This is a genomic window from Aliiruegeria sabulilitoris, from assembly GCF_001558155.1.
In the GTDB taxonomy this organism is placed as follows: Bacteria; Pseudomonadota; Alphaproteobacteria; order Rhodobacterales; family Rhodobacteraceae; genus Tropicimonas; species Tropicimonas sabulilitoris.
Map to the genome: position 1 here is coordinate 1 of NZ_LOAS01000022.1, position 112,064 is coordinate 112,064.

At 63.3% G+C, this 112,064-nt stretch carries 109 protein-coding genes and 1 tRNA gene (1 of these 110 running past the window's edge); 54 read left to right on the top strand and 56 right to left on the bottom strand.

Features of this window, described 5'->3' with window-relative positions:
- Positions 1-171: 171 nt before the first annotated feature.
- Positions 172-248: transfer RNA gene (locus AX756_RS17195), tRNA-Arg, on the bottom strand.
- A 168-nt stretch (positions 249-416) separates the two neighbouring features.
- Here AX756_RS17195 and AX756_RS17200 point away from each other — a divergent pair.
- Positions 417-1,508, top strand: coding sequence for a ligand-gated ion channel (locus tag AX756_RS17200; protein ID WP_068314413.1), 1,092 nt, complete (start codon positions 417-419; stop codon positions 1,506-1,508).
- Positions 1,509-1,729: 221 nt separating this feature from the next.
- Positions 1,730-2,266, top strand: a complete 537-nt coding sequence (locus tag AX756_RS17205; protein WP_156461543.1) for a hypothetical protein — start codon at positions 1,730-1,732, stop codon at positions 2,264-2,266.
- Positions 2,267-2,303: 37 nt separating this feature from the next.
- On the opposite strand, the gene AX756_RS17210 is transcribed toward AX756_RS17205, so the two are convergent.
- From AX756_RS17210 to iscR, 12 genes are all read right to left on the bottom strand, one after another.
- Positions 2,304-3,524 (bottom strand): cysteine desulfurase, encoded by a 1,221-nt coding sequence (locus AX756_RS17210; protein ID WP_068314415.1) that lies wholly within the window; start codon positions 3,522-3,524, stop codon positions 2,304-2,306.
- Complete coding sequence (locus AX756_RS17215) at positions 3,524-4,132, bottom strand: YIP1 family protein (protein WP_068314416.1); 609 nt, start codon at positions 4,130-4,132, stop codon at positions 3,524-3,526. Before AX756_RS17215 ends, AX756_RS17210 begins: the two co-directional genes overlap by 1 nt.
- Positions 4,133-4,142: 10 nt before the next feature.
- A complete protein-coding gene (locus AX756_RS17220; protein WP_156461544.1) occupies positions 4,143-4,649 on the bottom strand; it encodes a YIP1 family protein in 507 nt (168 codons plus the stop codon).
- A 3-nt stretch (positions 4,650-4,652) separates the two neighbouring features.
- Positions 4,653-5,948 carry a SufB/SufD family protein gene (locus AX756_RS17225; RefSeq protein WP_068314421.1) on the bottom strand — a complete coding sequence of 432 codons (1,296 nt, stop codon included), beginning with the start codon at positions 5,946-5,948 and terminating at the stop codon, positions 4,653-4,655.
- Position 5,949: 1 nt separating this feature from the next.
- Complete coding sequence (gene sufC / locus AX756_RS17230; RefSeq protein WP_068314424.1) at positions 5,950-6,705, bottom strand: Fe-S cluster assembly ATPase SufC; 756 nt, start codon at positions 6,703-6,705, stop codon at positions 5,950-5,952.
- A gap of 185 nt (positions 6,706-6,890) precedes the next feature.
- Complete coding sequence (locus tag AX756_RS17235) at positions 6,891-7,160, bottom strand: hypothetical protein (RefSeq protein WP_068314427.1); 270 nt, start codon at positions 7,158-7,160, stop codon at positions 6,891-6,893.
- A 76-nt stretch (positions 7,161-7,236) separates the two neighbouring features.
- Complete coding sequence (locus AX756_RS17240; RefSeq protein WP_068314430.1) at positions 7,237-7,548, bottom strand: heavy metal-binding domain-containing protein; 312 nt, start codon at positions 7,546-7,548, stop codon at positions 7,237-7,239.
- Positions 7,548-8,051: a cupin domain-containing protein gene (locus AX756_RS17245; protein ID WP_068314433.1), complete on the bottom strand. Its 504-nt coding sequence runs from the start codon at positions 8,049-8,051 to the stop codon at positions 7,548-7,550. The genes AX756_RS17240 and AX756_RS17245 overlap by 1 nt, the downstream gene beginning before the upstream one ends.
- On the bottom strand, positions 8,048-8,233 hold the full coding sequence (locus AX756_RS17250) for a hypothetical protein (RefSeq protein WP_068314436.1): 186 nt from the start codon (positions 8,231-8,233) through the stop codon (positions 8,048-8,050). The genes AX756_RS17245 and AX756_RS17250 overlap by 4 nt, the downstream gene beginning before the upstream one ends.
- Before the next feature lie 31 nt (positions 8,234-8,264).
- Positions 8,265-9,788 (bottom strand): Fe-S cluster assembly protein SufB, encoded by a 1,524-nt coding sequence (gene sufB, locus AX756_RS17255; RefSeq protein WP_068314438.1) that lies wholly within the window; start codon positions 9,786-9,788, stop codon positions 8,265-8,267.
- A gap of 45 nt (positions 9,789-9,833) precedes the next feature.
- Entirely contained in the window at positions 9,834-10,877 is a 1,044-nt protein-coding gene (locus AX756_RS17260; RefSeq protein ID WP_068314441.1) for a cysteine desulfurase family protein, read from the bottom strand.
- 118 nt (positions 10,878-10,995) lie between these two features.
- A complete protein-coding gene (iscR, locus tag AX756_RS17265) occupies positions 10,996-11,460 on the bottom strand; it encodes a Fe-S cluster assembly transcriptional regulator IscR (protein WP_068314443.1) in 465 nt (154 codons plus the stop codon).
- 156 nt (positions 11,461-11,616) lie between these two features.
- Between iscR and AX756_RS17270 the strand changes: the two genes are divergently transcribed.
- The 5 genes from AX756_RS17270 to AX756_RS17290 all read left to right on the top strand — a co-directional run bounded on the left by AX756_RS17270 (position 11,617) and on the right by AX756_RS17290 (position 14,328).
- Positions 11,617-12,270 carry an alpha/beta hydrolase gene (locus tag AX756_RS17270; RefSeq protein WP_068314446.1) on the top strand — a complete coding sequence of 218 codons (654 nt, stop codon included), beginning with the start codon at positions 11,617-11,619 and terminating at the stop codon, positions 12,268-12,270.
- 9 nt (positions 12,271-12,279) lie between these two features.
- On the top strand, positions 12,280-12,501 hold the full coding sequence (locus AX756_RS17275) for a hypothetical protein (RefSeq protein WP_068314449.1): 222 nt from the start codon (positions 12,280-12,282) through the stop codon (positions 12,499-12,501).
- 119 nt (positions 12,502-12,620) lie between these two features.
- Positions 12,621-13,301, top strand: a complete 681-nt coding sequence (locus tag AX756_RS17280; RefSeq protein ID WP_068314452.1) for a class I SAM-dependent methyltransferase — start codon at positions 12,621-12,623, stop codon at positions 13,299-13,301.
- A 155-nt stretch (positions 13,302-13,456) separates the two neighbouring features.
- The gene (locus AX756_RS17285; protein WP_068314455.1) at positions 13,457-13,651 is read left to right on the top strand and encodes a hypothetical protein; all 195 of its coding nucleotides are present in this window, start codon (positions 13,457-13,459) and stop codon (positions 13,649-13,651) included.
- A 95-nt stretch (positions 13,652-13,746) separates the two neighbouring features.
- On the top strand, positions 13,747-14,328 hold the full coding sequence (locus tag AX756_RS17290) for an HD domain-containing protein (protein ID WP_068314460.1): 582 nt from the start codon (positions 13,747-13,749) through the stop codon (positions 14,326-14,328).
- Here AX756_RS17290 and AX756_RS17295 read toward each other — a convergent pair.
- Together AX756_RS17295 and AX756_RS17300 are read right to left on the bottom strand one after the other, a co-directional pair.
- Complete coding sequence (locus AX756_RS17295; RefSeq protein WP_082739164.1) at positions 14,255-15,370, bottom strand: DUF2955 domain-containing protein; 1,116 nt, start codon at positions 15,368-15,370, stop codon at positions 14,255-14,257. The genes AX756_RS17290 and AX756_RS17295 overlap by 74 nt on opposite strands.
- The gene (locus AX756_RS17300) at positions 15,360-16,421 is read right to left on the bottom strand and encodes an HlyD family secretion protein (RefSeq protein WP_068314466.1); all 1,062 of its coding nucleotides are present in this window, start codon (positions 16,419-16,421) and stop codon (positions 15,360-15,362) included. The genes AX756_RS17295 and AX756_RS17300 overlap by 11 nt, the downstream gene beginning before the upstream one ends.
- Positions 16,422-16,702: 281 nt before the next feature.
- Here AX756_RS17300 and AX756_RS17305 point away from each other — a divergent pair, with 281 nt between their 5' ends.
- The gene (locus AX756_RS17305) at positions 16,703-17,917 is read left to right on the top strand and encodes an NADP-dependent isocitrate dehydrogenase (RefSeq protein WP_068314468.1); all 1,215 of its coding nucleotides are present in this window, start codon (positions 16,703-16,705) and stop codon (positions 17,915-17,917) included.
- Between the two features lie 196 nt (positions 17,918-18,113).
- On the opposite strand, the gene glyA is transcribed toward AX756_RS17305, so the two are convergent.
- The gene (glyA, locus tag AX756_RS17310) at positions 18,114-19,430 is read right to left on the bottom strand and encodes a serine hydroxymethyltransferase (RefSeq protein WP_068314471.1); all 1,317 of its coding nucleotides are present in this window, start codon (positions 19,428-19,430) and stop codon (positions 18,114-18,116) included.
- Positions 19,431-19,529: 99 nt separating this feature from the next.
- Between glyA and AX756_RS17315 the strand changes: the two genes are divergently transcribed.
- Positions 19,530-20,396 (top strand): LysR family transcriptional regulator, encoded by an 867-nt coding sequence (locus AX756_RS17315; protein WP_068314474.1) that lies wholly within the window; start codon positions 19,530-19,532, stop codon positions 20,394-20,396.
- Positions 20,397-20,399: 3 nt separating this feature from the next.
- Here the strand turns inward: AX756_RS17315 and AX756_RS17320 are convergent, their stop codons facing one another.
- Entirely contained in the window at positions 20,400-22,055 is a 1,656-nt protein-coding gene (locus AX756_RS17320) for an ABC transporter substrate-binding protein (RefSeq protein WP_068314477.1), read from the bottom strand.
- A 159-nt stretch (positions 22,056-22,214) separates the two neighbouring features.
- On the bottom strand, positions 22,215-22,997 hold the full coding sequence (locus AX756_RS17325; RefSeq protein ID WP_068314480.1) for a class II glutamine amidotransferase: 783 nt from the start codon (positions 22,995-22,997) through the stop codon (positions 22,215-22,217).
- A 226-nt stretch (positions 22,998-23,223) separates the two neighbouring features.
- On the opposite strand from AX756_RS17325, the gene AX756_RS17330 reads away from it, so the two are divergent.
- Together AX756_RS17330 and AX756_RS17335 are read left to right on the top strand one after the other, a co-directional pair.
- Positions 23,224-23,850 (top strand): YitT family protein, encoded by a 627-nt coding sequence (locus tag AX756_RS17330; RefSeq protein WP_068314483.1) that lies wholly within the window; start codon positions 23,224-23,226, stop codon positions 23,848-23,850.
- Between the two features lie 13 nt (positions 23,851-23,863).
- On the top strand, positions 23,864-24,199 hold the full coding sequence (locus AX756_RS17335; protein ID WP_068314486.1) for a DMT family transporter: 336 nt from the start codon (positions 23,864-23,866) through the stop codon (positions 24,197-24,199).
- Here the strand turns inward: AX756_RS17335 and AX756_RS17340 are convergent.
- The 5 genes from AX756_RS17340 to AX756_RS17355 all read right to left on the bottom strand — a co-directional run bounded on the left by AX756_RS17340 (position 24,196) and on the right by AX756_RS17355 (position 28,287).
- Entirely contained in the window at positions 24,196-24,780 is a 585-nt protein-coding gene (locus tag AX756_RS17340; protein WP_068314493.1) for an HNH endonuclease, read from the bottom strand. The genes AX756_RS17335 and AX756_RS17340 overlap by 4 nt on opposite strands.
- Positions 24,781-25,052: 272 nt before the next feature.
- Positions 25,053-25,238, bottom strand: coding sequence for a hypothetical protein (locus AX756_RS17345; protein ID WP_068314495.1), 186 nt, complete (start codon positions 25,236-25,238; stop codon positions 25,053-25,055).
- A 98-nt stretch (positions 25,239-25,336) separates the two neighbouring features.
- On the bottom strand, positions 25,337-26,008 hold the full coding sequence (locus AX756_RS17350; RefSeq protein ID WP_068314498.1) for an alpha/beta hydrolase: 672 nt from the start codon (positions 26,006-26,008) through the stop codon (positions 25,337-25,339).
- Positions 26,009-26,210: 202 nt separating this feature from the next.
- A complete protein-coding gene (locus AX756_RS25705) occupies positions 26,211-26,348 on the bottom strand; it encodes a hypothetical protein (protein WP_156461545.1) in 138 nt (45 codons plus the stop codon).
- Positions 26,349-26,469: 121 nt separating this feature from the next.
- Positions 26,470-28,287, bottom strand: a complete 1,818-nt coding sequence (locus tag AX756_RS17355; RefSeq protein ID WP_068314502.1) for an ABCB family ABC transporter ATP-binding protein/permease — start codon at positions 28,285-28,287, stop codon at positions 26,470-26,472.
- Between the two features lie 261 nt (positions 28,288-28,548).
- On the opposite strand from AX756_RS17355, the gene AX756_RS17360 reads away from it, so the two are divergent.
- Positions 28,549-29,625, top strand: a complete 1,077-nt coding sequence (locus AX756_RS17360; RefSeq protein WP_068314764.1) for an ABC transporter ATP-binding protein — start codon at positions 28,549-28,551, stop codon at positions 29,623-29,625.
- Positions 29,626-29,708: 83 nt separating this feature from the next.
- The gene (locus AX756_RS17365; RefSeq protein WP_068314505.1) at positions 29,709-29,951 is read left to right on the top strand and encodes a hypothetical protein; all 243 of its coding nucleotides are present in this window, start codon (positions 29,709-29,711) and stop codon (positions 29,949-29,951) included.
- 42 nt (positions 29,952-29,993) lie between these two features.
- Here the strand turns inward: AX756_RS17365 and AX756_RS17370 are convergent, their stop codons facing one another.
- Together AX756_RS17370 and AX756_RS17375 are read right to left on the bottom strand one after the other, a co-directional pair.
- Positions 29,994-31,196, bottom strand: coding sequence for a DegT/DnrJ/EryC1/StrS family aminotransferase (locus AX756_RS17370; RefSeq protein ID WP_068314507.1), 1,203 nt, complete (start codon positions 31,194-31,196; stop codon positions 29,994-29,996).
- Positions 31,197-31,258: 62 nt separating this feature from the next.
- On the bottom strand, positions 31,259-31,930 hold the full coding sequence (locus AX756_RS17375) for an HAD-IA family hydrolase (protein WP_068314510.1): 672 nt from the start codon (positions 31,928-31,930) through the stop codon (positions 31,259-31,261).
- Positions 31,931-32,059: 129 nt separating this feature from the next.
- Here AX756_RS17375 and glmU point away from each other — a divergent pair, with 129 nt between their 5' ends.
- The 7 genes from glmU (at position 32,060) to AX756_RS17410 (ending at position 40,284) form a co-directional block, all read left to right on the top strand.
- Positions 32,060-33,427 (top strand): bifunctional UDP-N-acetylglucosamine diphosphorylase/glucosamine-1-phosphate N-acetyltransferase GlmU, encoded by a 1,368-nt coding sequence (gene glmU, locus AX756_RS17380; RefSeq protein ID WP_068314516.1) that lies wholly within the window; start codon positions 32,060-32,062, stop codon positions 33,425-33,427.
- A 5-nt stretch (positions 33,428-33,432) separates the two neighbouring features.
- Positions 33,433-35,250 carry a glutamine--fructose-6-phosphate transaminase (isomerizing) gene (glmS, locus tag AX756_RS17385; protein WP_068314519.1) on the top strand — a complete coding sequence of 606 codons (1,818 nt, stop codon included), beginning with the start codon at positions 33,433-33,435 and terminating at the stop codon, positions 35,248-35,250.
- A gap of 4 nt (positions 35,251-35,254) precedes the next feature.
- The gene (locus AX756_RS17390) at positions 35,255-35,938 is read left to right on the top strand and encodes a DNA alkylation repair protein (RefSeq protein WP_068314522.1); all 684 of its coding nucleotides are present in this window, start codon (positions 35,255-35,257) and stop codon (positions 35,936-35,938) included.
- 349 nt (positions 35,939-36,287) lie between these two features.
- Positions 36,288-37,514, top strand: a complete 1,227-nt coding sequence (locus AX756_RS17395; protein ID WP_068314525.1) for an MFS transporter — start codon at positions 36,288-36,290, stop codon at positions 37,512-37,514.
- 77 nt (positions 37,515-37,591) lie between these two features.
- On the top strand, positions 37,592-38,473 hold the full coding sequence (locus AX756_RS17400; protein ID WP_068314528.1) for an NAD(P)-dependent oxidoreductase: 882 nt from the start codon (positions 37,592-37,594) through the stop codon (positions 38,471-38,473).
- A 169-nt stretch (positions 38,474-38,642) separates the two neighbouring features.
- The gene (locus AX756_RS17405; protein ID WP_068314535.1) at positions 38,643-39,158 is read left to right on the top strand and encodes a hypothetical protein; all 516 of its coding nucleotides are present in this window, start codon (positions 38,643-38,645) and stop codon (positions 39,156-39,158) included.
- A gap of 511 nt (positions 39,159-39,669) precedes the next feature.
- The gene (locus AX756_RS17410) at positions 39,670-40,284 is read left to right on the top strand and encodes a hypothetical protein (RefSeq protein ID WP_156461546.1); all 615 of its coding nucleotides are present in this window, start codon (positions 39,670-39,672) and stop codon (positions 40,282-40,284) included.
- A gap of 93 nt (positions 40,285-40,377) precedes the next feature.
- On the opposite strand, the gene AX756_RS17415 is transcribed toward AX756_RS17410, so the two are convergent.
- The 7 genes from AX756_RS17415 to aptA all read right to left on the bottom strand — a co-directional run bounded on the left by AX756_RS17415 (position 40,378) and on the right by aptA (position 48,320).
- Entirely contained in the window at positions 40,378-41,361 is a 984-nt protein-coding gene (locus AX756_RS17415) for an ABC transporter substrate-binding protein (protein ID WP_068314548.1), read from the bottom strand.
- Positions 41,362-41,396: 35 nt separating this feature from the next.
- Positions 41,397-42,254 (bottom strand): ABC transporter permease, encoded by an 858-nt coding sequence (locus tag AX756_RS17420; protein WP_068314565.1) that lies wholly within the window; start codon positions 42,252-42,254, stop codon positions 41,397-41,399.
- 93 nt (positions 42,255-42,347) lie between these two features.
- Positions 42,348-43,337 carry an ABC transporter permease gene (locus tag AX756_RS17425; RefSeq protein ID WP_082739166.1) on the bottom strand — a complete coding sequence of 330 codons (990 nt, stop codon included), beginning with the start codon at positions 43,335-43,337 and terminating at the stop codon, positions 42,348-42,350.
- 8 nt (positions 43,338-43,345) lie between these two features.
- Positions 43,346-44,131, bottom strand: coding sequence for an ABC transporter ATP-binding protein (locus AX756_RS17430; protein WP_231701090.1), 786 nt, complete (start codon positions 44,129-44,131; stop codon positions 43,346-43,348).
- A gap of 32 nt (positions 44,132-44,163) precedes the next feature.
- The gene (hydA, locus tag AX756_RS17435) at positions 44,164-45,615 is read right to left on the bottom strand and encodes a dihydropyrimidinase (protein WP_068314570.1); all 1,452 of its coding nucleotides are present in this window, start codon (positions 45,613-45,615) and stop codon (positions 44,164-44,166) included.
- A 110-nt stretch (positions 45,616-45,725) separates the two neighbouring features.
- Positions 45,726-46,976, bottom strand: coding sequence for a Zn-dependent hydrolase (locus AX756_RS17440; RefSeq protein ID WP_068314572.1), 1,251 nt, complete (start codon positions 46,974-46,976; stop codon positions 45,726-45,728).
- 18 nt (positions 46,977-46,994) lie between these two features.
- The gene (aptA, locus tag AX756_RS17445) at positions 46,995-48,320 is read right to left on the bottom strand and encodes an omega-aminotransferase AptA (protein ID WP_068314576.1); all 1,326 of its coding nucleotides are present in this window, start codon (positions 48,318-48,320) and stop codon (positions 46,995-46,997) included.
- A 179-nt stretch (positions 48,321-48,499) separates the two neighbouring features.
- On the opposite strand from aptA, the gene AX756_RS17450 reads away from it, so the two are divergent.
- Positions 48,500-49,138 (top strand): TetR family transcriptional regulator C-terminal domain-containing protein, encoded by a 639-nt coding sequence (locus AX756_RS17450; RefSeq protein WP_068314578.1) that lies wholly within the window; start codon positions 48,500-48,502, stop codon positions 49,136-49,138.
- A gap of 134 nt (positions 49,139-49,272) precedes the next feature.
- Here AX756_RS17450 and preA read toward each other — a convergent pair whose 3' ends face one another.
- Entirely contained in the window at positions 49,273-50,577 is a 1,305-nt protein-coding gene (gene preA, locus AX756_RS17455; protein WP_068314580.1) for an NAD-dependent dihydropyrimidine dehydrogenase subunit PreA, read from the bottom strand.
- A gap of 13 nt (positions 50,578-50,590) precedes the next feature.
- Positions 50,591-51,940 (bottom strand): NAD(P)-dependent oxidoreductase, encoded by a 1,350-nt coding sequence (locus AX756_RS17460; protein WP_068314589.1) that lies wholly within the window; start codon positions 51,938-51,940, stop codon positions 50,591-50,593.
- A gap of 431 nt (positions 51,941-52,371) precedes the next feature.
- Here AX756_RS17460 and accB point away from each other — a divergent pair, with 431 nt between their 5' ends.
- From accB to aat, 3 genes are all read left to right on the top strand, one after another.
- Positions 52,372-52,857 (top strand): acetyl-CoA carboxylase biotin carboxyl carrier protein, encoded by a 486-nt coding sequence (gene accB / locus AX756_RS17465; RefSeq protein ID WP_068314592.1) that lies wholly within the window; start codon positions 52,372-52,374, stop codon positions 52,855-52,857.
- Positions 52,857-54,203, top strand: a complete 1,347-nt coding sequence (gene accC / locus AX756_RS17470) for an acetyl-CoA carboxylase biotin carboxylase subunit (protein WP_068314596.1) — start codon at positions 52,857-52,859, stop codon at positions 54,201-54,203. The genes accB and accC overlap by 1 nt, the downstream gene beginning before the upstream one ends.
- A gap of 66 nt (positions 54,204-54,269) precedes the next feature.
- Positions 54,270-54,908 (top strand): leucyl/phenylalanyl-tRNA--protein transferase, encoded by a 639-nt coding sequence (aat, locus tag AX756_RS17475; RefSeq protein ID WP_082739167.1) that lies wholly within the window; start codon positions 54,270-54,272, stop codon positions 54,906-54,908.
- Here aat and AX756_RS17480 read toward each other — a convergent pair.
- From AX756_RS17480 to AX756_RS17495, 4 genes are all read right to left on the bottom strand, one after another.
- Positions 54,872-55,225 carry a DUF2155 domain-containing protein gene (locus tag AX756_RS17480; RefSeq protein ID WP_068314599.1) on the bottom strand — a complete coding sequence of 118 codons (354 nt, stop codon included), beginning with the start codon at positions 55,223-55,225 and terminating at the stop codon, positions 54,872-54,874. The genes aat and AX756_RS17480 overlap by 37 nt on opposite strands.
- The gene (gene mlaD / locus AX756_RS17485) at positions 55,225-55,677 is read right to left on the bottom strand and encodes an outer membrane lipid asymmetry maintenance protein MlaD (RefSeq protein ID WP_068314601.1); all 453 of its coding nucleotides are present in this window, start codon (positions 55,675-55,677) and stop codon (positions 55,225-55,227) included. Before mlaD ends, AX756_RS17480 begins: the two co-directional genes overlap by 1 nt.
- Before the next feature lie 60 nt (positions 55,678-55,737).
- Positions 55,738-56,124, bottom strand: a complete 387-nt coding sequence (locus tag AX756_RS17490; protein ID WP_068314602.1) for an NADH:ubiquinone oxidoreductase subunit NDUFA12 — start codon at positions 56,122-56,124, stop codon at positions 55,738-55,740.
- Positions 56,125-56,202: 78 nt separating this feature from the next.
- Entirely contained in the window at positions 56,203-56,598 is a 396-nt protein-coding gene (locus tag AX756_RS17495; protein ID WP_068314605.1) for a RidA family protein, read from the bottom strand.
- A gap of 156 nt (positions 56,599-56,754) precedes the next feature.
- Between AX756_RS17495 and AX756_RS17500 the strand changes: the two genes are divergently transcribed.
- A complete protein-coding gene (locus tag AX756_RS17500; RefSeq protein ID WP_068314607.1) occupies positions 56,755-57,942 on the top strand; it encodes an OmpP1/FadL family transporter in 1,188 nt (395 codons plus the stop codon).
- Positions 57,943-58,164: 222 nt separating this feature from the next.
- Here the strand turns inward: AX756_RS17500 and clpX are convergent, their stop codons facing one another.
- Positions 58,165-59,424, bottom strand: coding sequence for an ATP-dependent Clp protease ATP-binding subunit ClpX (gene clpX, locus AX756_RS17505; RefSeq protein WP_068314609.1), 1,260 nt, complete (start codon positions 59,422-59,424; stop codon positions 58,165-58,167).
- A gap of 169 nt (positions 59,425-59,593) precedes the next feature.
- Positions 59,594-60,226, bottom strand: coding sequence for an ATP-dependent Clp protease proteolytic subunit (locus tag AX756_RS17510; protein WP_068314612.1), 633 nt, complete (start codon positions 60,224-60,226; stop codon positions 59,594-59,596).
- Between the two features lie 360 nt (positions 60,227-60,586).
- Here AX756_RS17510 and AX756_RS17515 point away from each other — a divergent pair, with 360 nt between their 5' ends.
- On the top strand, positions 60,587-61,114 hold the full coding sequence (locus tag AX756_RS17515; protein ID WP_163886850.1) for a papain-like cysteine protease family protein: 528 nt from the start codon (positions 60,587-60,589) through the stop codon (positions 61,112-61,114).
- A 17-nt stretch (positions 61,115-61,131) separates the two neighbouring features.
- Here AX756_RS17515 and AX756_RS25710 read toward each other — a convergent pair whose 3' ends face one another.
- Positions 61,132-61,602, bottom strand: coding sequence for a hypothetical protein (locus AX756_RS25710; RefSeq protein WP_156461548.1), 471 nt, complete (start codon positions 61,600-61,602; stop codon positions 61,132-61,134).
- Here AX756_RS25710 and AX756_RS17525 point away from each other — a divergent pair.
- Genes AX756_RS17525 through AX756_RS17535 form a run of 3 tightly spaced genes read left to right on the top strand, consistent with a single transcriptional unit; the run spans position 61,601 to position 65,936 of the window.
- On the top strand, positions 61,601-62,329 hold the full coding sequence (locus tag AX756_RS17525) for an ABC transporter ATP-binding protein (protein ID WP_068314625.1): 729 nt from the start codon (positions 61,601-61,603) through the stop codon (positions 62,327-62,329). The two genes, AX756_RS25710 and AX756_RS17525, sit on opposite strands and share 2 nt — an antisense overlap.
- Positions 62,323-64,698: an ABC transporter permease gene (locus AX756_RS17530; RefSeq protein WP_068314628.1), complete on the top strand. Its 2,376-nt coding sequence runs from the start codon at positions 62,323-62,325 to the stop codon at positions 64,696-64,698. Before AX756_RS17525 ends, AX756_RS17530 begins: the two co-directional genes overlap by 7 nt.
- A gap of 5 nt (positions 64,699-64,703) precedes the next feature.
- A complete protein-coding gene (locus AX756_RS17535) occupies positions 64,704-65,936 on the top strand; it encodes an efflux RND transporter periplasmic adaptor subunit (protein ID WP_068314631.1) in 1,233 nt (410 codons plus the stop codon).
- A 129-nt stretch (positions 65,937-66,065) separates the two neighbouring features.
- Here the strand turns inward: AX756_RS17535 and AX756_RS17540 are convergent, their stop codons facing one another.
- From AX756_RS17540 to AX756_RS17550, 3 genes are all read right to left on the bottom strand, one after another.
- Positions 66,066-66,494, bottom strand: coding sequence for a universal stress protein (locus AX756_RS17540; RefSeq protein WP_068314634.1), 429 nt, complete (start codon positions 66,492-66,494; stop codon positions 66,066-66,068).
- An 11-nt stretch (positions 66,495-66,505) separates the two neighbouring features.
- The gene (locus tag AX756_RS17545; RefSeq protein WP_068314776.1) at positions 66,506-69,142 is read right to left on the bottom strand and encodes a TRAP transporter permease; all 2,637 of its coding nucleotides are present in this window, start codon (positions 69,140-69,142) and stop codon (positions 66,506-66,508) included.
- Positions 69,143-69,373: 231 nt separating this feature from the next.
- Positions 69,374-70,336, bottom strand: a complete 963-nt coding sequence (locus AX756_RS17550; RefSeq protein ID WP_068314636.1) for a TAXI family TRAP transporter solute-binding subunit — start codon at positions 70,334-70,336, stop codon at positions 69,374-69,376.
- Between the two features lie 632 nt (positions 70,337-70,968).
- Here AX756_RS17550 and AX756_RS17555 point away from each other — a divergent pair.
- The 7 genes from AX756_RS17555 (at position 70,969) to AX756_RS17585 (ending at position 78,111) form a co-directional block, all read left to right on the top strand.
- Positions 70,969-73,869 (top strand): monovalent cation/H+ antiporter subunit A, encoded by a 2,901-nt coding sequence (locus AX756_RS17555; protein WP_068314638.1) that lies wholly within the window; start codon positions 70,969-70,971, stop codon positions 73,867-73,869.
- 1 nt (position 73,870) lies between these two features.
- Entirely contained in the window at positions 73,871-74,287 is a 417-nt protein-coding gene (locus tag AX756_RS17560; protein WP_082739169.1) for a Na+/H+ antiporter subunit C, read from the top strand.
- Entirely contained in the window at positions 74,284-75,819 is a 1,536-nt protein-coding gene (locus AX756_RS17565; protein ID WP_068314641.1) for a monovalent cation/H+ antiporter subunit D, read from the top strand. The genes AX756_RS17560 and AX756_RS17565 overlap by 4 nt, the downstream gene beginning before the upstream one ends.
- 3 nt (positions 75,820-75,822) lie before the next feature.
- Complete coding sequence (locus tag AX756_RS17570) at positions 75,823-76,326, top strand: Na+/H+ antiporter subunit E (protein WP_068314643.1); 504 nt, start codon at positions 75,823-75,825, stop codon at positions 76,324-76,326.
- The gene (locus tag AX756_RS17575; RefSeq protein WP_068314646.1) at positions 76,323-76,592 is read left to right on the top strand and encodes a K+/H+ antiporter subunit F; all 270 of its coding nucleotides are present in this window, start codon (positions 76,323-76,325) and stop codon (positions 76,590-76,592) included. The genes AX756_RS17570 and AX756_RS17575 overlap by 4 nt, the downstream gene beginning before the upstream one ends.
- Before the next feature lie 9 nt (positions 76,593-76,601).
- Positions 76,602-76,985 (top strand): Na+/H+ antiporter subunit G, encoded by a 384-nt coding sequence (locus AX756_RS17580; protein WP_068314647.1) that lies wholly within the window; start codon positions 76,602-76,604, stop codon positions 76,983-76,985.
- A gap of 181 nt (positions 76,986-77,166) precedes the next feature.
- Positions 77,167-78,111, top strand: a complete 945-nt coding sequence (locus AX756_RS17585; RefSeq protein ID WP_068314650.1) for an aldo/keto reductase — start codon at positions 77,167-77,169, stop codon at positions 78,109-78,111.
- Positions 78,112-78,184: 73 nt separating this feature from the next.
- On the opposite strand, the gene AX756_RS17590 is transcribed toward AX756_RS17585, so the two are convergent.
- Positions 78,185-79,399, bottom strand: a complete 1,215-nt coding sequence (locus AX756_RS17590) for an acyl-CoA dehydrogenase (RefSeq protein WP_068314653.1) — start codon at positions 79,397-79,399, stop codon at positions 78,185-78,187.
- A 185-nt stretch (positions 79,400-79,584) separates the two neighbouring features.
- Here AX756_RS17590 and AX756_RS17595 point away from each other — a divergent pair, with 185 nt between their 5' ends.
- Positions 79,585-79,824: an Lrp/AsnC ligand binding domain-containing protein gene (locus AX756_RS17595; protein WP_068314656.1), complete on the top strand. Its 240-nt coding sequence runs from the start codon at positions 79,585-79,587 to the stop codon at positions 79,822-79,824.
- On the opposite strand, the gene AX756_RS17600 is transcribed toward AX756_RS17595, so the two are convergent.
- The 6 genes from AX756_RS17600 to AX756_RS17625 form a co-directional block, all read right to left on the bottom strand.
- Entirely contained in the window at positions 79,821-80,552 is a 732-nt protein-coding gene (locus AX756_RS17600) for a lysophospholipid acyltransferase family protein (RefSeq protein ID WP_068314659.1), read from the bottom strand. The genes AX756_RS17595 and AX756_RS17600 overlap by 4 nt on opposite strands.
- Positions 80,553-80,909: 357 nt before the next feature.
- The gene (locus tag AX756_RS17605; RefSeq protein ID WP_068314673.1) at positions 80,910-81,857 is read right to left on the bottom strand and encodes an ABC transporter substrate-binding protein; all 948 of its coding nucleotides are present in this window, start codon (positions 81,855-81,857) and stop codon (positions 80,910-80,912) included.
- 42 nt (positions 81,858-81,899) lie between these two features.
- Positions 81,900-82,901: an ABC transporter permease gene (locus AX756_RS17610; RefSeq protein WP_068314785.1), complete on the bottom strand. Its 1,002-nt coding sequence runs from the start codon at positions 82,899-82,901 to the stop codon at positions 81,900-81,902.
- A complete protein-coding gene (locus tag AX756_RS17615) occupies positions 82,894-84,402 on the bottom strand; it encodes a sugar ABC transporter ATP-binding protein (RefSeq protein ID WP_068314782.1) in 1,509 nt (502 codons plus the stop codon). Before AX756_RS17615 ends, AX756_RS17610 begins: the two co-directional genes overlap by 8 nt.
- Before the next feature lie 52 nt (positions 84,403-84,454).
- Positions 84,455-85,600 carry a Gfo/Idh/MocA family protein gene (locus AX756_RS17620; RefSeq protein WP_068314676.1) on the bottom strand — a complete coding sequence of 382 codons (1,146 nt, stop codon included), beginning with the start codon at positions 85,598-85,600 and terminating at the stop codon, positions 84,455-84,457.
- A 3-nt stretch (positions 85,601-85,603) separates the two neighbouring features.
- Positions 85,604-86,656 (bottom strand): sugar phosphate isomerase/epimerase family protein, encoded by a 1,053-nt coding sequence (locus AX756_RS17625; protein ID WP_068314679.1) that lies wholly within the window; start codon positions 86,654-86,656, stop codon positions 85,604-85,606.
- A gap of 186 nt (positions 86,657-86,842) precedes the next feature.
- Here AX756_RS17625 and AX756_RS17630 point away from each other — a divergent pair, with 186 nt between their 5' ends.
- Both AX756_RS17630 and AX756_RS17635 read left to right on the top strand, forming a co-directional pair.
- Positions 86,843-87,889 (top strand): LacI family DNA-binding transcriptional regulator, encoded by a 1,047-nt coding sequence (locus tag AX756_RS17630; protein WP_068314681.1) that lies wholly within the window; start codon positions 86,843-86,845, stop codon positions 87,887-87,889.
- A gap of 60 nt (positions 87,890-87,949) precedes the next feature.
- The gene (locus tag AX756_RS17635; RefSeq protein WP_068314684.1) at positions 87,950-89,272 is read left to right on the top strand and encodes a cytochrome-c peroxidase; all 1,323 of its coding nucleotides are present in this window, start codon (positions 87,950-87,952) and stop codon (positions 89,270-89,272) included.
- Between the two features lie 71 nt (positions 89,273-89,343).
- On the opposite strand, the gene AX756_RS17640 is transcribed toward AX756_RS17635, so the two are convergent.
- Together AX756_RS17640 and AX756_RS17645 are read right to left on the bottom strand one after the other, a co-directional pair.
- Positions 89,344-90,897, bottom strand: coding sequence for a CRTAC1 family protein (locus AX756_RS17640; protein WP_068314686.1), 1,554 nt, complete (start codon positions 90,895-90,897; stop codon positions 89,344-89,346).
- On the bottom strand, positions 90,894-92,153 hold the full coding sequence (locus tag AX756_RS17645) for an ROK family transcriptional regulator (RefSeq protein WP_068314688.1): 1,260 nt from the start codon (positions 92,151-92,153) through the stop codon (positions 90,894-90,896). The genes AX756_RS17640 and AX756_RS17645 overlap by 4 nt, the downstream gene beginning before the upstream one ends.
- A gap of 221 nt (positions 92,154-92,374) precedes the next feature.
- On the opposite strand from AX756_RS17645, the gene xylF reads away from it, so the two are divergent.
- The 5 genes from xylF (at position 92,375) to xylA (ending at position 98,298) form a co-directional block, all read left to right on the top strand.
- Positions 92,375-93,400 carry a D-xylose ABC transporter substrate-binding protein gene (gene xylF / locus AX756_RS17650; protein ID WP_068314690.1) on the top strand — a complete coding sequence of 342 codons (1,026 nt, stop codon included), beginning with the start codon at positions 92,375-92,377 and terminating at the stop codon, positions 93,398-93,400.
- Between the two features lie 85 nt (positions 93,401-93,485).
- The gene (locus AX756_RS17655) at positions 93,486-94,781 is read left to right on the top strand and encodes a sugar ABC transporter permease (protein ID WP_068314692.1); all 1,296 of its coding nucleotides are present in this window, start codon (positions 93,486-93,488) and stop codon (positions 94,779-94,781) included.
- Positions 94,782-94,784: 3 nt separating this feature from the next.
- Positions 94,785-95,558, top strand: a complete 774-nt coding sequence (locus AX756_RS17660) for an ATP-binding cassette domain-containing protein (RefSeq protein WP_068314694.1) — start codon at positions 94,785-94,787, stop codon at positions 95,556-95,558.
- The gene (xylB, locus tag AX756_RS17665) at positions 95,558-96,997 is read left to right on the top strand and encodes a xylulokinase (protein ID WP_068314699.1); all 1,440 of its coding nucleotides are present in this window, start codon (positions 95,558-95,560) and stop codon (positions 96,995-96,997) included. The genes AX756_RS17660 and xylB overlap by 1 nt, the downstream gene beginning before the upstream one ends.
- Complete coding sequence (gene xylA / locus AX756_RS17670; RefSeq protein WP_068314701.1) at positions 96,994-98,298, top strand: xylose isomerase; 1,305 nt, start codon at positions 96,994-96,996, stop codon at positions 98,296-98,298. Before xylB ends, xylA begins: the two co-directional genes overlap by 4 nt.
- A 110-nt stretch (positions 98,299-98,408) precedes the next feature.
- Here xylA and AX756_RS17675 read toward each other — a convergent pair whose 3' ends face one another.
- Positions 98,409-99,815: a metal-dependent hydrolase family protein gene (locus AX756_RS17675; protein WP_197431089.1), complete on the bottom strand. Its 1,407-nt coding sequence runs from the start codon at positions 99,813-99,815 to the stop codon at positions 98,409-98,411.
- A gap of 45 nt (positions 99,816-99,860) precedes the next feature.
- Entirely contained in the window at positions 99,861-100,718 is an 858-nt protein-coding gene (locus AX756_RS17680) for a helix-turn-helix domain-containing protein (protein WP_068314705.1), read from the bottom strand.
- A gap of 152 nt (positions 100,719-100,870) precedes the next feature.
- Between AX756_RS17680 and AX756_RS17685 the strand changes: the two genes are divergently transcribed.
- The 8 genes from AX756_RS17685 (at position 100,871) to AX756_RS17720 (ending at position 110,505) form a co-directional block, all read left to right on the top strand.
- The gene (locus AX756_RS17685; RefSeq protein WP_068314708.1) at positions 100,871-102,265 is read left to right on the top strand and encodes a family 4 glycosyl hydrolase; all 1,395 of its coding nucleotides are present in this window, start codon (positions 100,871-100,873) and stop codon (positions 102,263-102,265) included.
- Positions 102,265-103,149, top strand: a complete 885-nt coding sequence (locus tag AX756_RS17690; RefSeq protein ID WP_068314710.1) for a carbohydrate ABC transporter permease — start codon at positions 102,265-102,267, stop codon at positions 103,147-103,149. Before AX756_RS17685 ends, AX756_RS17690 begins: the two co-directional genes overlap by 1 nt.
- 5 nt (positions 103,150-103,154) lie before the next feature.
- On the top strand, positions 103,155-104,063 hold the full coding sequence (locus AX756_RS17695) for a carbohydrate ABC transporter permease (RefSeq protein ID WP_068314712.1): 909 nt from the start codon (positions 103,155-103,157) through the stop codon (positions 104,061-104,063).
- Positions 104,063-105,193, top strand: coding sequence for an ABC transporter ATP-binding protein (locus AX756_RS17700; protein ID WP_068314715.1), 1,131 nt, complete (start codon positions 104,063-104,065; stop codon positions 105,191-105,193). Before AX756_RS17695 ends, AX756_RS17700 begins: the two co-directional genes overlap by 1 nt.
- Positions 105,194-105,211: 18 nt before the next feature.
- Positions 105,212-106,474, top strand: coding sequence for an ABC transporter substrate-binding protein (locus AX756_RS17705; RefSeq protein ID WP_068314718.1), 1,263 nt, complete (start codon positions 105,212-105,214; stop codon positions 106,472-106,474).
- Positions 106,475-106,550: 76 nt separating this feature from the next.
- Positions 106,551-108,062 carry a polygalacturonase PglA gene (pglA, locus tag AX756_RS17710; RefSeq protein WP_068314721.1) on the top strand — a complete coding sequence of 504 codons (1,512 nt, stop codon included), beginning with the start codon at positions 106,551-106,553 and terminating at the stop codon, positions 108,060-108,062.
- Positions 108,056-109,153, top strand: a complete 1,098-nt coding sequence (locus AX756_RS17715) for a glycoside hydrolase family 88/105 protein (protein ID WP_068314722.1) — start codon at positions 108,056-108,058, stop codon at positions 109,151-109,153. The genes pglA and AX756_RS17715 overlap by 7 nt, the downstream gene beginning before the upstream one ends.
- Positions 109,150-110,505 carry a pectinesterase family protein gene (locus tag AX756_RS17720; protein ID WP_068314724.1) on the top strand — a complete coding sequence of 452 codons (1,356 nt, stop codon included), beginning with the start codon at positions 109,150-109,152 and terminating at the stop codon, positions 110,503-110,505. Before AX756_RS17715 ends, AX756_RS17720 begins: the two co-directional genes overlap by 4 nt.
- Before the next feature lie 42 nt (positions 110,506-110,547).
- On the opposite strand, the gene AX756_RS25715 is transcribed toward AX756_RS17720, so the two are convergent.
- Positions 110,548-110,709: a hypothetical protein gene (locus AX756_RS25715; RefSeq protein WP_156461550.1), complete on the bottom strand. Its 162-nt coding sequence runs from the start codon at positions 110,707-110,709 to the stop codon at positions 110,548-110,550.
- A 473-nt stretch (positions 110,710-111,182) separates the two neighbouring features.
- Between AX756_RS25715 and AX756_RS17725 the strand changes: the two genes are divergently transcribed.
- The gene (locus AX756_RS17725) at positions 111,183-111,875 is read left to right on the top strand and encodes a phosphatidylserine decarboxylase (protein ID WP_068314725.1); all 693 of its coding nucleotides are present in this window, start codon (positions 111,183-111,185) and stop codon (positions 111,873-111,875) included.
- Positions 111,876-111,878: 3 nt separating this feature from the next.
- Positions 111,879-112,064, top strand: partial view of a CDP-diacylglycerol--serine O-phosphatidyltransferase gene (gene pssA, locus AX756_RS17730; protein ID WP_068314727.1) — the 5' end (the start) only. It continues 564 nt past the right edge of the window; 186 of the gene's 750 nt are visible here — the first part of the coding sequence; its start codon is at positions 111,879-111,881; its stop codon lies beyond the right edge, outside the window.

Consider the following 112,064-nt stretch of genomic DNA (forward strand, 5'->3'; position numbering starts at 1 on the left):
ATTTCCTTTCAATATCGGAACATCATGCGTTGCTGCCATCTTCGGCACCATGATCGCCATGTAGCGAAACCCCGCCCCTGAGGCGGGGTTTTGATTCTTGGCCCGATTTTCCACAATGTAGCCAGATTGTAACCAGCCACTTCGATCTCTTCCACTAAGTCTTTGATTTTATGGCGGTCGCTATAGGATTCGAACCTATGACCTTCGCCTTCGGAGGGCGACACTCTATCCAGCTGAGCTAAGCGACCGTGTGCGCGGACCTAGCAACTCGCGCGCAGCTTTGCAAGCGGTTCGAAGCCTCCCGCGGGCAATAGGCAACGCGCGCGACAATTCGATTTGTCCATGCAGAGCAGGCTTGCATTCCTTCGGTGGATCAACTGTGCTGTTGTCACGCAAGGAAAACGACGGATCTCGCTGTGCTTTCCATTTTTCGCGCTGCCTACGCCCTGTTTTTGCTCGTCATTATTGGCGTGAGCTTCCCAGCACCCGCCCAGCAGACGGTCGTCGGTGGCTTGGCCGCGCTCGTTGACGAAGCCGCACCAGATGAACCGCTGCGCGTCGGTGTCGGGGTCAAGATTACCCAGATCACCGGTGTCGACCAGAAAGCCGAGAATTACGGCGTTGTCGCGCGGGTTCGGATGAAGTGGCATGACGATGCGCTTGCCTTCGATGCCGAGGAACTCGGGCGCGCAATCAAATCCCTCTCGGCGGACGCCTTTTCGGTCAAGGCGCGCGAATACGGCGTGCATATCCCCATCGCGACGATCGAGAACCAGCAGAGCCGCAGCTTCGTCAAATCGGCCGTCGTTTCCTGGTTCCCCGACGGCACGGCGGTCTACAACCAGGAAATCATCCTGACCCTCCAGGCCCCGGATTTCGATTTCAAGCGCTTCCCATTCGACAACCAGAATTTCTATTTCCGGATCGTCGCCAATGCCCCCACGAATTTCATTCAATTAGAGCCGCTGGTGGAAGCCAGCGGGATGGGCGGCACGCTTGGCGAAGAGGAATGGGTGGTCACAAACTACTGGACCGAGGTGGACGAAGTCGAAGGTATCTCGGGCTTCACCTCCTCCCGATTCTCGCTCGGTTTCTCGGCCCATCGGCACCTGCTCTACTATTGGGCGCGGATCTTCGTGCCGGTGATCCTGATAATCACCATCGGCTGGGCAAACCTGTTCCTGGAAGAATACCGCCGCCGGATCGATATTGCCTCCGGCAACCTGCTCGCGTTCATTGCCTATAACTTCACCATCTCGGGGGAGTTGCCGCGGTTGGGCTATCTGACGTTTATCGACTCGCTGATGATGGCGGTTTTTGTCATCTCGGTCGCATCGGTCATCTACAACGTGGCGCTGCGGCGGATATCCATGGCCGGACTGGAAGAAAGGGCACGTGCCATCGACTGGCATACGACGCATTGGGGCTATCCAGCGCTCTTCATCGGCACGGTTCTGATCCTGCGGCAGATCTTTTTCCTGGAGAACGCGCTGGTCCAGCTTCTCTAACCTCGGGCTGTCTGGCCCCTTTTCACATTCCCGGAATTCACCCTCCGCGCGCACAGCCCGCCCGCCTCTGGAACTGACCGGGTAAAGGCGGAAAGGCCGTGAACTTCAGGCCCCTCGCCTGCGCGCGACAAGACGGCCTCCCACGGCATGGAAATTGAGATCAAAGCTGATTTCCTGTATAGTCGAGATACGTTTTATTTTCTGTATCGGGGAGTTTTTCGATGATTGGGTACAGGGTAACTGCAAAGGCGGCGAATAATTACGTGCGGGACTATTCCGGCTGGTTCGAGGGCAGCCCGACAGTGGAAAGCAAGGCCAAGGAGATGGCCGCAAAGGCCGTGATGAGCCAGATGGCGAATCTCGCCGCTGGCGGCCCGGTCGGCACCGTGGCCAGTATCCTGTCCATGCCCTTGCAGGCTCTCGGCGCGGGTGTTGGCGCGGTGATCGCGCAGAACCTGCTCAAGATCAACAAGGCCCGGGCCGATATGGGCATGGCGGTCTTCGATATCGAGGTGACCCTGAGCGGTGACGTGCAGCCGGCCAAATACAAGCTGGTGGACTCAAACGACCTGACCGAATTGCCGAAGCTGCTGGCGCTGATCCCGCAGAAGGGCACGACGAACAAGTTCCTCGGCTCGGGCGTGCTGGAGGCCGCCTACATGGCGCATGTGAACTATGCCCGGCATCTCTACAACAAGGGCAACTGGGATGCCTCCAAGCAAACGCAGACAAGCCTGAGCGTCCATATCGACCTCTGAGCGGCGACTGCCGCCCGAAGGCCGCCCTTGAAAGGGGTCAGGCAAAGAGCTCGTGGCAAAGCTCCAGCGCCTCGACGAGACGGTCGACCTCGTCGGTCGTGTTGTACAGCCCGAAAGAGGCCCGGCAGGTCGCGCTAACGCCAAGGTGGTCCATCAGCGGGCCGGCGCAGTGATGCCCCGCGCGCACGGCCACGCCCTTCTTATCGAGCACGGTCGAGATGTCGTGCGGGTGCGCGCCCCCCTGCAGCGTGAAGGAGAAGATCGCGCCCTTGGTCGCGGAAGTACCCTGAACGTTCAGCCAGTTCAGCCCGTCGAACTTCGAACGGGCATAGGCGCACAAGGCGCGCTCATGGGCGGCGACATTCTCCATGCCCAGCCCCATCATGTATTCCAGCGCCACGCCGAGGCCGATCTGCTGAACGATGGCCGGGGTACCGGCTTCGAACTTCATCGGCGGATCGTTGTATTCGATCTCGTCCTTGTGGACATGGCGGATCATGTCGCCACCACCGAGGAAGGGTCGCATCTCGGCCATCCGCTCCTTGCGGATATGGATCGCGCCGGAGCCGGACGGGCCATAGAGCTTGTGGCCGGTGATGGCATAGAAATCGGCACCAATATCCTCGACATCGACCGGGGAATGCACGCAGGCCTGCGAGCCGTCGACCACCACCGGAACGCCCTTTTCGTGCGCGCCTTCCACAATGGTCTTCACATCCACGACCGTGCCCAGCACGTTGGACATATGCGTGATCGCCACCAGCTTGGTCTTCGGTCCGATCGCGTCGATCACCACCTGCGGGTCCAGGTCGCCATTCGCATCGATATCGACCCATTTCAGCACCACGCCCTGCCGCTCGCGCAGGAAGTGCCAGGGAACGATATTGGCATGGTGTTCCATAACCGAGAGCACGATCTCGTCGCCCGCCTCCAGCCGAGGCATGGCCCAGCTATAGGCAATGAGGTTCAGCCCCTCCGTGGAGCCGGAGGTCATGACGATCTCGTCGGGGTCCTTCGCGCCGAGAAACCGCGCCACGATCCCGCGCACGCCCTCGTATCGCTCGGTGGCCAGATTGGAGAGGTAATGCAGGCCCCGGTGCACGTTGGCATATTCCTCGGCATAGCCACGGGTGACCGCGTCGATCACCACCTGCGGCTTCTGCGCGGAGGCGCCATTGTCGAGATAGACAAGCGGCTTGCCGTTCACTTCGCGCGACAGGATCGGGAAATCGCGGCGGACCGTCTGGACGTCATACATCAGGGCGTTACTCCAAAGAACAGCGCGGAAATGAACCCGGTCAGCACCGCGACCAGCACCAACAACGTCAAAAAGGCGATGATGATACCGAAAAAGACGACCATGGCGTTCTCGAACCCGTGCAAGGCGCAGACGAACTGCGTGAGCACGAAGAAATAGAGCACGATCATGGCGATGAGCAGAATGGACAGCACCGCCGGCAGCACGAGCCCGAGGGCCATCCCCGCAACCGCAAGGAAAAGCAGGAAGAACTGGTGCCAGGCAACAAGGGCCAGCGCGCCGTCAAGCGTGCCCTTGCCCCCGAGCCACTGGCCCAGAAAGGTGATCGCATAAACGGTCACGACCGAGCTGATCAGTTGCCCGATCACCACCGGGATCGGGCGGGCATACATTTCCTGCATTGCGACAGAGGCAGGGTCCGTCGGATCGGCTGGCACCGCCAGCACCAGCCCGACCACCAGAACCACCGTCAGCAGCACAGCCGCAACCAGCGCCTCCCACAGATTTCGACGCGGGATATCCAGCGCAAGGATATATTCGGCCGTTCGGCGCGGAGCGCGGATCGTCTCGTAGACAAGTCTGGGAATGCCGGGAAGGGTATTGCTCATGTCGGTGCTTTCAACTTTCCGGGGCCGTTTCGGCCTCGAAGAGCGATATGGACCATAGGGCACAGAACGCAAGCCCTACAAGGAAATCAACGGCCAAGAGCTCGGTTCCCGGCCCGAAACCGGTCTCGACCATGCCCCGCAGCAGCATCAGAGGCGACACGGCCAGCACGGTCCAGAACAGCGCGGCGCGCGCGGCGAGGTTGCTGCCCTTGCCGCCGAAGGGCCGAGCAACCAGGTGAGAAACCGCCGCCAGCAGGTAGAAGAGCAACGGCCAGACGAAGAGCCAGGCGAAAAAGGTGATCCCCAGAAGCGCCTCGCGCGGCGGCGCGTCGGGTGCCGTGATCGGCATGTTCAATAGCCCCGGCACCTGGCCGACGAAGATGATGAGACATCCCGCAAGCAAATAGATCATCACCCGCGCCTCCGGCCGTTCATCGCAGTCCAACGCCTCCAAAAGGCGCCGCATCACTCGACGCGGCGCCCGGTAGGTACGCAGGATCTCTTGCGTGGCCGACAAGGCTTATCCCCGGCGACGCTGCAGCCAGCTTTCGAGCCGGCTCAGCACATCGGCGGCAATCGCCTCGTCCTCGATCTCCTCCAGCGCCTCGGCGACGAACGCGATGACCATCAGGTCGGTCGCGATGTCCTTTGGCACCCCGCGCGAACGCAGGTAGAAGAGCCCTTCCTCGTCGATCGCGCCCGAGGTGGATCCGTGCGAACAGACCACGTCATCTGCATAGATTTCCAGCTCCGGCTTGGCGAGGAACTGGCTGTCATCGTCGAGCAGGAGCGACTGGCTGATCTGGTAGCCATCGGTCTTCTGCGCACCGTCCTTCACCAGGATCTTGCCCTGGAACACGCCCACGGCGCCGTTGCGCAACACCTTCTTGTAGACCTGCCGGCTCTCGCAGTTCTCCGCGTCATGGGTGATGAAGACGGTGTCGTCATGGTGGAAGTCGCCCGTGGCGCCATCGCCGAGCGCGGCGCCGGCCACATGGGCCACGGCGTCATCGCCGGTCAACTCGATCACCGCCTCGTTGCGCGTCAGCGCACCGTTGACCGTCAGCGTGAAGCTCTTGAACACGCTCTCCTTGCCAAGGCGGGCAAAGATATGCGTCGCCGCGCGCCGCTCATGCGCCCGGCCCTGCGTGCGTACATGGTGGAAGGCGCCGCCATCGGCGATCTCCACTTCCATCACCTTGTTGAGCCGCGCCGCCGCCGGACCGTTTTCCAGCAGCGTCAGATCCGCCCCCGCCTCGATCTTCACAACGTGATGGAAGATCGCGTCCGAAGAGGTCGTTTCCTGAAGATAGACTAGGCTGACCGGCTTTTCGGCCTTGCCCGTCACCCGGATCACGACGCCATCGGAGGCATAGGCCGTGTTCAGCGCCGCAAGCGGACGCTCGACCGGCGACTGCCCACGCGTTTCCAGAACGCCATAGAGATCGCGTGCCCAGTGGATATCCTTCGCCCCCGCCTCGGCCAGCGGTTCGATCTCGACACCGGCGAGCGAGAGGTCATCCGAGGCCTCCGCGTCATAGACACCGTCGACGAAAACGATCTTCAACCGGTCGATCTCGCCGAAAACCGTCGGCTCATAGGTCTCGAATGTCGAGGCCTCGATCGCCTGCGGATCCACCAGCGTCTCGGGACGGGTGTATTTCCAATACTCGTCGCGCCGATGCGGCAGGCCCATGGCCTCCACCCGGGCCCGGGCGGCAGCCCGCGCCTCGGAAATCCAGACCCCGCCCTCGGGCGCGCTCATCGCGGCAAGCCGCGCGCCCGTCGCATCCAGTTTCTGTTGCGGCAGCGCCATCTTACGCCTCCTCGTTCAGCAGATGCGCATAGCCCTGCGTCTCGACCTCGAGCGCCAGCTCCGGCCCGCCGGTCTTGATGATCCGGCCATCTGCCATGATATGCACCACGTCCGGTTTGATGTGATCGAGCAGCCGCTGGTAATGCGTGATCACCAGGAAGGAACGGCCTTCATTGCGCAGCGCGTTGACGCCTTCGGAGACCAGCTTCATCGCGTCCACGTCGAGGCCGGAATCGGTCTCGTCGAGAATGCACATCTTCGGCTCCAGCATCGCCATCTGCAGGATCTCGTTGCGCTTCTTCTCACCGCCCGAGAAACCCACATTGACCGGGCGCTTGAGCATGTCGGCATCGATTTTCAGCGTCTTGGCCTTGGCCCGGATCAGCTTGAGGAAATCGCCAGAGGACAGCTCCTCCTCGCCACGCAGCTTGCGCTGTGCATTCACCGCCGTGCGCAGGAAGGTCATGTTGCCAACGCCGGGAATCTCGACCGGGTACTGGAACGCCAGGAAGAGGCCCGCCGCCGCGCGCTCCTCGGGTTCCATCTCCAGAAGGTCCTCGCCGCCCAGCGTGGCCTCGCCTTCGGTCACCGCGTAGCCATCGCGCCCCGAAAGCACATAGCTCAGCGTCGACTTGCCCGAGCCGTTCGGCCCCATGATCGCATGCACCTTGCCCGCTTCCACGGTCAGGTCGACCCCCTTGAGGATCTTCTTGCCCTCTTCTTCAAGTTCAACGTGCAGGTTCTTGATTTCCAGCATTTTCTTACCTCATGCAAAGAAGGCCGCACGCCCAGTGGCGCCGACCCTCGTCATTCCAACCAAACCGATCACGGCCCGCCCCAAGGACGCACCCGCCAGCTCCGGGGCACCGCCCCATATCTTCATCTGTCCAGAAATACCTCCGCCGGAGGCACGATCCAAAGGATCGTCAAGGGGCGACGGACCTATACGTCCGTCGCACTCTCCAACAGTCCCGTCACAGCCGAGAAATCGCCGGAACCGATCTGTGCAACAAGCTCCGGCTGCATCTGCGCGAATACCCAGAACAGCCCCAGCATCAGTCCCACCGACATCAGGAACATCACCCGTTTCTGCCGTGTATCCACCGGACGCGATTTCTTCGAATGAACGCGCATCACCACGCCATCCGGCGTCCAGGTCTTCCCGCTTTCGATCCGCTGCAAACGGTCCAGAAATGCTCGATCTGCCGACATGCCTCTCGCTCCGGGGTTGTTCGCCTCGGTGTCGGAATGCCGGTAAATCGCGGCGATATTTAGACGAAATAAGCACTTAAGCGAGCCTGACCGCCGTGCCGGAAGCCGACACCATCAGCATGTTGTTGATCACCTCGTAGTCGAGATCGACCCCAACAACCGCATCGGCCCCAAGTGCTGCCGCACGTTCCTCCAACTCCCCAAGCGCCGTGGCCCGCGCCTCGCCGAGGCTCTTCTCATAAGCGCCCGACCGGCCGCCCATGATGTCGGTGATCCCGGCAAAGACATCCCGGAACACATTGGCGCCAAGGATGGCTTCGCCCACGACGATGCCGCAATATTCGGTGATCTGGCGCCCCTGGATCGCAGGCGTGGTTGTCACGATCATCACGTTTCCCCTTCCCAGTAATTCAGACCGTCTTCGCGGCGTCCGACAAAGCGCAGATGCGCGTCCTGAAAGTCCGGCCCCGGAGCCACGGCAAAGGCCGAGAATTTCCCGCTATCAGGATACTCGCAGATATCGGGGTCCTGCATGGTAGAAACCGCCACGTAACGCAGCGGGCCCGCGCCGGTATTGATCAGCTGATGCGCCGTTTCCGGCCCGCCCCTTGGCGCGCCACAGACCGAGCCCACCCGCACCGGGAATTCCTGCTCGCCGAAGCGATAGATCCCCTCCCCCTCCAGGATGACGAAAAGCTCGTCATTGCCCAGATGGTTATGGAACGGGAAAGCCCGCTTGCCCGGCGCCACCTCGGTCAGCATCGCGCCAAGACCGCTCAAACCGAGCGCCCTGGCCAGCGGCGAGACCGTGGCGCCGAAGCGTTCCGAGGGCTCCTGCGGACCAACCGGGAAATCTTCCGTCTCGTCGATATGGATGACGGGCCCGCTCATTTCCGATTCTCATGCTCGCGCAGAACCGAGCGGGCAAAGAGAGACCCGCAAAATCCGGAAATCGCCGCGATGATCGCCACGTTCAGCCCCATCAGCGGCGGCAAGACATAGTCCACCCCCACCGCGAATACGGCGCAGAAAACACCCGTCAGGATGGCCGGCAAAAGAAAGGTGCGGATCATCGGCAAATTCTCCCGTGTCGAGGCGACCGCCTCAGCCCACAGAGCCCTCAAGCGAGATCGCCACCAGTTGCTGCGCCTCCAGCGCGAATTCCATCGGAAGCGCCTGGAGCACGTCGCGACAGAAGCCGTTCACCACCAGCGCCACCGCCTCTTCCTCGTCCATGCCGCGGCTGCGGCAGTAGAAAAGCTGGTCGTCATCGACCTTGGACGTGGTCGCCTCGTGTTCGGCACGGCTGGAGTTGTTCTTCACCTCGATATAGGGAACCGTGTGCGCGCCACACTCACTTCCGATCAGAAGGCTGTCACATTGCGTGTAATTGCGTGACTCCTTGGCCTTCGGATGCATCGAGACCAGCCCGCGATAGACGTTCTGCGACTTGCCCGCCGAGATGCCCTTGGAGACGATCCGGCTCTTGGTGTTCTTGCCAAGGTGGATCATCTTGGTGCCGGTATCGGCCTGCTGGTGATTGTTGGTAATGGCGATGGAGTAGAACTCGCCCTGGGCTTCCTCGCCACGCAGGATGCAGGAGGGGTATTTCCAGGTGATCGCCGAGCCGGTTTCCACCTGCGTCCACATCACCTTGGAACGGTCGCCCCGGCAATCGGCGCGCTTGGTGACGAAGTTGTAGATCCCACCCTTGCCGTTCTCGTCGCCGGGGAACCAGTTCTGGACGGTGGAGTATTTCACCTCCGCATCGTCCATGATGACGATCTCGACCACGGCGGCATGAAGCTGGGCCACATCACGCTGCGGCGCGGTGCAGCCTTCGAGATAGCTCACATAGGAACCTTTCTCGGCGATGATCAGCGTGCGCTCGAACTGGCCGGTATTCTCCGCGTTGATGCGGAAATAGGTGCTGAGTTCCATCGGGCAGCGGACGCCCTCGGGCACGTAGACGAAAGAGCCGTCCGAGAAGACCGCCGAGTTCAGCGTAGCAAAGTAGTTGTCGGTCGTCGGCACCACGGAGGCGAGGTATTTCTTCACCAGTTCGGGATGCTCGCGGATCGCCTCGGAGATCGAGCAGAAGATGACGCCGGCCTGGGCCAGCTCCTTCTTGAAAGTCGTGCCGACGGAGACGGAGTCGAACACAGCGTCCACGGCGACCTTGCGGCCCTCCTGCGGGGTCTCGCCCACACCTTCGACACCGGCCAGGATCGCCTGTTCCTTTAGCGGGATGCCGAGCTTGGCATAGGTCTCCAGAAGCTTCGGATCCACGTCGTCGAGCGATTTCGGCTTTTCGATCATCGAAGCCGGTCGGGCGTAGTAATACTGATCCTGGTAGTCGATCGCGGGGATCTTCAGCATCGCCCATTCGGGCATTTCCATCTTCTGCCAGCGGCGGAAGGCATCGAGGCGCCATTCGAGCATCCACTCGGGCTCCTCGTTGCGCTCCGAGATCAGGCGCACGATATCCTCGTTCAGCCCTTTCGGGGCGCGCTCTTCCTCGATCTCGGTTTCCCAGCCGTGCTTGTAGGCGCCCATGTTCCGGACGGTTTCAACCGTCTCCCGGTCCACACCTTCGCGAACTTCCAGTTGCTCTTCGACTACGGTCATCGCAGATCCATTCCTGTCATGGGCAGCAGGTGCTGCCCCGGCGGCTCATCCCGCCCTAGCCTTCATTTTCCGGTACTGACCGCTCCAGCTTTCCGCGAAACGCAGCACCTCGTCTTCCGTCGTACCCGGCCCGATCGACACGCGGATCGCGCAACTCGCAGCCGTCTCGTCATATCCCATCGCGCGCAGCACCCGGCTCGCCCTGACCTTGCCCGAAGAACAGGCCGAACCCGCCGAAATGGCAAAGCCCGCAAGGTCCATCTGCATCACCTGGGTCTCGCCTCGCCAGCCGGGAACCACGATGCAGGAGGTGTTGGGGAGTCTCCGCGCCGATTTCCCGACAAAAATAATCTCTTTTATCGAAGATGCCAGAGCTTTTTCTAGAATGTTTCTAAGTTTCTCGGTTTTTTCCCAGGCGCCAGCCTCCAGATCGCGCTGCGCCGCAGCCGCCGCGGCTGCGAACCCCGCGATTCCAATGAGGTTTTCCGTCCCCGAGCGTCGTCCCATCTCTTGGCCACCCCCAAGGATACGCGACGGAACGTCAAGGCCGCGACGCAAGACCAATGCGCCAATTCCCTTCGGCCCGCCCAGTTTATGGGCAGAGATCAAGGCCATGTCGCAGCCAGACCAGTCAAAGGCGACAGGAATCTTGCCAAAGGCCTGCGTCATGTCGCTGACCGCAAGCCCCTGCGGCAGATCCTGAATCACGCCGGTCTCCGAATTCGCAAGCTGCAACGTCGACCGCTCCGGCGCCGTGACTTGAACGCGGCCGTCTGGCGTCACAGCCAAGCTGTCCTCGACCCAGGCCCCGACCGCGTCATGCTCTACACCGCTGCCGGCAAGACCGCGCCCGGCCAGCGCAAGCGCCGCCGCCTCGGTCGCCCCGGAGGTAAAGACGATATCGGCCGCCTGCGCCCCGAAGGCTTCTGCAATCTGGCCACGTGCGTGCTCGATCAGCCCCTTCGCGGCCCGGCCCTCCGAATGAACGGAAGACGGATTTCCCACGAGCTCCATCGCCTCGACCATCGCCGCTTTCGCATCTGGACGCAGTGGCGCCGTGGCGTTCCAGTCGAGATAGCTCCGTTTCATCCTTGGATCCGATCCAATCTTCTTCTTGGCAAAACACGCTCGCCGAAGGCCGGCAGGGGCGTCCGCGCAGCGGGCGCCCCTGCCCCCACCGCGACGCCGTCAGGCGGCGCAAAACCTCTTAGCTAACATCGTCCTCGACCTGGAACAGCGAAGGAACCGCCGGACAGGGCGCCAGATCATTTGCCACGACGTCCGACAGCCGCGCCTGGTGCAGATAGACATAGACATGGGCCGACAGCCCTTCCCAGAGCCGGTTGTTGAGCGATTGCGCCCGGCTCCCGGACACACCGCCCTTGGCGCCTGCGCCCGTGTGCAACGCACTCACGGTCTCGTCCACGGCGGCCAGCACTTCCGACACCCGGATCAGCTCTGCCGCGCGACCAAGGCGATACCCGCCCCCCGGCCCGCGTACCGATTCCACCAGCCCCGCACGGCGCAGCTTGACAAAAAGCTGTTCGAGATAGGGCAGCGAAATATCCTGTCGCTCTGATATCTCCCCCAGCGTGACCAGCTCGTCATCCGCGGCCAGCGCGAGATCGGTCAACGCCACCATCGCGTAGCGCCCTTTGGTACTGAGTTTCATGGCCCAACCTCCCGCAAAACTTGACGTCACCGGCAGGGAGGCTTAACTGCCTCTCGCTGCATGTATCATCATGACGGCATTCATTGACGATCTAGATTGCCTGACCGAAAGGGTCAACAGCCCCGGCCCAGGCCCGCGACAAGGAAAAAGGCAAACATGCCCGAGGTGATCTTTCCCGGACCCGAAGGGCGGCTTGAGGGCCGCTATCACCCGCAAAAGGAAAAGGACGCCCCCATCGCGATCATCCTGCATCCGCATCCTCAATTCGGCGGCACGATGAACAACAAGGTCGTCTACAACCTGCATTACACGTTCCACAAGATGGGCTTCACCGTCTTGCGGTTCAACTTCCGCGGCGTGGGCCGTAGCCAGGGCGAGTACGATCAGGGCATAGGCGAGCTTTCGGATGCCGCCTCCGCGCTCGACTACCTGCAGTCGATGAATCAGAACGCCAAGCATTGCTGGGTCGCCGGATTCTCCTTCGGCGCCTGGATCGGCATGCAGCTTCTGATGCGTCGCCCCGAGATCACCGGTTTCATCTCCGTCTCGCCGCCGGCGAACATGTATGACTTCTCCTTCCTCGCGCCCTGCCCCTCCTCCGGGCTGGTCATCAACGGCACAGCCGACCGAGTTGCACCGCCCAAGGACACGCAGACGCTGGTCGCCAAGCTGCACGAGCAAAAGGGCATCACCATCACCCACGAGGAGATGGAAGGCGCCGGCCATTTCTTCGAAGAGCCGTATATGCAGCCGATGCTGGACCATGTCGAAACCTACGTCCGCCGCCGGCTGACCGAAAACACGCGCTGAGCCGGCAGCATGGGCGTTCTGGAAGATCTCGCTGACACACTGGCCAAGGATGCGATCGAGGCCAGCGAGAAGCTCGGCGACGAGGACATCATCACCCAGGTCGCCAAGCAACTCGGGGCGACCTCGACCACGATGGAGGAGACCTATCTCACCTCCATCCGCATCCGCCTTTCCGAACGCCGGGCACGCCGTTTTCTCGAAGCCCGCCTGGCGCCGAAGGACCAGCACTGACCCGGAACAACCGATAACCCCGCCCGGGCGTCGTTGCGGGTGCCGCGCCGAAACGCTATCAGCGATCACAACAGAGCGCGCGGACGGCTGACACCGTGCGACAGGACGGGAGAGCGGCGATGGAAAAGACTTGTCCGGTTTGCGGAGGCCAGGGAACGCTCACGATGCGCGTGCTGTGGCCGGAACTGATCCAGGAATGGGGCCTTGCCCCGCATGAGGTCGACTATATCGACCGCCAGCAAGGCGAGCTTTGCGTCCACTGCCATGCCAGCCGGCGCCACGTCGCCCTGACCGAAGCCTTTCGCACGGCACTCGGCGACACCCGCACCCTGCGCGAGATCGTCGCCGCCGCGCCGCAGATCTCGGTGCTCGACATCAACGGCGCCGAAGTGATTTCCGACACCTTGTCCGGCCTGCCGCATTACCTGCGGGCCGACTATCCGGAGGTCGACCTGCAGGCCTTGCCCTATGCCGAAAACAGCTTCGACATCGTGCTGCATTCGGACACGCTAGAACATGTGCCCTATGCGCTGCGGGCGCTGGATGAATGCCGCCGCGTTCTCAAACCGGGCGGCACGCTGTGCTACACGATCCCGATCATCGTCGGCCGCATGACCCGAAGCCGCCTCGGGATGCCGCCCAGCTATCACGGAATGCCGTCCGATAACCGCGACGACTATATCGTGCAGACCGAGTATGGCGCCGATGCCTGGACCGAACTTGCCCGCGCCGGGTTCACCCAGATTGGCATTCACACGGTCGATTTCCCGGTCGCGCAGGCCTTCACCGCGCGCAAGTGAGACGATTTTTCGTGCAAGTCGCCTGATCTTTATGCATCAGCGCGCAATCCCACCGCCACATGCTGCGATGCAGCATTGAAGGGCTGGCGTTACAGGCGCCCGCTTTGCAGCCTGACGAAAGGGAGGACAGATCCGGGATATCAAAGGAGCCCGCCATGTGTCTGACCACCGAAGCCCTCCTGCTCTTCATCAACCTGCTGTCGCCCCAGATCATCGAAGCTTCCGATCAGAAGATCGTCATTCATGCGCAAACACGTGACGCGGTCTGGGAAGCGCGCGCCGATCAGTGGTGCACCAAGGCGCCCCAGATCGACGCCGCCTTGCGCCTGATCACCGGCGAGCCTGTCTGAGCCGACGGCGGCCGCACCGCTGCGTGCGACCGCTGGACGGCCTGTCCCGCTCCGGGTGTCTTGCCAGCCCTGAACCAGAAGCGTAGAGGCAGGGCATGACTGATCGCCTCTCCTCCCAATTCGCCTTTCTCGACGAAATCGACCGCCTCAAGGCCATCGAACGCGCCACGCCCATCGGCGACAATTCTCGCCCCGAGAACTCCGCCGAGCATTCCTGGCATATCGCAATGTATGCGCTGGTGCTCGCCGACCATGCCGGGCCGGAGGTCGACATCTCCCGCGTTATCAAGATGTTGCTCCTGCATGACATCGTCGAGATCGACGCGGGCGACATGCCGATCCACATGACGCATGACGCCGAGGCGCATGCCGTCAAGGAAGCCGCGGCAGCCGAACGGCTCTTTGGCCTGTTGCCTGCGGATCAGGCTGCGGAATTCCGCGCGATCTGGACCGAGTTCGAGGCCGCCGAAAGCCCGGATGCCGTGTTTGCCAAGTCGCTCGACCGGGTGCAGCCGCTGCTGCAGAACCTCGCCGTCGGCGGCGGAAGCTGGATCGACTACAACGTGACCATGGATCATATCGACACCCGCGTCGGGGTCAAGGTCAACCGGGGGGCGCCTCGGATCTGGCAATTCGTACGCGCCCGGGTCGCACCCTTCTTTTCGGCCCCCCGCTAGGGTCCCCAGGCCGCTTTTCGCGTTCGGGCAGGAAGTAATCGACGGCGACAAAGGCCGTCAGCACCCAGACAAGCGCCGCGCCGACCTGCACCAGGCGGGAGAGCATCTTGCCTTCGACATCTCCGCCGAAGGGCGCCATGGCGCCGCCGAACAGGATCAGCGCAGTCGTCAGCGCGCTGCCCGCCAGCGCCGCTGACACATGGGCTGAGGTGAACCAGCGGGCGAAGCCGAGGCAAAGCAGCCCGGCTATGACCGCCATGAAGCCGAAATTCGTGGCGCTGACGACCAGTTCGTAACAGAGGATCGCCACGAGCCCGCCAGCGATATTGGCCAGCAGCATCCCCTTGGCAACGGCCGGGCCGGCCCCGGTCGAGGCGGCGAGTTGCTGGGCGAGGATGGCCACGAAAATCAGGGTCAGGATCGCCCCACTGTCGAAAAGGATGAACAAGGCGACGAAAGGCAGGGTCACCAGCATCATGCGCAGCAACCGCCGCTCCGGGTCAAAGGGCGGGGGAGCCTCGACTGCCGCTTCCTGCTCCGCGCTCATGGCAGCCGGCGGAAACAGGGCGAAGACGGCCCAGCAGGATAGCAGGGCGATCCCCATGTTGATCGGAAGCCAGAGCGCCAGCGTCCAGGCGACATCGAGCGAAAGCCGCGCCATGTAAGGCATCATCAGCGCGTCCATCAGCGCCAGCACCACGAGCAGCGGCGATTTTCCGGAAACAGAGAGCGAGAACCCCCAGCCGATCATAAGAGCTTGCGCCAGAAGGAAGCTCGCCGGATAGGGCAGCAGGACGGAAAACACCACGAAGCCCATCAGCAACAGGGCAAAGGCGGTGGCGATCAACATCGCCCCGGCCTTTGGGCTCGGCGGAGACGGCGCCTGTAGAAACAGCGCCGCGAAGACCGCGCCGAGAAAGGCGAAAGGCCAGTTAAAGCCCATACCGAGCACGAAAGGCGTCCAGACGCCTAGGGCCATCCGCAAGCCCTGCCCGTCCGCCAGCCTTTTCGCCGCGCCCTCCGGTCCGGCGTCAGTAGGCATAGGACAGCCAGGAAGAGAGCCGGATATACCAACGGCCGAGCAAGTTCAGCAGATCGTTCTGACCGGTATAGACGATAACCTCGGCCTGCCCGTTGAGCTGGAGGGAGATATCGTCGCCGAGTTCGGCCTTCTCGTAGCCCGGCATGACGATACGCACCGGGAAGCGCTGTGGATCCCGCATCCAGCCGGAGCTGCGCGGGGGGGAGGAAAGGCCGTCGGAGCCTTTCGATCCCACGGAGGCCGCACCGCTGAAACTCTCCACGCGCCCCGCAAAGACCCGCCCGGGATGAATATCGAGCACGATCTCGGCCCGGTCGCCCGGCGACATCCGGCCGAGATTGTTCTCGGTCATGTATGCCTCGATCCAGACATTCTCCGAATCGACGAAGGTCATGAGCGTCTTGCCCGCTGCCGCATAGGCCCCTGCGGCGATATCGAGGTTGGACACCACTCCGGCGGCAGGCGCCTGCAACTCCGTCCATTCCAGCCTGAGCTCGGCATCGGCCAGCGCCGCGAGTGCCCGGCGCACGCCCGGGTTATCCTCGCCCGCTGGTCCGAGTTGCTCGCGGGCGCGGTCCAGATCCGCCTCGGCGCCGGTCAGGGAGCTTTCCGTCTCGGCCAGCCGGGCACGCGCATCATCACCACGCGCCGCCGCGACCAGTCCCTTCCTCTCCATCTCGAAAACGCGCGCGGTCTGCAGCCGGATGTTCTCCAGGTCCGCCGCGGCGCGGCTGACCCTTGCCTGCGCAGCCTCGACCTCGGCCGAGCCAGCGCCGATCTGTTGCAGGGCGGTCTGCAATTCCGCCTGTGCCTTGTCGCGCGCGATCTCGTAGGGGCGCTTGTCGATCCGCGCAAGCACCGTTCCCGGCGCCACGAACTCGCCATTGGCCGCCGAGATCTCGGTCACGATGCCGGAAACCTGCGGTACAATCGGGGTGATCACCGCCTTGACGCGGGCATTGGAGGTGAAGGGGGTCTGCCGGTCGGCCAGCAGATACCAGGCAAAGAGCAATACGGCCAAAAGGCCAACAAGGCGAATGGTGGTCTTCACGTCCTATCCCCTGACACGGTCCGTTTCTTGCGCGGTTTTACGGTGAACCTGTCATATCCTCATGGAGAAATCACCCCGAACAATCGCTTCGAGGACCGGCCCGCCCATCATCGGGACATCCAGCACCGTAGGCGCTAACATCATTCAATCCGCCAGGATTTTCGGCAAGCCTCGAAAATGGGGAAATATTTTCGGTATACCTTCGCATACTGTCTTCCTGTGGGGGCCGGATTAGGCTATCAGACGGCAGAGACTCACATCCCGTCGCGAAAGGCGCAGCCATGACCAAGATCAAGGTGGACAATCCCATCGTCGAGATGGACGGCGATGAAATGACCCGGATCATCTGGGATTTCATCAAGCAGAAACTTATCCTTCCCTATCTCGATCTCGACCTTCTCTATTACGACCTCGGCATCGAGGAGCGGGACCGGACCGAAGACCAGATCACCATTGATGCGGCCGAAAAGACCAAGGAAGTCGGCGTCGCAGTGAAATGCGCCACAATCACCCCGGACGAGGCCCGCGTCGAAGAATTCGGGCTGAAAAAGATGTGGCGCTCGCCCAACGGCACGATCCGCAACATCCTCGGCGGGGTCGTCTTCCGCCAGCCGATCATCTGCCGCAACGTGCCGCGCCTGGTGCCGGGCTGGACCCGCCCCATCGTCATCGGCCGACACGCGTTTGGCGACCAGTACAAGGCGACCGATTTCAAATTCCCCGGCGCCGGCAAGCTGACGATGAAATTCGTCGGCGACGATGGCACGGTGATCGAGGAAGAGGTCTACCAGGCCCCCTCCTCCGGCGTTTTCATGGGCATGTACAACCTTGACGCGTCGATCCGGGATTTTGCCCGCGCCTCGTTCAACTATGGTCTGAAGATGGGCTGGCCGGTCTATCTGTCGACCAAGAACACGATCCTCAAGCAATATGACGGCCGGTTCCTGGAGCTCTTCCAGGAGATCTTCGATGCCGAGTTCGCCGACAGGTTCAAGGAGGCCAAGATCTGGTACGAGCATCGCCTGATCGACGACATGGTCGCCTGCGCGATGAAGTGGAATGGCGGTTTCGTCTGGGCCTGCAAGAACTACGATGGGGACGTACAGTCCGACACCGTGGCGCAGGGCTTCGGCTCGCTGGGTCTCATGGCATCGCAGCTGATGACGCCGGATGGCAAGATCGTGGAGGCCGAAGCCGCGCATGGCACGGTCACGCGCCACTACCGCCAGCACCAGGACGGCCAGCAGACCTCGACCAACTCCACCGCCTCGATCTTTGCCTGGACCGGTGGTCTGCATCACCGCGCCAAGCTCGACGAGAACGTGGCGCTGGCTTCCTTCGCCTCGACGCTGGAGCGGGTGGTCGTCGACACGATCGAGGCCGGTCACATGACCAAGGATCTCGCGCTGCTCGTGGGCCCGGATCAGGGCTGGCACACGACGACCGGTTTCCTTGAGAAGATCGACGAGAACCTCAACAAGGCGCTGGCGCTCTGAGGGTTTGGGCAGAGAAAAAGACATGGGCCGCAGCTGTTCGCTGCGGCCTTTTCTATTGAGCAAGGCGCGGACGGTCGCTCCATATCTCGGTCAAGAAGGGGGGCGTTGCCCCCCGCGCTCCTTCGAGCGCTCCCCCCAGGATATTTGGAGAAAGATGATGGGGGAGGCTGTCTTCGGAGTGGCGGAGTTCCGGCGCCTATTGGCGGATGAAGTTCAGGCGATCGAAACCGGACCGCCACGCGTCCACGCGTGGGGCGAGGTCTTCGGGACGGTTGGAACGCAGCGCTTCGGCGATCAATGCGGCAAGCTCCTCCATATCCGCAGCCCCCATGCCCCAGCGGACAAGCTCGGGCGTTCCGAAACGCAGGCCGTTCATGTCGCCTGCGACAGGAGGGATCGGCAGGCCGATTCCGCAGGCCAGAAACCCGGCCTTGCGAAGCGTCTTCGAGGCGGCCTGTCCTCCGCCAAAGGCGGCGACTTCCAATGCGAACTGATGCGAGCGGGTGAAGCCCTGCGCGGATGCGTAGACGGGCAGCCCCTCGGCGGCGAGCGCTGCAGCCAATGCCCGGGAGGTCTCGATCATCTCCCAGGCATAGGCCTCGCCGAAAGCGATCCAATCGAGCATGGTCACGGCCAGCGCCGCGGATTTGGACGCGTCGAAATTCGCGGTCATGCCGGGAAAGGCGATGGCGTCGAAGCGCTCGGCCAGATCGGCCTCGTTGGTCACGATCAGGCCCGACGGTGGACCGCCGAGGCTTTTATAGGTGCTCATCGTCATGAAATGCGCGCCTTGGGCCAGCGGATTATGCCATTGCTTGCCCGCGATGATCCCACATTGATGCGCCGCGTCGAACATCAGTTTTGCCCCCACCTCGTCCGCGATGGCGCGGGCCTCGGCCACGGGATGTTCGAACAGGTTGAGGCTGCCGCCGAGCGTGATCAGTGCCGGGCGCAGCTCGCGCGCCATTGCCGAAAGCGCCTCCAGATCGACCGTGTAGCCATCGGCCCGCACGGGCGCCTCGACGGTTTTCAGCCCGTAGAGCCCTGCGCAGCCTGCCGCGTGATGGGTGACGTGGCCGCCAATGCTGCCCGGCGGCGCGATGATCGTGTCCCCCGGTTTGCAGGTCGCCATGAAGCCGTAGAGATTGGCGATGGCACCGGAGGGAACGCGGATCTCGGCATATTCGGCCTCGAAGACCTGTGCACATAGCTCGGCCGCGATAACCTCGATCTCCTCGACCGCTTCCAGCCCCATCTCGTACTTGTCCCCCGGCCAGCCCAGCGAGGGGCGGGTGCCGATGCCGCTGGCGAGCATCGCCTCGGCGCGCGGGTTCATGACATTGGTGGCGGGGTTGAGGTTGAAGCAATCGCGTTCATGGATCTGGCGGTTTTCATCCACCAGCCGGTTCAGGCGCGTTTCCGTCTCGGCGGGCGTCGCGGCAGCGGTGCGTTCGGCAATCTCGGCAACGCGGGCCTCGCATTTGGCGGGAACCCAGGGGCGGCGGGCAAGCATGGGCAATCTCCTGTGAGCTGGCCCGAGAATGCGCGCGGCGGATTGAGCCTACAAACCAGTTTTGCTATTTTCTGGGGGTAGAAAATCTAAGGCTTTCGCATGCCCGTCGCACCTCCCCGCCCGAAAGGCCCGCAACTGACCGCGCTTCGCGCCTTCGAGGCCGCCGCCCGCACTGGCGGTTTCGCCGCTGCGGCCGACGAGCTTTGCGTAACGCCCGGCGCAATCTCCCAGCAGGTCCGCGCCCTGGAGGACTGGGCCGGAGCCGCGCTGTTCGAGCGCCAGAGCCAGGGCGTCCAGCTGACACGGCTGGGCGCGGAGATCCTGTCCGACACGACACGCGCTTTTGACCTTCTGGGACAGGTTCAACGCCAGATCCGCCACGGGGCCGACCATCCGGGCCTGGCAATTGCGGCGCTGCCAGCGGTCGCGCAGGTCTGGCTGGTGCCGAGATTGCCGGCCATTCGCGCCGCATTGCCGGGCAATGACATCTCGATCACCGCGCTGGAACAGCCACCGAACCTTGCGCGCGAATTGTTCGATCTGACCTTGTTCATTGACGCCCCCGAAAAGGGAGATGTGGTTCTGGCCCGTGACAGGCTCATTCCGGTCTGCCGCCCGGAGATCGCGGAAATGCTCCGGACGCCGCCGGATCTGCTCGGGGAGAGCCTGCTGCATGATTCCACCTGGACGCAGGACTGGCCGCTCTGGATGGAGGCGGCGGGCGTCTCGGCTCCGGCACTCCTGCCCGGCCCCCGCCATTCGCTCTACGCGCTGGCGCTGGAGGAGGCGCGGCAAGGCTCTGGCGTGCTGATCGGACATGCCGCGCTGCTGGAGCGCGAAATCGGCGCCGGCCGGCTCGTCGCCCCCTTCCCGATTGAACTCGACCAGGGGCACGCCCTCGTGGCGCGCCTGGCCAAACCGGCTTCCCCGGTGGCCAAACGCGTTCTCGATCTGCTGGCGGCCTGAGCCTCAGGCGGCCCAGCCGAGCCGGGCGACATGGATGTCGAAGAGCGGGTGCATCTCGGCCCCGACAACCTCCGGCTTTGCATGGCGGAAGGTCGAACGCCAATAGGGCTGAATGATCACACCCTCTTCCTGCATGATTTCCTGCAGCCGCTTCATCAGCACGCGGCGCTCATCGGCATCGGCAATCGCCATCGCCTTTTCCAGCGTCGCGTCGAACTCGGCATTGGCAAAGCCGCTCTCGTTCCAGGCCTCGCCCGAACGATAGGCCAGCGCCAGGGCCTGCACGCCCAACGGACGTTGCGCCCAGTCGGTGGTCGAGAAAGGATACTTGGCCCAGTCGTTCCAGAAGGTGTTGCCCGGCAGGATCTTGCGTTCGACCTTGAAGCCGGCGTCGCGCAGCTGCGCGGCAACCGAATCCGTGGTCGCCCGGCGCCAGTCATCGTCGATGGAGATCAGCTCGTGCACGTAATCCTGCATACCCGCCTCGGTCATCAGCGCCATGGCGCCCTCGGGGTCGAAGACGGGTGCGGGCAGTTCGGCATATTCGGGGTGGATCGGGCAGACGTGGTGGTTCTCGGCCAGCGTCCCCAGGCCGGAATAGCCCAGCTCCAGGCAGATCCTGTTTTCGACCGCCATGGCCAGCGCCCGGCGCACGCGAACGTCGGCATAAGGCTTGACGCCCTCAACCGCGGCCTGCTGGTTGGTGCGGAACAGGACCGTGTTGGCGGTTACCACTTCCGATTTCGTCCAGTCGATGGAATCGAACAGCTCGATGAACTCGCCGAGGCTCTCATAGACCATGTCGACCTCGTCGGCATCGGCCGCGGCAAAGATCGCCGCCATGTCGTCGCCGAAATCGACATATTCGATGGCATCCAGCGCGGCCTCGCCAATGATGCCCTGCCCCCACCACTGGTGGTCCTCGTTGCGCACCATGCGCGAGCGCTCGCCAACATGGAGGTATTCGGGCTTGTAGGGGCCGGTGCCGATCGGGTTCTCGAGCGGGTCGCCGGTGAAGCTCCGGTGCACGATGGCAGCGGGGTAATCCGAGAAGCCGGCGATCAGGGTAATGTCCGGCATGGCCGGGAAGAGCTTGAGCGTGGTCTCGTCGACGATCTCCACACCGCCCTCGCGCAGCTGGCCCGTCGCCTCGTCCACGAGGCTGGCCGTGCGGCTGGCCATGGAATTGCCCTCCGCCGCCTTGTCGCACCAGCGCGCAATGTTGAAGGCGACATCTTCGGCGGTGAAGGCGTCTCCATTGCTCCAGGTCACGCCTTTGCGCAGGTTCAGCGTGTATTCGGTGGCATCGGAGTTGATCTCCCAGCTCTCCAGCAAGATCGGGTCGAAACCGCCATCGGCGCGGTATTCCACCAGGTATTCCAGCCAGCCACGGGTGAAGTTGGACATCTGTTGCCAGTCGAACGAACGCGGGTCCTTGAGGGCCTTGACCGTGCTTTCGATGCGCAAGGTCCCGCCCTTGCGGGGAGCACATTCGGCACGGGCCGGCGCGGGCAGGCCGAGCAACCCGTAGGCCGCTGCAACAGATACGCCGAGCGAGGTTGCCCGGGCAAGGAATTCGCGGCGCGACAGCGTTCCGGCGCGGGCTTCGTCGGCATAGGCAATGGCGGCGGGATGGATCGGTTGGAGGCGATCAGACATGAAAGAACCTCGTTGCTTTCGTATGGACGTCCAGATTGCTTCGCGGGCGCCCGCGCGCGTTATGACTCCGGCGCCCGAAGCCGTACAATACCTGCCCGAGCCTGCGTCGCTATGCCCGCAAGCTGCGAACGCATCCGGCTGTGGGGTGTCCTGTCCCCCTCATGACGCTGGCCGAAACGCCATGACCTCCACGCCCCCGTCGCGATCGAACCGCACAACGCGCCCCGCCGGGACTTCGTTCCACCCGTCCTCATCAACCTCCAAGGGCTCGGAAACAACGGCAAAGCCCCCGCGTGTTTCCGAATAGCGATAAAACAGGGTCGGCGCGGCTTCGTCCGACGAATACCGCACCGCATAGAGCGCGTGCCCATCGCTATAAGCGGCCGAAAAGCGCATATGCGGCCCCTGGCCAAACTCGCGCGAGAGGGCTTCCAGCCGCCCCACTGCGCGCTCCATCGGAGCGATCGGATCTTCGTCCAGCCCTTCGGCAAGGGCGACCAGGAACAGGATCTCGCTGTCGGTCGCGCCTTTGCGATGGCTATAGAGCGCGTCCGGCACCATCATGTCGGCACGTTTGCGAAACCCCTCGAACCCGCCGACCTGGCCGTTATGCATGAAGGACCATCGCCCTACGGCAAAAGGGTGGCAATTGTTCCGGCTGGTCGCCGTGCCGGTCGAGGCGCGCACATGGGCCAGGAACAGCCCCGAGCGGACCTGTTCGCAGATCGCGCGCAGGTTCGGATCCGACCAGGCGGGATAGATATCGCGGTAGAGCCCGGGTTCGGGGCGCGCGTCATACCAGGCCAGCCCGAAACCGTCGCCATTGGTCTGGGTCGGGCACTTGGCGGCCTCCAGACTTTGCGTCACAAGCGAATGGCCCGGACGGCTGACCACCTCTTCCAGGAAGATCGGCGGCCCCGCGTAAGCGGCCCAACGGCACATTGGCATTCTCTCCCGACTTGTTTCCGGTACATTCCGGATTTTCCCTTCAAATACAGATCATCACCGACAATTGCAGTGCGGCACACAGGCCCGTTTCCTCTTGGTCAAATACGCTCCGGGGGAGTTCGGTTTGTTGCGCGCAGGTAAGACCGCCCTCTCCTGTGCGCAAACCAGCTCCGCCATTTCCGCTCTGGACCTCGCCAGAGGGATTTGCCATCTGCCCTGCATGAGCAACACCCAATCCGCCACCCGCGACGACACCCTCCGCCACACCAAGCTGGAGGACCTGCAAGGGCTCTCCATCGGCGTCTTCTTCTGTGCGCTCGGGCTGCAGTTCCTGACCCATCTGGGCTTTCTCACCGGACAAACCGCCGGCATGGCCGTGATCATTTCCTACCTCACGGGTTGGCCCTTCGGCGCGGTCTTCTTCGTCATCAACCTGCCCTTCTACTGGATCGCCTATACCCGTATGGGAGCGGAGTTCACCCTGCGCTCGCTGGCTTGCGTCACCGCGCTCTCGGTACTCTCCGAATGGCTGCCCGGCCACATGATGCTGGCCGAGATATCGCCTGCGCTCGGCATGGTGATCTTCGGCACGCTGGTGGGCGCGGGCCTGCTGATCCTGTTTCGCCACAAGGGCAGCCTTGGCGGGCTGGGCGTCTCCGCGCTACTGATCCAGGATCGCTTCGGCTTCCGCGCCGGCTATGTGCAGCTTCTGTTCGACGCCGTCCTCTTCACCATCGCCGCCTTCCTCTTCCCGGCCAAGGTGGTGCTCTACTCACTGCTGGGCGCCGTGGTGCTCAACTTCGTCATCGCCTTCAATCACCGGCGCGACCGCTATATCGCGACCTGAAAGGAACCGCCCGATGCCCAGCCACGTCCTCGCCCTGATCGGCGCCATCATCGCCGAAGTGATCGGCACCTCCGCGCTTCAGGCCAGCCAGCAATTCACCCGATTGGGCCCTTCGCTGATCGTGGTTTTGGGATACGGTGTTGCTTTCTACCTGCTGGCCATCGCGCTGAAAACGCTGCCGGTCGGCATCGCCTATGCCGTCTGGTCCGGGCTCGGCATCGTGCTTATCAGCCTCGTTGGGCTGGTCGTGTTCGGACAGAAGCTGGACCTTCCCGCCGTGATAGGCATCACCCTCATCATCGCCGGCGTGGCGGTCCTGCAGCTATTCTCAGGCAGCGCCCATCACTAGGCGTCCAGTTCGGCATCCCAATAGAGGAAATCCAGCCAAGACTTGTGCAGGTGATTGGGCGGGAATTTCCGGCCCGTATTGCGCAGTTCTTCCGAGCCGGGCCGACGCGGCGGCTTGAGCAGGCTCATCTTGGCCTGCCGGAGCGACTTGGACCCCTTGCGCAGGTTGCAGCATGAACAGGCCGCAACGACATTTTCCCAGCTGGTGATCCCGCCGCGCGCCCGGGGGACCACGTGGTCGAAAGTCAGATCGCCCGTGGTACCGCAATACTGGCAGCGGAATTCGTCCCTCAGAAAAAGATTGAAGCGCGTGAAAGCCACGCGCTTCTGCGGTCGGACAAAATCCTTGAGAACCACAACCGACGGTATTCGGATCTCCGTCGAGGGGGAGCGCACGACCTCGTCATATTCGGCCACGATATCCACCCGCTCCAGCCAGGCCGCCTTGATCGCCTCCTGCCAGGGCCAGAGCGACAGCGGGTAATAGGAAAGCGGACGATAATCCGCATTCAATACCAATGCGGGATAGTGCTTGAGGCTGTTCGGTTCGCGTACGAACTGGGTCCTGAAATTGCCGTCCATGTTGAGTGACTCCGCCCTCGCCCTGACTGCTCGCTGTTTCGGCTCAGGGCGGGACGACCCGCCCCGACATTTGTGACAACTATATGTGGCGTTTCCCGCCTGACAACCCCCGCGATACGGTGGCAGCCAGCTATTGGCTAACGAATGGGCGTTACAGGAATGTGACGGCGACCGACAAGGCGACGGAGGATGGCGAGATTCGTCGGCCAACTCCCGTCGCTGCACCGAAAAACCATATCAAAAATAATGGTTTCGAACCCGGAGCGCCCGTTTCAGCCCTTGTCGGGCGGATCGGTCAACAGGTTGATCAGCGTCGCGCCGAGGATCCAGATCGCGAATGCACAAAAAATGGCCACCGCCGGCGAATAGAGATGGCCGACAAAGCCACCCAGCGCGGCGACCACGCCGGCCGCGCCATTCACCCCCTGCAATTCCCGTCGCTTGGATTTCAGGTTCATCGCCAGGCTCCTCCCCGGGCAACACCCTAGCAATGAACCGAATCGCGGACCTTGACCCTGATCACATGGCCATCACGAAGCGCCATCAAATCGCGGCTTCAGCCTTCCTCCAGGCCCAGCTTCGTCCGCAGGAACCCCACGGCCTGCCCCAACCCATCGGGCGCGATACCGTGCCCGGTGCCCTTCATCACGAAGGCATAGGTTTCGAACTCGGCCTTCACGAGCGCATCCGCGGCCTCCTTTAGCGAGGCAAAGGGCACTACGTCATCCTGATCACCATGCAGCAGCAGAACCGGCATTTTCACCTTGGCTTCGCCAGCAAGGGTGTCGGGCTCCAGGAGCCGCCCGGAGAAGCCCACCAGCGCCCCAATCGCCGCGTCCCGGCGTGGTGCGACATGTAGCGACATCATCGTCCCTTGCGAGAAACCAACCAGCGCGAGCCGGTCTGGCGTCAGCCCTTCTTCCTCCAGCACCTTGTCGAGAAAGGCGTTCAGATCCTCGACCGCGGCTGCCATGGAAACTTTCGCGTCTTCCTCCTTTGAGCCGTCGAGCCAGGGGATCGGGAACCACTGATAGCCGAAAGGATTGCCGACGCATTTCTCCGGCGCATTCGGAGAATAGAAAACGGTATCGGGAAGGTGTGGGCCAAGCGGATCGGCGAGCCCCAGAAGGTCCGCCCCATCCGCGCCATAGCCGTGCACGAAGACGACAACCTGTTTCGCCGCGCCTTTCGCGGCTCCCTTGCGATCCGATTTCAGTTCCCGTGCCATGCCTGCGCTCCTCGTCGAAAATTTCGCCGCATGGGTGACAGGCACGGCGTGCGGGGTCCAGTGGAAAACCCGGATCGAGGACGTAAAAAACGGGGATGGGTTCGGAAAATCCGGCCGGTTCGCGATTGGATGCTTCGGGGGGGGCGTGGATCCGGAGGCGCCGTTCGGGCGCCTGCGGGCGTCAACGAGCCAGCTCAGCCGTTCAGAAGACCGACAGCAGCAGGACAGCGCCGAGAACGCTGAGACCGACGGCCATGGCGAGGCTGACCAGAACTTCCAGCTCGCTGTGGACGTTGTGTCCGGGATGGTGACGGGTGATGTGCGGGGTACGATGCTCCATATTTTCTCCTTCGGGCTTCACCCCGCGAGGCATCACACCCCTCGGGGCAATCCTGATATGGGAAGGCACGCCCGTTCCTTCATGTCACGCAACTGGGGGACAGCCCGCCCGCCGCCCGAATTCAGGCCGCGTCCGCACCGGTTTCGGCTGCACGCTGGACCGCCCACATACCGGCATAGCGGCCGTGTTGTTCCAGCAATTCCGCATGCGTTCCCCGCTCGACCACCCGGCCGGCCTCCAACACGATGATCTGGTCGGCCTCGACCACCGTGGACAGGCGGTGCGCGATCATGATCACCGTCCGCCCCTGCCCCATCCGGGCGAGCGAGGCCTGGATCTCCTGCTCGGTGCGCGTATCCAGTGCCGAGGTCGCCTCGTCCAGAAGCAGGATCGGCGGGTTCTTGAGGATCGTGCGGGCAATGCCCACCCGCTGCTTTTCGCCCCCCGAGAGCTTGAGCCCCCGCTCGCCCACCAGCGTGTCATAGCCCTTGGGAAGCGATTGCACAAAATCGTGGATCTCGGCGGCGCGGGCGGCCTCCTCCACCTCCTCGCGGCTGGCTTCCGGGCGCCCATAGGCGATGTTGTAATAGATCGAGTCGTTGAACAGCACCGTGTCCTGCGGCACGACACCGATGGTGCGATGCAGCGAATGCTGGGTTACGTCGCGCACATCCTGCCCGTCGATCCTGAGCGCGCCGCTCTCCACGTCGTAAAAGCGGAACAGAAGCCGCCCGATGGTGGACTTGCCCGATCCGGTCGGGCCGACAATGGCAAGGCTCTGGCCCGCCTGCACGGTCACCGACAGCCCGGTCAGGATCGGCCGCTCAGGCTCATAGGCGAAATGCACGTCGTCGAACACGACCTCCCCGCCGGAGACCTTCAGCGCCTTGGCGTCGGGCGCGTCAACGACCTCGGCGGGCTGCTCCAGCAGGTCGAACATCTCGCCCATATCGACGAGGCTCTGGCGGATCTCGCGATAGACGGTTCCGAGGAAATTGAGCGGCATGATGATCTGCAGCATGTAGGCGTTCACCATGACGAAATCGCCGACGGTAAAGGTGCCATCCGCCACCCCGATCGCCGCCATGACCATCACGCCCACGAGGCCGGCATTGATGATCAGCCCCTGGCCGAAATTGATCAGCGCCAGCGAATAGGCGGTCTTGAGCGCCGCGGTCTCATAGCCCTCCATGGCCTGGTCGTAGCGCTCGGCCTCGCGCCCGTCGGCGCCGAAATATTTCACTGTTTCGAAGTTCAGCAGCGAGTCGATGGCGCGCTGGTTGGCCTCGTTATCCTGCTCGTTCATCTGGCGGCGGATGCGCACGCGCCATTCGGTGATGGCAAAGGTAAACCAGACATAGAGCGCGATGGTCACCACGAGCACGGCCAGGAAACGCCAGTCGAAAAGGACGACGAGCACACCACAGACCAGCGCCAGCTCCAGTATCAGCGGCCCGATCGAAAAGAGCAGGAAGCGCAGCAGGAAGGACACGCCCTTGACCCCGCGTTCCATCACCCTGCTGAGCGCACCTGTCTTGCGACTGATGTGATACCGTAGCGAAAGCGCGTGGATATGGCGGAAGGTCCTGAGCGCCAGCTTGCGCAGCGCTCCCTGGCTGACACTGGCGAAAATGACATCGCGCAATTGCTGGAAGCTGACCGAGAGCAGCCGCGCCATGCCATAGGCCACGGTCAGCCCGATCGCGCCCAGCCCCAGCACGGTCGCGGCGTCGGGCGCGTCACCCGCCAGCGCATCGACGGCCTGCTTGTAGAAAAGCGGCGTCGCCACGGCGATGAACTTGGCCAGCACCAGGACCGACATGGCGCCAACCACGCGCACCTTCACCTCTCTCTCGCCCGGCGGCCAGAGATAAGGCGCGACATCCCTGAGCACCTTGTAGCCTCGGCGCCGCTCCTGATGGGTGATTGAATCGCTCATGAACCTGCCTTGTCAAAACCGCAGGCCACCCTAGATCTTGCCAGCGCCAATGGCCAGACAGGGGCCGCGCGGGTCGCGGGCGGGAAGTCCCCGTTTCGGGCAGGTCGCTCATGCAACACCCATGGGGCGCATTCGCCCCTTTCTCCCTCGAAAACGGATTGTCCATCCCCGGCTCGCATCCAGATGCAGAAGGCCTTGCCCCGCCGGAGCACCGCTGCTAGGGCTTTCCGAAACCCGACGAAAACAATCACCAAAGCGATCGTGCCCTCACAGCCCCGCCTCGAAATCCATGCCATTTCGCGCCGTTTCGACGGGCGCGACGTCGTCACGGACGTCTCGCTGCAGGTTGCGCCGGGACAGGTGACCTGCCTGCTCGGCCCCTCCGGCTGCGGCAAGTCCACCACGTTGCGCATTGTCGCCGGGGTCGACCGGCAGGACAGCGGCAGCATTTCCGTTGAAAGCCGTGTTGTTTCGGACGACACTGTCCACATGCCCCCCGAGCACCGTGGCATCGGCCTGATGTTTCAGGATTTCGCGCTGTTTCCGCATCTCAGCGTGGCCCAGAACGTGGCGTTCGGGCTTGATGGCGGCTATCGGGCGAACCGCAAACGGGTGGAAGAACTGCTGGAGCGGGTGGACCTGACGGGCTTCCTCGATACCTATCCGCACCAGCTTTCGGGGGGAGAGCAACAGCGCGTCGCGCTCGCCCGCGCACTGGCCCCGCGCCCGGCAATCATGCTCATGGACGAGCCTTTCTCCGGCCTCGACAACCGCCTGCGCGACGATATCCGCGACCGCACGCTGGAGCTTCTGAAGGAAGAGAACACCTCCGTCCTGCTGGTCACGCACGAGCCAGACGAGGCGATGCGCATGGCAGACGAGATCGCACTGATGCGCGCGGGCCGCGTCGTGCAGCGCGGCGCGCCCTACCATATCTACAACAACCCGGTGGATCGTGCGGCCGCCGGTTTTTTCTCCGACATCAATATCGTGCGCGGCTTCTCGCGCGGGGCGCTGACCGAAACCCCCTTCGGGCAGTTCCTGACACCGGGCCATGCCGACGGCGCGCCGGTGGAGATCGTCATCCGGCCACAGCACCTGCGCATTGACTTCGATCGCCAGGGGCGCGGTCCGAACCCCACGGCAAGCGACGGTGCCGCCGCGCGCGGCGTCGTGGAGCGTGCCCGTTTCATGGGGCGCGAGAGCCTCGTGGAATTCCGGATGGACCATGACGGCACGATCCTGAAGGCCACGGTACCGGCGGTCTTCCTGCCCAAACCTGGCACGCCGCTCTGGCTCACCCTGCGCCGGGACCGCTGTTTTGTCTTTCCCGCCTGACGGGAAAGATTGGAATTTCGTCCGCAGATATTACCTTAGGTAGGTCAACAGGTCTCCAGGACCCTCATTGTGCGAGAATTGCCATGAAGAAGATCATACTGTTGCTCGCAGCGCTCACCGTGGCCACAGGTGCCAACGCTCTTTCGAACATGGAAAAGACCGCAATGGACACGATGCGCAGAAATGGCGCTTCGGATGCGTGCATTGCAAAGATGACACCCGGAGAAGCCACCTTCATCTATACCACGATGAATGACGGTGACATGTCCCCGGGCACGAAGAACCGCCGGATCAAGGACAAGACCAACCAGATCTGCGCCCGCTGAAGCCGGCCTGTCCGGGCAGTCTCTCGCCAGCCACGGCAGGCGTCACCGCGCCCCGCCGCGCGTCCCGATTGCCGTGACCTCCTGCCCGATAATGCGCGCGATCAGGGCGCAATCCTCTAGGTCGAATGTCAGAGGAAGCCGCATGTCCATGGTCGCGGCCAGCACCCGGTCTGTCCGCGCCATCCGCTCCGAAGGCGCATAGCGCCAGTGATCGTAGCGGGAGGTGAAGGCGACCGGTTCCTCCGCGCCAAACCATTTCAGCTCCACACCGCGCGCCGCACAGCGCTTGAGCAAGGCGTCGATCGTCTCGGCGGGCCAGTCCAGTAGCAGAAACTGGATCGACGAGCCCACGAAGGCCTCCGCCTGCACCCGCTCCACCAGCGTCACCCCCGGCACGTCGCGCAGCCCCTGCTCGACGCATCTGTAGCGCGCGTTCCAGGCCTCGATCCGCTCGGCCAGCTCGGCCAGTTGCGGCCGCAGGATCGCCGCGCGCAGGTTGTCCATCCGGCCCGAGATATTGGGCACGTCCATCCGCACTTTCTCGAACACCTCCGCCGGCGGGCCGGCCAGGTGACGACCGTAGAGCATGTAGCTCCCCGAGAGCAGGATTGCGCGGGCCATCATCTCGGCATCATCCGACACCAGCAGCCCGCCCTCTCCGGAATTCATGTGCTTGTAGGTCTGGGTGGAATAGCAGCCGATCACACCGTGCCGCCCGGAGGGAACCCCGGCCCAGCTGCCCCCCATCGTGTGGGCACAATCCTCGATCACGATCATGCCCGCCGCGTCCGCGATCTCCATCAGCCGGTCCATGTCGCAGATATGGCCGCGCATGTGACTGAGCAGAAGCACCCGCGCCTCGCCCGCCTTTGCCGCCAGATCGTCCAGATCGATCTTCAGCCCCTCGGTGACCTCGACGAAAACCGGTCGCGCGCCCACGGAAGCAATCGCACCCGGAACGGGCGCCAGCGTGAAGGCATTGGTCAGAACCGGCTCGCCCGCCTCGACACCCACCGCCCGCAGCGCGGTTGCCAGCGCATAGCCGCCCGAGGCGACGGCCAAACAGTAACGCGCGCCGGTGAAGGCGGCGAATTCCTGTTCCAGAAGCGCGGTTTCCCCGGCCTCCCCTTCGGCCACGTTATAGCGATGCAGCCGCCCGTGCCGCATGACCTCCACAGCCGCCGCGATCGCCTCCTCGGGGATCGGCTCCTGCTGGGTGAAATTTCCGTTGAACCTGTCTGTCATGTTTCAGGATGTGCGCCTCACCACCCCGCGTCGTCAATAGCCCAAAATGCCCGCCAGACGGCTCAGGGCAGCATTTCGGCAACGAGATCAGGCAAATGATCGAAATGATCCAGAAGCGCCTCGGGTTCCAGCGCCGCCACCGCCCGCCCATCCGGGCCAAAGGTGACAAGGATACAAGGGATGCCGGCCGCGCGGGCTGCCAACCGGTCCGTCGAGGTGTCGCCGACGATGAGGGAGCGTTCCAGCTTCCCGCCCATTCGGGAGACCGTCTCGGCCAGCGGGGCGGCATCGGGCTTGCGGACGGGCAAGGTGTCGGCCCCGATCAGGGCGCCGAAAGCTTCGCGTACCCCGAGATTGCGTAGCAGGATCTCGGCCAGCCCCTCGGGCTTGTTGGTGCAGATCCCGACCCGAACCCCCTGCCCGCGCAGGCGCTCCACCGCGTCCATGGCGCCGGGATAAAGCACCGTGTGCACGTCGATCGCCGCCTCGTAATGCGCAAGCAGGTCGTTGAACTGGCCCTCCACCTGCTCGGACAATGCGTCCTCCTCCAGCCCGAGCCGGCCAAATCCGAGCCGCAGCATCGCCCGCCCGCCGCGAAAGGCGGTTGCGGCATCGTCCACCGGGTCCAGCATGTCGCCATGGCCAAGCCCGCGAAAACAGGCATTGGCCGCCGCGATCAGGTCGCCGCTGGTATCGGCCAGGGTCCCGTCGAGATCGAAGATCACGCTGCGCATCCGGTTTCCTTTCGGCGGAGCTCTGCCGAGCCATGTTTCAATCTGTCACCGCTTTTGACGACCGCGCCCCTTGCGACACGCCCTCCCTCGCGTAATACGGAGACGAAACGAATTAAAGAGCAGCTCTTCATGTCAGACAGCAATTTTACCGCCACCGCGCTCGTCATCCTTGCCGCCGGACAGGGCACCAGGATGAAATCCGACCTGCCCAAGGTGCTGCACAAGGTGGCTGGCGCGCCGCTTCTGCACCACGCCATGATGTCGGGCGCGAGCCTTGAGCCGGAACGCACCGTGATCGTTGCCGGACACGGCGCCGAAGAAGTTCAGGACAGCGCCCGCGAGCTTGACCCCGAGGCGACGGCGGTCGTTCAGGAAGACCGCCTCGGTACGGCGCATGCGACCGATCAGGCGCGCGAAGCGCTGGTCGGGTTCGAGGGCAACGTCATCGTGCTTTACGGCGACACGCCGTTCATCAAACCCGAAACACTGGAGCGGATGATTGCCGCGCGCGGGACAAACGCGGTTGTCGTGCTCGGCTTCGAGGCTGCCGATCCGGGCCGATATGGCCGGCTGGCGATGAATGGTGAAATGCTGGAAAAGATCGTCGAGTTCAAGGACGCGACGGATGAAGAAAAGGCCATAACATTCTGTAACTCTGGCGTTATCTGTGCAGAGTCCAAGCTTCTCTTCGAGCTGATTGCCGAGGTCGACAACGACAATGCCTCGGAGGAGTACTATTTGACCGATGTTGTGGCACTCGCCCGTGCCCGCGGCCTGCCCGTCACCGCCGTACGCTGCGACGAGGAGGAAACGCTGGGCGTCAACTCGCGCGCCGATCTTGCAGCCGCCGAGGCCACCTTCCAGGCACGGCGCCGGGCCGAGGCGCTGGACGAAGGCGTGACCCTGCAGGCGCCCGACACCGTCTGGTTCAGCCATGACACGATGATCGGCCGCGATGCGGTGATCGAGCCGAACGTGTATTTCGGCCCCGAGGTCACCATCGAGACCGGTGCGCATATCCGGGCCTTCTCGCACTTGGAAGGCTGCCACGTCTCGCGCGGGGCGATTGTCGGCCCGTTCGCCCGGCTGCGCCCCGGCGCGGAGCTGGCCGAGGACGTGCATGTCGGCAACTTCGTCGAAATCAAGAACGCGCAGGTGGCCGAGGGCGCCAAGGTCAACCACCTCACCTATATCGGCGATGCCTCCATCGGCGAGCGCAGCAATATCGGCGCGGGCACGATCACCTGCAATTATGACGGCGTTTTCAAGCATCACACCGAAATCGGTGCCCGTGTTTTCATCGGTTCGGACACGATGCTGATCGCGCCGGTCAAGATCGGCGACGATGCAATGACGGCCACCGGCAGCGTGATAAGCTCCGACGTGCCGGCGGGCGCGCTGGCCGTCGCCCGTGCCCGGCAGGAAAATAAGCCGGGATTTGCCATTCGTTTCATGGAGCGGCTGCGCGCGCTCAAACAGAAGAAGTCGAAGGAATAAATTTTATGTGCGGAATTGTTGGAGTTCTTGGGGATCACGAAGCGGCCCCGATTCTGGTCGAAGCTCTCAAACGCCTAGAATATCGCGGATATGACTCGGCAGGCATCGCCACTGTCGAGGAAGGTCATCTCGACCGCCGCCGCGCCGTGGGCAAGCTCGTCAACCTGTCGGATCTCCTGGTGCATGAGCCGCTCGCCGGCAAGGCCGGAATCGGGCACACCCGTTGGGCCACCCATGGCGCGCCGAATGTCGTCAATGCCCACCCCCACCGTGCCGGCGAGGTGGCCGTGGTCCATAACGGCATCATCGAGAATTTCCGCGAGCTGCGCGCGGAACTGGCCGAGGCCGGTCTGCATTTCGAGACCGACACGGATACCGAGACCATCGCGCTTCTGGTGCAGTTCTACCTGCAACAGGGCATGAGCCACCGCGATGCCGCCGCCGAAGCCATTGGCCGGCTCGAGGGTGCCTTCGCACTGGCGTTGCTCTTTGATGGCCAGGACGACTTGATGATTGTGGCCCGTAAGGGGTCGCCGCTGGCCATCGGCCATGGCGAAGGTGAGGTTTATGTCGGTTCCGACGCAATTGCGCTGGCGCCGATGACCAACCGGATCACCTATCTCGACGAGGGCGACTGGGCCATCCTGACTCGTTCCAGCATCGAGATCCGCGACGGCGACGGCAGGCTCGTCAACCGGCCCGTCAAGACGGTCAATATCGACATGGCACAGGTCGAAAAGGGCGGGCACCGCCATTTCATGGCCAAGGAAATTGCGGAGCAGCCAACGGTTTTGGGCGATGCGCTGGCCCACTACCTTCGTGGCGGCGGCATCGAGCTGCCCGAGCCGGGCCTGAACTTCGCGGATTTCGACCGCGTGATCATGGTGGCCTGCGGCACGGCGAATTACGCCTGCGTGGTGGCAAAATACTGGTTCGAACAGATCGCGGGCGTGAGCGTGGAGGTCGATATCGCCTCCGAGTTCCGCTATCGCGAACCGCCGATCGGTCCGCGCACGCTGGCGCTCTTCGTCTCGCAATCGGGCGAGACCGCCGACACGCTGGCGGCGCTGCGCTATTGCGAGGGCAAGGCGGCCAAGATCGTCTCGGTGGTCAATGTCACCGAAAGCTCGATTGCGCGCGAGAGCGACCTCGTGCTGCCGATCCGGGCGGGAGCCGAGATCGGCGTTGCATCGACCAAGGCCTTCACCTGCCAGCTGACGGTTCTGTTCCTGCTGGCGCTACAGGCCGCCGTGGACCGGAAGCGGCTGGAACCCGATGAGCTGGAGGCAAATCTCAACAGCCTGCGGCACCTGCCGGGGCTGATGAATTTCGCCATTGCCCAATCGGGCGAGATCGCGGCCGTCGCAAAATCGGTTTCCGAGGCCCGCGACGTGCTCTTCCTTGGTCGTGGCGCGATGTTCCCGCTCGCCCTTGAAGGGGCCCTGAAGCTGAAGGAAATCAGCTATATACACGCCGAAGGTTATGCGTCGGGCGAACTGAAGCATGGCCCGATCGCGCTGGTGGACAAGACCGTTCCCGTGATCGTCCTGGCGCCCACGGACGGCCTTTTCGACAAGACCGTGTCCAACATGCAGGAAGTGATGGCGCGGGGTGGCAAGGTGTTGCTGATCACCGACCCCGCTGGCGCCCGCGCCGCGGCCGATGGCTGCTGGAAGACGCTGATCATGCCCGAGGTGCCCTCCGTTCTCGCGCCGATCCTCTATGCCCTGCCCGCACAGCTTCTGGCCTATCACGCCGCCGTCGCCAAGGGCACCGATGTGGACCAGCCGCGCAATCTGGCGAAATCCGTGACCGTGGAGTGAGGCGGTGACGCCGCAGGAGGCCATCACGGAAATCGCCGCGTTGGCGCAGCCAGGCAAGGCGGCCGAGATGGCGGCCTATCACAAGGTGGAGCGCCTTTACCTAGGCGTTTCCAACCCCGATATCGACCGGCTCTGCAAGGACTGGCGCAAGGCTATATCGCTTCAGGAGCGGCTGGAGCTTGCCGCGGGCCTTTGGGACAGCAATATCCACGAAGGCCGGGTTGCCGCCGCAAAGCTTCTCACCCAAGCTCGCATTCGCCCCGACGATAGCGGCGCCTGGGAGCTGATCTGTCGCTGGGTGCCGGAATTCGATGCCTGGGCCGTGGCCGATCACGCCAGTATCGCCGGGCAGAAACGGCTGGTCTGGGAGCCGTCGCGGCTGGACCGGGTCGAAGCCTGGACCCGCTCGGAGAACATGTGGAGCCGCCGTGCGGCGCTGGTCATGACTCTGCCCTGGGCCAAGAAGCCCAACCCCAAGCCGGAAGACCTGCAGATTCGGGAGCGCGTTCTTGGCTGGGCCGCGGCCTATTGCGACGAGCAGGAATGGTTCATCCAGAAAGCCGTCGGTTGGTGGCTGCGCGACCTGTCGCGAAGGGACCCCGAGCGGGTCCGGGTCTTTCTGGCCGATCACGGAGATCGGATGAAGGGTTTCGCTCGCCGCGAAGCCGGGAAGTACCTGTCTGAATAGGCGCAAACCTCCCCGGATTTCCATTTCTGTCAAGAATCTCCCTCGGCGAGCGCGGAATTGATTTACCTCAAAGAAAAATAGGTTTTTCGGATATAGTATTTTCATGGGGAGCCCGCCGAGACATGAGTGGTCCGACGATGTGAACGTGAGTGGCTCCCAAAAAAGGGCGCCCCTGCAATTTCGGGGGCGTTCCTGCTTTATGCCAATCCCCATGACAGCTTGCCCGTATCACAAGATGTCGTTTTTCGATTGCCGGGGTTGAGGATTTCTTGTGGAAAGTCGTAACTGAACCAGACCGGGCTGTTGGCACGGTCCATTCCTGTACGGTACCGGTTCCGGACCTCTTCCCATGCGCCTCCTGATTTCTTTCGCAGCCCTCTTTCTTTCCGTGTTCCTGCTCCAGCTCTCTTCGGGCGGCGTTGGGCCGCTGGATGCGCTCTCCGGTATCCAGCTCGGTTTTTCCACCGCGCAGGTCGGCCTGCTCGGCTCGGCCCATTTCTTCGGCTTCTTCATTGGCTGCTGGTGGGCCCCACGCCTGATGGGATCGGTCGGCCATTCGCGCGCCTTCGCAGCCTTTACCGCCGCCGGAGCCATCGGGCTTATGGCGCACATGCTGGTGATCGACCCTTGGGCCTGGTCGCTGATGCGGGTGGCGACGGGGATATGCATCGCGGGCTGCTACACGGTTATCGAGGCCTGGCTGCAATCCAAGCTGCGCAACGCGAATCGCGGCCGGGTGATGAGCATCTACCGGGTGGTGGACATGACGGGCTCGCTCTTCGCGCAGCTGCTGATCGGCGTGCTGGAGCCGGCGAGCTATGTCTCCTACAACCTGCTGGCGATCCTGTGCTGTGCTGCGCTGCTGCCGATCACGCTTTCCACCGTCCGCCAACCCCGCACGCCGCAGGCGCCCCGGCTGCGCCCGGGCCTTGCCCTGCGATTGTCGCCGCTCTCGGCGGCGGGCGTTATCGTGGCCGCGGTGTCGAGCGCGTCCTTCAGGATGATCGGGCCGGTCTATGGACAGGAGGTCGGCCTGTCGAGCGACCAGATCGCCTGGTTCCTGGCCGCATGGGTTCTTGGGGGCGCGGTGGCGCAGTTCCCCGTCGGCTGGCTTGCCGACAAGTTCGACCGCCGCTGGGTCCTGATCGGGCTGTCGGTGGCCTCCATCGGCAGTTGCATGGCCACGATCTCCATCGGAACGGCCAGCGATGCGGTGATCTTTGCCAATGCCATGGTCTTCGGGCTGACCAGCTTCCCGATCTATTCGGTCTCCGCCGCCCACGCGCATGACTTCGCCGAAAGCCACCAGCGCGTAGAGCTATCGGCCGCCCTGATGTTCTTTTTCGCACTCGGCGCCATCGGCGCGCCGCTGTTTTCTTCCAGCCTGATCGCGGCTTACGGTCCGTCGGCGCTGTTCATCATGATCGCGGTGGCACATGGCATACTGGTCGTCTTCGGCCTCGCCCGGATGCGCGCGCGTCCAACGGTCGAAGAGCGTACAGCCTATGTCTACGTACCGCGCACCTCCTTCACCATTGGCCGGCTGACCCGCCGCCAGCGAGAGAAACGCGATTGACGGCGAGATCCGCTTGATATGCCCGACTAGCATAGTAGGGTGCGGCCAAAGACCCTTTGCATTCACAGGAGATCCGGATGAGCAAACCAACAATCGGTTTCATCGGCCTCGGCCTCATGGGCGCGGCGATGGTCGAGTGCCTTCAGGAAAACGGCTACCCGATGGTCGTCATCGCCAACCGGTCCCGCACCGCCATCGACGCCGCCGTTGCGCGCGGCGCGACCGAAGCCACCAGCACCGCCGAGTTGGCTGCGGCCAGCGATATCGTCATGCTCTGCGTCGACACCACCGCCAACGTCGAATCCCGCATCTACGGCGATGACGGCGTTCTGGCCGGCATCCGCCCCGGCAGCGTCGTGATCGATTTCGGCACCTCGATCCCCGATTCCACCCGCAAGATCGGTGCGGATCTGGCCGAGAAGGGCGCCACCTATCTGGACGCCCCGCTTGGCCGCACCCCGGCGCATGCCAAGAAGGGCCAGCTAAACATCATGTGTTCTGGCGACAAGGAGGCGTTCGACAAGGTCAAGCCGGTGCTCGACGTGCTCGGCGAGAACGTCTTCCATCTCGGTGCACTCGGAACGGGGCACACGATCAAGCTGATCAACAATTTCTTCGCCATGACGACGGCCAGCGCCATGGCGGAAGCCTTCGGCATCGCCGACCGTTCCGGCATCGAGCGCGAGAAACTCTACAATGTCATGTCCAGCGGCCCGCTCCATTCCGGCATGATGGATTTCATCAAGTCCTATGCCGTTGATGGCCAGATCGACCTGGCTTTCTCGATCAATAACGGCCTGAAGGATGTCGGGTATTTCCGCGAAATGTCCGATGCGCTCGGCGCGCCCTCGAAAATCGCCCGTGGCACCGCCGAGACCTTGAAAGAGGTTCAGGATGGCGGCCAGGGCGACCTGATGGTGCCCCAGCTCATCGATTTCCTGACCCGCGACATGAAATAACGCGCAAAAGCGCGGGACAAAAACCCGGCCGGCTTAACGGAGTCTTCAGACAATCCGTTACATGATGCCTGTCGGGTGGGGGTTCCTGAAGAGGGGACCCAAGATGATTTTGATAGGTAATGGGCCGCTCCCATTCGCGCATCCCGGCACGGGAACGCAATCGACTGGAATGCCATCTCGTGCTCTTGCGGCACAGCAAGGCGCCGCGCAGCCAGAAACCATTCCGGCCGCCACGGCGGAACGCTGCGGTCAAACGCGCAGCGTTCCGGACATGGTGAACCGCGTCGCCCTGCGTCCGGTTCTGGGCACCAGTCGCGTAGATGCCACCGAAACCGATCCCGAAGCGCTCTATCGTCAGGCCGCACGGACAAGCGCTTCGGTCGCCTCCGAGCCGAACTCGCAAGATCGCCGCGAGGCCCCGGTCCCGCCCCTGAAAAGCTATGCCGCGGTCCCGAGCGAGATCACGGCCGAAATCCAGCGCCTGCGGCAGGAGAACGCGGACCTGAAGGCCGAACTGGCGGAACAGGAAAAGAAGCAAAGCCCGGAGGAACGCCCGGAGGCGGCTGTCGACCCTGTCGAAAAGGCGCAAGAGCCTCGCCAGAGCTCCGCCCCGGCCAGTTCGGAGCAACCGCCCGAGCACGCCACCGAAGACCCGCAAGAGGAGGCGCAAGAGGTATCCGGCTGACAGACCGAACGGGGGGACGGCCGGCCACGCTCGCCCCCCCCTCGTGTCGAGGGGACCTACGGAGCAAATTGGCGTCTGACAGGCGGCGTCGCTGAGGTCGCGACACTTGCCGACCGGCCAGACTGGGCAACGCGGGGCGCGCTCTTTCCCGGCAATCAGAGCATGGCTGGGCACCGCTCGACTGCCCTTGGGGCAACCCGAGGTGAGTCGGTTCAGCGGCCAGCGAGATCCGAACCGACGCTTCTTCCCACGCCTTCACCGGGGCGGGCAGCGCCCAACAGAGAATCGAGGCCTGTTTTTCCAAGACATCGGGCCACTTAGCGACATTCTGTCATGAATTTCGGCGCTTTTTGCGTTATAATAAAGGGAGTCGAACCCGGCCGCCAAACGATCCAGGGCTCTCGGTCCAGAGGTCGCAATCATATTTTAAGCCGGGCGGCTTTCTGGAGGGTACGCCATGATCTTGGAATATGCACGATCGATACTCGGCAAACGGATTGGACAGCTCACTATGCTGGTATTTGCCGCCTGCCTCGCGGGAGGAACGGTTCTCGCCAGTTCGGATGAATTGGGCGGCGAAAGCTCTTATGGCGGCGAAAGAAAGGGCGAGGCCGCCTCGCAAGGTACCGCGCTGATCCTTCTCAAGCTGAAGGAAGGCAAGGAACGCTGCGCACTGATTCCGTGGATCTATCGCTATGACTGCCTTGCCCAGGGTTTCACCGAGGCCTCTCAGGCCAAGGTACGCTACCGGGAACTTGAGCCTGCACAAGAGATCCTGGCGATGGCTGGCCAGAAGATGGCCGCGGTGGTCGAACGGCATGTCGACCCTGCGCAACCGCCCTCGCGGATCGGTAACCGCACCTACAAGGCGATCAAGCAATCCGCACGAGCCGAGGCAAATGCCGAAGCCCAAGCGGTCCTCGATGAGACCGAGAGCCTGCTGCTGCGCTCCTATGGTCCACCGAAGATGGCTGCGCATTACGAGCGGATAGCAATGGCGGTATCGTCCAGCGATGTGTTGCTACGTTCGGCCCTGGAACCGCTGCCCGGCCTGCACAACCCGGCCATCGAGGCAATTCGGCGCTTCGCCGGCCTGGCCTTGTCGTTCGGCCGCGTTTACGGCTGATCGGATCGCCAAACGTTTGCATAAAGCATAGCTCAAACGCGACAGCGCCGCCCCCGGGGGGGAGCGGCGCTGCCTTCGTTCATACTGGCCCGATCAGTTCAGAGCCTTGTCCGTTATCTGATGCGTCCAGGCGCCTTCCGGCTCCTTGGTGATGACCGGGTCCGAGCCGCCTCCCAGCAGCGTCTCAACGGTGCGGGTGTAATCGGCCTCGTCCAGCGTGCCGTTGGAACCGGCGGTGAGCTTGGCGATCTCGCCCATCATCCGCTTCTGGTGGGTCTCGGTCTGCGCTCCGGTCTCGTCATTGTCGAGCACGATCATTGCCGCCTCGTCCGGGTTCTCCTCGGCGTATTTCCAGCCCTTCATGGAGGCCTTCACGAAGCGCACCATCTTGTCCTCGAAGGCCGGGTCCGCGAGGTTCTCTTCCATCACGTAGATGCCGTCCTCGAGCGTCGCCACGCCCTGGTCCTCGTATTTGAAGGTGATCAGTTCCTCCGGCGTCACGCCGGCATCGATCACCTGCCAATACTCGTTATAGGTCATGGTCGAGATGCAATCAGCCTGGCGCTGCAGCAGCGGGTCGACATTGAAGCCCTGCTTGAGCACGGTCACGCCGTCATCGCCGCCTTCGGTGCCGATGCCGAGCGAGGACATCCAGCTCAGGAACGGGTATTCATTGCCGAAGAACCACACGCCGATTGTCTTGCCCTTCAGATCCTCGGGCTTCTCGATCCCGGTATCCTTCCAGCAGGTCAGCATCATGCCAGAACTCTTGAAGGGCTGGGCGATGTTGACGATGGGCAGGCCCTTTTCACGCGAGGCAAGCGCGGAGGGCATCCAGTCCAGCACCACGTCGGCGCCGCCACCGGCGATCACCTGCGCCGGTGCAATGTCGGGACCGCCGGGCTTGATGGTCACGTCGAGCCCTTCCTCCTCGTAGAACCCCTTGTCGGCGGCCACATAGTAACCGGCGAACTGGGCCTGAGTGACCCATTTGAGCTGCAGCGTCACCTCGTCGGCGGCCTGCGCGGCCGTGGCAAGGGCAATGGCCGATACGGCGCCTGCAAAAATCTTCTTCATGATATTACCTCTCCGTTGTTTCCCGTTGGATGGGTTTACCGGCCCCGTCTTTGTGACGGGTGCCAGAAGGTGACCCGCCGCTCGATGAGAGCGACAAGTCCGTAGAATGCCGAGCCCGCGATTGCGGCCACGAGGATCTCGGCCCAGACCATGTCGAGCGCCAGGCGCCCGACTTCGGTTGATATGCGGAAGCCCATCCCCTTGATGGGCGAGCCGAAGAATTCCGCCACGATAGCACCGATCAGCGCCAGCGTGGTTGCGATTTTCAACCCGTTGAAGATGAAGGGCATGGCCGCGGGCAAGCGCAGCTTGAAAAGCGTCTGCCAATAGGAGGCCGCATAGGTTTTCATCAGGTCACGTTGCATCCGTTCCGTCGCCCGCAATCCCTCCACGGTGTTCACCAGGATCGGGAAAAACACCATGACAACAACCACCGCCGCCTTGGACTGCCAGTCAAAACCGAACCACATGACCAGAATTGGAGCGATACCGATGATCGGAAGGGCAGCCATGAAATTGCCCACGGGCAACAGGCCCCGGCGCAGGAAGTCGCTCCTGTCCACCAGCAGCGCCACGGCAAAGGCCGCGATCGTTCCCATCACGTAGCCCGACAGCGCGCCCTTCACGAAGGTCTGCACGAAATCGATCCAGAGCGTATGCGTGCTCTGCAAGAACTTGGCCCAGATCGCCGATGGTGCGGGCAGTATCACACTGGGCACCCCCAGCCCCTGCACCAGCCCTTCCCAGAGCACCAGCAGGCCCACGCCAAACATGACCGGAACGAAGAACCGCGAGATTGCTTGATCCCGACCGTCGCCATTGGCGACCTGCAAATTGACATAGGAGATCGCCAGGATCGTGGCCAGAGAACCCAAAAGCCATTCAAAATCCATGCCCAAACCCTCCGTCTTCTTGGCGAGACTTCTCCCGCCGGAGGATCCCGACCTCACAACGCGCGCGACCGCTGATTTCAGGGTTGAGCATACTCAATGCACCATCCCCATCTTCTTCAACGTCACCCGCTGGAGCATCCCGATCATTCCCACCAGCACCGCCGCCAGGATCGCCGCCGCGAAGAGCGCCGCCCAGATCTGCACGGTCTGCCCGTAATAACTGCCCGCCAGCAGCCGCGCGCCAAGCCCGCGCACGGCACCTGTCGGCAGCTCGCCCACGATGGCACCAACCAGCGACGCCGCCATGGCGATCTTCATCGAGGTAAAGAAATACGGCATCGAGGAGGGCAGCCTCAGCTTCCAGAATGTCTCCGATTTCGACGCGCTATAGGTCGAAAGCAGGTCAAGCTGCATGTTGTCCGGGCTGCGCAGCCCCTTCACCATGCCGACCGCAACCGGGAAGAAGCTCAGGTAAGCCGAGATCAGCGCCTTGGGCAGCAGCCCCGTTACGCCGATCGAGTTCAGAACCACGATGATCATCGGCGCGATGGCCAGGATTGGAATGGTCTGGCTGGCAATCGCCCAAGGCATCACTGCCATGTTCATCACCCTGCTATGCACGATCCCGATGGCCAGCCCGACGCCCGCCACCGTGCCGATAACGAAGCCCAGGACCGTCGCCGAGAGCGTCACCCAGCCATGGTAGATCAGCGAGCGCTTGGAAAACCCCCGCCCCGTCAGCACCATCGCGCCAGTCGTTTTCCAAAGCTCCCGCCCCACCTGGTGCGGCGCCGGAAGCCGCGGCCGTTCCTGGTTCAGTGTGTCCGCGGCATAGCTCGGATTCTTGAACACCAACCCGATGGCGGACATGTCGCGCCGCTCCCTGGCGCCTTCGGGGTTGATCACCGCCCCGCCGCGCTCGGCTTGGGTCAGCGCCTCCTTGATGTTCATCGGCACGCAGGCCACGTACCAGAGCGCGACAATGACGGCGACGACCACGAAAACCGGCAGGACAACGTCCCGAACCGCTCGCGCCCCTGCACCGAACCCGCCCGCCGCGGGCGCAATTGCTGCATCAGACATGGCACATCTCAATCGTCATAGGCGTGCCCTGCTCTGAGGCCTTCGCGCACGCGATGGGCGATTTCGAGGAATTCCGGCGTATCGCGGATATCCAGCGGCCGCTCCTGCGGCAGCGTGCTCTCGATCACATCCGTGATCCGCCCCGGACGCGGCGACATCACCACGATCCTGGTCGACAGGTACACCGCCTCCGGAATGGAATGTGTCACGAAACCGATCGTCTTGCCCGTCCGGTTCCAGAGCGCCAGCAACTGTTCGTTCAGGTGGTCCCGCACGATCTCGTCCAGCGCCCCGAAGGGCTCGTCCATCAGCAGGATATCGGCGTCGAAAGCCAGCGCTCGGGCAATCGAGGCCCGCTGCTGCATCCCGCCAGACAATTGCCAGGGGAATTTCTCGCCAAACCCTTCCAGGTCGACCAGCTTGAGCACCTTCTCCAGGTGCTCCTGTTGGCTCTCCTTGGAAAAACCCATGATTTCAAGCGGTAGCTTGATGTTCTTCGCAATCGTCCGCCACGGGTAGAGCCCCGCCGCCTGGAACACATAGCCATAGGCGCGCTGTCGTCGCGCCTCGTCCGGCGTCATCCCGTTGACCGAGATCTCGCCGCCCGTCGGATGCTCCAGCGCCGCCACCACCCGCAGGAACGTGGTCTTGCCACAGCCCGACGGGCCGATGAAGGAAACAAAATCTCCCTTGTTGATCGTCAGGTTGACGTCACGCAAAGCCTGCACGGCCCCGTCATTCGTCTGAAATGTCAGATCGAGCTTTTCAGCAACGATCACAGGCTCTTGCGCCACGTCGTTTATCCTCTCTTCGTCCAGGGGCGCCATCAGACCCCGCTTGCCGGAATACCCGAGCGCACCACCGGCCGCGGCGCGGTCAGCTCCTTCCAGGTCGAGAGCGCCTTGTTGACGGTGCCGTTCGGCTCACGGGCGACAAACTCGCCATGCCCGCTCTCGCAGGTCATCTCGCCATCGGTCACGGCCACCTGCCCGCGCGTCAGCGTGTAGCGCGGCAGGCCCTTCACTTCCTTGCCCTCGAAAACGTTGTAGTCGATGGCCGATTGCTGCGTGCTGGCCGAGATGGTCTTGGTCTTCTCCGGGTCCCAGACGACGATATCGGCATCCGCGCCAACGAGGATCGCACCCTTCTTCGGGTAGCAGTTCAGAATTTTCGCGATATTTGTCGAGGTTACGGCGACAAATTCATTCGGTGTCAGCCGCCCGGTCTCGACGCCGTGGGTCCAGAGCATCGGCATCCGGTCCTCCAGCCCGCCGGTCCCGTTCGGGATCTTGGTGAAATCGCCCACGCCGAACCGCTTCTGCTCGGTGGTAAAGGCGCAATGATCCGTCGCCACACAGGAGAGCGTGCCCGACTGCAAGCCGGCCCAGAGCGAATCCTGGTGCTTCTTGTCCCGGAAGGGCGGCGACATCACGCGGCGCGCGGCATGGTCCCAGTCGGGGTTGGCATATTCGCTCTCGTCCAGCGTCAGGTGCTGGATCAGCGGCTCGCCCCAGACCCGCTTGCCGGCCATCTTGGCCCGCCGGATCGCCTCATGCGCTTCCTCGCAGGAGGTATGCACCACGTAGAGCGGCGCGCCGGCCATGTCGGCAATCATGATCGCACGGTTCGTTGCCTCGCCCTCGACCTGGCTGGGACGCGAATAGGCATGCGCCTCCGGCCCGTTATTGCCCGCCGCCAACAGCTTGGCCTGAAGCTCGGCCACCACATCACCATTCTCGGCATGGACCAGCGGCGTCGCGCCCAGCTCGGCGCAGCGCTGGAAAGACGCATAAAGTTCGTCGTCATTCACCATCAGCGCGCCCTTGTAGGCCATGAAATGCTTGAAGGTGTTGATGCCGCGCCCGACCACGGCCTCCATCTCGTTGAAGACCTGCTCGCCCCACCATGTGATCGCCATGTGGAAGGAATAGTCGCAATTGGCGCGGGTCGACTTGTTGTCCCACATCTGCATCGCGTCGAGCAGCCCCTGCCCGGGGCTGGGCAGCGCGAAATCCACGACCATCGTCGTGCCGCCGGCCAGCGCCGCGCGGGTTCCGCTCTCGAAATCATCGCTGGAATAGGTGCCCATGAAGGGCATCTCCAGATGGGTATGCGGGTCAATCCCGCCCGGCATCACGTAGCAGCCGGTGGCATCCAGCTCCTTGTCGCCCACCAGCCCCTCGCCGATGGCCACGATCTTGCCGCCGTCGACCAACACGTCCGACTTGTAGGTCAGATCGGCGGTGACAATGGTCCCGTTCTTGATGACTGTGCTCATTCTCTGTCTCCCTGTCCGGCTGCGGCTCCCTTTCGGCCGCCTGCAACCCCATCATCTGTTCATAAATATCCCGGGGGGCACGGAGGGCAGCGCCCCCCGCCCGGGTCACATCACTCCACGATCTCCGCTGTCTCCAGCACCGCGTGGAAGAGCACATTCGCCCCGGCCTCGGCCCATTCCGGCGAGATATCCTCGGCCTCGTTATGCGAAAGCCCGTCCACACAGGGGCACATGATCATCGAGGTCGGCGCCACGTCGTTGATCCAGCAGGCGTCGTGACCGGCGCCCGAGACGATATCCATGTGCGAATACCCCAACCGCTCCGCTGCGGCGCGCACCGCTTTCACGCAATCTTCGTTGAAGGCGGGCGGATCGAAACTGCCCGAGATCTTGCTCTCGAAGCTCACACCGATCTCCTCGCAGAGCTTGGGGGCGCGCTCGTAGAACTCCTCCAGCATCGCATCGATGGTCTCCTGGATATGCGAGCGGAAATCGACGGTAAAGACGACCTTGCCGGGGATGATGTTGCGCGAATTCGGGTAGACGTCGATATGGCCAATGGCGCCCACCGAGTTCGGCTGATGCTTCATGGCGATCTCGTGGACCAGCTCGGTGACCCGCGCCAGCCCGCGCCCGGCATTGAGCCGCATCGGCATCGGCGTGGAGCCGGTATGGCTCTCCTTGCCGGTAACCGTGCATTCGATCCAGCGCAGCCCCTGCCCGTGGGTGACGACGCCGATATCCTTGCCCTCGGCCTCGAGGATCGGCCCCTGCTCGATATGCAGCTCAAAAAGCGCGTGGATCTTGCGCGCACCGACCTCCTCGTCGCCCTTCCAGCCGATCCGTTCAAGCTCGTCGCCGAAACGCTTGCCCTCGGCATCGACCCGATCATAGGCCCAGTCCAGCTGATGCTTGCCCGCGAAAACGCCCGAGGCCAGCATGGCCGGGGCATAACGGGTGCCCTCTTCGTTGGTCCAGTTGACCACCACGATAGGGTGCTTGGTCTTGATGCCGAGATCGTTCATCGAGCGCACGGCCTCCAGCGCGCCGAGCACGCCCAGAACGCCGTCATATTTGCCGCCCGTCGGCTGGGTATCGAGATGCGAGCCAGCATAAACCGGCAGCGCGTCGGGATCCGTGCCCTCGCGATAGGCGAACATGTTGCCGATCTGGTCGACCCCCATGCTCATGCCCGCTTCCTCGCACCATTTCTGGAACAACGCCCGGCCCGTGGCGTCGTCATCGGTCAGCGTCTGGCGGTTGTTGCCACCCGCGATACCCGGCCCGATCTTGGCCATTTCCATGAGCGAGTCCCAAAGCCGGGAGCCATTGATTTTCAGGTTTTCACCGGGAGCGGCCATACACTTTACCTTTCCGTGTCAGTCGAGGGCGGTCAGCACGTCACGCAGCGTGCCAAAGAGTTGATCGATATGCGATTTCTCGATGATGAGCGGCGGGCTGAGCGCGATGATGTCGCCCGTGGTGCGGATCAGGCAGCCCTTGTCATAGGCATCGAGGAAGGCCTGGAAGGCCCGCTTGGTCGGCGCACCGGCAATCGGTTCAAGCTCGATGGCGCCGATCAGGCCCATGTTGCGGATGTCGATCACGTGCGGGCAATCGGCCAGCGCGTGCAGCCCGTCTTCCCAATAGGGCGCGAGCTCCGCTGCGCGTTCGAACAGCCCCTCCTCGCGATAGGTCTGCAGCGTGGCAAGCCCGGCGGCGGAGGCAATCGGGTTGCCGGAATAGGTATACCCGTGGAAGAGCTCGATCATGTGCTCGGGGCCGGTCATGAAGGCATCGTGGATCTGCGCCGTGGCCAGCACCGCGCCCATCGGGATGACACCGTTTGTCAGCCCCTTGGCGGTTGTGATCAGGTCCGGCATGACGCCGAAATGCTCGGCGGCGAAAGAGGAGCCAAGCCGGCCAAACCCGGTGATGACCTCGTCAAAGATCAGCAGGATGCCGTGCTTGGTGCAGATCTCGCGCAGCTTCTCCAGATAGCCCTTGGGCGGCAACAGCACGCCGGTGGAGCCGGCCATCGGCTCGACGATCACCGCCGCGATGTTTTCGGGCCCGTGCAGGGTGCAGATCGCTTCCAACTCCTCGGCGAGCCAGGCGCCATGTTCCGGCTGGCCGCGCGTCATCGCGTTTTCCGGCAGGTGGGTCGCCGGCAAATGGTCCACGCCTGTCAGCAGCGAACCGAAGAACTTGCGGTTGTTGACGATGCCACCCACCGAGATTCCGCCGAAATTCACTCCGTGATAGCCGCGCTCGCGCCCGATCAGCCGCGTCCGCTGCCCCTCGCCGCGGGCGCGATGATAGGCGAGCGCAATCTTCAGCGCGGTCTCGACGGATTCGGAGCCGGAATTGGTGAAGAAGACATGCTCGAACGGCTCCGGCGCCATGTCCCGAACCGCACTGGCCAGCTCGAACGCCTTGGGGTGGCCCATCTGGAAGGCCGGGGCGTAATCCAACTCGCCCGCCTGCTGCCGGATCGCCTCGACGATCTTCGGCCGGTTATGGCCCGCGTTGCAGCACCACAGCCCCGCCGTACCATCCAGCACCTCGCGGCCATCATCCGTCTTGTAGAACATGCCATCAGCGGAGACGAACATGCGCGGCGCCTTCTTGAACTGGCGGTTGGCGGTGAACGGCATCCAGAATGCAGAAAGATCGTTCGGAGCGGGTTTGCGATCGAGCGCCATTTTTGTTCCCCTGTTGGCTGCCGCGTGTTTCGGTCGGCCAGCTTGCCAATATGTTTGACCAATTGGTCAGGAACACGCTACCACGAGGTTGTATCCAGTCAAGGAAATGGCTGAAATCTGTGCAGCGGCCCAAAATGCCCACGAGATTTCAGCCTGAATGATGGAAAATTGAGCGCAACATGAACTCACCGCGAGCCCAGGCGAGAAAACCCGAAACCCGAATCCAGAAACGCAATCACGAGGCGATTTTGGAAGCGGCGCTGGATGTCTTTTCCGCGCGCGGCTTTCGCGGCGCAACCGTGGACCAGATCGCACAGGCGGCCGGGCTGTCGAAGCCCAACCTTCTCTATTATTTCCCGACCAAGGAGGCCATGCACACGGCCCTTCTGACCGGGCTGCTGGATACCTGGCTGGCACCGCTGCGCAAGCTGGACCCCAAGGGAGAACCGATCACGGAGATCCTCGACTACGTCCGCCGCAAGCTCGAAATGAGCCGCCAGATGCCACGCGAGAGCCGCTTGTTTGCAAACGAGATTCTCCAGGGTGGCCCGCGACTGGACGGGGTTCTGGAGCAGGAACTCAAACCCTTGGTCGACGAAAAAGCCAAGCTCATCCAGGATTGGGTCGATGGCGGACGGATCGCACAGGTTCATCCCTACCACCTGATCTTCTCGATCTGGTCTTTGACGCAGCATTACGCCGATTTCGACGTTCAGGTGCGCACCCTGTTGCCCAAGGGCGAGACGGACCCATTCCCGGAAGCGGAGCGTTACCTGGTGACGCTCTTCACGCGGATGTTGAAGCTGGCGGAAGACTGAAAGGCGCGCAAGAGCATGAGGGACAAATCCCCCTGATGCCGTCCCTGCAAGTCTCGTTCCCTCATTCCATCGCTCAAAAGACAATGAAAAAGGGGGCCGTAGCCCCCTTTCCATGATCGGTTTGCCCTTAAATGCTATTCCGCGGCACAGCTGGCACCCGGATTGTTCGGATGCTCGGTCCAGTTGGTGTAGTCTCCAACCGGCTCGCCCGTGCGCTCATCCACTTCCCCCTTGGCCAGCGGGCGCATGGTAATGCAATCCTCGACCGGGCAGACATTGACGCACAGGTTGCAGGCCACGCATTCGCTGTCATCGACTTCGAAGACACGGCCTTCCTTCATCAGGATCGCCTGGTGCGAGGTGTCCTCGCAGGCGGCATAGCAGCGGCCACATTTGATGCAGGCATCCTGATCGATCTCGGCTTTGGCGACGTAGTTGAGATTCAGGTATTGCCAGTCGGTGACGTTGGGAACGGCCTTGCCGACGATCTCGGCGGTCGAGCCATAGCCCTTCTCGTCCATCCAGCCTGACAGGCCGGCGATCATCTCCTCGACGATGCGGAAACCATAGGTCATGACCGCCGTGCAGACCTGCACATTGCCCGCGCCGAGCGCCATGAACTCCGCCGCATCGCGCCAGGTCGTCACGCCCCCGATGCCGGAGATTGGCAGGTCGGCGGTTTCGGCATGGCGCGCGATCTCGGCCACCATGTTGAGCGCGATCGGCTTCACGGCCGGGCCGCAATAGCCGCCATGGGTGCCCTTGCCGTCGATCATCGGCTCAGGCGCCATCGCGTCGAGATTGACCGAGGTGATGGAGTTGATCGTGTTGATCAAGCTCACCGCATCCGCGCCACCGCGCTTGGCGGCCTCGGCCGGGTAGACGACATTGGTGATGTTGGGCGTCAGCTTCACGATCACCGGCATGCGGGTGTTCTGCTTGCACCAGCGGGTGACCATCTCGATATACTCCGGCACCTGCCCCACGGCAGACCCCATGCCGCGCTCGGCCATGCCATGCGGGCAGCCGAAATTCAGCTCGATCCCGTCGGCGCCGGTCTCCTCGACAACCGGCAGGATGGCCTTCCAGGCCTCCTCCTCGCAGGGCACCATGAGGCTCACCACGACGGCCCGGTCCGGGTAGTCGCGCTTCACCGCCTTGATCTCCTGCAGGTTCTGCTGCAGCGGCCGGTCGGTGATCAGCTCGATATTGTTGAGCCCGATCAGGCGCCGGTCCGCGCCCCAGATCGCGCCGTAGCGCGGCCCGTTGACGTTCACCACCGGCGGACCTTCCGAGCCCAGTGTCTTCCACACGACACCGCCCCAACCGGCCTCGAAGGCGCGGCGGACATTGTATTCTTTGTCCGTTGGCGGCGCTGAGGCCAGCCAGAACGGGTTGGGCGACTTGATGCCGACGAATTCGCTCGCGAGATTTGCCATTTGTCCGTCTCCCTCAGCCGGCCACGCCGGTCAGGCTTACGTGAATATCTTCCGCCGCGTCCCGGCCATTGGCCACCGCTGTCACCGTAAGGTCGTCGCCGCCGCTGGCGCAGTCGCCCCCGGCCCAGACGCCCGAGACCGAACTGCGCCCCTTCTCATCCACGACAATCTTGCCGCTCTTGATCTCCACCACGCCAGGCACGCCCTTTAGCGACTGCCCGATGGCCTTGAACACCTGGTCCGCCTTGAGGGTGAAGGTCTCGTCGGACAGGTGGAAGCCAGTGGCGCTGTCTTCGGTATAGGCGAATGTAACGGAGGACACCGTCTTGCCATCCTCGCTGTTGAACGCCACGGGCTGCGCGTTGAGCACGATCTTCACCCCCTTGGCCGTGGCCAGTTCCTGCTCGAAGGTCGACGCGGAAAGCCGGTCCCGGCTACGGCGATAGACCATTGTGACGTTTTCCGCCCCGAGCAGCTTGGACTGGATGGCGGCATCGACAGCCGTCATGCCGCCACCGATCACGACCACATCGCGCCCCACGGGCAAGGATGCGAGATCGTCCGCCTGGCGCAACTCGGCGATGAAATCGACCGCATCGCGGACATGCGCATGCTCCTCGCCCTCGGTCCGAAGCGCATTCACTCCCGCAAGTCCCATGCCGAGGAAAACCGCGTCATAGCTTTCCTGCAACTCTTCCAGCAGCAGGCCCTCGCCGAGCTTCTCGCCGTAGCGGATCTCGATCCCGCCGATTTTCAGAAGCCACTCGACCTCTGCCTCCGCGAACCGGTTTGCCGCCTTGTAGGCCGCGATTCCGAACTCGTTGAGCCCGCCGGCTTTCTCGCGCGCATCGAAGATGACGACGGAATGGCCATGCATCGCCAATCTGTGCGCACAGGCCAGCCCCGCCGGACCGGCGCCAATCACGGCCACGCGGCGTCCTGTCGGCGTGTCTCTCTCGAACGGGTGCAGCCCGCGCTCCATCAGGTGGTCCGTCGCATAGCGCTGAAGCTGGCCGATCACGACGGGACTGCCCTCGGCGGCCTGCCGGACGCAGGCCTCCTCGCAAAGCGTCTCCGTCGGACAGACCCGCGCGCACATCCCACCCAGGATATTCTGGGTCAGGATCGTCTCTGCCGCGTTATCCGCATCCCCCGATTGGATCTGGCGAATGAAGAGCGGAATGTCGATCTCGGTCGGACAGGCCGTCGTGCAGGGCGCGTCGTAACAGAAATAACAACGATCGGCGGCCACGCTTGCCTCGTGGGCATCAAGCGGCGGGTGGAGATCGTCGAAATTGCTTCGGTAAGCGGCCTGGTCAAGCCGTCCGGGCACGACCCCTGGCGTTCTCTGGCTATTTTGCATCGCGCAAATCCCTGCTGGAGACAGTTTCTTTCAATCAAGGCTGGCACAGTCGAATTTTTTTATCAAACGGTAAATTTTCTGGCAGCCCCACACAAGCGACCGGATGCACAACTATTTGGCGACGTGACGCCAAAATCAGCAACACTCACAGCCCGGACGCACGCACGTGTACACTCTTTTCCTTTGGATCGTGCCTTCGGCCAAAATATCCTGGGGCCGTTGAGAGAAGATGGCGTCTTTTCCGCTTTCCCGAAATATTGTGGTGGGCAGCGCTCGTCAGAGCGGGGGGGGGGGCAACGCCCCCATTTCGCCGTTGGACACCTATTCGCCACACCGACAATGCACGGAAATGCCGCAACGTCTCTTTTATCCGGAGCGAGCTTCGTCTAAATGCAAGGCAGTTTTCCAAATCCAGAGAGAGGCATGGCCACATGACCAGCAAGAGTCAGGACGCAGATGTCGCCTTCATCGAGGCGCTTGCGGAGCTGCTGCGTGCAAACGATCTGACGGAAGTCGAGGTCATGCGAGAATATGGCGACAATGACAGCCTGAATGTTCGGGTCAGCCGGCAAATCATGGCCGCCCCGGCACCGGTCGCCTATGCCGCCCCTGCCGCAGCCCCCGCTGCCGCGCCCGCCGCGGCCCTGCCTGAGGCAACCCCGGTCGAGGATCCCGCGCAACTTCCCGGCGCCGTTACCTCTCCCATGGTTGGCACGGTCTATCTCGCCTCCGAACCGGGCGCGCCGGATTTCGTTTCCGTCGGCGACCAGGTCTCCGAAGGCCAGACCCTGCTGATCGTTGAAGCGATGAAGACCATGAACCAGATCCCGGCGCCCAAGGCGGGTACCGTGAAACGCATTCTGGTTGAAAACGGCGCCGCGGTTGAATTCGGCGCCCCGCTGATGATCATCGAGTAATGTTCGAGAAAATCCTGATCGCGAACCGGGGCGAGATCGCCCTACGAGTCATCCGCGCCTGTGCCGAGATGGGCATCAAGTCGGTCGCGGTCCATTCCACGGCCGACGCCGATGCGATGCATGTGCGGCTGGCCGACGAGAGCGTGTGCATCGGCCCGCCCTCCTCGACTCACAGCTACCTGTCTTTCCCGGCCATAATCTCCGCCTGCGAGATCACCGGGGCGGATGCGATCCATCCGGGCTATGGCTTCCTGTCGGAAAACGCGGCCTTCGTGCAGATCGTCGAAGATCACGGCCTGAGCTTCATCGGCCCGACCGCGGAACATATCCGCGTCATGGGCGACAAGATCACCGCCAAGGAGACCATGAAGGCGCTTGGCGTGCCGGTGGTTCCCGGCTCCGAAGGCGGGGTTCCTGATTACGAGACCGCGGTGACGGTGGCCGAAGAGATCGGCTATCCGGTCATCATCAAGGCCACGGCCGGCGGCGGCGGCAAGGGCATGAAGCTCGCCAAGACGCCGGAGGAGCTGGAAACGGCTTTCCGGACCGCGCGGGCCGAGGGCAAGGCCAATTTCGGCAATGCCGAAGTCTATCTCGAGAAATATCTCGGCAAACCTCGCCATATCGAGATCCAGGTCTTTGGCGATGGCAAGGGCAAGGCCGTGCATCTGGGCGAGCGGGACTGCTCACTGCAGCGCCGGCACCAGAAGGTTCTGGAAGAAGCGCCGGGGCCGGTTATCGATGCCGAGACGCGGGCCCGGATCGGCAAGGTCTGTGCCGACGCGGTTGCCCGCATCAACTATGTCGGCGCGGGCACGATCGAGTTTCTCTACGAGAATGACGAGTTCTATTTCATCGAGATGAACACCCGCCTTCAGGTGGAACATCCGGTGACCGAGGGTATCTTCGGCGTCGATCTCGTGCGCGAGCAGATCCGGGTTGCCCAAGGGCTTCCGCTCTCCTTCGAGCAGGACGACCTCGTGGTGAACGGGCATTCGATCGAGGTGCGTATCAACGCAGAGAAGCTGCCCAACTTTGTCCCCTCCCCCGGCAAGATCGGCATGTATCATGCCCCCGGTGGCCTGGGCGTGCGGATGGATTCGGCGCTCTATGGCGGCTACACGATCCCGCCCTATTACGACTCGCTCATTGGCAAGCTGATCGTGCATGGCCGCGACCGCGAGGAAGCGCTCTCGCGCCTTTCCCGCGCGCTGAGCGAGATCGTGATCGAGGGGATCGACACCACGCTGCCGCTCTTCGATGCGCTGCTTCGGGAGCCGGATATCCGGTCGGGGAATTACGACATCCACTGGCTGGAGAAATGGCTCGCCGCCCATGGCGGCTAGGCCGGCCTGTATCTCCGGGCGCGGCGCAACTGACAGCGCCGCCCCCGACAATTCCGGGAGTGCGCCTTGAGCGAGATCACCCCGCAACTGCTCCTGAGGGCCTATGCGGCCGGGATCTTTCCCATGGCCGAGCGGCGCGACAGCGAAGAGCTCTTCTGGGTCGATCCGCAGGAACGCGGCGTTTTCCCTCTGGGCGGGTTTCACATCTCGCGCTCCCTGCGCCGCCGGATCCGGCAGGCGCCCTTCCAAATCGCCGTAAACAAGGATTTCGAAGGTGTTCTGACCGGTTGCGCCGACAGGCCGGAAACCTGGATCAACGAGAAGATCTTCGCGCTCTATATCCAGCTGCACCGCGCAGGCTTTGCCCATTCGCTTGAAACCTGGGAAGGTGACACCCTCGTGGGCGGCGTCTACGGCGTCACGCTCGGCGGGGCCTTTTTCGGCGAGTCGATGTTCTCGCATCGCCGGGATGCCTCGAAAATCGCGCTGGCCTACCTGATGGACCGGCTGATCCAGGGTGGCTTCCGCCTGTTCGACACCCAGTTCCTGACCGACCACCTCGCCAGCCTCGGCGCGATCGAGATCACGCGCAAGCAGTACCATGCGCGGTTGAAGGAGGCGCTGCAGGTGCGGGCGGATTTCCTGTCGCCCGGACCGCCGCCAAACCCTCAGTTATTGTTGCAGCGCAGCAACCAGACGTCGTAGCGCGGGTGTTCCATGGCGCTGAGCGCCGGCGAGGAAGCGATCATCCAGCCGGAGAACGCCGCCTGCTCCATCGAGGAATCGCGGATCTCCAGCCAGCCGTAAGCGTCCGAATTCGGGTTGTTCGTCGGGAAACGGCAATCGCCCAGCACGATCTTCAACCGGCCAAAGAGCTTCATTTCGCCCCGGGAAACCGTGATATCAGTCGTCTCGCCGGTGATCTTGTCCAGCACCCGGATCGTACCACCCGACGCGCTCGTGGCCTGCTGCTGTGCCAGCGCAGGCATGGCGGACAAGAGCAGGATGGCGAGCCAGCGCATCAGCCTTCCTCACCCGACGAAGAGACGAATTTCGCGAGCAGCGCCAGAAGGCTCAGCGCGCCCTGCGTGTCCTCGATCTCGTCTCCCGGTTCCAGGTTGAAGGGCGATCCCCCCGGCACCAGTTCAACGTAGTTTCCGCCCAGAAGGCCCTCGGAGGAGATTGAGATAGAGGTATCTTCGGGCACATCGAGCGCGCCCCGGACGTTCAAGGTCATATCGGCGCGGAAGGTTTCCGGGTTGAGCTCCAGCCCGGTGACACTGCCGATCTTGACCCCTGCCATGCGCACATCCGTGCCGACCGAGATCCCCTCGACAGAGCGAAAACTGGCCGTCAGGTCATAGCCGTCCGGGGCTGCCGAAAGGCCCGCTCCTTGGCCAGCATAAATCAGGAATCCGACAGCCACCGCCAGCGTGGCGCCGCCTGCTATGATCTCTCCGGGGCTCTCAGACATGCATTCCTCCGTCCCGCAGTCGCGGGGCAATGGCACTCGGACACGGCATCTGGACCGGGATTACTCCGGGCGCCATGCCTCGTAATCGGATTGTTCTACCGGATCGATTCGCCGCAGGGAACCCGCGGGCTTGTAGGAAAGCTCCGGCGAGGCCGTCATATTCTCGATATGCGGCTTCTCCCAATCCTTGTGCACAAGCGGACGTTCCGAGGGCGGCTTGTCGAACGTCTTGTGCAGCCAGCCATGCCAGTCGGGCGGAATGCGGCTCGCCTCGATCTCTCCGTCGAAGATGACCCAGCGTTTGGAATCATCTTCGTTTCGATAATAGACGTTGCCCTGCTCGTCTTCGCCCACCTTTTCGCCGTGGCGAGAGGTGAAGAACTGGGTGCCGTAGGTCTGACCGTCCCACCAGGTGATGGCCCGCAGAACTGAATTCAGGATGCCCATGAATGCCTCCGGATACGTGTTGCCTTCCCGTATGGACCAACTCCCCGCCAAGGTCCAGAGACAGGGGAGCGCAGCGGCTCAATCCGCCGTATCTTTGGGGACACGCGCCGTCACCTCGATCTCGATCTTCATTTCCGGCTCCTGGAGCCCGGCGACGATCATCGTCGCGGCAGGGCGGGCTTTTGCGAAGGCCTTGCGCGTGACGGGCCAGCAGGCCGGCCAATCCTCCTTGTCGGGCAGGATGTAGCGCACCCGCACCACGTCATCGAGGCCACACCCGGCATCGCGCAACGCCGCCTCGATCGTGGCCAGCGCGTTCGCGCATTGCGTCTCGACATCCGCCGGCATGACCATCGTCGCGTAGTCATACCCGGTGGTGCCCGCCACGAAGGCCCAGCCATCGCAAAGGACGGCGCGCGAATAGCCGATCTGTTCCTCGAAGGGCGAGCCTGAGCTGATGAGCTTTCGTGACATCTTCCAATCTCCTGCGTATTCCGTGCCGAAACCGGGACGGCGCTCGCGTAAAAGCGCGGCTCGTGACCAAGCGATCCCGCCTGATACGAATGGTTAACCTTTCTTAAACCCTGTCGGTTTACCCGGAAGATCAACTTATCCAGTACGAGAGTCGAGATGTATGAACGCCTGACCTGCGCCGGGTTCTGCCTTGTGGCGAGCTGTGGAACCGCAATTGCCGGTGGGCTGGACAGGACCGGCCAATCCATCGGGATCCTTTTCGAAAACGGCGGCGCCAGCGGCGGTTATTTGCAGGTGGATCTCTTCCGGGCCTATCCCGATGTCACCGGCACGGGCGCCGGCATTGCCGGGTTCTTGGCGCCCGGTGGGTCCTATGCCAACGTTGCCGACATGTTTGACGGCATCGGTGGCGCGCTCAAGTTTCAGATCAACGACAAGCTGAGTGCTGCCTTCATTGCCGAACAGCCCTATGGCTCGGACCTCCTCTATCCCGGCAGTGGGCTGGCCACCGAGTTGGGCGGCACGCTGGCCTGGGCAGAGACCTCCTCCCTGACGGCGCTTCTGCGCTACAAGATCGACGAGAACTGGAGCGTGCATGGCGGTCTCAGATACCAGGAAATCGAGGGCGACATCCGCCTGAGCGGCTGGGCCTATGGCCCCCCCAAGGTGATGGGGTTGCCCTCGGCGAATGGCTACGAAGTCTCGCTCGGCAAGGACAGCGCCTGGGGCTATGTGCTTGGCGCCAGTTATGAAATCCCCGAAATCGCCTTTCGGGCCACGCTTACTTACAATTCCGAGATCACCCACAAGATGGACACGGAGGAGAGCGGCAATCCCTCGCCCGCCCTTGATGGCCGTTCGGTGACGGAGGTGAAGACACCGCGCTCGGTCAATCTGGACCTGCAAACAGGTATTGCCCCCGACACGCTGCTCTATGGCTCGGTTCGCTGGGCCGAATGGAGCGCCTTCCGAATCGACCCGGTCGGCTTCGTTCACCCGATGGAGGAAGGCGGTGGCGGTGTCGGCCTGGTAGAGCTGGACGACACGGTCACCTACACGGTCGGTCTGGCGCGCCGTTTCTCGGAGAAATGGTCCGGCTCCGCCGAGATCTTTTACGAACCAAGAGAGGACGGCGTCGTTGCGCCGCTCTTCCCCTCCGTCGGCTTCTGGGGCGCTGGAGTAGCGGTGCGGCGGGATTGGGAGAATTTCAACCTCTCCCTTGGGGCCCGGTATACCCGGCTGGGCGATGGCCGCGTCGAAACCCTACCCGCCGGAACGGCGCGGGCCAATTTCGAAGAGAACGACATCCTGAGCCTCGGCCTGCGCGTCGGCTATAAGTTCTGATCGCGTCCCGAGTTGGTGTCCTGAAGGGATAGCACCAAGATCAGGGGCTTCAACTCCGTGCCTCCACTGGACGGACATTTGGAGATTGCAGGCAGGCAGACGTCCCAGACGAGCACCGACACGCCATCGTCAACAAAAGAAAGGCCCCGTCATTTGCGTGACGGGGCTTCTGTTCGTGGATGACATGACTGCCGGTTCGGAGACGCCGTTGCGGCTCCCGGTTCAGCCGGCTGTCGCGTCCCGGTTCTCGGAATAGATCAGAAGCGGCTGCGCGTCGGAGGTCACGGCCTCCTCGTTGACGACCACCTCTTCCACACCTTCGAGCCCGGGCAAGTCGAACATCGTATCGAGCAGGATGTCTTCCATGATGGAGCGCAATCCGCGCGCGCCGGTCTTGCGATCGATGGCGCGGCGGGCAATGGCCTGCAGAGCATCGTCGGTAAAGGCCAGCTCGGCATCTTCCAGCTCGAACAGGCGCTGGTATTGCTTGACGATGGCGTTTTTCGGCTTGGTCAGGATGGTGACCAGAGCGTCCTCGTCGAGATTTTCTAGCGTCGCAATGACCGGCAGACGCCCGACGAATTCCGGGATCAACCCGAATTTCAGCAGGTCCTCCGGCTCGAGCGCCTTGAAGAGCTCGCCCGCATCCTGCTTGCTGTCGTCTTTCACATCGGCCCCGAAGCCGATGGCCGACCCCTTGCCCCGCTGGGCAATGATCTTGTCGAGGCCCGCAAAAGCGCCGCCGCAGATGAACAGGATGTTGGTGGTGTCCACCTGCAGGAATTCCTGCTGCGGATGCTTGCGCCCGCCCTGCGGCGGCACGGAGGCCACGGTGCCTTCCATGATCTTCAACAGAGCCTGTTGAACGCCCTCGCCCGAAACGTCGCGGGTGATCGAGGGGTTGTCCGACTTGCGGGTAATCTTGTCGACCTCGTCGATATAGACGATGCCGCGCTGTGCCCGCTCCACGTTGTACTCGGAGGCCTGCAGCAGCTTGAGAATGATGTTCTCCACGTCCTCGCCCACGTAACCGGCCTCGGTCAGCGTGGTGGCATCGGCCATCGTGAAGGGTACGTCGAGAATGCGCGCCAGCGTCTGCGCGAGATAGGTTTTGCCGCAGCCCGTCGGACCGATCAGCAGGATATTCGATTTCTGAAGCTCGATCTCCGCACTCTTGGACGCCTGGTTCAACCGCTTGTAATGGTTGTGAACCGCCACCGACAGCACGCGCTTGGCGCGCTGCTGGCCTATGACGTAGTCGTCCAGAACCTCGCAGATGTCCTTCGGCGTGGGCACGCCGTCGGTCGCCTTAAGGCCGGAGGACTTCGTTTCCTCTCGGATGATGTCCATGCAGAGCTCGACACACTCATCGCAGATGAAGACCGTCGGACCCGCGATCAGCTTGCGCACTTCGTGCTGACTCTTTCCGCAGAAAGAGCAGTAGAGCGTGTTCTTGCTGTCGCCACCGGATGTATTCGCCATGCCATTCCTCTAGGGCCTTGCGCCCTTTGTCCTTACCGGAAAACCGGTCCGCTTTCGGGGCGCTCTGCGACCGTCCCGTCCAAGCAAGATTATGGCACCCCATTCCGGGGCACAATGCCGAAATGCAGGCGGGCCGAAGCTCACGGCCCACCGCCTGTTCACACACTCGTTAGCTGGACGCTTTGTCGTCGGTCGTTTTGCGGCTTTCGACGATCTCGTCGATATGGCCCCAATCCTTGGCTTCCTGCGGCGACATGAAATTGTCCCGCTCCAGCGCATCCTGAACCTTCTTGAGGGTCTGGCCCGTATGCTTGACGTAAATCGCGTTGATCGTGTCCTTGATCTTCTGCGTCTCGGCGGCGTGGATCATGATATCCGTCGCCTGCCCCTGGTAGCCGCCGGAAGGCTGGTGCACCATGATGCGGCTGTTGGGCAGCGCGAACCGCATGCCCTTCTCGCCACCCACCGACAGCACAGAGCCCATAGAGGCCGCCTGCCCGACCACGAGGGTCGATACTTTCGGGCGGATATACTGCATCGTGTCATAGATCGACAGGCCGGAGGTCACCACGCCGCCGGGGCTGTTGATGTACATGGAAATTTCCTTGGACGGGTTCTCCGCCTCAAGGTGCAGCAACTGGGCCACGATCAATTGGCTCATGCCGTCATGGACGGGGCCGTTGACGAAAATGATCCGTTCCTTGAGCAGGCGGGAGAAAATGTCATAAGCACGCTCGCCGCGGCTGGTCTGCTCGACGACCATCGGGACGAGGTTCATATAGGTCTCACGGGGGTCTTGCATCTTGTCTGCCTCGGGTGGGGGGCGCCCGCTCGCACGCACGCCGCTGTAAATTCGTCCTAGAGTCGTAGTGTCGAGCCCCGGGGGTTGCAAGGGCAGGCCGTAACGGGGCGCGACATCTTCTCGAGTTCGAGCGAGTCGCACTATGCCTGCCCGGGTCTTTCCGAAAGGTTTCTCAACAATATGGCTCGACGTTTCGGGCCGGTGCGCGCCCCAACCCTTACCGAAGGCGGACAGAAAGTCCCGCGGGCCCATCCGGGAGGCTGCGAGCTTCTACACTGCCCATTTCCTTCATTTTGGAGTAAGCTTTTCACCAGCCACCGCGGGTCGGGAGGCCGCGGTGCCAACACTGGGAGACATGCCATGAGCGATTATTCCCGTTGTCCGAATCCGAAATTGCGCGGAGAGCCTCAGTCCATTGCCAGCATGTGCTGGTTTGCCGGCTACACGATGTTGTTTCGCTGGCGCGGCATGGAGGAGAAACTCATCCGCGACCATGTCTGGAACACCCTCGAAAGCGCGGGGATCGATGTGAAAAGCGCCAAGACCACCGGCCTCAAGTTGAAGGACAACAAGGCCGCGGGCATGGCGCTCGGCCTGAAAGTGCGCGGATACGGCCAGCCGGTCACGGTCCACAACCTGCGCGAGCTTGTCCGCCACAGCCCGGTCTGGGCAACGGGCCGGTGGTTCGAGAATACCAACCATGTTTACGTCATTACCGGCGTGTCGGATGATTGGGTGGAATATTACGATCCCTGGTACGACCATAACCCGACCGAAGCGATGGACATGCGACGCGCCACCACCGAGTGGATTCTGCAAGGCGATGGCAAATCCGCGACAGGCCTAGCGCACACGTTCCAGTGGTTCCCGCTGCAGTATTTCGAGTAACCTCCGCGCTTCAAGGGTCAGTGTTCGGAGACCTTGGAAACGAGCAGGTACACGCGGGAAAAATCTTTCTTTTCACCATTCTTGACCGGCTTGGAACGGAACACCCGACCTTCGACGCGATACAGGTTGAACCCGCTCAGGCTGTGGCCGTCCTTGATCAGGTCCCCGATAAGCGGAACGCAGTCGCTCCGGCGTTCCACGATCACGTCATGGGTGGCTTCACAATAATCGAAACTATCTTTGTCAACGAGGGCAAGGAGCATTGCAATCCACCATTTGTTTGAAAAATCCGACAACGATTGACGCAAGGTAACACAAATCCGCCAGAGGAGACAGAAAAGGCCGCGACGGTGCCACCGACGACCGAGAAAACGGGCTGCCGGTTCGGGAAAGGCCGCAGCGTTGACGTAAACGTCCCGCCCTGCCCTGCAGCGGCCTTGCCAGAAGCCCAGCAAGCCCATACCTCTTGAAAAGGGAGGTCCGGTCATGCCGAAACCGTCCGACACCAAAGCGCTGCCCGCCTTTCGCACCGCAGGCCTGACCAAGACCTATGGGACAGGCAAGGCCGCCGTGCATGCGCTTCGCGGGGTCGATCTGGAAGTACCCTCGGGCGAGTTGGTCGTGCTGCTCGGCCCCTCCGGTTCGGGCAAATCCACGCTTCTGAACATTCTCGGCGGGCTGGACCGGGCCACCAGCGGCGATGCCTATTTCACGGATCACGAGCTGACCGCCATGGCCGACAAGGAGCTGACCCTCTATCGGCGCGACCATGTCGGCTTCGTCTTCCAGTTCTACAACCTCATGCCGTCGCTCACGGCGGAGGAGAACGTGGAGCTGGTCACCGAGATCGCCCATAACCCGATGGATCCGGGCAAGGCGCTCGACCTCGTGGGCCTCGGCGAGCGGCGGCACCACTTCCCCGCCCAGCTTTCGGGCGGCGAGCAGCAGCGTGTTGCCATCGCCCGCGCCATCGCCAAGCAGCCCGACGTGCTGTTCTGCGACGAGCCCACCGGCGCTCTGGATTCCACCACTGGTCGCGCGGTGCTCAAGGTGCTGGCCGATGTCAACGCCGCGCTCGGCACCACCGTGCTCATGGTCACCCATGCCGCCGCAACCGCCGCCATGGCCCATCGCGTCATCCATTTCGCCGACGGCGCCATCCGCGACGTCGTGCCCAACGCCAGCCGCCTCGCACCGGAGCAGATCGAATGGTGAGCCTTCTCTCCCCGCTCGATCGAAAACTCCTCCGCGACCTCTGGCGCATCAAGGGTCAGGCCAGCGCCATTGCCGTCGTCATCGCGCTCGGCGTGATGACGCTGGTGATGATGACCGGCATCGTGAACACGCTGGAGGAAACGCGCACCGCCTATTACGACCGCTACCGGCTGGCCGATATCTTCGCCCCCGTGGAGCGCGCGCCGGAACGCACGTTGGAGCGGCTGGCCGAACTTCCCGGGGTCTCTGCCGTCGAAAGCCGGGTGACGGGCATGGCGCTGGTGGAGATCGCGGAGGAGCTGATCCCGATCCGGGCACAGGCTGTCTCGCTGCCCGAGCACGGCCCCGCGTGGCTCAACGATATCTTCCTCGCCGAGGGGCGAATGCCCAATCCCGACCGCGCCGACGAGGTGCTGCTGCTCAAGGGCTTCGCCGATGCCCGCGAGCTCAGGCCCGGCGCACGGCTCTCGGCCACGATGAATGGCGCACGGCGCAACTTCCACGTCACCGGCCTCGCCCAGAGCCCGGAGTTTCTCTATACTACCGCCCCGGGCGAGCTTATCCCCGACGATGCCCGCTTTGCCGTGCTCTGGATGAGCCAGGACACGCTCGCCGCCGCCTATGACATGCAAGGCGCCTTTAACGAGGCACTGGTCGCGCTGGAGCGCGGCGCCTCCGAGGCGGCGGTGCTAGACGCGGTGGACCATGTGCTCGACCCGCTGGGAGGGCTTGGCGCCTATGGGCTGGCCGACCAGCAGTCCAATTTTTTCATCAGCGAGGAGATCAACGGCGCCCGTTCTACCTCGGTCTCGGTGCCACCCATCTTTCTCGGCGTCTCCGCTTTCCTGCTCTATATCGTCATCAACCGCATCGTGCAGGCCGAGCGCGAGGAGATCGGACTGCTCAAGGCCTTCGGCTATACCGATTGGGAGGTCTCGGCCCATTATCTCAAGCTGATGCTGGTCATCGCCATCGGCGGCGCGATCTTCGGCTCCGGCCTCGGTATCGTCTCCGGCCGCGCGATGGCGGGTGTCTACCAGGAATACTACAAATTCCCCTTCCTCGTTTTCGAGTTGGAACCGCGCAGCTTCGTGCTTGGCCTCGCCATCTCCATCATCTCGGCCTGCGCGGGCGGCTTCGGCGTGCTGCGCGGTGTGTTCCGCCTCAGCCCGGCCGTGGCCATGCGCCCGCCGGCGCCGGCCGATTACAGCCGCACGGGCCACGCCGCCGGCCTCTCCCGCCGCCTGCTGGACCAGCCCGGCCGCATGGTGCTGCGCCGGCTCCAGCGCCAGCCGGGGCGCATGTTCGGCGCGGCCATCGGCATCGCCACCGGCATGGCGCTCTCCGTGGGCATGATCGGCGTGCAGGTCGGCTTCAACCAGACGATCGAGCTGTCCTTCTCCGTGCTCGACCGCTCCGACGCCCAGATCACCTTCACCCATGCCATGTCCGACAAGGTGATCTACGAGCTCGCCCGCCTGCCCGGTGTCGAGGAGGTCGAGCCGGTCCGCTACGTCTCCGTTCTGCTCCGGCACGATTTCCACGACCATCGCGGCGCTATCAACGGGCAGCTTTCCGAACCGCGACTGGCCCGCGCGATGGACAACAAGCAGCGCCCACTGCCCCTGCCCGAGCAAGGGATCGTCCTCTCCACCACGCTGGCGCGCGTGCTCGACGCAAGCCCCGGCGACACGATCACCGCCGAGATCCGCGAAGGCCGCCGCCCGGTGCTCTACCTGCCCGTCGTGGCCGTGGCCGACTCCCTGCTCGGCTCGCCCGCCTACATGCATATCGACGCGTTGAACGGCGCCCTGAACGAGCCCGGGCGGGTCTCCGGTGCCTATCTCCGGATCGACGAGGACGCCGCGGAGTCGGTTTTCCGCGCCGTGCGCGACATGCCCGGCGTTGCCGGGATCGGGCTGAAACAGGATATGCGCAATTCGATCCAGTCGATCATGGATAGCGGCATGGGCGCGATGCGCTTCATCATGCTCGGCATTGCCGGCATCGTCACCTTCGGCATTGTCTACAATTCTGCCCGCATCGCCTATGCCGAACGCGCGCGGGACCTGGCCAGCCTGCGGGTGATCGGGTTTTCGCGCGCCGAAGCCGCCTTCGTGCTGTTGGGTGAGCTGGGCTTGATCACGCTCACCGCGCTGCCGCTGGGCGCGCTCATGGGCTATGGCATGGCGGCGCTGGTTTCTGCCGCCTTCTCGACCGAGGTCTATTCGATCCCGCTGATGTTCGATGCCCACACGGTGGGAACCGCCGCGCTGGCGGTGCTGGTCTCGGCGGCGCTGTCGGGTTGGCTGGTGAAGCGGGACCTTGACAGGATCGAGCTGGTCTCGGCACTGAAGACACGGGAGTAAGGGATATGGCGTCGAAGAAAACATCCCGCAGGCTGATCACCTTCGCAATCCTCGCCGCGCTCGCCGGCGCGCTGGCATGGGCGTTTCGTCCGCAGCCGGTGCTTGTGGACATGGCCACGGTCACGCGCGGCCCGATGATGGTGACCATCGACGAAGAGGCCCGCACCCGCGTCCATGAGCCCTATGTCGTCTCCACCCCGGTCGCCGGTCGCCTGATGCGGGTCGAGGTCGAGCCGGGCGATACGGTCGCGCGCGGCACGACCGTGGTGGCGCAGATGCTGCCGATCAACCCCTCCGCGCTCGACATCCGCACCCGTGAACAGGCGCGTGCGGCGGTGACGGCGGCGGAGGCCACGCTGCGGGTGGCCCGCGCCGATCTGAACAAGGCCATCGCCGATAACGACCTTGCGCAATCGGACCTCGCGCGCGCCGAACGGCTGACGACGAGCGGCACGCTGTCACAAGCCTCGCTGGAACGCGCGCAATCTGTCGCCCGCGCGGCACAGGCCACGCTCGACACCGCCGAGGCCGCCATTTCCATGCGCGAGGCCGAGGTGGACACCGCCCGCGCCCAACTCATCGGTTTCGACGATCATGGGCTCGCCGCCGCGCTCCAGATCACCCGCGAGAGCGCCACGCCGCTCTTCGCCCCGGCGTCGGGCCGCATCCTGCAGGTGATGCAGAAGAGCGAGACAACCCTGCCCGTCGGCACGCCGATCATGGAGATCGGCAATATCGAGGACGACCTGGAGGTGGTGGTCGAACTGCTCTCCACCGATGCGGTGCAAGTCGATATAGGCGACCGGGTGATCATCGACAAATGGGGCGGCGCGGAACCGCTCGCGGGGAAAGTGGTTCGGGTGGATCCGTGGGGCTTCACCAAATATTCCGCGCTCGGCGTGGAGGAGCAGCGGGTGAATGCCCGTATCCGCTTCACCGATCCGCCCGAGACGCGCGCCGCCCTCGGGCATGGCTACCGGGTGGAGGCGCGGATCGTCGTCTGGGAAAAGGAAGACGCCATCATCGCGCCCGCCAGCGCAGTTTTTCGCGCGAATGGTGGACATGCCGTGTTCGTGGTCCAGAACGGTGTCGCGGAGATGCGCCCGGTCGAGGTCGAGCGGTCCAACGGGCTGCAAAGTTCGATCAAGTCGGGACTGGAGCAGGGCGAGACGATCATCCTCTACCCGGCACCGGGACTGAGCGCGGGCACCAAGGTGGCCCGTCGAATGGAATCCTGAGAACGCCTCTACGCCATCGCCACCGAGCTCGCGGCCCGGCTGATGGCCAGGGCACTGATGAGCTTTCCGGTTTCCTACAAGTCTACCTTGCTTGCCGGCGGCGGTGGGAGCTGACTCCCGCCGCGCCGTTCAGCTACGCACCACGAAGACGGATTGCTTCGCGTGGCGGACAACCCGGGCCGCGTTCGGGCCCAGAAGGTAATCCTCGAACTCCGGCTTGTGCGAGCCGAGCACGATCATGTCGGCCCCGATCCGGTTCGCCGTCTTGAGGATATTGTCATAGATATGCCCCTTCACGACAGTCAGGTCGTAGCGGATCTCATCCGGCACTTCCTTGGCGGCCCACTCCTCAAAGCGGCGTTTCTCGTCCTCGACCATTTTCCGGGACTGCTCCGCCGAGAAGAACGAGCCGACAACGGACATGCCGAAATCGGGGATGACATTGATGATATGCAGCCCGGCATCATAGGCGCGGGTGAGTCGGAAGGCCGCCTCCGCAACCCGATGTGCCATTGGACCATCATTGAGGTCGATGGCCACGAGGATGGATTTATACATCTGTTGGCTCCTCAGAACGCGGGTTGAACGGCCCGCGGGCGCTGGATCAGGACAATCCCGGCCAGCAGCAGCAGAGCGGGAAAGAAGAAGATCTCCTTGGGCATCCGATCGTTCTCGATCTGGACTTCGCTGATCACGACCGGCGTATCGCCGTAGAAATCATACTGGTTCGCCAGCTCCTCGAAGAAAGGTGTACCAAAGAAAGGCTCTTCAAGCACCAATTGATCGCCTTCCGGCAAGATTGCCAGCCCCTGGGCTTGCAAGGCTGCATCCGTGTCACCAAGGACCGCTGGAATGACGATGGTGGAACTTCGCGGGTCGCTCGTGTCGTAATCCGGCCCCGCCACGACGAGGCGTATAAACGCGCCATCCTCCTGTTCGGCCATGGCCGTGACCGCGGCCTCGCCGGTGAGGTGGGAGTATTTCTCCGTGACCTGATCAAGGAAGTAGCCGGGTCGGAACAGCATGAAGGCGATGAAAAGCAGCACCACACTCTCCCAGACACGCGACTTGGCAAAGAAATAGCCCTGTGTAGCGGCAGCAAAGAGCAGCATCGCCAAAAGGCTGACGCAGAAGACCATAACCGCCTTGAGCGGCCCGACATTGATCAGCAGCAGGTCGGTATTGAAGATGAAAAGGAAGGGCAGAAGCGCCGTCCGGATCGAATAGAAGAACGCCGTGAGGCCCGTGCCCAGCGGATCGCCGCGCGAGATGGCCGCCGCCGCGAAACTGGCAAGCCCAACCGGTGGTGTCACATCCGCCATGATCCCGAAATAGAACACGAAGAGGTGCACCGCGATCAGTTCCACCACGAGGCCGGACTGGGCCCCAACCGTCAGGATCACCGGCACCATGAGCTGGCTGACCACGATGTAATTGGCCGTGGTCGGAAGGCCCATGCCGAGAATCAGCGACAGGACGGCCACGAGGATCAGCAGGATCATCAGGTTCCCGCCCGAGATCACTTCGATCACCTGGCCGATCACCTGGTGGGCGCCGGTCAGCGAGATGGTGCCAACGATGATGCCGACAGCACCGGTGGCAACACCGATCGAGGTCATGTTGCGGGCACCGGCAATCAGGCCCTGGACGAAATCGCCGAACCCTTCGATCACCTCGTTGCTGATCGCCTCGCCCCGGAAGAACGCCTTGAGCGGGCGGTGGGTGACGGCGATGAAAATCATCGCGATTGTCGCCCAGAAGGCCGAGAGCGCCGGCGACAGCCGGTCGAGCGTGGCGGTGTCGACCATCAGGTTCCAGACCAGCACGAAGATCGGCAGGGCGTAGTACGAGCCGCCGATCATCGTCGGTGTGAGCCGCGGGGCCACCGGCGCCTTTTCGGGGTCGTCCACCTCGATATCGGGGTATTTCGCCGCGACATAGACCAGCGCCAGATAGGCGACGCCGAGAATGCCGACCGAGAGGTAGAGCGATGTGCCGGCCATCACCGGGTCGAGCAGCGAGCGCAGCAGGATCACCGCATAGGTGATGACGCCGAGGCCGAGAAAGCCGGTAAGGAACAGCAGCGCGATAAGCAGAACGCCGAGCTTGCGGCCCTGTTTCTCAAGCCCCTGCAACCCGAGCTTCAGGCTCTCCAGGTGCACGATATAGAGCAGCGCGATATAGGAGATTATCGCCGGCAGAAACGCGTGCTTGACCACGTCGATGTAGGGAATGTTCACATACTCGACCATCAGGAAGGCAGCGGCCCCCATGACGGGCGGCGTGATCTGACCGTTGACCGAGGAGGCCACCTCGACGGCGCCCGCCTTGTTGGCCGGAAAGCCGATGCGCTTCATCAGCGGAATGGTGAAGGTGCCGGTGGTCACCGTGTTGGCGATGGAGGAGCCGGAAATCAGGCCCGTCATCATCGAGGAGAGCACCGCGGCCTTGGCCGGGCCACCGCGCAGCGCGCCCAGAAGCGCGATCGCGACCTTGATGAACCAGTTGCCCCCGCCGGCACGGTCGAGCACCGCGCCGAAGAGCACGAAGAGGAAGATCATCGTCGTTGAAACGCCGAGCGCCACGCCGAAGACGCCTTCGGTCTGCATCCAGTAGTGGCCGAGTGCCTTGGACACCGAGGAGCCGCCGTAATTGGTCAGCTCGCGCACCCATTGGGAATATCCCCCGAAGAAGGTGAAGGCGACAAAGACCGAGGCGATGACCACCAGCGGCATGCCGAGCGAGCGGTAGACAGCGATCATCAGCACGATCACGCCCATGGCGGAGATGACGATGTCGGTCGGGCTCCACAATCCGGGGCGGTCGGCGATGTCCAGCCGGAAGACCACGAGATAGAGCGTGGCGGTCAGGCCCAGGGCGACGAGCAGCCAGTCATACCAGGGGATGCGGTCATGGTCGGCCTTGCGAAGCGGGAAGGCGAGCGTCGCCAGCGTCAGCGCGAAGGCCAGGTGGATGAAACGGGCCTGCGTGACCAGCAGGGCAAAGAAGGACATGCCGGTATATTGGGCCAGCATGCCCGGCACGCGCGAGGCGATATAGAGCTGGAAGACCGACCAGGTGATGCAGATGCCGAGGAACAGGCGCGCCTGCCAGCCTCCCGGGTCGCGCGCACCGGTATCGGCTTCGGCGACGATATCATAGGCGGCGTCATGCGCGGCGCTTTGATGAGTGTCCTTGTCGGTCATGTGCATCCCCGTTCGCGAGATTTGTGTGTCACGGGCGTTGTGCCCTTGCGGCGATCACGCCGGGTTCGGAGATCTTTCAGGGCCTTGCCCCGGTTCCGCGTTGCGGGTCTCCCCCGGAAATACCTTCAAAATACTGAAAAGCTGTCGCCGGATTCTGCGCGTTGAATTGCGTTTATACGGGGGCGCGCGACGTTCGGCGCCCCCGCAAATGTCAGGAAGGACCCACGAGGTTTACTCGATCAGGCCAAGTTCCTTGTAGGCTTTCTCGGCGCCCGGGTGCAGCGGGGCAGAGAGACCGTCCTTGACCATTTCTTCGGCCTTGAGGTTGGCGAAGGCCGGGTGCAGGCCGCGGAAGGCGTCGAGGTTTTCCATCACCGCCTTGGCGACGACATAGGCAACTTCGTCCGAAACATCGGCAGAGGTCACGAAGGTGGCGCCCACACCGAAGGTCGTGGTTTCCTTATCGGTACCAGCATACATGCCGGCGGGGATCGTGGCGACACGGTAGTAGGAATTCTCGGACACGAGCTTGTCGATCGGCTCGCCGACCACGTCCACGAGCCGCACGTCGCAGGTGGTGGTGGCTTCCTTGATGGCAGCGGCCGGGTGGCCGATGGTGTAGATCATCGCGTCGATGTTGTTGTCGCAGATCTCCTTGGCCATCTCGGCGCCCTTGAACTCGGTAGCGAGACCAAGGTCATCCATGCCGATGCCAAAGGCGGCCATGACCACTTCCATCGTGGCGCGCTGGCCGGAACCGGGGTTACCCACGTTCACGCGCTTGCCCTTGATGTCTTCGAATTTCTCGATGCCGCTGTCGCCGCGAACCAGCAGCGTAAAGGGTTCGGGATGGACTGAGAACATGGCGCGCAGCTCGGGGAAGGCGTTGCCCTCGAACTTGGAGGTGCCGTTCAGCGCGTGGTATTGCCAGTCGGACTGGGCGACGCCGAATTCCAGCTCACCCTGCTTGATCGTGTTGATGTTGTAGACCGAACCGCCGGTGGATTCGACGGCGCAGCGGATGCCGTGCTCCTTGCGGTCCTTGTTCACGAGGCGGCAGATCGCGCCACCAGTGGGGTAGTAGACGCCGGTCACACCACCGGTGCCGATGGAGATGAATTCGTCCGCAAAGGCTGCAGCGCCGGAGAGGGCGGTGGTGGCGGCGACCAGTGCGCCGACGAGATGTCTGTTCATATGATGTCTCCCTGTCGAAGAGCCGCAGCAGATCGCGGCCTGCCGGAGGTTGAAACGAGTGATTGAAGAACGTCAAGTCAACCGGGCGCGGTAATTTGTTCGCAGAGAGCCGCCTGGCGCGGCTCGGCGGCGGAAAATTGCGACCTTTTTGACCTTGGGTAAACCCCTATGAGGGCGGCGGAAACCGGCCAGATTTGGAACGATTAAATCTTGCCGATATGCCTTTGAGCCGTTCCGGAGCGACCGGACACGACATCTGGTCTCCGCGCGGGTCGAGCCTCGAGCGCCCCCGCGCCTGCCGATCTCCGCCAGCCGCTCCATATGGTCGCAGGAAAGCAAATGCACAAAAAACAGGCACCAAACCTCTCGACCGCGGCCCCGCCGCCGCGCCGTCTGCACATCAGGTTGCCGCCGCAGGTGACTGAAAAGGAAAAATTTTGCGCAACCGGGCGGTTGTCGGCTTTCGACCGTTTCGGGTGCGCGCCCGGCAGATTGGCCGGTTCCCAAGACCTGCCAAGCGTTTCATTTGCTCTTTTGGGCTGAACTACCTACATATTTTTGCAACGTGTTGCGGCGGTCACTGGCCCGGGCGTGAAAAAGGCCGACAAAAGGCGTGAAGACAGGGGGAGAAAGTGACAGAGCAGTCGGATGCGACACTCGCATTGATCGCGGCATTGCCATTTATCGGCGCGTTGTTCCCGGGATTGATGATCCGCGTTGGGCGTAATGCCTGTGCGCTGTCGGCCGGATGGGCGACGCTGTCGGCACTGATCCTGCTGATGATCCATTCCACCGTCATCTGGCGCGGCGAGGTCGTGGTCTATCGCATCGACTGGATGCCGATGCTGGGGCTGAACGCCAATTTCCGGCTGGACGGGCTGGGGCTGCTCTTTGCCATGATGATCCTCGGGATCGGGCTTCTGATCATCCTCTATGCGCGCTTCTACCTGAGCCGCGAAGACCCGATGGGGCAATTCTACACCTACCTGATGCTGTTCCAGGGGGCGATGCTGGGCATCGTTCTGTCCGACAACATCCTGATGATGGTGATTTTCTGGGAACTGACCTCGCTCTCCTCCTTCCTGCTCATCGGCTATTGGAAACATACGAGGGCGGGCCGTCAGGGCGCGCGAATGGCGCTCGCGGTGACCGGGCTGGGCGGGCTGGCCCTGATCGGGGGCATGTTGTTGCTGGGCAATGCGGCAGGATCCTATGACCTGTCCGTCATTCTGACCAAACGTGAAGAGGTCCTTGCCTCGCCCTATCTGGCGCCGATGCTGATCCTGATCCTGCTCGGCGCCTTTACCAAGTCGGCGCAGTTCCCGTTCCAGTTCTGGCTGCCGCACGCGATGGCCGCCCCGACGCCGGTTTCGGCCTATCTGCACTCGGCGACGATGGTGAAGGCGGGGCTGTTCCTGATGGCGCGGCTCTGGCCCGTTTTCGCGGGGACCGATCTGTGGTTCTACCTGGTGGCGACGACCGGCCTCATCACCATGCTGGTCGGCGCAAAGATCGCCATTTTCAAGGACGACCTGAAGGCGCTGCTGGCCTATTCGACGGTCAGCCACCTCGGGCTCATCACCATGCTGCTGGGCTTCGGCACCACGGCGGCGGCGACGGCGGCGGCGTTTCACATCATCAACCACACGATCTTCAAGGCCGCGCTGTTCATGACCGCCGGCATTGTCGATCACGAGGCCCATACGCGCTCGATCAAGCGGCTCGGGGGCTTGCGGGTGCTTATGCCGATCACGGCCACGCTCGCGATCATCACGTCGCTCTCCATGGCGGGCCTGCCCTTCTTCAACGGCTTCCTGTCCAAGGAGCTGATGCTGGAGGAGGCCGCGCACACCTCCTGGCTCGGCAATCCCTGGCTGGTGCCGGTTCTGGCGACGCTCGGCGGGCTGTTTTCGGCTGCCTATTCCTTCCGCTACATTGGTCACGTCTTCCTTGGGCCGGAGCGGACGGACTACCCCTCGCATCCGCATGACCCGCCCTTCGGCATGTGGGCCGCGCCCGCGCTGCTGGCGGCGATGGTCGTCGTGATCGGGGTGATCCCGCAGGCCGTTGTCGGCGGGTTCCTGAACGTGGTGGCCGATGCGATCACGCAGGAGCACCTGCACCTGCACAAGCTCAAGATCTGGCACGGCTTCACCCCGGCGCTCGGCATGAGTGCCATCGCTACGCTCGGCGGTCTCGCCGTGTTCTATTTCTTCACACCGCTGGAGCGGATCTGGGTGGCCACGCCCAAGCCCGACGCCAAGCGCATGTTCGACGCGCTGGTGATGTTCCTGCATCGCACCCTGGGCCGCATCTCCAACAACCTGCATGACGGCCGCCTGACCAAGTTCCTCGCCATATTCGGCGCGACCACGGTTGCGCTCGGGCTCTTTGCCTATGTCTCGGGCAGCCACACCCCGGGCACGCGCGAGATGATCGCGCCAACGCTGGTGGATTACATCGGGACGATCCTGTTGATCGCCTCCACCATGGCGATCATGAACTATCACCGCTCGCGTCTGCTGGTGCTGGTGCTGATCGGGATCAACGGGCTGATCGTTTCGGTGATCTTCGTGCGCCTCTCCGCGCCCGACCTCGCCATGACGCAGGTCACGGTCGAGGTGGTCACGCTGATCCTCATGCTGCTGGCGCTGCACTTCCTGCCCAAGCATACGCCGCGCGAGTCGAGTTGGTCGCGGCGCTCCCGCGACGCAACCATCGCCGGGGCGGCGGGTCTAGCCGTCGCGGCGCTCTCCTGGGCGTTGATGACCCGCGATTTCGAGACGATTTCCGGCTATTACCTCAAGCACGCCAAGCCCGATGGCGGCGGCACCAACGTGGTCAACGTGATCCTGGTGGACTTCCGTGGCTACGATACGTTCGGCGAGATCATTGTGCTCGGCATCGCAGCACTGCTGATCTTCGCGCTGGAAGAGGCGCTGATGGATGGCCGGGCCAGCCGCAAGCTGGCCAACTGGATCCACGAGATGCGCTACTCCAAGGACCGCCACCCGCTGATGATGGTCGTCGCGACCCGGATGATGATGCCGACCTCGCTCATGGTGGGCGTCTATATCTTCCTGCGCGGGCATAACGATCCGGGCGGCGGCTTCATCGCCGGTCTCGTGGTCGCCATCGCGCTGTTGATGCAATACATGGCCTCGGGCTTCGCCTGGGCGAGCGACCGGATACAGTTCCCCTATCACGCCTTCATCGGCTGGGGCGTGCTGATCGCAGGCATCACCGGGATCGGCGCCTGGTTCAACGGTTTCCCCTTCCTCACCTCGGATTTCGGCTATGTCCACCTGCCCCCCATCGAGGAGTTCGAGCTGGCCACGGCGATGGCCTTCGACCTCGGCGTCTTCCTTACCGTGGTCGGCGCGGTGATGCTGGCGATCTACTCGCTCTCGCGCATTGCCCGTCGCACCGGGGAATCGGTGAACGTCTCGCCGATGGATTACGACCCCTCCACGGTCGACCCCTTCGAAGAAGGCCACGTTCGAAACGTCAGAACCACCGGGGAGGAGCGCTGAGATGGAAGCCCTTCTTGCCATCGTGATCGGGTTGCAGACAGCCGGCGGGGTCTACCTGATCCTGCGCCGCCGGACCTTCTCGGTCATTATCGGAACCGCGCTGCTGACCTATTCGGTCAACCTGTTCCTCTTCGCCTCGGGCCGGCTGGCCATCGACATGCCGCCGATCTACACTCCCGGTGTCGAAAACTATACCGACCCCCTCCCCCAGGCGCTGGTGCTGACAGCCATCGTGATCTCCTTCGGCATGACGGCGGTGGCGGTGCTGATCGCGCTCGGCGCCTACCTGGAATCCGATATCGACCATATCGACCTGCGGCGCGATCCGAACGATCTCGACCTCGATCCCGACGAGATTCCGTGGGAACAGGACCCGCGCGATCCGGGCCTCGAAGCGCCGAAGGGGGATTTCGGATGAGCCCCAATCACTGGATAATCCTGCCCGTCGTCATGCCCGCGATGATGGCCGCCGTCATGGCCATGGCGATGCGTCACGACGTGGTCCTGCAGCGGGTCTTCTCGCTGGCCGCCACGGTGGCGTTGATCGCCATCTCGGCGGGGCTGTTCATCTCGACGCTGGACGGCACGATCCACACCTACCAGCTCGGCGACTGGGTGCCGCCCTTCGGCATCGTGTTGGTGCTGGACCGGCTTTCGGCGATGATGCTGCTGCTCACCTCGCTATTGGCCGCGGGCGTCATCCTCTATGTGGCCGGCTCCGGATGGGACACGCGCGGCTGGCATTTCCACGCCCTTTTCGCCTTTCAGGTCATGGGCGTGAACGGTGCCTTCCTGACCGGCGACGCCTTCAACCTCTTCGTCTTCTTCGAGATCCTGCTCATCGCCTCCTATGGCCTGATGATCCATGCCGGCGGCGGAATCCGGCTCAGGGCCGGGCTGCAATATGTGGTGATGAACCTCGCCGGCTCGACGCTGTTCCTGTTCGCCATGGGCACGCTCTACGCGGTCACCGGAACGCTCAACATGGCCGACATGGCCCTGCGCGTGCGCGAGCTGGACCCGGGCGACCAGGCGCTGCTGCGTACCGGCGCCATGATTCTGCTCATCGTCTTTGGCATCAAGGCCGCGGCCTTTCCGCTGCAATTCTGGCTGCCTGGCACCTATTCAAACGCGCCTGCGCCCGTCGCCGCCTTCTTCGCCATCATGACCAAGGTCGGCGCCTACGCGATCCTGCGGATGTATTCGCTGGTCTTCTCGCCCGAAAGCGCGGCCATTGGCACATTCTTCCTCGACCTGCTGCTGCCCGCCGGCCTGCTGACGCTGTTCTTTGGCGCCATCGGGGTGCTCGGGGCCAAGCAATTGCCACGGCTCGCTTCCTTCTCGGTGCTGGCCTCGATGGGCACGCTGCTGATCGCGCTCTCCATCGGCACCCAAACCGGGCTGACGGCGGCGCTGTTTTACCTGCTCCACTCCACCTTCGCCGCCGCCGCGCTCTTCCTCGTGCTCGACCTCGTGGCCGACAGCCAGGGCCCGACGATCCGCGCGCCCGGCGGGTTGGTTGCCGCATTGTTCTTTGCCGCCGCCATTGCCGTCGCCGGCATGCCGCCGCTTTCGGGTTTCGTCGGCAAGCTGCTCATCCTCGATGCGAGCCGCGATGCGCCCCAGATGGCGCTGATCTGGAGCATGATCCTTGGCACCTCGCTGCTGGTCATCGTCGGGTTCGCCATGCGCGGCAGCCGCTATTTCTGGAAACCGCTCGATCCGGGCTTTGCCAATCCCGAAAATCTCGACCCCGACGGCAACCCCGTCGCCGCCCACCCGATCCGGTCGCTTGCGATCACCGCCAGTTTCGTTCCGTTTGCGCTGCTGGTGCTGCTGACCATCGCCGCCGGGCCGGTCACGGCGGTCCTGTCCGACACGGCCGCGCAATTGCTGGAGCCCGACCGCTATATCGAGGCCGTCCTTGGCCCGCAGTCCGGGGAGCACTGAGCCATGATCCGCAAGATCCTCGATCGCCTCTTCCCCCACCCGCAGCTGACATTCTTCCTGCTTTTGATCTGGCTGCTGCTGGTCAACAACCTGACCGTCGGCAATGTCGTTCTGGGCCTGATCCTCGGCGTGCTGATCCCCGGCATCACCCAGCCCTTCTGGCCCAACCGGCCCAAGGTCGCCCGCCCGATCAAAGCGGCCCAGTATATCCTGCTGGTGCTGTGGGATATCTGCGTGGCCAATGTCGCGGTGGCCCGGATCATCCTGTTCAAGACCAACGCGAACACGCACAGCCAATGGATCGTCGTGCCACTGGACCTGCGCTCGCCGGAGGCCATCACCGTGCTCGCCGGAACCATCACCATGACGCCCGGCACCGTCACCGCCATGCTCTCGGCCGATGCCCAGCACCTGCTGGTGCATTGCCTCGATACCGACGACCCTGACGCGGTGCGCGACGAGATCAAGCACCGCTACGAACGCCGGCTGAAGGAGATCTTCGAATGATCCACTACGCGCTGATCTTCGCCACGGGTTGCTTCTCGATCGGCATGCTACTGAATCTCTGGCGGATCCGCTTTGCCCCCGGCGTGGTGGACCGCATCCTCGCCCTCGACACGCTGGTCGTGAACGCCATCGCACTGCTCAATGTCTATGGCATCTTGCAAGGGACCGCGGTCTATTTCGAAGTCTCGCTGCTCATCGCCATGTTTGGCTTCGTCTCCACCGTCGCCTATTGCCGCTTCATCCTGCGCGGCAACATCATCGAATAGGAGGAAGCGATGGAACTTTTCGCCGAAATCGTCATTTCCCTCATGCTGGTCATCGGCGGTCTGTTCGGCCTGCTTGGCAGCTTCGGCCTGATCAAGCTCGACGACACGATGCGCCGCCTGCATGCGCCCACCAAGGCCACGACGCTGGGGGTCGGCGGTGTGCTCATCGCCTCGATGCTCTATTTCGCCGTGTTCATGGGAGATGTCTCCTATCACGAGCTGCTGATCACGGCTTTCCTCTTCATCACCGCGCCCATCACCGCGAATTTCGTCGCCAAGGCCCATATGCATCGTGACGTCAAGGAGCGGGACCTGCCGCGGACCGGCGGCGGCTATGGCTGGGCCGGCTATGACGAGATCGGCGATGAGGAACAGCCCATCGACACGAAGTGACGGCACCCTTCGGGCTATCCGAAGGGACCGAAACGCTCTGGCGGGGTGACAAGGTTCGGCCTGTGGGTTCTACCTTGGATTTTTCAGTCCGGAACAGGCGTTTCGACAACTGACAGATCGACTCCACGCCCCCAAAGATGGCAGAAGAAAACCATCACTGGCAGCGGTCTGGGAGCATGGTATGGCGATCGAATTGACGACACAGGATGGAACCCGAATTTCCGCATTCTGCTTTGGCGCCATGCAGTTCGGCATCGGGGCGGACCGAGCGGCCTCGGAAGAAATGTACGCCGCCTGCCGGAACGCCGGCATCAATTTCTTCGATACGGCATATGGCTATTCCGAAGGGCTTTCGGAGACATGGCTCGGAGACATGGTCCGGCGCGAAAGGGACTCCGTCTTCTTTGCAAGCAAGGTCGCTTCGTCTGGCGGCTCGGGGCGGCAAAACATCCTGGCGCAATTCGACGAGAGCTGCCGCCGGCACAAGCTTGAATGCGTGGATGGTCTGTACCTCCACCGCTGGGATGCACAGACACCGCTCGAAGAGACGTTCGAGACCTTGGCCGGCCTGAAAGACGCGGGCAAGATCCGCTATATCGGTGTTTCCAATTTCGCGGCATGGCAGGTCATGAAAGCGATCACGGTCGCCGAACGTTTCGATCTCGAAATCTCGCTTCTGCAGCCGATGTACAACCTCGTGAAACGGCAGGCGGAGATGGAGCTTTTGCCGATGGCGGCAGACCAGCAGATTGCGGTCGCGCCCTATTCCCCGCTTGGTGGCGGATTGCTGACGGGGAAATACCGCAGCGGCGCAACCGGGCGGCTCGATACCGATCCCAGTTACAAGATCCGCTATGGCGAACAATGGATGCGCGACGTCGCCGTGGCATTGACCGATCTTGCAGAGGAGATGGGGCAGTCCCCGGCAACGCTTGCGGTGGCATGGGTGGCCAGCCATCCCGCCGTGACGGCGCCGATCATCAGCGCCCGTTCGCTCGACCAGTTGAAACCGTCCCTGACCGCGGTCGGGTTTGAAATGGATGCGGCCTTGCGCGCGCGGCTGACGGCTCTAACGCCGACGCTCGAACCCGCAACAGGCCGGCTGGAAGAAGCCGCAAATACATAACGCGATTATCCGACGGCCCAAATAGCGAAAGATCCGCCTTCATTGGGCCGCCGGTGATCTGTCCTCAGATGCCTCAAACGAAGGCCTGAATCCCCGTCTGCGCCCGGCCGAGGATCAGCGCGTGGATGTCATGCGTGCCCTCGTAGGTGTTGACCGCTTCGAGGTTCATCACGTGGCGGATCACGCCATATTCATCCGAGATCCCGTTGCCACCGAGCATGTCGCGCGCCTCGCGGGCGATGGCCAGCGACTTGCCGCAATTGTTGCGCTTCATCATCGACACAAGCTCTCCCGGGGCGCGGTGTTCGTCCATCAGCCGGCCCAGCCGCAGCACGCCTTGGAGCCCAAGCGCGATTTCGGTCTGCATGTCCGCGAGCTTCTTCTGGATCAGCTGGTTGGCGGCGAGCGGCCGACCGAATTGCTTGCGGTCAAGCGTGTAGTCCCGCGCCATGTGCCAGCAGGCCTCCGCCGCGCCCAATGCGCCCCATGCGATTCCGTAACGCGCTCGGTTCAGACAGCCGAACGGGCCGGCCAGACCGCTGATTTCCGGCAGCAGGTTTTCCTCGGGGACGAAAACCTCGTCCATCATGATCATGCCGGTGACGGAAGCGCGGAGCGAGAACTTGCCTTCGATCTTGGGCGTCTCCAGCCCCTTCATGCCACGCTCCAGCAGGAATCCCTTGATCTTGCCGCCATGGGCTTCGGACTTGGCCCAGACAACGCAGATATCGGCGATGGGCGAATTGGTGATCCAGTTCTTGGAGCCCGACAGAAGGTAACCGCCATCGGTCGGTTTGGCGCGCGTGACCATGCCGCCGGGGTCGGAGCCATGATCCGGCTCGGTCAGCCCGAAACAGCCGACCAGCTCGCCAGTGGCAAGCTTCGGCAGGTATTTCTGCCGCTGCTCCTCGGTGCCATAGGCAAAGATCGGGTGCATCACCAGCGAGCTTTGCACCGACATCGCCGAGCGATAGCCCGAATCGACTCGCTCCACCTCGCGCGCGACCAGCCCGTAGGAGGTGTAATTCGTCCCTGCCCCGCCATATTCCTCCGGGATCGTGCAGCCCAGCAAACCCAGCTCGCCCAGCTCCGTCATGATCTCGCGGTGAAAGATCTCGTGCCGGTTCGCCTCCAGCACCCGCCGCGCCAGACCGTCCTGGCAATAGGCATGGGCGGCGTCGCGGATCATGCGCTCTTCCTCGCTGAGCTGCTCATCGAGCAGGAACGGGTCCTGCCATTGCAGTTCCGCGGGGCGTGCGCGTGCGGTCTCCGGGGTATTGCTCGCCATGTCTCCTCATCCCTCTGCTGGCAAATCCGAACCCCTCGTGCTTACGGCCAAAGCTTGCGGGTTTCCATGCCGCTCTTTTCACGCAAGAGAATGTCCCGCAAAGAGGCAGGCGGGGACCCGGTTTTAAGCTGCGCCCGACGTGGCGCTGTGCTAGCAGTTCCGAGGCAAAACACGCGAGGAGTGAAATGAACAACTGCGTCTTCATCCAGATCCGTTGTGCCCCTGGAACCACCTACGAGGTGGCCGATGCCATCGCGCTGCGGGAAATCCACTCGGAACTGTTCTCGACCTCGGGCGAATATGACCTGCTGCTCAAGCTCTACGTGCCCGAAGGCGCCGATGTGGGCCATTTCATCAACGAGAATGTTGCCTGCATCCCGAACGTCCAGCGCACGCTCACGACGATGACCTTCCGCGCCTTTTAACTCTGCGCCTGCAGCGCCGCATAGGCGCGCGACATTTCCCCATGGAGCCGCTCCAGATCGGAATCGACCTCCGCCTCCGGGTCGCAGTGGAAGCTTTCCAGCACATCGATCCGGATCACGCCGGGCCTTGGCATTTTCCTGTTGCGCGGCAACAGGCGGTCCGAGCCGGATATGACCACCGGCCGAATGCTCCGCCCCGTCTCCCTTGCCACCAAGACCACACCCGCCTTCAGCGGCGCCAGCCCTTCCTCGCCGCTGCGGGTTCCCTCGGGAAAGAGGATCAACGACCGGCGTGGCGGCATGGCGGCGACGGCTTCGGCCAGATGCCGGCGCGCATCGCTGCCGCGGGCGCGGTCGATGGAGACCAGACCGGCGGCCCGGAACCCCCTCCCAACGAAGAAGTTGGAAAAAAACTCCTTCTTGGCACCGAATGTCACCCATTTTCCGGATGGCACACTGGATAGCAGCGCGAAGCCATCGAGATGGCTGCGGTGGTTGACGGCAAAGATCGAATTCTCGTCGGCGGCCATACGTGCAACCGCGGTCGTGCTGATCTCCACTCGGATCTCGAGGAACCACAGCAGCCAACCGCAGGCTCGCGGCACAAGCCTCCAATACCAGCCCCGGAAACCGCGCCGTTTCTCGCAGAACCGGGGGGCGAGGCAGATAAAGAGAAAAAGCGCCGGGCCGACAATGAGCAGCGCCAGACGCTTGAGAAATGTGAACAAGGTGTCCCCTTCCGATCCGGGCAACGGGCGGGAAGAAGCTCCTTCGGTCGCATCCGAGTTGACAGAGGCTGTCTCGCGTTTCCGTGTGCCTGTCAAGCAAGGCGATCCGGCGAGGCAGCCTATTTCGACGATCGGAATGGGGGCTTTGCCCCCCGCGCTCTTTCGAGCGCTCCCCCCAGGATATTTGGGAACAGATGATGAGACGCGATGCCCTGATTTCATCTTTCCACAAATACCTCTGCCGGAGGTACAACCCGCAGGATCGTTCGCGCGTGAGGCGGTGGTTGCCGGAACAGGAAAGCGCCCGGCGAAACCGCCGGGCGCTCCTTGCTGCTGTCCCTCGAAATTTCTACGCGATCAGAACGGGCTGTCCGGATAGTAGAATTTCTCGGCATTCTCCTTGGTGATCAGAACCGAGCCGATCACGAACTTGCCGGAGACCGGGGCGTTGGAGACGAAGTTCAGCGCCGTCATTTCAATGGCGGTGGCGGACATCGAGGGCGGATAAGTCACGTTGGCCTTGATCGTTGCGTCGCCATCGGCCACGCGCTTGATCATCTCCTTCATGCCAGCGCCGCCGAGCACCCACATCTCGTCCATGCGGTCCGCTTCCTTCATGGCGCCCAGAACACCGATGGCCATGTCGTCGTCAGACGCCCACACGGCGTCGATTTCCGGATACTTGGACAGGAAGTCCTGCATCACGGTGAAGGCGTCGTCACGGTTCCAGTTGCCGTGCTCCATGCCGAGGATCTCGATGCCGGAGCCTTCGATCGCCGCCTGGAAGCCCTCGACCCGCTCGTTGTCGATGGTTGTCGGGATGCCGCGCAAAACGACGATCTTGCCGCCATCGGGCATCATTTCTTTGAAGAACATGCCGGACGTGTAGCCGAAGCCTGGGTTGTCGCCGGCCACGTAGAGGTCTTCGATGCCGTCTTCGCTCAGGCCGCGGTCGATCACAGTCACCCAGGCGCCGCTATCCTTCACGCGCTTCACGGGCGCGGTCAGCGGCTCGGATTCGAAGGGCAGCACGACCAGCGCGTCGATATTGCGCGTGGCCATCATGTCCTCGATATCGTTGACCTGCTTGGCCGGATCGGACGCGGTCGAGAGCACGAAGTCGAGCTCCGGATAGGTGTCCTCAAGGCGCTTGATCGCTTCCTTGGCGTGGAAGTTCATGCCACCGGCCCAGCCATGGGTCGCAGCCGGAATGGATACGCCGATGATTGCGTCAGCGGCCATCGCCACGCCCGCGGCCATAACGGTCGCAATCGCCGTGGCGCCGAAGAGATGTTTCATTTTCATGGTCTTCCTCCCTAATTGCCCCGCGACGGGGCACTCTTCCCGTCAGCGGGATGACTTCCTGGCGCGCTGAAGCACAACCGCCAGAATGATGATCACGCCCTGGATCGCCCCGTTGAGATAGGGGCTCACAAGGTCCGTGAGATTGAGAATATTGTCGATCAGCCCGAGGATCAGGACACCGACCACGGTGCCCCAGACGCGCCCGAAACCACCCGACAACAGCGTGCCGCCGATGATGACCGCCGCGATGGTCTCCAGCTCCCACAGCAGCCCGGTGGAGTTGGAGGCCGAGCCGAGCCGCGGCACGTAGAGCACGGAGGCCAGGCCCACCAGGATCCCGAGTACGACATAGGTCATCAGGCGGACATTCTTGACATGCACCGCCGAGTAACGCGCGACCTGCTCGTTGGAGCCGATGGCGGCGCAATGGCGGCCATAGGCTGTGTGACGCATGGCGATCTCGCCGAGAATGGCGACCACGGCAAAGACGATGATCGGCCAGCGGATCCCGAACAGCCCGCCGTAATAGACCGGCTCATAGATCGAGCCGATCGAGAAATTCAGCGAGATGGTGCCCCCATCGGCCATCCATGTGACAAGGCTGCGAAAGATCACCATCATGCCCAGCGTCACGATGAAGGCCTCGATCCCCATTCGGGTGATCAGCAACCCGTTCACCGCGCCGGCAAACGCGCCGAGCATCAGCCCCGTTCCCATACCGATAAGGATCACCCCCCATCCGGTGCCAAGCGCGGGGATGAGCGCGTTCATGACCATGATCATGATGCCGGCAATGAAGGCGGTCATCGATCCGACAGAGAGGTCGAGCCCGCCGGCTGTGATCACGAAGGTCATGCCGACGGCCATGATGCCGATGAAGGCCGAGCGCGAAAGCACGTTGGTGATGTTCTTGGAGGCGAGGAAATCGGGGTTCAGCAGGTAGCCGATCACGATCAGGACAACGAGCGCCAGGATCGGCCCGAGCGCCTGGATGTCGAATTTGAACCCGCCCTTGCCCGGGGCATTGCCGGTCGTATCAGTCATGGCCATTGCCCTTTTTTTCCAGTCCCATTGCGAGGCGCACGATCACGTCCTCGTTGACATCCTGCCCCGTCACCTCGCCCTCGATCCGACCGCGCCGCATGACACAGACACGATCGCAAAGCCCGATCACTTCCGTCATCTCCGAAGAGATGACGATCACCGAGTGGCCCGCCTCCGCGAGCTTGTGGATGAAGGTGTAGAATTGCTGCTTTGTGCCGACATCGATGCCGCGGGTTGGCTCGTCGATGATGACGATCTGCGGATCGGCCAGCATGATCTTTGCCAGCAGAACCTTCTGCTGGTTGCCGCCCGACATGTTGCCCACCAGCACATCGCGCGAGGGCGCGCGGATGTCGAACTCCACGATTGCCTTGTCGAGCGCAGCTTCCTCTGCCTTGCGGTCGATCACGATGTTCGAGAACTTCTTGAGCGCCAGCAACGTCAGGTTACGCCGCATGTCCTGCGTCAGGATCAGCCCGTTTTCCTTGCGGTCCTCCGGCAGGTAGACAAGCCCCGCCTTCATCGCATCCTCGGCATTGTGGATGCGCACCGGCTTGCCATTGATCGCGACCGAGCCGGTGGAGAGACGAACGCCGAAAAGCCCCTCCATCAGCTCGGTCCGGCCGGACCCGACGAGCCCGGCAAAGCCAAGGATCTCGCCCCGTGCAAGGGTAAAGGAAACGTCCTTCACGAGCGTTCCGATGGTGAGATTCTTCACCTCCAGAACCGGTTCGGCGCCTTCGGCCGGGCGTTTGGGCGGGAACATGTCGGAGAGGTCGCGCCCGACCATCGCCTCGGCCATCTGGTCTTCGTTGAGCTCGCCCCGCTTTGCCGTTCGCACGATGTGCCCGTCGCGCATGACCGTGATCCGGTCGGCGATACGGGCCACCTCGTCCAGCTTGTGCGAGGTATAGAGGATCGCGGTGCCCTCTTCCTTGAGCCGGTCGATCTGACGGAACAGCACTTCCGTCTCGCGCGTGGTCAGCGCGGCGGTCGGCTCGTCCATGATCAGCACCCGCGCCTTGCGCGAGAGCGCCTTGGCGATCTCGACCATCTGCTTTTCGGGCACGGAAATGTCGGCGGTCTTGGACCTCGGATCGAGCGGGGTTTCGAGCCGGTCGAGCAGATCGCGGGTCTGCGCGCGCATCGTGGCGTGATCGAGCAGCCAGCCCTTCTTCAGCTCATGGCCGAGGAAGATGTTCTGCTCCACGCTCAGAAGTTGCGCGAGGTTGAATTCCTGGTGGATGAGGGTCACGCCGCGCGCCTCGGCCTCGCGCGAGCGGGCGAAGGTGACGGGCGCGCCATCCAGAATGATCTCTCCGGCGGAGGCTTCCAGATAGCCCGACATGATCTTCATCGCGGTCGATTTGCCGGCGCCGTTCTCGCCGATCAGGGCATGGACCTCGCCCGGATGCAGCTCGATCGAGATATCGAAAAGGATCTGGATCGGGCCGAAGGAGCGCTGCACATTGCGCAGCGCGAGTATGGGGGCCGCAGACATCTCTGCCTGCGGCGGTTCCGATTGTATTGCGGCGTTCGCGCTCATCGGTTCCTCACGCCAGCTTGACCCAGGCCGCGTCCCGCGCCGAGCTGCGCACGCAGGCATCGACAAAGGACACGCCGGCCAGCCCGTCTTGCACGGTCGGAAAGACGACATCGGCCGGGATTGGCTCGCCCGCCATCTTCGCCCGGATCGCGCGTGCGGCCTCGGCATAGATATTGGCAAACCCTTCCAGGTAGCCCTCGGGGTGTCCGCCCGGCGTGCGGGAAACACGACCCGCCACGTCGCGCGCGCCGGAACCGGAGCGGGTCAGCAGCCGCTTGGGCTCGCCGAACGGCGTGAACCAGAGGTAGTTCGGGTCCTCCTGCGACCATTCCAGCCCGCCCTTGGCGCCGTAGACGCGCAGCTTAAGCGCGTTCTCGTTGCCCGGTGCCACCTGGCTGCACCAGAGCATCCCGCGCGCGCCGCCTTTGTAGCGCAGCATGACATGGCCGTTATCGTCCACGCGGCGGCCATCGACGAAGCTCTGCAGATCCGCCGAAAGGCTCTCCAGCTCGAGCCCGGTCACGAAACCGGCGAGGTTGAAGGCGTGGGTGCCGATATCGCCCGTCGAGCCCCCTGCCCCGGTGCGTTCCGGATCGGTGCGCCATTCGGATTGTTTGTTGGTGCCGGTCTTCTCGACCGCCTCCGTCAACCAGTCCTGCGGGTATTCGACCTGCACGACGCGGATTTCGCCCAGCTCGCCATTGGCGACCATCTCGCGCGCCTGCCGCACCATCGGGTAGCCGGTATAGTTATGGGTGAGCACGAAGAGCGCATCGCTCTCTTCGGCCAGCTTCACCAGCTTGCGGGCGTCCGGCAGCGTCGAGGTCAGCGGCTTGTCGCAGATCACGTGGATGCCACGCTTGAGGAATTCGCGCGCCGCCGGATAGTGGACGTGGTTCGGGGTGACGATTGCCACCGCGTCGATGCCGCCCTTGATCCGGTTCTCCCGGATCGCCATCTCGCGGAAATCGCCATAGATACGGTCCGGTGCGAGGCCGAGCGCCTCGCCACTGGCCTTCGCCTTCTCCGGCGTCGAGGAAAGCGCCCCGGCGACCAGTTCGAATTCCCCGTCGATACGAGCGGCGATGCGGTGTACGGCGCCGATGAAGGCATCATTGCCGCCACCGACCATGCCAAGCTTGAGTGGTGCCATGATTCAGATCCCCAGCATCTTGCGGTTGCCTGCCTCGTCGGTGCCGCCATCGGCGAAATCGTCGAAGGCCTTCTCGGTGACGCGGATGATGTGTTCCTTGACGAACTGCGCCCCTTCGCGCGCGCCGTCCTCTGGGTGCTTCAGGCAGCATTCCCATTCGACCACGGCCCAACCGTCAAAATCGATCGCGGCCATCTTGGAAAAGATCGCGCCGAAATCGCACTGGCCGTCTCCAAGCGAGCGGAAACGTCCGGCCCGGTCGACCCAGGGCTGGTAGCCGGAGTAGACGCCCTGCCTGCCTGTCGGATTGAATTCGGCATCCTTGACGTGGAACATCCCGATGCGTTCGGCGTAGATGTCGATATTGTCCAGGTAATCAAGGCATTGCAGGACGTAGTGGGAGGGATCGTAGAGCATCATCGCACGCGGGTGGTTGTTCACGCGTTCGAGGAACATCTCGAAGGTGACGCCGTCATGCAGATCCTCGCCGGGATGGATCTCGTAGCAGACATTCACGCCGCATTCATCGGCATGATCGAGGATCGGCTTCCAGCGCCGCGCCAGCTCATCAAAGGCCGTCTCGATCAGACCTGCGGGCCGCTGCGGCCACGGGTAGATGAACGGCCATGCCAGCGCACCGGAGAAGCTCGCATGTGCGGTCAGCCCCATGTTCTTCGACGCCGTGAGCGCCTTCTTGACCTGGTCCACGGCCCATTCCTGCCGTGCCTTCGGGTTGCCGCGCACTTCCGGCGCTGCGAAGCCGTCAAAGGCGGTGTCATAGGCGGGATGGACCGCCACGAGCTGGCCTTGCAAGTGGGTGGAGAGCTCCGTCACGGCCACGCCGTTCTCGGCCGCCACGCCCTTGAACGTGTCGCAGTAATCCTTGCTCTCGGCAGCCTTGGCCAGATCGATCAGCCGACCGTCCCAGCTGGGCACTTGCACGCCGATATAGCCACAATCGGCGGCCCATTTGGTGATGCTGTCCCAGGAATTGAACGGCGCCTCGTCACCGGCGAACTGCGCCAGGAAAAGGGCGGGGCCCTTGATCGTCTTCATCGCACAACCTCCTCGGCCGGCGAAGCGGTGCGCTATTCGCGCAGCCCCTCCCCGGCATTTGCGAATCGATAATGTAATCCTTTACATCGCGAGTGTAGGCGGTGTGTAATCGATTACAAGAAGTAAGTTCGGCAATGTATACGTTCACGCCGCACCAACTCGAAACGCGAGCAAGGCCACGAAACCATGGGAAAATCCGGCTCCAGAGCCCCTTCCATACGGGATGTGGCCCATGCCGCCGGGGTCTCGACTGCGACGGTGAGTCGTACCCTGTCCAACCCCGACGTGGTGAGTGAAACAACCCGCGAGGCAGTATTCCTGGCGATCCGGGAAACCGGCTATACGGTCAATATCGCCGCGAGAAACCTGCGCAAGCGCGAGACCGGCGCGGTGGCCGTTCTTCTGCCCAACCTCGCCAATCCTTTCTTCTCGCGCATCCTCTCGGGCATTGCCGAGGTAATGGCGGAGGCCGGGCTGAGCGTGTTGATCAGCGACACCACGCCAATGGCACGGGACGACCACCGCCTGCCCGAATATGTCAGCCAGAACAATGTGGACGGCATCATCGTTCTGGACGGAAACCTGCGGCAGGACGCGCTGCTCGATCGGGGCAGCCCGGAGGTGCGCGCGCCGATGGTGTTTGCCTGTGAGTGGATCTCCCAGATCGACCGCCCCATTGTGACTGTGGACAACCAGGAAGCCTCCGTTCGGGCCGTGCAGCACCTTCTGTCGCTCGGCCACAGGCGGATCGGCCATATCTGCGGTCCGCCCGACAACGTGCTCACCGCCAGCCGGCTGGAGGGCGCGCGCGGGGCCATGCAGTCGGTCGGATTGCGGATGAAGCCAGAATGGATCTATCCGGGCGATTTCTCCCTGCAATCGGGAGCGGAGGCGGCAAAGATCTGGCATGGCTCAAACGACCGGCCGACGGCGGTCTATTGCGCCTGTGACGAGATGGCCCTGGGCTTCATCGGCGAGCTTACACGCCGCAAGGTGGCCGTTCCGCGGGAGGTCTCCGTCGTCGGATTTGACGATCTGGACATGGCAGCGCATTTCGTGCCCTCCCTGACCACCATACACCAACCCCGCATCACCATCGGGCGCACGGCCGCCCGCCTGCTGCTGGAACGAATGCGCATGACGCCCAAGGAGCGCAGCGCAAGGCCTGCTCCACGCGTCATTCTCCCGGTGGAACTGGCCGTTCGCGAAAGCACGGCGCCACCGCCGGGGTGACCCGAGCCAGTTTCGTCGTCATAAATGTGACAAACGCCCCATCAAGTCAGGCAAGCCCAGATGACCCGCTTTGTGTCCCTCGCCCTCACCGCGTTCCTCGCCACGCCCGCGCTGTCCGGAGAACTGCCGCCTGCCGTCACCGACGACATGTTCGCCGCGACCTCCCCCGCGATGGTCGAGGTCGGCCGCCTGCTTTTCTGGGACCCGATCCTGTCCGGCAACCGCAACATCTCCTGCGGTACCTGCCACCACCCGAAATTCGGCACCTCGGACGGCGTTTCGCTCTCGCTTGGCGAAGGGGGCACCGGGCTCGGGCCAGAGCGCAAGCCGGACTCCGAAAACATGCCGGAGCAGCGTATTCCGCGCAACGCGCCCGCCATGTTCAACCTCGGCGCGATGGAGTTCACCACGCTTTTCCACGATGGCCGGATTCAGGCCGACCCGTCCCAGCCCAACGGGCTGCGCACGCCGCTGGACCAGGAGATGGTGCAGGGATTTTCCGGCGTGCTCTCGGCCCAGACAATGTTCCCAGTGCTGAGTCAGGACGAGATGGCCGGTCAATACAGCGAGAACGAGATCTCCAAGGCCGTGCGCTCAGGTCGACTGACGGGGGAAAATGGCGCCTGGAACCTGATCGCGCAGCGGGTGCGCGCCATTCCGGCCTACCAGTCAGCGTTCGAGGCGGCCCTGCCGGAAGTCGCCGCCGGGCGACCGGTCAACTTCACCGATATCTCCAACGCGATTGCGGAATTCATCAACTGGGAATGGCGCTCTGATGACAGCCCCTTTGACCGCCACTTGCGGGGTGAAGAAACGCTGGAAGGCGCGGCGCGGCATGGCATGGAGCTGTTTTATGGCAAGGCGGGGTGCAGCGACTGTCATTCCGGCCCGTTCCAGACCGACCACGCGTTCCATGCCATGGCGGTTCCGCAATTCGGCCCCGGCAAGGCGGAGCGTTTCGAAAGCCATTCCCGTGACGAAGGCCGTTTCCGGGTGACCGGGAAGGAGGGCGATCTCTACGCCTTTCTGACGCCCAGCCTGCGCAATGTCGCCCTGACGGCCCCCTACGGGCACACCGGCTCGCATCGCGATCTCGCTGCGTTTGTCAGCTATCATCTCGACCCATCCAAGGGGCTGACCGCTTTCGACCGGACACAGCCGATTTTGCACGATTTCAAGGGCAAGGAAATCTGGGCTGCGCTTGAGGATGACACCGAGGCGGAGCGGATTGCAAAAGCGGCTGAAAGGAACTCTGTTTCGCTCTCAGAAGACGAAGTATCTGCCTTGTTGGAGTTCCTTCACAGCCTGACGGGCGCCAACGGCGCAGACGGCCGGCTTGGCATTCCAGACAGCGTCCCGAGCGGGCTTCAAGTCGACCATTAGCGCCCCATTTTAGCGCCGGACGGAGGCCCTGTCTTCAGCGCGCTCATTCATGAGGAGCGCTCCCGAATGTTTCAATCCGTTGGGCGCAATTCCAATGCCCCAGCATCCAGTCGCCAGATCTCGTAGCTCTGACCGGCCGCGGCTTGCAGCCAATCACTTTGCTCTCCTGACGGCCAGATAACCCGAAACGCGACCTGCTCAAGACCGCCGAGCCCGAAATGCTCCGGAAGGTTCTGGCCGGAGACATGGCCGCCGCCAGAGGTAATCTCGCGCGCGGAAATGCGCCCGTCCGGCCAGCGCAGCTCGATCCAGGCGCCGATGGCAAAGCCGTTCACGCCCTCCTGTCGCGGCTGCAGGGCAAGCCAGTTTCCCGTCCCTTCGGTGGCGTTGCGATAAAGCTCCATGGGAGCGCGGCGGTTTGCGACCACCAGGTCCAGCAGCCCGTCGCCATCGAAATCCGCCAGCGCGGCGCCGCGGGAGCGGTCCGTGGTGGCGATTCCGGCCTCGACAGAGGATTCGAAGAATGTCCCATCCTCCTGCTGGATCAGCAGGTTGTTCGGGTCGTTGATCGCATTGGTGGGCATCTGGTCGACATTGCCCTTGGCGATGAAGAGGTCATCGCGCCCGTCATTGTTCACATCGCCGAATTGTGCCGTCCAGCCGGTGGAGGGGCGGCCATCCTCGCCAATATGTGGCCGCTGGGCGAAGGTTCCGATGGAGAATGGCGCCTGAACATAGCCGGACTCTCCGTCCGACAGCAGCGTCAGCTGGTCGGCCATGGAGGTCAGCACCAGATCGGGGCGGCCGTCGCCGGAGATATCCCGACTGGCGATCCCCATGCCCCAGATCGAAATCCGCTTCCAGCCATCCTCTTCGCCGAGCAGGCGCGGCACGGCTTCCATGCGCCACATCTGTTCCTCGCCCGCGCGCACGTAATAATGCCGGTCATTGGAGACCCGCAGATCCGCACGGCCCGAACGGGTCCAGTCGGAAAACAGCATCGAAAGGGCGCAGAAGCCCGGCTCCAGAACCATCGCCTCGCCATATCCGTCGCCATCTGGGCGGTGCAGCTCGTTCGTGTCGCAGGCCTCGAAGGGGCCTTCCGGGTCGGTCCGGTCGACGTAATTGCCGATGGCGAGGGTCGGGTAGCGATTGCCCGGCTCCCATGTCGCGGAGAAGGCGGTGGACCACTTGTCGCCGGCGTGGAACCCGAGCCTGTCGCCGGCATCCTCGAACTGGCACTCACCGCGCCCCAGCAGGAGCTTGTTCGGCCCGACCCGCAGGATTGCGAGATCGAGCAGGCCGTCACTGTCGATATCGAGCGGATAGGCGCCGGTCACGCCTGTCATCTCGGGGATTCCCACGCCGAGGTCGAAGGCGAAGGGGTCTCCGGGCGCGGCGGTTCGGTTGAGGAAGAGCCGCGCAGGCGATGTGCCACCGGCGGCGAAGATCTCGGGCCGGCGGTCGTCGTTGCAGTCGAAAACCGCCACACCGCCGCCGACGAAATGCTCCCAGCCACCGGAATAGACATGCTCGACCGGCAGGGCCGCGCGCTCGTCGACGTAGCGGATTTCGGCGGTGGCGGGCATTGCCAGCGCCAGCGCCAGTAAGGCAAGCCACTTCATCCGCCAATTTCTCCCGCGCGCTCTTCGGTGACCGCCGCCAGCGCGAGGGTTGCCGCCCCGCGGGCCCAGACGAGATCCCCCCAGGCATTGGTTTCCATGCGCGGCAGGGTGCGGGCCTTGTTGAGCGTCATGGCCCGCGCTTCGGTCAACACCTCCTCGGCATAGAGGTAGTCGTATTTCATCCGCGCCCCCGAGAGGATCACCAGCGACGGATCGAACAGGTTGACCACGTTGGACAGGCCCGCCGCAAGGAACCGTCCGGCGCGGCGGAAGATCGTGCGCGCGGCCTCGTTGCCCGCCTTGGCCTGATCATAGAGGCTTTCGAGGATGACTTGCGCGGAATCCGAAGAGGTCCGGTGCAGGTCCAGCGCAACCGAGGCCTCCCGCACCAACGCATAGTCGGAGACATAGGCTTCCAGACAACCACGCTGGCCGCAACGGCACAACGCACCGTCGAGTTGCACCTTGATATGGCCCAGCTCCATGCCAACCGAATGGGCGCCGCGATAGAGCTTGTGGTCCATGACCAGCCCCATGCCGACACCGTATTCCAGCGTGACAACCGCGAAATCGGCGAGCCGCCGCCCGCCACCGTACCAGAGCTCGGCAAGCGTCACCATGTTGGCGTCGTTGTCCACCTGGACCGGCACGCCGAGCCGTTCGGTCATCCGTTCCGCGATCGGCAGTTCGGTGCCGCGAATGATCGGCGACCAGAGCGCCACCCCGCGCGGATGATCGACAAGGCCGGGAATACCCAGCCCGATCGCGGAGAGCTGCGAGCGCTCCATTTCCGCCTTGGCCAACATGCGCGATAGCAGTTCCTCCGCCTCGTCAACAAGCAGGTCGAAATCGGTGCGCAGACTCTGCCGGTGCAAGCTAGCCTCCGCGACCACGCGGCCGGCGAAATCGATGATCACCCCGGTATGGAAGATATCGCTGAGCTTGATGCCGGCGACATAGGCGGCCTCGGGCCGGACGGCGAGCGCCACCGGCGGGCGACCGCGCCCACCGGGTTCGCGCGCGGCCTCGATTTCACACAGAAGGCCGCGATTCATCAGGTCGGAGACCAGAGTGCTCACCGAGGCGGGGCTGACATCGAGATGCTTGGCAACATCGATTCGCGACATATGCCCGTGAGAGCGCACGGCTTCGAACACTTGCTGGCGCAGTGGCGGCGCAGTCGCGCCATGAGGGGGCAGGATCGGACCGCAGCCGGACAGAGGCTGGGCCGTAAGGTCCGGGTCGCGTGCGCTCATCAGGCTATTTCCTTCACCAAAACAACAAATCCGTTTCTGCATTGCAGAATTCGTGACCACATACACACAGGTTTCGCTACATTACGCCAGCCATTTGTCCACCAAATGCATTTCCAGTCAATTTTTATTTTGACAAATAAAATAAATCGAGAGATGCTCTTGCCGGAGCGGCCTACTGGGCCCTCCGCCCAAACGCAGGGCAAAAAATTCGGGAGGAATTCATGCGTAACCTTTTCATCGCGGCTGCCGCACTGTCGACAGCCTTTACCACGACCGCACTCGCCCAGGACCTGACGGTTGGCGTTTCCTGGTCCAACTTCCAGGAAGAGCGCTGGAAAACCGACGAAGCCGCCATGGTTGCCGCTCTTGAGGCCGCCGGCGCTACCTATGTTTCGGCCGACGCCCAGTCGTCCTCGTCCAAGCAGCTTTCGGATATCGAAGCGCTCATGGCCCAGGGTGTGGATGCCCTGATCGTGCTCGCCCAGGACACCGAAGCCGTCATTCCCGCCGTGCAGATGGCCGCCGACGAAGGCGTGCCGGTCGTGGCCTATGACCGCCTGATCGAAGACCCGCGCGCCTTCTACCTGACCTTCGACAATGTCGAGGTTGGCCGGATGCAGGCCCGCGCCGTTTTCGCCGCCCAGCCCAAGGGCAACTACGTGATGATCAAGGGCTCGCCCACGGACCCGAACGCGGACTTCCTGCGTGGCGGTCAGCAAGAGATCATCCAGGCAGCCGTGGATTCCGGCGACATCACCATCGTCGGCGAAGCCTATACCGATGGCTGGCTGCCGGCCAACGCCCAGCGGAACATGGAGCAGATCCTGACCGCGAACGACAACAAGGTCGATGCTGTCGTCGCCTCCAATGACGGCACCGCCGGTGGCGTCGTCGCCGCGCTGACAGCGCAGGGCATGGAAGGCATCCCGGTTTCCGGCCAGGACGGCGACCACGCCGCGCTGAACCGCGTCGCCAAGGGCACTCAGACGGTTTCGGTCTGGAAAGACGCACGTGATCTCGGCAAGGCCGCGGCGGAAATCGCCGTTGCGATGGCCGGTGGCACGATGATGAAGGATGTCGATGGCGCCATGGAATGGACCTCGCCATCCGGCACCAAGATGACCGCCAAGTTCCTGGAGCCGATCCCGGTGACCGCCGAGAACCTGACCGCTGTCACCGACGCTGGCTGGATCTCTGTCGAGAGCCTCTGCCAGGGCGTCGAGGCCGGTCCGGCCCCGTGTAACTAAGACAACACGCACGAACTGAAAGCAATCATGCCCCCGCCACATGCGGCGGGGGCAATCTGAACGCGCATCCCGGAGAGCGCCAATCATGGCTGAACAGAACGCCCCCCGCGACCTGCCGCAGCACCGCCGGAACATCCTCGACACACTTGAAATCGACACCCGTCTGCTTGGCATGATCGGGGCCTTTGTCGTCATCTGTATCGTTTTCGATGTCTGGACGGGCGGCCGATTCCTGACCCCCCGCAACATCTTCAACCTGACAATCCAGACCGTCTCCGTCGCCATCATGGCGACCGGCATGGTCTTCGTCATCGTCACCCGTCATATCGACCTCAGCGTCGGCGCCCTGCTGGCCACCTGCTCGGCCTTCATGGGCATGACCATGACCAACTGGCTGCCGAACATGCTCGGCGTCGAGCTTGGTGCATCCATCATCGCGCCGGTCGCGATCCTCGTCGGCGTGATCGTCGGAACCGCCATCGGTGCCTTCCACGGCTGGTTGATCGGTTATCTGACCATTCCCGCCTTCATCGTCACGCTGGGCGGGCTTTTCGTCTGGCGCAACGTCGCCTGGCACCTGTCCAGCGGCCAGACACTCGGGCCGCTCGATCCGAACTTCCTGAAGCTCGGCGGCATCTCCGGCACGCTCGGCGCCACCGCCAGTTGGGTCCTAGGCATCATCGCCGCCGGTTTCGTGCTCTACATGCTGTTCAACGCGCGACGCTCCCGGCTTTCCCATGACTTCCCGGTCAAGCCTGTCTGGGCCGAACTGACCATTGCAGGCATCGTCACCGGCGCCATTCTCGGCTTCGTCTGGATCCTCAACTCCTACGAGGTGCCGACCCGCAAGCTCGCCCGCGATTTCCGCGAGGCTGGCCTGGAAATGCCGGAAGGCTATACCGAGGTTTACGGAGTGCCCTACTCGGTGCTGATCCTGATCGTCGTGGCGCTTATCATGACCATCGTTGCCCAGCGCACAAGGCTTGGCCGCTACATCTTCGCCACCGGCGGCAACCCCGAGGCGGCACAGCTTTCGGGCATCGACACCAAGCTCCTGACGGTCAAGATCTTTGCCATCGTCGGTTTTCTCTGCGCAATCTCGGCGGTCGTCGCCTCCGCGCGTCTGACCTATCACACCAACGATATCGGCACGCTGGACGAGCTTCGCGTCATCGCGGCAGCCGTCATCGGCGGCACGGCCCTCTCGGGCGGTTTCGGCACGATCTACGGCGCCATCCTTGGCGCGCTGATCATGCAGTCGCTGCAATCGGGCATGGCCATGGTCGGCGTCGAGGCGCCCTACCAGAACATCGTCGTTGGCATCGTGCTGGTCTTCGCCGTCTATGTCGACATCGTCTATCGCAAGCGGACGGGAGATTGATCCATGCCACTTGATACCTCTGATCGCGGCACGCCCCTTCTGGAGATGCGCAACATGCGCAAGTCCTTTGGCGGCATCCACGCCGTGGAAGACGTTTCGATCAACCTCCATGCCGGCGAGGTGCTCGGCATTCTCGGCCATAACGGCGCCGGCAAGTCGGTGCTGATGAAGATGCTCTCGGGCGCCTATCCGCGCGATGCCGGGCAGATCCTCATCAACGGCCAGGAGGCGCATATCGAGAACCCGCGCGATGCGCGCAAATACAATATCGAGACGATCTACCAGACGCTCGCGCTGGCCGACAATCTCGATGCCGCATCGAACCTGTTCCTCGGGCGCGAACTGGTCACGCCCCTCGGGCTGGTCAACGACGCCATGATGGAAGCCGAGACGCGCAAGATCATGAACCGCCTCAACCCGAACTTCCAGCGTTTCCATACGCCGGTTTCCGGGCTCTCGGGTGGTCAGCGACAATCGGTGGCGATCTCACGTGCGGTCTATTTCAACGCCAAGATCCTGATCATGGACGAGCCCACCGCGGCGCTCGGCGTGGAGGAAACGGCGATGGTGGCCCGCCTGATCGACGAACTCAAAGCGCAGGGCCTCGGCATCCTGCTGATCGACCATGACATTCACCAGGTAAAGGCGCTCTGCGACCGGGCCTCGGTGATGAAGAACGGCAAGCTGGTCGGCACTGTGCGCGTAAACGAGGTCACCGAGGACGACATCCTCGGCATGATCATCCTGGGCAAGAACCCGGAGACTGGAGTGGAATAATGTTTATCGGTCTGGATCTGGGGACCTCGGGTCTCAAGGCGCTCCTGATCGACGAAGACCAGAAGGTCGTCGCCGAAGCCGCCGCACCACTTACGGTCTCGCGACCGGCGGCGGGGTGGTCGGAGCAATCGCCAGCGGATTGGTTGGCGGCCGCTTCGGCGGCCATGGACGGGCTGGCCGCGGCGGCCTCTCTGGGCCAGGTCAAGGGGATTGGCCTGTCGGGGCAGATGCACGGGGCAACCCTGCTCGATGCCGCTGGCGACGTGCTGCGCCCCTGCATGCTGTGGAACGACACCCGTTCCTACAAGCAGGCCGCAGCGCTCGACGCCGCCCCGCTCTGGCGCGAGGTTTCCGGCAATATCGTCTTCCCCGGATTCACCGCGCCCAAGGTGATGTGGGTGCAGGAGAACGAACCGGAGATCTTCGAGAAGATCTCCAAGGTGCTGCTGCCCAAGGATTACCTGCGGCTCTGGCTCACCGGCGAAGCGGTTTCCGAGATGTCGGACGCCGCTGGCACTTCCTGGCTCGACACCGGCAAGCGGGACTGGTCGGACGCGCTTCTTTCCAGCTCCGAGCTGTCACGCGACCACATGCCGAGCCTCGTGGAGGGCTCCCAAATATCCGGCAAGCTGCGCAAGGAGCTGGCCGATCGCTGGGGCTTGCCCGATGGGGTGGTCGTCGCCGGTGGCGGTGGCGACAATGCGGCCTCGGCCGTGGGCGTCGGCGTCGTGAATGCGGGCGAGGCCTTCATCTCGCTTGGCACCTCGGGCGTGCTCTTTGCGGCCTCCGATGCCTATCAGCCGGACCCGGCCACGGCGGTACACACCTTCTGCCACGCCCTGCCCGACACCTGGCACCAGATGGGCGTGATCCTGGCGGCCACGGATGCGCTCAACTGGTATGCGGGCCTTGTCGGCTCGGATGCCGCGACGCTGACGGGCGAGCTGGGCGAGTTGCGGGCACCGGGCCGCACGCTGTTCCTGCCCTATCTGGGTGGCGAGCGGACCCCGCATAACGACGCGCAGATCCGCGGTTCCTTTACCGGGCTCGAACATGCCACCGACCGCACCGCCGGCGCCGTATCCGTTCTCGAAGGCGTCACCCACGCGGTCCGCGACAGCTATGACGCGTTGGCCTCCACCGGGACCAAGTTCGAGCGCCTGATCGCCGTCGGCGGCGGGTCGCGCTCGGTCTACTGGCTGCAGGCCATCGCCACCTCGCTCGACATGCCGGTGCAAGTGCCGGTGGCGGGCGATTTCGGCGGGGCCTATGGCGCGGCGCGTCTTGCACTGATGGCAGCGACCGGCAGTGGCGCCGAGATCGCAACGATCCCCGAGATTTCCAAAGTGGTCGAGCCCGTGAAGGACCTGACCCAATCCTTCGCCGATGCGCATGAGCGTTATCGCGAAACCTACCAAGCCCTCAGAGGTCTCTCATGACAAACTTCTTCGACGGCATCTCCCCCGTCAAATTCGACCCCGCGAGCGACAGCGATCTCGCCTTCCGCCACTACAATCCCGACGAGATCGTCATGGGCAAGCGGATGGAGGACCAGCTGCGCTTTGCCGTTGCCTATTGGCATTCCTTCGCCTGGGAAGGTGGCGACCCGTTCGGCGGGCGCACCTTCGACCGCCCCTGGTACCCGCAGGACAGCATGGCCATGGCCAAGGTCAAGGCCGACGCGGCCTTCGAGATGTTCGATCTGCTCGGCCAGCCCTTCTTCTGCTTCCACGATGCCGATGTCTGCCCGGGCGGCGAGAGCTTCCCCGAATACAAGCGCAATCTCGAAGAGATCGTCGAGTATTTCGCCGAGAAGATGGAGAGTAGCAAGACCAGGCTCCTCTGGGGCACGGCCAACATGTTCACCCACCGCCGCTTCATGTCCGGTGCCGCGACCAACCCGGATCCGGATGTCTTTGCCTGGTGCGCGGCCACGGTGAAGGAATGCATGGACGCCACGATGAAGCTCGGCGGGCAGAACTACGTGCTCTGGGGCGGGCGTGAAGGCTACGAGACCCTGCTCAACACCGATCTGGTCAAGGAGCGCAACCAGGCCGGCCGCTTCCTGCAGATGGTGGTCGACTACAAGAAGAAGATCGGCTTCAAGGGCACGATCCTGATCGAGCCCAAGCCGCAGGAGCCCTCCAAGCACCAGTATGACTACGACGTCAACACCGTCTATTCCTTCATCAAGGAGTTCGACCTCGAAGGCGAAGTGGCGATGAATATCGAGCAGGGCCACGCGATCCTTGCCGGGCACAGCTTCGAGCACGAGCTGGCCATGGCCGCCGCCTTCGGCATCCTAGGCTCCATCGACATGAACAAGAACGACTACCAGTCCGGCTGGGATACCGACCAGTTCCCGACCAACGTGCCGGAAGTTGCCCTGGCCTATTACGAGATCCTGAAAGCGGGCGGGTTCACCACCGGCGGGACGAATTTCGATTCCAAGCTGCGCCGCCAGTCGCTGGATCCCGAAGACCTCATCGCAGGCCATGTCGGCGCGATGGATGTCTGTGCGCGCGGGCTCAAGGCCGCGGCGGCGATGCTGGAAGATGGCGGGCTGGAAGCGGCGCGCGACGCGCGTTACGCCGGCTGGGAGAGCGCGGTGAACAAGGACATGCTGGCCAACGGCACCCTGGAAAGCATCTCCGCGCGGGTTCTGGCCGAAGGCCTCAACCCCGAGCCGCGCTCGGGGCGTCAGGAACGGCTGGAGAATTACGTCAACCGTTTCGTTTGACGGAAAGCCTGAACAAACAGGAACGGGCGCCCACCGGGGCGCCCGTTTGCATTTGGCCTCGGGCCGTGACGGCACAAGGACGCAAGAACCTTCGCCGCCGAGATCACCCGTTATTCAAGTGTGTTCTTGTAGATAACACCGTCTTTCATGATGACGTCGAAATTCCCGATGGGATCGCTGACGAGATCGAGATCTTCCAAGGGGTTGCCATCGACGAGGATCATGTCCGCATAGGCTCCCTCTTCGATCACTCCCAGCGGTCCGTTCGGATAAGGCGTCAGGGCACCTGAAAGCGCCAGCAACTCGGCATTGTCGCAGGTAGCCATCTTCAGGGCTTCATAGGGCGTGAACCAATTCTGCAATTTGGCAAGTTGCGCGCCCTGACGGCTGGCCAGATCGGCGCTGAACAGGGTGTCCGTGCCAAAAGCGATCTTGACGCCAAGCTCCTTCGCCGTTCGGTACACGAAATCGGTGCCGTCGGTCACGAACTTGTACTTTGCTTTCTGGAAGTCGTTCAGCGCCGGGGCATCCTCGTCGTCAAGGAAGGGTTGCATGCTGAGCCACACGTCTTCTTCAACGAAGCGCTGGAGGGTCTCGCGTGTCGACATGTGGCCATGCTCGACGCTTTTCACCCCGGCATCAATGGAATGGTTCACCGCCTCGTCGTTGATGGCGTGGGTCAGAACGTAGGTGCCCCAGTTCTCTGCCTGCTCAACCGCCGCCTCTAGTTCGGCCTTGGTGTATTGAATCGTGTGGATCGGGTCATAGCTCGACGTGACGCCACCACCGGCCATCAGCTTGATCTGTGTCGCGCCCTGCATCAGGTTTTCGCGAACACGCTTGAGCACCTCGGGAATGCCATCCGCGATGTAGAACATATCGGAGGTCTCGAACGGGTTCAGCTTGTCCGGCGTGGCAGGCACGTCCTTCGTCGTGCGGAAATCCATATGGCCCGCTGTTTGCGAAATGGCGGGTCCAGAGGGAAAGACCCTTGGCCCTTCAATCAGACCTTCATCCGTGGCGCGGGCGATGTCGAACATCGGTCCCGCCGTATCGCGCACGGTCGTAAAACCGCGATAGAGCGTGTCGCGCTGCGCAGCGGCCGTCTGAAGACTCCAATAGCCTTCGTTGGTTGACATGAGCTTGGCAATCGTCGCTGTCGCGAAGACACCATGCCAGTGGGCGTCGATGAGTCCGGGCATCAGCACCCGTCCGTCGGCTTCAATGATAGTCGCGAATTCAGGCGGATCGAGATCCGGTCCGATGCGGGAAATCATGTTTCCCGCGACGAACACGTCCTGTCCCTCCAGCAAGTCAGGCGAACAGCCTGTGAATACTTTTGCCCCCCGGATCAGAATGGCATTGGGCGTGCCATCTGTCCCCATGTCTTCCGACTGCGCCTGAGCGGAGCAAACGGACAGCGAGCACCCCAGTACGAGCCAAAGCCTGGATGCGAGTTGTGCTTTCATTTTGGTACCTCGAAAAAACCATTCGGAACATGCTTCAACCGTAACCATCCGAACCTGACCCCACCAGAAATAATCCCCGGGTCCCTGGATGTTTCACCCCTCCCCGTCGCGGGAAGGCCGGCCGCGATAGGTCGATGGGCTTGCGCCAAGATAGCGTTTGAACATGCGGCTGAAGAAATAGGGATCCGCATAGCCAAGCTCCGCCGCGACCAGTTTGACCGAGAGCCCCTGCCCCAGCCGGTTTGCGGCGAATTCCATGCGTTTCAGCTCGCGGTATTTCTGCGGTGTCAGACCGATCCTCTCCTTGAAGGCGCGGCGGAAATAGTCTCCGTTATACGGCACCGCCGCGAGCGCCTCCTCGACGCCGGCCCCCAGCGGATCGGCGGAGAGCCTTGAGGCAACGAGCATGATCTGCATCGACAGGTGATCCTTGCTCTCCGGAACGGACCGCTCCACCTGCCATTCCACGAAAGCCTCTTCGAGATAGGCCAGCAGCAGCACCATGAACTGGTGGTGCTGCGCAAGCGTCGTCCGGTCCCTCGGTGCATTCTGCCGGAAATGCCGGATCAGCGGTTCCAGCACCTCCCAGTCCGGCATACGGACCACCGGTCGAAGCGCCATCTGCCGGATCAGGTCGCCCTGGCGGAAGAATTCCAGCGTGAAATGCTGCGCGATCCCGACAATGGGCCCGTCGCCCGCATTCACGCCCCGAAACCGCGTCAGCGCGGGGATCAGCATCCCGTCGCCGGGGGTGAGCAGGACCGGCTCGGCGGCATTGCCGACCTGGTAGCTGATCTGACCGGACAGGCAGATGATCAGGTCATGCACCGGGTTGAGCTTGTCGATTTTCCAGCCCGCATCGTGCTGCATCCGGATGGTGGAGCGCGCCAGACGAAGCGACAGCGAGCCCACGGGGATGTGGCTCAAAGGGGAATGTTCGATTTTGTCCATTCTTTTGTCAGATTAGCACTATTTTGAACCCCAAACTAGCATAGTAGGCTTCTTGGAACGGTGCAATTTTCCTTCTGGAGGGGGAATTTGCACGCAAATGGGAGGGGAGGATCGAGTTCTGGCCGCAGGTCAGAGCTTCGGCCACCAGTTAAATGGACGATTCCGATCAGAAAATTCCTGTCCGCATCGCCTTTGTCGGTGGTGGCTCGCTCAACTGGGCGACAGGGCTCATGGCCGACCTGGCCTTTGACCGGCAGCTCGCCGCCGAGGTCCGGCTTTACGACATAGACCACGCGGCCGCCTGCCGGAACACCGAGATCGGGACGCGCCACGCGGCCGTCTCCCGTGGCCGCGCCGCGACCTATACCGCCTGCCGGACGCTCGCCGAGGCGCTGGACGGGGCGGATGTCGTGGTTATATCGATCCTGCCCGGCAGTTTCGAGGACATGGCGCAGGACATCGCCATTCCCGCCGCTTTCGGCATCCCGCAGGCCGTGGGCGATACGGTCGGCCCGGGCGGCTTCGTCCGTGCCCTGCGCGCGATCCCGATGCTGGCCGAGATTGCCCGCGCTATCCGCGCGCATGCCCCGAACGCCTTCGTCTGCAACCTGACCAACCCGATGAGCGTGCTGACCGGCACATTGCACGCGGTCTTTCCCGGCATCCGCGCCTGGGGCGAATGCCACGAGGTCACCAAGATCCGCCGGCAGATCGCCCATATCGCCAACGAACAGACGGGCGAGGAACGTTACAGCCACCGTGATGTCCACGTGGACGTGCTGGGGATCAACCATTTCACCTTCGTGAACCGGATATCGCTCGACGGCCGGGACATGATGCCGGCCTACGAGGAGTTCGTCGGGGCGCATATGCAGAGCGGCTGGGCACAGACCGAACCCGGCAGGGATGCCGAGCACGCGACCTATTTCGGCACACGCAACCTCGTCGCCTTCGACCTCTTCCGCCGCTTCGGCATTCCCGCCGCCGCCGGCGACCGGCATCTGGCCGAGTTCCTGCCAGTGGCCGAATACCTGCACGATCCGGAACACTGGGGGTTCACCCTGACCCCGGTCGATTACCGTATCCGGGACCGGGAGCAGAAACGGCAACGGGCCGAAGCGCTGCGTGCGGGCGAGATTGCTCCCGAGGCCCATCGTTCCGACGAGGCGTTGATCGAGCAGATCGTGGCGCTGATGGGGGGCGAAATGCATATCGGCAACGTGAACCTGCCCAATCGCGGCCAGATGGCCGACCTGCCCGAAGGCACGATCGTGGAGACCAACGCGGTCTTTTCCCGCCGGGGCGTGGAGCCGCTCTGTGCCGGACATCTGCCCAAGGCGCTCGCCGCGCTGGTGCGGGAACATGCCAGCCGACAGGATGCGCTTCTGCGGGCCGTGCTGGAATGCGATCACGCGGCGCTCTTCCCGCTGTTCCGCGAGGATCCGCTGGTCGCACCTTTGCCAGACAGCGCGGCCCGGGCGATGTTCGCACAGATGCTAGCGGCGACAGCCCATGTCCTGCCGGATGAAATGAAAGGAGCTGCCTGATGGGTGGAGACAGCAAGTATCTCGGCCTGTGGTACGTGGCGCCCTACGTGATCGGGCTGCTGCTCTTTACGGCCTTCCCCTTCGTGGCCTCGTTCTTTCTGAGCTTCACCGATTACGACCTGCTCTCGCGCCCCGAATGGGTCGGCACGAAGAATTACGAGAAGCTCTTCACCCGCGACCGCACCTTCGACAAGTCGCTGAAGGTGACGCTGATCTATGTCTTCACCACCGTGCCGCTGAAGCTCACCTTCGCGCTCTTCATCGCGGTGGTGCTGAATTACCGGCTGAAGGCGATCAACCTGTTCCGGACCGCCTATTACGTACCCTCGATCCTCGGCGGCTCGATCGCCATCGCCGTGCTGTGGCGCTACATCTTCGCCGATACCGGGCTGGTGAACATGATGATCGAGGGATTTGGCGGCGATCCGATCAACTGGTTCGGCGAGCCCGCGAACGCGCTCTTCACCATCACGCTGCTGCGCTGCTGGCAGTTCGGCTCGGCGATGGTGATCTTCCTCGCCGCGCTGCAATCGGTCGACAAGTCGCTCTACGAGGCCGCGGCCATCGACGGCGCCGGCCCCTGGAATATCTTCCGCCACGTGACGCTGCCGCTGATCACGCCGGTGATCTTCTTCAACCTGATCATGCAGACCGTGCAGGCCTTCCAGGAGTTCAACGGTCCCTACATCATCACCCAGGGCGGGCCGCTGAAATCGACCTACCTGCTGCCGCTCTACATCTATGACGAAGCCTTCAAGAGTTTCGACATGGGCTACGCCTCGGCCATCGCCTGGGTGCTCTTCTCCATCATCATGGTTCTGACCCTGATCGCCTTCTGGTCGTCGAAGAAATGGGTCTATTACGCCGGCGACAAGCGGAGCTGATCGACATGGCACATATTTCCGAAGTCAACGTCCAGGCCGCCGCGGTTCCACCCACGGAAATCGAGGTCAAGCTGCGCCGCCAGCGCCGGATCTCGGCCACCCTGCGCTACGGGTTGCTGACCGTCGTCGGGCTGATCATGATCTACCCGCTGATCTGGATGATCGGCGCCTCCTTCAAGACAAATGCGGAGATGTTCTCCTCCGCCGGTTTCTGGCCGAACGAGCCGACGCTGCAGGGGTATATCGACGGCTGGAAGACCTCCACGCCCTACACGTTCGGGCATTTCTTCCTCAATTCGCTCTGGATCGTCCTGCCAAAGGTGATCGGCACCGCGATCTCCTGCACGCTGGTCGCCTATGGCTTTGCGCGCTTCGATTTTCCCGGCAAGAAGATCCTCTTTGTCACCGTGATCGCGACGCTGCTGCTGCCCAACGTGGTGACCCGCATCCCGCAATACCTGCTGTTCCGGGAGCTTGGCTGGCTCGACAGCTTCCTGCCGCTCTGGGTGCCCTCGGCCTTCGCGGGCGACGCCTTCTTCGTCTTCATGGTGATCCAGTTCCTGCGCGCCATCCCGCGCGACATGGAAGAGGCCGCCCGTGTCGACGGCGCGAGCACGCTGCAGACGCTGATCTACATCGTCGTGCCGATGCTGGCGCCCGCGATCATCTCGGTCTGCCTGTTCCAGTTCATGTGGACCATGAACGATTTCCTCGGGCCGCTGATCTACATCTCCTCGGTCGAAAACTACCCGGTGAGCCTGGCGCTCAAGCTGTCCATCGACACGACCGAGGCCTTCAACTGGAACCAGATCCTCGCGATGTCGGTGCTCACCCTCACACCTTCGCTGATCGTGTTCTTCATGGCCCAGAAATATTTCATCGAGGGCATCTCGTCGGGAGGAGTCAAAGGCTGATGGCTGAACTGCAACTCAAATCGGTCGTGAAAACCTATGGTAACGGGTTCAAGGCGGTTCACGGCATCGACCTCGAGGTCAAGGAAGGCGAGTTCATGGTGCTGGTCGGCCCCTCCGGCTGCGCCAAGTCGACCACGCTTCGGATGATCGCCGGGCTGGAGACCATCACCGGCGGCGAGGTCCTCATCGGCGACCGGGTGGTCAACGACCTCGTGCCCGGCAAGCGCGGCATTGCCATGGTGTTCCAGAACTACGCGCTCTACCCGCATATGAAGGTACGCCGGAACCTCGGCTTCGGCCTGCAACTGCGCCGCACGCCCAAGGACCAGATCGAGTCCGCGACCAACGAAGTCTCCGGCGTGCTGGAGATCGAGGAACTGCTCGACCGGCTTCCCAAGCAGCTCTCGGGCGGTCAGGCACAGCGGGTGGCGCTCGGCCGCGCGCTCATCAAGCAGCCCGAGGTGTTCCTCTTCGACGAGCCGCTTTCCAACCTCGACGCCAAGCTGCGCGCCTCGATGCGGGTGCGGATCACCGACCTGCACCAGCGCCTGCGCAAGGAGGGGCGGCCCGCCACGGTGGTCTATGTCACCCATGACCAGGTCGAGGCGATGACGATGGGCGACCGGATCTGCGTGATGAAGGACGGCTATATCATGCAGGTCGCGGATCCCGAGACGCTCTACGAGCGCCCCGCGAACGCCTTCGTCGCCGGCTTCATCGGCATGCCGGAAATGAACCTCTTTCCCGCCGTACTGAGCCACGACGGCGACACGCCAAGCCTGACCGCCGACGGCCAGACCATCACCGTGGCCGAGGGGCTCGCCCACCGGATCAACACCGGCGACGGGCCGGTAACCTTCGGCATCCGGCCGCAACAGCTCCATGTCGTGGCACCCGGAACCGAGGGCGCCTTTACCGCCACGATCAGCCATATCGAATTCATGGGGCACGAGATCAACCTGCACGCCCGGCTGGGCGACGCACAGCTCGTCGCCGTCGTGCCCACGGACCGCTTCGATACGCATTTCGCGCGTGGCGACCGCGTCGAGCTGCGGCCCGCGGGGGGCCATGTCCATCTTTTCGATGCCGATACGGGCCAGAATGTCTCGATCGGCCACGGGTCCAACTGAGTTCAAGGGAGGAAGAACATGAAACTGAACATCCTGAGCCTCGCGCTCGCCACCACCGCGCTTGCAAGCGCCGCCAATGCGGCCGATCTGCGGATGAGCTGGTGGGGCGGTGACAGCCGTCACCTTGCCACGCAGGAGGCCCTGAAGGCCTGTGGCGAGAAATACGGCCACACGATCAGCCCCGAATTCACCGGCTGGTCGGGCCATTTCGAAAAGCTGACCACCCAGATCGCCGGCGGCACCGAGGCCGACATCATGCAGGTCAACTGGCCGTGGCTGTCGCTCTACTCGGCAAAGGGCGACGGCCTGGCGGATCTCAACGAGCTGTCCGGCATCATCGACCTGTCGAACTGGGATGCCGCGCAGATCGCGGCGGGCTCCATGGCCGGCAAGCTGAACGGGCTGCCCGTTTCAACCACCGGCCGCCTCTTCGTGTTCAACAAGACCACCTGGGACAAGGCCGGGCTTGACCTGCCCAAGACCTGGGACGACCTGATCGCCGCCGGTCCCGTCTTTGCCGAGAAGCTGGGCGAGGATTACTACCCCTTCGAGGCCGCCGCGCTCGACGCCTCGCTGATCATCACGCTTTACGGCACCCAGAAGACCGGCAAGCCGCTCATCGACCCGGCCACCAACGAGATCGCCTGGACCAAGGATGAGCTGATCGACGCGATCGAGTTCTACAAGACGCTGGTCGACAACCACGTCATCATCCCGTGGAAAAAGGTCGCCGCGGCCGGCAACGTGCCGCTGCATGAAAACCCGAACTGGGCCGCGGGCAAGATCGGCGGCACCTACCAGTGGGATTCGACCTATTTCAAGATTTCCGACCCGCTTCAGGAAGGCCAGGAGCTGGCCTATGTCGACCTGCTGAGCCAGGACGGCCAGAAGACGCCGGGCATCTATCGCAAGGCCTCGATGGTGTTCTCGATCTCGAAGAATTCCGAGAACAAGGACGCCGCCGCCCAGATCGTCAACTGCCTGCTGAACGAGCCCGAGGGCGTGGCCGCGCTCGGCTCCACCCGTGGCGTGCCCGCCTCCAAGGTCGCCCGCCAGCAGCTTCTCGATGCAGATGCGATCAAGCCGATCCAGATCGAGGCCCAAGCCCGCGTGATCGACGCCGAGGGGCCGGGGATCCACCCGATGATGGAATTCCCCGATGTACGCTCGGCGCTGCAGGATAACCTCGAACTCTTCGCCTATGGCGAGGTCGATGCCGCCGCCGCAGCAGACGAGATGATTTACGCGATCGAGGAAGCCCTCGAGGACATCAAGTCCTGACCTGACGACCACCACCACTCCGGATGCCGGGCCATTTCAGGCCCGGCACTCCCCCTGATTTCAAACGGATACCCCCATGGCCGGCCTCCGCGTTCTCGCAGCAACCGCGAGAACCCTCTCCCTCCTCGTCGCCCCCGAAGGCACGCGCTTCGCGCTGCCCGCGCCAACCTCGTGGACGCTCCGGGATGCGGCTGGCGAACCGGTGGCACGCGGAGAGGCGCGCGTCGTCCCTCTCTTTCTCGAAGGATTGGAGCCCGATAGCGCCTACCGGCTGGAGACCGATATCGGCGGTCTCGACCTGCGGACGCTCCCCTGCACGGGGCTGATCGACGCAACGGATTTCGGTGTCGACACGCAGAGCCCCGACAACGCCGAGGCCCTCGGCCGCGCAATCGCCGCAGTTCCAACGGGCGGCACACTACGGCTCACCCCCGGCCGGTATACGAGCGGGCCGGTCTTCCTGAAACCGCAGATGACCCTTCACCTGGCAGAAGGGGCCGAGCTTGCTGCCAAGGCGGACCGCACAGGCTGGCCGATCCTGCCCGAACGGACAGCGGATGGACGCGTACTGGGCACCTGGGAGGGCCTGCCGGAGCCCTGTTTCGCGGCCCTTCTTACCGCCATCGACTGCTACGGCCTCGCCATCACCGGGCGAGGCGTAATCGACGGCGGTGGCGATCGCGGCGACTGGTGGCACTGGGCGAAGGAGCGCCGCGACGGCGCCCGGCGCCCGCGCACGCTCCACCTCGCCCATTGCAACGGGGTGCGCCTGACCGGCCTCACCATCCGCAACTCGCCCTCTTGGACCCTACATCCCTATGGCTGCCGGCAGCTTCATGCCTCCGCCCTGAGGATCGAGAACCCGCCCGACAGCCCCAATACCGATGGCTTCAACCCGGAAAGCTGCGAGGCGGTCGAAATCACGGGTGTCGATTTCTCCGTTGGGGACGATTGCATCGCCATCAAGGCCGGCAAGCGCGCACCCGGGCAGACCGATCACCTCTCACCGACCCGCGACGTGCGCATCTCGCACTGCCGTATGCAGCGCGGCCACGGCGCGGTGGTGCTCGGCTCCGAAATGTCGGGCGGGATCTACGATGTAGAGATCGCCGATTGCGCCTTTAACGCCACCGATCGCGGGCTTCGGCTCAAGACGCGGCGCGGACGCGGCGGCGCGATCGAGGGCGTGCACATGCGCAATGTAGAGATGTGGGACGTGCCGACCCCGCTCGCGATCAACGGCTTCTATTTCTGCGATCCCGACGGCAAGGAGGACTGGGTGCAGAACCGCGCCCCCGCCCCTGTCGATGAAACGACCCCGGTCCTGCGCGGGATCACGCTCTCGAACGTTTGCGCCCATGGCGTCTCGCTCGCGGCGGCGGCCGTGCTTGGCCTGCCGGAGGCGCCCATCGAGGCCGTACGGCTGCAGGATTTCCGGGTCTCCTATCGGCCCGATGCAATTGCCGATGTGCCGCTGATGGCGCTCGGCGTCGAAGCGGTGCGCCACGGCGGCCTGCTCGCCGAGAATGCCGAGGTTTCCGGCACCGTAACCTGCTTCACCGAAGACGAGGATGTGGCCCCATGCTGATGACGTATTTCGAAACCTATCTGGGGCGCTACGAGCCTTACAAGAACGGGGCATGGTGCTACGAGGACGGATGCATCTATCGCGGACTCGAATGCCTCCACCGGGCCACGGGCGAGCCACGCTGGCGCGTGCACCTCGTGCGGATGGTCGATGCCCGGATGGAGGACGGCCCCGCGCTCGCGGGCTACGATCCCAACGCGTACAATATCGACAATGTCCTGCCGGGCCGCGCCCTGCTCTACCTGCACGAGATCACCGACGAGCAGCGGTATCTCGACGCCGCCGCCCTGTTGGCCGGACAGCTTGTCTCCCAGCCGCGCACCCGCTCGGGCGTCTACTGGCACAAGCTCCGCTATCCTTGGCAGGTCTGGCTCGACGGGATCTACATGGGCGCGCCGTTCCAGATCGGCTACGGCCTGCGCGTCGGCGACGATGCCCTGCTTGCCGATGCGCTGACGCAGGTTGGCACGGCGCTCGACATGACATACGTGCCCGCCAGCGGCCTCTATGCCCACGCGGTCGACGAGGCGCGCAAGCAGCCCTGGGCCAACCCCGAGACCGGCCATTCCCGCGCGCACTGGGCGCGCGCCCTCGGCTGGCTCGCCATGGCTCTGGTCGATATCGCCGAGCTTGTGGGGCCGGAGCGGTTTGCCCCGCTGCAAGCGCGCACGCGCGCCCTGCTCGACCGGATCGCCGAATTGCGCCAGCCGGGCGGGCTCTGGCTTCAGGTCATCGACCGCCCCGATCTCGCCGGGAATTACGAAGAGAGCTCGGCCTCGGCCATGTTCATATACGCCCTGCTACGTGGCGACGCGCTCGGGCTCTCCAACGGAGTGCCAGAGGGGCTGTTCGAGCTGCTCACCGAAAAGACCCTGCGGCCGGCGCAGGCTGGCGGACTGGAATTCGTGGAGATTTGCGAGGTTGCCGGGCTGGGCATGTTCGAAGACCGTTTCCGGGACGGATCGGCCGAATACTACCTTTCCGAACGGCGAGTGGCCGACGATGCCAAGGGCGTCGGGCCGCTGATGATGGCGGCGGCCAGCGCGTTGGAACGGGAAGAGAGCCGGACACCGCTGCGCGCCAGCCGATGAGCCGCTTCCCGGACTGGCCGGCGAATGCAACGGCTGGGCCGCCGCGCCCGGTTTCGCGTGAAGACGTGCTGTCCGGCTCGGGTCCTAGGGGCGTGGCACTTGCCGATCCCTGGGAACCCGTGCCGTCCGGGCCACCCACCGATTCCGACTACATCGTGGACAGCGAGGTGCCAGAAGACCCTCCGCGCCGCTTTCGCACGCTTCAGGCCGCCATCGACCGCGCCCTTCTGGACGGCACGGGGACGCAAGCAGATTGGCGACGGGTGATCCGGGTTATGCCCGGTTTCTATGAAGGCCCGGTTTTCCTTCCGGCCGAAAGCCCGCCCCTGGCGCTTCTCGGCGCAGGCCGCGCGACCGTGACGCTGGCCGCGCGGATCGACGCGCAGATGCCCGGCCGCGAGTATAAACAGCGCTTTGGCGCGGGCTTCGCCACGGCGCATCCCGCGATCCGCGCGCATTTCGCGCGCATCGCGGCACGGGAGCGGATCACGACCGGCCATTCGGCCGTCCTGCGGATCGAGAGGGACGATACCATCGTCGCCGGCATGACGATCCGGAACGATTACGCCTGCGACCGGGCTGAGGCTGCGCCGCAGGCTGCCGAACCGGATGTCGCAGGACGGTACGCGCAAGGCCAGCACCAGGCCGTTGCCTGCCATGTCGCCGGCGCCGACCGGGTTCAACTGCATGCGCTGCACCTCGAAAGCTATCAGGACACGCTCTACCTGCAAGCGCCGGCCCGGGGTATCGGGCGCAGCCACGTTTCCGGCTGCATGATCACGGGCGATGTGGATTTCATCTTCGGCGGGGCGACGGGCTTTTTCGAACGCTGCGAGATCCGGTCACGCGGCCAGCGCGGCGCAAGAAGCTGGGCAGTCGCACCGAGTACGAACCTGTGGATGCCCCACGGTTTCGTCTTCGACCGGTGCCGCTTCACGCATGACGACTCGGAAGCGGGACGAAACGGGACGAGTTTTCTCGGCCGGCAGTGGTTCGAAGACGTTCGCGCGACGCCTTATCCGGCCCCGACCCCTTCGAGCCATGTCAGCCGGATCGCCGATGTGAACTGCTCCGCAACGCCCGTCGGCCGGATCAGCCGGCGATGCCTTGAAGCCGTCGGAAAATGCAGGGTCCAGAACTCCTCAATCGGACCGCATATTCCAACCGATTCCCCCTGGGATGACTGGTCTGCCGGAGCATGGTCTCCACGCTATCGCCCGGTGCAGGCAAATGCCGGGGATTTCCTGTCCCGTCTCGGCGTGTGGCTCGAAGAGAACGACCTTGATTACGCCGATCTGGACCCGCGGGATGCCTGGCTACAGGTGGTGAACTGCACAACCGACAGCGGCTGAAGCCACGGATCTGGCCCCTTTCGCGGCAGAGAACGCACCCCTTCACACTCCAATGACAGAGCGACCCGCGACGAGCGCCACATTGCCGAAGAATATAAGGATCGAGATTGCCCCCAGGACGAGCATCCCGCCTGCGACGACCCAGAGGGTCAGGGTGAAGAGGCGAGAAACGACGGAAAACAGCACGTCTTTCTGGGTTCCCATTTGCAATTCCTTCTCTGTTGGTCGGGCGCCGTCTGCGTGAGTGCGGGTTTCCCGAGGGGATGGATGTCAGCCCGGAGCGCGTGTGCTCGGACGATGGGACGCCCGACCGCACCGGCCATAACTATACGTTGCATAGTTATAGAAATGGTCCCGCGGGGAACGGTTTCAAGGCACGCGGCTGCGCATATCGGCCATGCGGGGGCAGCGGCTCGGATGTTGTTTCGCCGGCTTCCCACGGTGCGGGAACAAACCGGACATTTGCGGCTAGTCGCGCGAAGACGGCCTCGGCGAACAGGACGGCCACTCGCCAAAACTTGGTCCGGACCCGGCTTCCGCGCGGACCTGTTGCCGCCACTGCCTGCATTCACGTCCCGGGAGTGTCGGTTTTACGCAGTCCAAGCCAGTGTTGTGTTTTGATTCCCGGCGCGATTGAGATAGGACACGATGACACGACCTGAACTGGTGGCACCTCGATGAAAATGCGCGACACATTCCTCAAGCCGATGCATCCCGAAGGGCGAAAGTTTGTCGCCATATTCGCTGCCCTTACGGCAGCCTTGTTCCTGATCTCCACCTTCCTCGGCTGGATCGGGGTCGGGCTGACCATTTGGTGCTACTATTTCTTCCGCGATCCGGTGCGGGCCACGCCTGACCGCGACGGCTTGATCGTCAGCCCGGCCGACGGCATCGTCTCACTGATCGAAAAGGCCGTTCCGCCCGCAGAGCTTGGCATGTCGGACGAGGCGCTGACCCGCGTGAGCGTGTTCATGAGTGTCTTCAACTGCCATGTGAACCGGGCCCCCATCGCGGGCCGCATTGCCGCGATCGCCTACCGGCCGGGCAAGTTTCTCAATGCCTCGCTCGACAAGGCCAGCGCCGACAATGAGCGCAACAGCCTGTGCATCGAAATGGCGGATGGCCGTCAGATCGCCGTTGTCCAGATCGCCGGTTTGGTTGCGCGGCGGATCGTCTGTTTCTCCTCCGAGGGGGACGAGATCCAGACCGGTGAGCGCTTCGGGCTGATACGCTTCGGCTCGCGCCTGGATGTCTACCTGCCGGAGGGCGTGCATCCCATGGTCAGCCTGGGGCAGACCATGGTCGCGGGGGAGACGGTTCTTGCCGATCTGACCTCGGGAGAGCCGGCCCGTTCGGCGCGAGAAGCCTGAACGATGCCGGAGTCCTCGACCGACAAGAGAAAATTCGTTCCTGTCTTTCAGCTATTGCCAAACCTGCTGACCATCGTGGCCATTTGCGCGGGCCTGACGGCCATCCGCTTTGGCTATGAAGGGAACTATGAAATGGCTGTCCGCCTCATTCTGGCAGCCTGCGTGCTGGACGGCCTGGATGGGCGGCTG

What these genes read in the sequence shown, in the direction of transcription:
- glmS (WP_068314519.1), top strand. Translation starts at nt 33,433, where the DNA reads ATGTGCGGAATTGTTGGAGTTCTTGGGGATCACGAAGCGGCCCCGATT.
- AX756_RS17500 (WP_068314607.1), top strand. Translation starts at nt 56,755, where the DNA reads ATGTATGAACGCCTGACCTGCGCCGGGTTCTGCCTTGTGGCGAGCTGT.
- AX756_RS17245 (WP_068314433.1), bottom strand. Translation starts at nt 8,051, where the DNA reads ATGAGCGGGCCCGTCATCCATATCGACGAGACGGAAGATTTCCCGGTT.
- AX756_RS17285 (WP_068314455.1), top strand. Translation starts at nt 13,457, where the DNA reads ATGTGTCTGACCACCGAAGCCCTCCTGCTCTTCATCAACCTGCTGTCG.
- AX756_RS17660 (WP_068314694.1), top strand. Translation starts at nt 94,785, where the DNA reads ATGCCACTTGATACCTCTGATCGCGGCACGCCCCTTCTGGAGATGCGC.
- AX756_RS17235 (WP_068314427.1), bottom strand. Translation starts at nt 7,160, where the DNA reads ATGTCGGCAGATCGAGCATTTCTGGACCGTTTGCAGCGGATCGAAAGC.
- AX756_RS17395 (WP_068314525.1), top strand. Translation starts at nt 36,288, where the DNA reads ATGCGCCTCCTGATTTCTTTCGCAGCCCTCTTTCTTTCCGTGTTCCTG.
- AX756_RS25705 (WP_156461545.1), bottom strand. Translation starts at nt 26,348, where the DNA reads ATGGAGCATCGTACCCCGCACATCACCCGTCACCATCCCGGACACAAC.
- AX756_RS17535 (WP_068314631.1), top strand. Translation starts at nt 64,704, where the DNA reads ATGGCGTCGAAGAAAACATCCCGCAGGCTGATCACCTTCGCAATCCTC.
- AX756_RS17370 (WP_068314507.1), bottom strand. Translation starts at nt 31,196, where the DNA reads ATGACAGACAGGTTCAACGGAAATTTCACCCAGCAGGAGCCGATCCCC.
- AX756_RS17570 (WP_068314643.1), top strand. Translation starts at nt 75,823, where the DNA reads ATGATCCGCAAGATCCTCGATCGCCTCTTCCCCCACCCGCAGCTGACA.
- AX756_RS17630 (WP_068314681.1), top strand. Translation starts at nt 86,843, where the DNA reads ATGGGAAAATCCGGCTCCAGAGCCCCTTCCATACGGGATGTGGCCCAT.
- AX756_RS17700 (WP_068314715.1), top strand. Translation starts at nt 104,063, where the DNA reads ATGGCTGAACTGCAACTCAAATCGGTCGTGAAAACCTATGGTAACGGG.
- AX756_RS17440 (WP_068314572.1), bottom strand. Translation starts at nt 46,976, where the DNA reads ATGGCCGCTCCCGGTGAAAACCTGAAAATCAATGGCTCCCGGCTTTGG.
- AX756_RS17605 (WP_068314673.1), bottom strand. Translation starts at nt 81,857, where the DNA reads ATGAAAATGAAACATCTCTTCGGCGCCACGGCGATTGCGACCGTTATG.
- AX756_RS17210 (WP_068314415.1), bottom strand. Translation starts at nt 3,524, where the DNA reads ATGTATGACGTCCAGACGGTCCGCCGCGATTTCCCGATCCTGTCGCGC.
- AX756_RS17715 (WP_068314722.1), top strand. Translation starts at nt 108,056, where the DNA reads ATGCTGATGACGTATTTCGAAACCTATCTGGGGCGCTACGAGCCTTAC.
- AX756_RS17510 (WP_068314612.1), bottom strand. Translation starts at nt 60,226, where the DNA reads ATGCAAGACCCCCGTGAGACCTATATGAACCTCGTCCCGATGGTCGTC.
- AX756_RS17240 (WP_068314430.1), bottom strand. Translation starts at nt 7,548, where the DNA reads ATGATCGTGACAACCACGCCTGCGATCCAGGGGCGCCAGATCACCGAA.
- AX756_RS17635 (WP_068314684.1), top strand. Translation starts at nt 87,950, where the DNA reads ATGACCCGCTTTGTGTCCCTCGCCCTCACCGCGTTCCTCGCCACGCCC.
- AX756_RS17410 (WP_156461546.1), top strand. Translation starts at nt 39,670, where the DNA reads ATGCTGGTATTTGCCGCCTGCCTCGCGGGAGGAACGGTTCTCGCCAGT.
- AX756_RS17400 (WP_068314528.1), top strand. Translation starts at nt 37,592, where the DNA reads ATGAGCAAACCAACAATCGGTTTCATCGGCCTCGGCCTCATGGGCGCG.
- AX756_RS17345 (WP_068314495.1), bottom strand. Translation starts at nt 25,238, where the DNA reads ATGAACCTGAAATCCAAGCGACGGGAATTGCAGGGGGTGAATGGCGCG.
- AX756_RS17450 (WP_068314578.1), top strand. Translation starts at nt 48,500, where the DNA reads ATGAACTCACCGCGAGCCCAGGCGAGAAAACCCGAAACCCGAATCCAG.
- AX756_RS17585 (WP_068314650.1), top strand. Translation starts at nt 77,167, where the DNA reads ATGGCGATCGAATTGACGACACAGGATGGAACCCGAATTTCCGCATTC.
- AX756_RS17615 (WP_068314782.1), bottom strand. Translation starts at nt 84,402, where the DNA reads ATGTCTGCGGCCCCCATACTCGCGCTGCGCAATGTGCAGCGCTCCTTC.
- AX756_RS17655 (WP_068314692.1), top strand. Translation starts at nt 93,486, where the DNA reads ATGGCTGAACAGAACGCCCCCCGCGACCTGCCGCAGCACCGCCGGAAC.
- AX756_RS17595 (WP_068314656.1), top strand. Translation starts at nt 79,585, where the DNA reads ATGAACAACTGCGTCTTCATCCAGATCCGTTGTGCCCCTGGAACCACC.
- AX756_RS17525 (WP_068314625.1), top strand. Translation starts at nt 61,601, where the DNA reads ATGCCGAAACCGTCCGACACCAAAGCGCTGCCCGCCTTTCGCACCGCA.
- AX756_RS17340 (WP_068314493.1), bottom strand. Translation starts at nt 24,780, where the DNA reads ATGGACGGCAATTTCAGGACCCAGTTCGTACGCGAACCGAACAGCCTC.
- AX756_RS17290 (WP_068314460.1), top strand. Translation starts at nt 13,747, where the DNA reads ATGACTGATCGCCTCTCCTCCCAATTCGCCTTTCTCGACGAAATCGAC.
- AX756_RS17405 (WP_068314535.1), top strand. Translation starts at nt 38,643, where the DNA reads ATGCCATCTCGTGCTCTTGCGGCACAGCAAGGCGCCGCGCAGCCAGAA.
- AX756_RS17215 (WP_068314416.1), bottom strand. Translation starts at nt 4,132, where the DNA reads ATGAGCAATACCCTTCCCGGCATTCCCAGACTTGTCTACGAGACGATC.
- AX756_RS17560 (WP_082739169.1), top strand. Translation starts at nt 73,871, where the DNA reads ATGGAAGCCCTTCTTGCCATCGTGATCGGGTTGCAGACAGCCGGCGGG.
- AX756_RS17365 (WP_068314505.1), top strand. Translation starts at nt 29,709, where the DNA reads ATGAAGAAGATCATACTGTTGCTCGCAGCGCTCACCGTGGCCACAGGT.
- glmU (WP_068314516.1), top strand. Translation starts at nt 32,060, where the DNA reads ATGTCAGACAGCAATTTTACCGCCACCGCGCTCGTCATCCTTGCCGCC.
- AX756_RS17675 (WP_197431089.1), bottom strand. Translation starts at nt 99,815, where the DNA reads ATGGTTACGGTTGAAGCATGTTCCGAATGGTTTTTTCGAGGTACCAAA.
- sufC (WP_068314424.1), bottom strand. Translation starts at nt 6,705, where the DNA reads ATGCTGGAAATCAAGAACCTGCACGTTGAACTTGAAGAAGAGGGCAAG.
- AX756_RS17480 (WP_068314599.1), bottom strand. Translation starts at nt 55,225, where the DNA reads ATGCGCTGGCTCGCCATCCTGCTCTTGTCCGCCATGCCTGCGCTGGCA.
- sufB (WP_068314438.1), bottom strand. Translation starts at nt 9,788, where the DNA reads ATGACCGTAGTCGAAGAGCAACTGGAAGTTCGCGAAGGTGTGGACCGG.
- AX756_RS17330 (WP_068314483.1), top strand. Translation starts at nt 23,224, where the DNA reads ATGAGCAACACCCAATCCGCCACCCGCGACGACACCCTCCGCCACACC.
- AX756_RS17335 (WP_068314486.1), top strand. Translation starts at nt 23,864, where the DNA reads ATGCCCAGCCACGTCCTCGCCCTGATCGGCGCCATCATCGCCGAAGTG.
- AX756_RS17695 (WP_068314712.1), top strand. Translation starts at nt 103,155, where the DNA reads ATGGCACATATTTCCGAAGTCAACGTCCAGGCCGCCGCGGTTCCACCC.
- iscR (WP_068314443.1), bottom strand. Translation starts at nt 11,460, where the DNA reads ATGAAACTCAGTACCAAAGGGCGCTACGCGATGGTGGCGTTGACCGAT.
- mlaD (WP_068314601.1), bottom strand. Translation starts at nt 55,677, where the DNA reads ATGTCTGAGAGCCCCGGAGAGATCATAGCAGGCGGCGCCACGCTGGCG.
- AX756_RS17545 (WP_068314776.1), bottom strand. Translation starts at nt 69,142, where the DNA reads ATGACCGACAAGGACACTCATCAAAGCGCCGCGCATGACGCCGCCTAT.
- aptA (WP_068314576.1), bottom strand. Translation starts at nt 48,320, where the DNA reads ATGGCGCTCGATCGCAAACCCGCTCCGAACGATCTTTCTGCATTCTGG.
- AX756_RS17490 (WP_068314602.1), bottom strand. Translation starts at nt 56,124, where the DNA reads ATGGGCATCCTGAATTCAGTTCTGCGGGCCATCACCTGGTGGGACGGT.
- AX756_RS17420 (WP_068314565.1), bottom strand. Translation starts at nt 42,254, where the DNA reads ATGGATTTTGAATGGCTTTTGGGTTCTCTGGCCACGATCCTGGCGATC.
- AX756_RS17460 (WP_068314589.1), bottom strand. Translation starts at nt 51,940, where the DNA reads ATGCAAAATAGCCAGAGAACGCCAGGGGTCGTGCCCGGACGGCTTGAC.
- glyA (WP_068314471.1), bottom strand. Translation starts at nt 19,430, where the DNA reads ATGCTTGCCCGCCGCCCCTGGGTTCCCGCCAAATGCGAGGCCCGCGTT.
- AX756_RS17250 (WP_068314436.1), bottom strand. Translation starts at nt 8,233, where the DNA reads ATGATCCGCACCTTTCTTTTGCCGGCCATCCTGACGGGTGTTTTCTGC.
- AX756_RS17680 (WP_068314705.1), bottom strand. Translation starts at nt 100,718, where the DNA reads ATGGACAAAATCGAACATTCCCCTTTGAGCCACATCCCCGTGGGCTCG.
- AX756_RS17540 (WP_068314634.1), bottom strand. Translation starts at nt 66,494, where the DNA reads ATGTATAAATCCATCCTCGTGGCCATCGACCTCAATGATGGTCCAATG.
- AX756_RS17320 (WP_068314477.1), bottom strand. Translation starts at nt 22,055, where the DNA reads ATGTCTGATCGCCTCCAACCGATCCATCCCGCCGCCATTGCCTATGCC.
- AX756_RS17645 (WP_068314688.1), bottom strand. Translation starts at nt 92,153, where the DNA reads ATGAGCGCACGCGACCCGGACCTTACGGCCCAGCCTCTGTCCGGCTGC.
- AX756_RS17610 (WP_068314785.1), bottom strand. Translation starts at nt 82,901, where the DNA reads ATGACTGATACGACCGGCAATGCCCCGGGCAAGGGCGGGTTCAAATTC.
- AX756_RS17550 (WP_068314636.1), bottom strand. Translation starts at nt 70,336, where the DNA reads ATGAACAGACATCTCGTCGGCGCACTGGTCGCCGCCACCACCGCCCTC.
- AX756_RS17720 (WP_068314724.1), top strand. Translation starts at nt 109,150, where the DNA reads ATGAGCCGCTTCCCGGACTGGCCGGCGAATGCAACGGCTGGGCCGCCG.
- AX756_RS17315 (WP_068314474.1), top strand. Translation starts at nt 19,530, where the DNA reads ATGCCCGTCGCACCTCCCCGCCCGAAAGGCCCGCAACTGACCGCGCTT.
- AX756_RS17305 (WP_068314468.1), top strand. Translation starts at nt 16,703, where the DNA reads ATGACCAAGATCAAGGTGGACAATCCCATCGTCGAGATGGACGGCGAT.
- clpX (WP_068314609.1), bottom strand. Translation starts at nt 59,424, where the DNA reads ATGGCGAATACATCCGGTGGCGACAGCAAGAACACGCTCTACTGCTCT.
- AX756_RS17205 (WP_156461543.1), top strand. Translation starts at nt 1,730, where the DNA reads ATGATTGGGTACAGGGTAACTGCAAAGGCGGCGAATAATTACGTGCGG.
- AX756_RS17225 (WP_068314421.1), bottom strand. Translation starts at nt 5,948, where the DNA reads ATGGCGCTGCCGCAACAGAAACTGGATGCGACGGGCGCGCGGCTTGCC.
- AX756_RS17620 (WP_068314676.1), bottom strand. Translation starts at nt 85,600, where the DNA reads ATGGCACCACTCAAGCTTGGCATGGTCGGTGGCGGCAATGATGCCTTC.
- AX756_RS25710 (WP_156461548.1), bottom strand. Translation starts at nt 61,602, where the DNA reads ATGACCGGACCTCCCTTTTCAAGAGGTATGGGCTTGCTGGGCTTCTGG.
- pglA (WP_068314721.1), top strand. Translation starts at nt 106,551, where the DNA reads ATGGCCGGCCTCCGCGTTCTCGCAGCAACCGCGAGAACCCTCTCCCTC.
- AX756_RS17515 (WP_163886850.1), top strand. Translation starts at nt 60,587, where the DNA reads ATGAGCGATTATTCCCGTTGTCCGAATCCGAAATTGCGCGGAGAGCCT.
- AX756_RS17565 (WP_068314641.1), top strand. Translation starts at nt 74,284, where the DNA reads ATGAGCCCCAATCACTGGATAATCCTGCCCGTCGTCATGCCCGCGATG.
- accC (WP_068314596.1), top strand. Translation starts at nt 52,857, where the DNA reads ATGTTCGAGAAAATCCTGATCGCGAACCGGGGCGAGATCGCCCTACGA.
- AX756_RS17575 (WP_068314646.1), top strand. Translation starts at nt 76,323, where the DNA reads ATGATCCACTACGCGCTGATCTTCGCCACGGGTTGCTTCTCGATCGGC.
- xylB (WP_068314699.1), top strand. Translation starts at nt 95,558, where the DNA reads ATGTTTATCGGTCTGGATCTGGGGACCTCGGGTCTCAAGGCGCTCCTG.
- hydA (WP_068314570.1), bottom strand. Translation starts at nt 45,615, where the DNA reads ATGAGCACAGTCATCAAGAACGGGACCATTGTCACCGCCGATCTGACC.
- AX756_RS17580 (WP_068314647.1), top strand. Translation starts at nt 76,602, where the DNA reads ATGGAACTTTTCGCCGAAATCGTCATTTCCCTCATGCTGGTCATCGGC.
- AX756_RS17325 (WP_068314480.1), bottom strand. Translation starts at nt 22,997, where the DNA reads ATGTGCCGTTGGGCCGCTTACGCGGGGCCGCCGATCTTCCTGGAAGAG.
- xylA (WP_068314701.1), top strand. Translation starts at nt 96,994, where the DNA reads ATGACAAACTTCTTCGACGGCATCTCCCCCGTCAAATTCGACCCCGCG.
- AX756_RS17275 (WP_068314449.1), top strand. Translation starts at nt 12,280, where the DNA reads ATGGGCGTTCTGGAAGATCTCGCTGACACACTGGCCAAGGATGCGATC.
- AX756_RS17270 (WP_068314446.1), top strand. Translation starts at nt 11,617, where the DNA reads ATGCCCGAGGTGATCTTTCCCGGACCCGAAGGGCGGCTTGAGGGCCGC.
- AX756_RS17685 (WP_068314708.1), top strand. Translation starts at nt 100,871, where the DNA reads ATGGACGATTCCGATCAGAAAATTCCTGTCCGCATCGCCTTTGTCGGT.
- AX756_RS17375 (WP_068314510.1), bottom strand. Translation starts at nt 31,930, where the DNA reads ATGCGCAGCGTGATCTTCGATCTCGACGGGACCCTGGCCGATACCAGC.
- AX756_RS17295 (WP_082739164.1), bottom strand. Translation starts at nt 15,370, where the DNA reads ATGCCTACTGACGCCGGACCGGAGGGCGCGGCGAAAAGGCTGGCGGAC.
- AX756_RS17280 (WP_068314452.1), top strand. Translation starts at nt 12,621, where the DNA reads ATGGAAAAGACTTGTCCGGTTTGCGGAGGCCAGGGAACGCTCACGATG.
- AX756_RS25715 (WP_156461550.1), bottom strand. Translation starts at nt 110,709, where the DNA reads ATGGGAACCCAGAAAGACGTGCTGTTTTCCGTCGTTTCTCGCCTCTTC.
- accB (WP_068314592.1), top strand. Translation starts at nt 52,372, where the DNA reads ATGACCAGCAAGAGTCAGGACGCAGATGTCGCCTTCATCGAGGCGCTT.
- AX756_RS17350 (WP_068314498.1), bottom strand. Translation starts at nt 26,008, where the DNA reads ATGGCACGGGAACTGAAATCGGATCGCAAGGGAGCCGCGAAAGGCGCG.
- AX756_RS17590 (WP_068314653.1), bottom strand. Translation starts at nt 79,399, where the DNA reads ATGGCGAGCAATACCCCGGAGACCGCACGCGCACGCCCCGCGGAACTG.
- AX756_RS17705 (WP_068314718.1), top strand. Translation starts at nt 105,212, where the DNA reads ATGAAACTGAACATCCTGAGCCTCGCGCTCGCCACCACCGCGCTTGCA.
- AX756_RS17425 (WP_082739166.1), bottom strand. Translation starts at nt 43,337, where the DNA reads ATGTCTGATGCAGCAATTGCGCCCGCGGCGGGCGGGTTCGGTGCAGGG.
- AX756_RS17415 (WP_068314548.1), bottom strand. Translation starts at nt 41,361, where the DNA reads ATGAAGAAGATTTTTGCAGGCGCCGTATCGGCCATTGCCCTTGCCACG.
- preA (WP_068314580.1), bottom strand. Translation starts at nt 50,577, where the DNA reads ATGGCAAATCTCGCGAGCGAATTCGTCGGCATCAAGTCGCCCAACCCG.
- AX756_RS17625 (WP_068314679.1), bottom strand. Translation starts at nt 86,656, where the DNA reads ATGAAGACGATCAAGGGCCCCGCCCTTTTCCTGGCGCAGTTCGCCGGT.
- AX756_RS17690 (WP_068314710.1), top strand. Translation starts at nt 102,265, where the DNA reads ATGGGTGGAGACAGCAAGTATCTCGGCCTGTGGTACGTGGCGCCCTAC.
- AX756_RS17260 (WP_068314441.1), bottom strand. Translation starts at nt 10,877, where the DNA reads ATGAAACGGAGCTATCTCGACTGGAACGCCACGGCGCCACTGCGTCCA.
- xylF (WP_068314690.1), top strand. Translation starts at nt 92,375, where the DNA reads ATGCGTAACCTTTTCATCGCGGCTGCCGCACTGTCGACAGCCTTTACC.
- AX756_RS17640 (WP_068314686.1), bottom strand. Translation starts at nt 90,897, where the DNA reads ATGAAGTGGCTTGCCTTACTGGCGCTGGCGCTGGCAATGCCCGCCACC.
- AX756_RS17355 (WP_068314502.1), bottom strand. Translation starts at nt 28,287, where the DNA reads ATGAGCGATTCAATCACCCATCAGGAGCGGCGCCGAGGCTACAAGGTG.
- AX756_RS17495 (WP_068314605.1), bottom strand. Translation starts at nt 56,598, where the DNA reads ATGTCACGAAAGCTCATCAGCTCAGGCTCGCCCTTCGAGGAACAGATC.
- AX756_RS17725 (WP_068314725.1), top strand. Translation starts at nt 111,183, where the DNA reads ATGAAAATGCGCGACACATTCCTCAAGCCGATGCATCCCGAAGGGCGA.
- AX756_RS17530 (WP_068314628.1), top strand. Translation starts at nt 62,323, where the DNA reads ATGGTGAGCCTTCTCTCCCCGCTCGATCGAAAACTCCTCCGCGACCTC.